This window comes from Bythopirellula goksoeyrii (assembly GCF_008065115.1).
Classification (GTDB): domain Bacteria; phylum Planctomycetota; class Planctomycetia; order Pirellulales; family Lacipirellulaceae; genus Bythopirellula; species Bythopirellula goksoeyrii.
This window is the reverse complement of the sequence record NZ_CP042913.1, coordinates 2,496,103-2,611,445: the sequence shown is the minus strand read 5'-3', so window position 1 is coordinate 2,611,445 and position 115,343 is coordinate 2,496,103. Positions and strand designations below refer to the sequence as shown.

General features: G+C 52.9%; 90 protein-coding genes and 3 tRNA genes (1 of these 93 running past the window's edge). 52 read left to right on the top strand and 41 right to left on the bottom strand.

Annotation, left to right across the window (positions count from 1 at the left end; translation table 11 throughout):
- Positions 1-520: 520 nt before the first annotated feature.
- Both Pr1d_RS10340 and Pr1d_RS26030 read right to left on the bottom strand, forming a co-directional pair.
- Positions 521-1,120, bottom strand: a complete 600-nt coding sequence (locus tag Pr1d_RS10340) for a class I SAM-dependent methyltransferase (protein ID WP_148073452.1) — start codon at positions 1,118-1,120, stop codon at positions 521-523.
- 105 nt (positions 1,121-1,225) lie between these two features.
- Positions 1,226-1,966, bottom strand: a complete 741-nt coding sequence (locus Pr1d_RS26030) for a CPCC family cysteine-rich protein (protein ID WP_210417952.1) — start codon at positions 1,964-1,966, stop codon at positions 1,226-1,228.
- 112 nt (positions 1,967-2,078) lie between these two features.
- Between Pr1d_RS26030 and Pr1d_RS26660 the strand changes: the two genes are divergently transcribed.
- On the top strand, positions 2,079-2,522 hold the full coding sequence (locus Pr1d_RS26660; RefSeq protein WP_148073451.1) for a tyrosine-type recombinase/integrase: 444 nt from the start codon (positions 2,079-2,081) through the stop codon (positions 2,520-2,522).
- A gap of 328 nt (positions 2,523-2,850) precedes the next feature.
- On the opposite strand, the gene Pr1d_RS10320 is transcribed toward Pr1d_RS26660, so the two are convergent.
- Complete coding sequence (locus Pr1d_RS10320; RefSeq protein WP_148073450.1) at positions 2,851-3,795, bottom strand: IS1 family transposase; 945 nt, start codon at positions 3,793-3,795, stop codon at positions 2,851-2,853.
- Positions 3,796-4,319: 524 nt separating this feature from the next.
- On the opposite strand from Pr1d_RS10320, the gene Pr1d_RS10315 reads away from it, so the two are divergent.
- Positions 4,320-5,021: a DUF3800 domain-containing protein gene (locus Pr1d_RS10315; RefSeq protein ID WP_148073449.1), complete on the top strand. Its 702-nt coding sequence runs from the start codon at positions 4,320-4,322 to the stop codon at positions 5,019-5,021.
- 761 nt (positions 5,022-5,782) lie between these two features.
- On the opposite strand, the gene Pr1d_RS10310 is transcribed toward Pr1d_RS10315, so the two are convergent.
- Both Pr1d_RS10310 and Pr1d_RS10305 read right to left on the bottom strand, forming a co-directional pair.
- Positions 5,783-6,169, bottom strand: coding sequence for an HTH domain-containing protein (locus tag Pr1d_RS10310; RefSeq protein WP_148073448.1), 387 nt, complete (start codon positions 6,167-6,169; stop codon positions 5,783-5,785).
- A 193-nt stretch (positions 6,170-6,362) separates the two neighbouring features.
- Entirely contained in the window at positions 6,363-7,766 is a 1,404-nt protein-coding gene (locus tag Pr1d_RS10305) for a hypothetical protein (RefSeq protein WP_148073447.1), read from the bottom strand.
- A 168-nt stretch (positions 7,767-7,934) separates the two neighbouring features.
- Between Pr1d_RS10305 and Pr1d_RS10300 the strand changes: the two genes are divergently transcribed.
- From Pr1d_RS10300 to Pr1d_RS10265, 8 genes are all read left to right on the top strand, one after another.
- A complete protein-coding gene (locus Pr1d_RS10300) occupies positions 7,935-8,954 on the top strand; it encodes a DNA polymerase III subunit (RefSeq protein WP_148073446.1) in 1,020 nt (339 codons plus the stop codon).
- Between the two features lie 257 nt (positions 8,955-9,211).
- Positions 9,212-11,428, top strand: a complete 2,217-nt coding sequence (locus Pr1d_RS10295; protein WP_238476679.1) for a V-type H(+)-translocating pyrophosphatase — start codon at positions 9,212-9,214, stop codon at positions 11,426-11,428.
- Positions 11,429-11,547: 119 nt separating this feature from the next.
- Positions 11,548-11,636 (top strand) — tRNA-Ser (locus Pr1d_RS10290).
- Between the two features lie 233 nt (positions 11,637-11,869).
- Positions 11,870-14,680 (top strand): TolC family protein, encoded by a 2,811-nt coding sequence (locus Pr1d_RS26025; RefSeq protein ID WP_210417950.1) that lies wholly within the window; start codon positions 11,870-11,872, stop codon positions 14,678-14,680.
- 115 nt (positions 14,681-14,795) lie between these two features.
- Positions 14,796-16,382: an efflux RND transporter periplasmic adaptor subunit gene (locus Pr1d_RS10280; RefSeq protein WP_148073445.1), complete on the top strand. Its 1,587-nt coding sequence runs from the start codon at positions 14,796-14,798 to the stop codon at positions 16,380-16,382.
- A 45-nt stretch (positions 16,383-16,427) separates the two neighbouring features.
- Entirely contained in the window at positions 16,428-17,123 is a 696-nt protein-coding gene (locus Pr1d_RS10275) for an ABC transporter ATP-binding protein (protein WP_210417949.1), read from the top strand.
- Positions 17,124-17,125: 2 nt separating this feature from the next.
- The gene (locus tag Pr1d_RS10270; protein ID WP_238476678.1) at positions 17,126-18,436 is read left to right on the top strand and encodes an ABC transporter permease; all 1,311 of its coding nucleotides are present in this window, start codon (positions 17,126-17,128) and stop codon (positions 18,434-18,436) included.
- 63 nt (positions 18,437-18,499) lie between these two features.
- Positions 18,500-18,967 carry a GNAT family N-acetyltransferase gene (locus Pr1d_RS10265; RefSeq protein WP_148073443.1) on the top strand — a complete coding sequence of 156 codons (468 nt, stop codon included), beginning with the start codon at positions 18,500-18,502 and terminating at the stop codon, positions 18,965-18,967.
- A gap of 95 nt (positions 18,968-19,062) precedes the next feature.
- Here the strand turns inward: Pr1d_RS10265 and Pr1d_RS10260 are convergent, their stop codons facing one another.
- The 5 genes from Pr1d_RS10260 to Pr1d_RS10240 form a co-directional block, all read right to left on the bottom strand.
- Complete coding sequence (locus Pr1d_RS10260) at positions 19,063-20,034, bottom strand: sigma-54 interaction domain-containing protein (RefSeq protein WP_148073442.1); 972 nt, start codon at positions 20,032-20,034, stop codon at positions 19,063-19,065.
- Between the two features lie 431 nt (positions 20,035-20,465).
- The gene (locus Pr1d_RS10255; protein ID WP_148073441.1) at positions 20,466-21,374 is read right to left on the bottom strand and encodes an LpxI family protein; all 909 of its coding nucleotides are present in this window, start codon (positions 21,372-21,374) and stop codon (positions 20,466-20,468) included.
- Between the two features lie 54 nt (positions 21,375-21,428).
- On the bottom strand, positions 21,429-22,496 hold the full coding sequence (gene lpxD, locus Pr1d_RS10250; RefSeq protein WP_148073440.1) for a UDP-3-O-(3-hydroxymyristoyl)glucosamine N-acyltransferase: 1,068 nt from the start codon (positions 22,494-22,496) through the stop codon (positions 21,429-21,431).
- A gap of 146 nt (positions 22,497-22,642) precedes the next feature.
- Positions 22,643-23,068 (bottom strand): J domain-containing protein, encoded by a 426-nt coding sequence (locus Pr1d_RS10245; RefSeq protein ID WP_148073439.1) that lies wholly within the window; start codon positions 23,066-23,068, stop codon positions 22,643-22,645.
- Between the two features lie 205 nt (positions 23,069-23,273).
- Positions 23,274-27,269 (bottom strand): choice-of-anchor Q domain-containing protein, encoded by a 3,996-nt coding sequence (locus Pr1d_RS10240; RefSeq protein WP_148073438.1) that lies wholly within the window; start codon positions 27,267-27,269, stop codon positions 23,274-23,276.
- Between the two features lie 331 nt (positions 27,270-27,600).
- On the opposite strand from Pr1d_RS10240, the gene Pr1d_RS26470 reads away from it, so the two are divergent.
- Together Pr1d_RS26470 and Pr1d_RS26465 are read left to right on the top strand one after the other, a co-directional pair.
- Positions 27,601-27,894: a redoxin domain-containing protein gene (locus tag Pr1d_RS26470; RefSeq protein ID WP_168205163.1), complete on the top strand. Its 294-nt coding sequence runs from the start codon at positions 27,601-27,603 to the stop codon at positions 27,892-27,894.
- Positions 27,872-28,198 carry a redoxin domain-containing protein gene (locus Pr1d_RS26465; RefSeq protein ID WP_148073436.1) on the top strand — a complete coding sequence of 109 codons (327 nt, stop codon included), beginning with the start codon at positions 27,872-27,874 and terminating at the stop codon, positions 28,196-28,198. Before Pr1d_RS26470 ends, Pr1d_RS26465 begins: the two co-directional genes overlap by 23 nt.
- A gap of 148 nt (positions 28,199-28,346) precedes the next feature.
- Here the strand turns inward: Pr1d_RS26465 and Pr1d_RS10225 are convergent, their stop codons facing one another.
- The 5 genes from Pr1d_RS10225 to Pr1d_RS10205 all read right to left on the bottom strand — a co-directional run bounded on the left by Pr1d_RS10225 (position 28,347) and on the right by Pr1d_RS10205 (position 34,880).
- Positions 28,347-29,210, bottom strand: a complete 864-nt coding sequence (locus Pr1d_RS10225) for an SDR family oxidoreductase (RefSeq protein ID WP_148073435.1) — start codon at positions 29,208-29,210, stop codon at positions 28,347-28,349.
- A 91-nt stretch (positions 29,211-29,301) separates the two neighbouring features.
- Positions 29,302-30,456, bottom strand: a complete 1,155-nt coding sequence (locus Pr1d_RS10220) for a TIGR03032 family protein (protein ID WP_148073434.1) — start codon at positions 30,454-30,456, stop codon at positions 29,302-29,304.
- Between the two features lie 134 nt (positions 30,457-30,590).
- Positions 30,591-31,424: an LPS export ABC transporter ATP-binding protein gene (gene lptB / locus Pr1d_RS10215; protein ID WP_148073433.1), complete on the bottom strand. Its 834-nt coding sequence runs from the start codon at positions 31,422-31,424 to the stop codon at positions 30,591-30,593.
- 99 nt (positions 31,425-31,523) lie between these two features.
- On the bottom strand, positions 31,524-33,512 hold the full coding sequence (lepB, locus tag Pr1d_RS10210; protein WP_148073432.1) for a signal peptidase I: 1,989 nt from the start codon (positions 33,510-33,512) through the stop codon (positions 31,524-31,526).
- 129 nt (positions 33,513-33,641) lie between these two features.
- A complete protein-coding gene (locus tag Pr1d_RS10205) occupies positions 33,642-34,880 on the bottom strand; it encodes a S26 family signal peptidase (RefSeq protein WP_148073431.1) in 1,239 nt (412 codons plus the stop codon).
- 377 nt (positions 34,881-35,257) lie between these two features.
- Here Pr1d_RS10205 and Pr1d_RS10200 point away from each other — a divergent pair, with 377 nt between their 5' ends.
- The gene (locus Pr1d_RS10200) at positions 35,258-35,662 is read left to right on the top strand and encodes a hypothetical protein (protein WP_148073430.1); all 405 of its coding nucleotides are present in this window, start codon (positions 35,258-35,260) and stop codon (positions 35,660-35,662) included.
- 318 nt (positions 35,663-35,980) lie between these two features.
- Positions 35,981-36,053, top strand: a tRNA-Lys gene (locus Pr1d_RS10195).
- Positions 36,054-36,195: 142 nt separating this feature from the next.
- Here the strand turns inward: Pr1d_RS10195 and Pr1d_RS10190 are convergent.
- The 5 genes from Pr1d_RS10190 to uvrA all read right to left on the bottom strand — a co-directional run bounded on the left by Pr1d_RS10190 (position 36,196) and on the right by uvrA (position 45,610).
- The gene (locus Pr1d_RS10190; protein ID WP_210417948.1) at positions 36,196-37,548 is read right to left on the bottom strand and encodes an IS5 family transposase; all 1,353 of its coding nucleotides are present in this window, start codon (positions 37,546-37,548) and stop codon (positions 36,196-36,198) included.
- Positions 37,549-39,668: 2,120 nt separating this feature from the next.
- Positions 39,669-40,586, bottom strand: coding sequence for a serine/threonine-protein kinase (locus Pr1d_RS10185; RefSeq protein WP_148073429.1), 918 nt, complete (start codon positions 40,584-40,586; stop codon positions 39,669-39,671).
- A gap of 249 nt (positions 40,587-40,835) precedes the next feature.
- Complete coding sequence (locus Pr1d_RS10180; protein ID WP_210417947.1) at positions 40,836-41,876, bottom strand: ThiF family adenylyltransferase; 1,041 nt, start codon at positions 41,874-41,876, stop codon at positions 40,836-40,838.
- Positions 41,877-41,885: 9 nt separating this feature from the next.
- Entirely contained in the window at positions 41,886-42,773 is an 888-nt protein-coding gene (locus Pr1d_RS10175; protein ID WP_148073428.1) for a hypothetical protein, read from the bottom strand.
- Positions 42,770-45,610 carry an excinuclease ABC subunit UvrA gene (gene uvrA, locus Pr1d_RS10170; RefSeq protein WP_148073427.1) on the bottom strand — a complete coding sequence of 947 codons (2,841 nt, stop codon included), beginning with the start codon at positions 45,608-45,610 and terminating at the stop codon, positions 42,770-42,772. Before uvrA ends, Pr1d_RS10175 begins: the two co-directional genes overlap by 4 nt.
- 263 nt (positions 45,611-45,873) lie before the next feature.
- On the opposite strand from uvrA, the gene Pr1d_RS10165 reads away from it, so the two are divergent.
- Both Pr1d_RS10165 and Pr1d_RS10160 read left to right on the top strand, forming a co-directional pair.
- Positions 45,874-46,944, top strand: a complete 1,071-nt coding sequence (locus Pr1d_RS10165) for a DUF1559 domain-containing protein (protein ID WP_148073426.1) — start codon at positions 45,874-45,876, stop codon at positions 46,942-46,944.
- Positions 46,945-47,172: 228 nt separating this feature from the next.
- Positions 47,173-47,811, top strand: a complete 639-nt coding sequence (locus tag Pr1d_RS10160; RefSeq protein ID WP_168205162.1) for a DM13 domain-containing protein — start codon at positions 47,173-47,175, stop codon at positions 47,809-47,811.
- Positions 47,812-47,847: 36 nt separating this feature from the next.
- On the opposite strand, the gene Pr1d_RS10155 is transcribed toward Pr1d_RS10160, so the two are convergent.
- A complete protein-coding gene (locus Pr1d_RS10155) occupies positions 47,848-48,060 on the bottom strand; it encodes a hypothetical protein (RefSeq protein ID WP_148073424.1) in 213 nt (70 codons plus the stop codon).
- Between the two features lie 710 nt (positions 48,061-48,770).
- Between Pr1d_RS10155 and Pr1d_RS10150 the strand changes: the two genes are divergently transcribed.
- The 9 genes from Pr1d_RS10150 (at position 48,771) to Pr1d_RS10110 (ending at position 59,224) form a co-directional block, all read left to right on the top strand.
- Positions 48,771-50,123 (top strand): glycosyltransferase family 4 protein, encoded by a 1,353-nt coding sequence (locus Pr1d_RS10150; protein ID WP_148073423.1) that lies wholly within the window; start codon positions 48,771-48,773, stop codon positions 50,121-50,123.
- A gap of 150 nt (positions 50,124-50,273) precedes the next feature.
- A complete protein-coding gene (locus Pr1d_RS10145) occupies positions 50,274-51,647 on the top strand; it encodes a lipopolysaccharide biosynthesis protein (protein ID WP_148073422.1) in 1,374 nt (457 codons plus the stop codon).
- Positions 51,648-52,010: 363 nt separating this feature from the next.
- Positions 52,011-53,063 (top strand): glycosyltransferase family 2 protein, encoded by a 1,053-nt coding sequence (locus Pr1d_RS10140; RefSeq protein WP_148073421.1) that lies wholly within the window; start codon positions 52,011-52,013, stop codon positions 53,061-53,063.
- Complete coding sequence (locus Pr1d_RS10135; RefSeq protein WP_148073420.1) at positions 53,051-54,127, top strand: NAD-dependent epimerase/dehydratase family protein; 1,077 nt, start codon at positions 53,051-53,053, stop codon at positions 54,125-54,127. The genes Pr1d_RS10140 and Pr1d_RS10135 overlap by 13 nt, the downstream gene beginning before the upstream one ends.
- Entirely contained in the window at positions 54,124-54,981 is an 858-nt protein-coding gene (locus tag Pr1d_RS10130) for a sugar phosphate nucleotidyltransferase (protein WP_148073419.1), read from the top strand. Before Pr1d_RS10135 ends, Pr1d_RS10130 begins: the two co-directional genes overlap by 4 nt.
- Positions 54,982-55,027: 46 nt before the next feature.
- Positions 55,028-55,816 carry a cephalosporin hydroxylase family protein gene (locus tag Pr1d_RS10125; RefSeq protein WP_148073418.1) on the top strand — a complete coding sequence of 263 codons (789 nt, stop codon included), beginning with the start codon at positions 55,028-55,030 and terminating at the stop codon, positions 55,814-55,816.
- Between the two features lie 49 nt (positions 55,817-55,865).
- Positions 55,866-57,056: a DegT/DnrJ/EryC1/StrS family aminotransferase gene (locus Pr1d_RS10120; protein WP_148073417.1), complete on the top strand. Its 1,191-nt coding sequence runs from the start codon at positions 55,866-55,868 to the stop codon at positions 57,054-57,056.
- Positions 57,057-57,083: 27 nt separating this feature from the next.
- Positions 57,084-57,953, top strand: a complete 870-nt coding sequence (locus tag Pr1d_RS10115; protein ID WP_148073416.1) for a phytanoyl-CoA dioxygenase family protein — start codon at positions 57,084-57,086, stop codon at positions 57,951-57,953.
- The gene (locus Pr1d_RS10110) at positions 57,950-59,224 is read left to right on the top strand and encodes a class I SAM-dependent methyltransferase (RefSeq protein WP_148073415.1); all 1,275 of its coding nucleotides are present in this window, start codon (positions 57,950-57,952) and stop codon (positions 59,222-59,224) included. Before Pr1d_RS10115 ends, Pr1d_RS10110 begins: the two co-directional genes overlap by 4 nt.
- A gap of 32 nt (positions 59,225-59,256) precedes the next feature.
- Here Pr1d_RS10110 and Pr1d_RS10105 read toward each other — a convergent pair whose 3' ends face one another.
- Genes Pr1d_RS10105 through Pr1d_RS10090 form a run of 4 tightly spaced genes read right to left on the bottom strand, consistent with a single transcriptional unit; the run spans position 59,257 to position 64,105 of the window.
- Complete coding sequence (locus Pr1d_RS10105; protein WP_148073414.1) at positions 59,257-60,459, bottom strand: glycosyltransferase; 1,203 nt, start codon at positions 60,457-60,459, stop codon at positions 59,257-59,259.
- 38 nt (positions 60,460-60,497) lie between these two features.
- Positions 60,498-61,862: a hypothetical protein gene (locus Pr1d_RS10100; RefSeq protein ID WP_148073413.1), complete on the bottom strand. Its 1,365-nt coding sequence runs from the start codon at positions 61,860-61,862 to the stop codon at positions 60,498-60,500.
- Positions 61,863-61,867: 5 nt separating this feature from the next.
- Positions 61,868-62,527: a tyrosine-protein kinase family protein gene (locus tag Pr1d_RS10095; RefSeq protein WP_148073412.1), complete on the bottom strand. Its 660-nt coding sequence runs from the start codon at positions 62,525-62,527 to the stop codon at positions 61,868-61,870.
- A gap of 24 nt (positions 62,528-62,551) precedes the next feature.
- Positions 62,552-64,105, bottom strand: a complete 1,554-nt coding sequence (locus Pr1d_RS10090) for a GumC family protein (RefSeq protein ID WP_148073411.1) — start codon at positions 64,103-64,105, stop codon at positions 62,552-62,554.
- Between the two features lie 586 nt (positions 64,106-64,691).
- On the opposite strand from Pr1d_RS10090, the gene Pr1d_RS10085 reads away from it, so the two are divergent.
- Entirely contained in the window at positions 64,692-65,606 is a 915-nt protein-coding gene (locus tag Pr1d_RS10085) for a glycosyltransferase family 8 protein (protein WP_148073410.1), read from the top strand.
- 32 nt (positions 65,607-65,638) lie between these two features.
- On the opposite strand, the gene Pr1d_RS10080 is transcribed toward Pr1d_RS10085, so the two are convergent.
- Both Pr1d_RS10080 and Pr1d_RS10075 read right to left on the bottom strand, forming a co-directional pair.
- Positions 65,639-66,592, bottom strand: coding sequence for a sugar transferase (locus Pr1d_RS10080; RefSeq protein WP_210417946.1), 954 nt, complete (start codon positions 66,590-66,592; stop codon positions 65,639-65,641).
- A 1,008-nt stretch (positions 66,593-67,600) separates the two neighbouring features.
- Positions 67,601-68,452 (bottom strand): WecB/TagA/CpsF family glycosyltransferase, encoded by an 852-nt coding sequence (locus Pr1d_RS10075; protein WP_210417945.1) that lies wholly within the window; start codon positions 68,450-68,452, stop codon positions 67,601-67,603.
- A gap of 1,403 nt (positions 68,453-69,855) precedes the next feature.
- Here Pr1d_RS10075 and Pr1d_RS10070 point away from each other — a divergent pair.
- From Pr1d_RS10070 to Pr1d_RS10050, 4 genes are all read left to right on the top strand, one after another.
- Positions 69,856-71,340: a vitamin K epoxide reductase family protein gene (locus Pr1d_RS10070; protein WP_148073407.1), complete on the top strand. Its 1,485-nt coding sequence runs from the start codon at positions 69,856-69,858 to the stop codon at positions 71,338-71,340.
- A 782-nt stretch (positions 71,341-72,122) separates the two neighbouring features.
- Positions 72,123-73,532, top strand: coding sequence for a bifunctional enoyl-CoA hydratase/phosphate acetyltransferase (locus Pr1d_RS10060; protein ID WP_148073405.1), 1,410 nt, complete (start codon positions 72,123-72,125; stop codon positions 73,530-73,532).
- A 197-nt stretch (positions 73,533-73,729) separates the two neighbouring features.
- Positions 73,730-74,038 carry a hypothetical protein gene (locus Pr1d_RS26655; protein ID WP_168205161.1) on the top strand — a complete coding sequence of 103 codons (309 nt, stop codon included), beginning with the start codon at positions 73,730-73,732 and terminating at the stop codon, positions 74,036-74,038.
- A gap of 320 nt (positions 74,039-74,358) precedes the next feature.
- Positions 74,359-74,928 (top strand): hypothetical protein, encoded by a 570-nt coding sequence (locus tag Pr1d_RS10050; RefSeq protein ID WP_148073404.1) that lies wholly within the window; start codon positions 74,359-74,361, stop codon positions 74,926-74,928.
- A 341-nt stretch (positions 74,929-75,269) separates the two neighbouring features.
- On the opposite strand, the gene Pr1d_RS10045 is transcribed toward Pr1d_RS10050, so the two are convergent.
- Together Pr1d_RS10045 and Pr1d_RS10040 are read right to left on the bottom strand one after the other, a co-directional pair.
- Positions 75,270-75,563 (bottom strand): hypothetical protein, encoded by a 294-nt coding sequence (locus tag Pr1d_RS10045; RefSeq protein WP_148073403.1) that lies wholly within the window; start codon positions 75,561-75,563, stop codon positions 75,270-75,272.
- A 216-nt stretch (positions 75,564-75,779) separates the two neighbouring features.
- A tRNA-Ser gene (locus Pr1d_RS10040) sits at positions 75,780-75,864 on the bottom strand.
- Positions 75,865-75,934: 70 nt separating this feature from the next.
- On the opposite strand from Pr1d_RS10040, the gene Pr1d_RS10035 reads away from it, so the two are divergent.
- Positions 75,935-76,192 carry a DUF6800 family protein gene (locus tag Pr1d_RS10035; protein WP_238476677.1) on the top strand — a complete coding sequence of 86 codons (258 nt, stop codon included), beginning with the start codon at positions 75,935-75,937 and terminating at the stop codon, positions 76,190-76,192.
- Here Pr1d_RS10035 and clpB read toward each other — a convergent pair.
- Together clpB and dnaK are read right to left on the bottom strand one after the other, a co-directional pair.
- Positions 76,189-78,849, bottom strand: coding sequence for an ATP-dependent chaperone ClpB (clpB, locus tag Pr1d_RS10030; RefSeq protein ID WP_148073402.1), 2,661 nt, complete (start codon positions 78,847-78,849; stop codon positions 76,189-76,191). The two genes, Pr1d_RS10035 and clpB, sit on opposite strands and share 4 nt — an antisense overlap.
- 167 nt (positions 78,850-79,016) lie before the next feature.
- Entirely contained in the window at positions 79,017-80,936 is a 1,920-nt protein-coding gene (dnaK, locus tag Pr1d_RS10025) for a molecular chaperone DnaK (RefSeq protein ID WP_148073401.1), read from the bottom strand.
- 319 nt (positions 80,937-81,255) lie between these two features.
- On the opposite strand from dnaK, the gene pheA reads away from it, so the two are divergent.
- From pheA to Pr1d_RS09985, 8 genes are all read left to right on the top strand, one after another.
- Positions 81,256-82,413, top strand: a complete 1,158-nt coding sequence (gene pheA / locus Pr1d_RS10020) for a prephenate dehydratase (protein WP_238476676.1) — start codon at positions 81,256-81,258, stop codon at positions 82,411-82,413.
- 172 nt (positions 82,414-82,585) lie between these two features.
- Positions 82,586-83,356 carry a triose-phosphate isomerase gene (gene tpiA / locus Pr1d_RS10015; RefSeq protein ID WP_148073400.1) on the top strand — a complete coding sequence of 257 codons (771 nt, stop codon included), beginning with the start codon at positions 82,586-82,588 and terminating at the stop codon, positions 83,354-83,356.
- A 76-nt stretch (positions 83,357-83,432) separates the two neighbouring features.
- Positions 83,433-83,858 carry a preprotein translocase subunit SecG gene (secG, locus tag Pr1d_RS10010; protein WP_210417944.1) on the top strand — a complete coding sequence of 142 codons (426 nt, stop codon included), beginning with the start codon at positions 83,433-83,435 and terminating at the stop codon, positions 83,856-83,858.
- Between the two features lie 63 nt (positions 83,859-83,921).
- Entirely contained in the window at positions 83,922-84,809 is an 888-nt protein-coding gene (locus Pr1d_RS10005) for a YicC/YloC family endoribonuclease (RefSeq protein ID WP_238476675.1), read from the top strand.
- Positions 84,806-85,408 carry a guanylate kinase gene (gmk, locus tag Pr1d_RS10000; RefSeq protein ID WP_148073399.1) on the top strand — a complete coding sequence of 201 codons (603 nt, stop codon included), beginning with the start codon at positions 84,806-84,808 and terminating at the stop codon, positions 85,406-85,408. The genes Pr1d_RS10005 and gmk overlap by 4 nt, the downstream gene beginning before the upstream one ends.
- Positions 85,401-85,667 carry a DNA-directed RNA polymerase subunit omega gene (locus tag Pr1d_RS09995; RefSeq protein WP_148073398.1) on the top strand — a complete coding sequence of 89 codons (267 nt, stop codon included), beginning with the start codon at positions 85,401-85,403 and terminating at the stop codon, positions 85,665-85,667. The genes gmk and Pr1d_RS09995 overlap by 8 nt, the downstream gene beginning before the upstream one ends.
- A gap of 132 nt (positions 85,668-85,799) precedes the next feature.
- Positions 85,800-86,339: a flavoprotein gene (locus Pr1d_RS09990; protein WP_148073397.1), complete on the top strand. Its 540-nt coding sequence runs from the start codon at positions 85,800-85,802 to the stop codon at positions 86,337-86,339.
- A 12-nt stretch (positions 86,340-86,351) separates the two neighbouring features.
- Positions 86,352-86,978 (top strand): phosphopantothenoylcysteine decarboxylase domain-containing protein, encoded by a 627-nt coding sequence (locus Pr1d_RS09985; protein WP_148073396.1) that lies wholly within the window; start codon positions 86,352-86,354, stop codon positions 86,976-86,978.
- Positions 86,979-86,995: 17 nt separating this feature from the next.
- On the opposite strand, the gene Pr1d_RS09980 is transcribed toward Pr1d_RS09985, so the two are convergent.
- The 5 genes from Pr1d_RS09980 to ispD all read right to left on the bottom strand — a co-directional run bounded on the left by Pr1d_RS09980 (position 86,996) and on the right by ispD (position 90,114).
- Positions 86,996-87,250: a DUF2442 domain-containing protein gene (locus tag Pr1d_RS09980; protein ID WP_148073395.1), complete on the bottom strand. Its 255-nt coding sequence runs from the start codon at positions 87,248-87,250 to the stop codon at positions 86,996-86,998.
- An 11-nt stretch (positions 87,251-87,261) separates the two neighbouring features.
- Entirely contained in the window at positions 87,262-87,519 is a 258-nt protein-coding gene (locus Pr1d_RS26650) for a DUF4160 domain-containing protein (RefSeq protein ID WP_148073394.1), read from the bottom strand.
- Positions 87,520-87,592: 73 nt separating this feature from the next.
- Entirely contained in the window at positions 87,593-87,805 is a 213-nt protein-coding gene (locus Pr1d_RS09970) for a DUF2934 domain-containing protein (protein ID WP_148073393.1), read from the bottom strand.
- 180 nt (positions 87,806-87,985) lie between these two features.
- On the bottom strand, positions 87,986-89,275 hold the full coding sequence (gene tyrS, locus Pr1d_RS09965) for a tyrosine--tRNA ligase (protein ID WP_238476674.1): 1,290 nt from the start codon (positions 89,273-89,275) through the stop codon (positions 87,986-87,988).
- Between the two features lie 101 nt (positions 89,276-89,376).
- Positions 89,377-90,114 carry a 2-C-methyl-D-erythritol 4-phosphate cytidylyltransferase gene (ispD, locus tag Pr1d_RS09960; protein WP_148073391.1) on the bottom strand — a complete coding sequence of 246 codons (738 nt, stop codon included), beginning with the start codon at positions 90,112-90,114 and terminating at the stop codon, positions 89,377-89,379.
- Positions 90,115-90,368: 254 nt separating this feature from the next.
- Here ispD and Pr1d_RS09955 point away from each other — a divergent pair, with 254 nt between their 5' ends.
- The 4 genes from Pr1d_RS09955 to Pr1d_RS09940 all read left to right on the top strand — a co-directional run bounded on the left by Pr1d_RS09955 (position 90,369) and on the right by Pr1d_RS09940 (position 95,363).
- The gene (locus Pr1d_RS09955; RefSeq protein ID WP_148073390.1) at positions 90,369-91,376 is read left to right on the top strand and encodes an AAA family ATPase; all 1,008 of its coding nucleotides are present in this window, start codon (positions 90,369-90,371) and stop codon (positions 91,374-91,376) included.
- 271 nt (positions 91,377-91,647) lie between these two features.
- Positions 91,648-92,472, top strand: coding sequence for a DUF58 domain-containing protein (locus Pr1d_RS09950; RefSeq protein ID WP_238476673.1), 825 nt, complete (start codon positions 91,648-91,650; stop codon positions 92,470-92,472).
- A 6-nt stretch (positions 92,473-92,478) separates the two neighbouring features.
- Positions 92,479-94,515 (top strand): vWA domain-containing protein, encoded by a 2,037-nt coding sequence (locus Pr1d_RS09945; RefSeq protein ID WP_148073389.1) that lies wholly within the window; start codon positions 92,479-92,481, stop codon positions 94,513-94,515.
- Between the two features lie 125 nt (positions 94,516-94,640).
- The gene (locus tag Pr1d_RS09940; protein ID WP_148073388.1) at positions 94,641-95,363 is read left to right on the top strand and encodes a class I SAM-dependent methyltransferase; all 723 of its coding nucleotides are present in this window, start codon (positions 94,641-94,643) and stop codon (positions 95,361-95,363) included.
- Between the two features lie 22 nt (positions 95,364-95,385).
- Here Pr1d_RS09940 and Pr1d_RS09935 read toward each other — a convergent pair whose 3' ends face one another.
- Positions 95,386-96,570, bottom strand: a complete 1,185-nt coding sequence (locus Pr1d_RS09935; protein WP_148073387.1) for a metallophosphoesterase — start codon at positions 96,568-96,570, stop codon at positions 95,386-95,388.
- Positions 96,571-96,653: 83 nt separating this feature from the next.
- Positions 96,654-98,420, bottom strand: coding sequence for a hybrid sensor histidine kinase/response regulator (locus Pr1d_RS09930; RefSeq protein ID WP_238476672.1), 1,767 nt, complete (start codon positions 98,418-98,420; stop codon positions 96,654-96,656).
- 449 nt (positions 98,421-98,869) lie between these two features.
- Here Pr1d_RS09930 and typA point away from each other — a divergent pair, with 449 nt between their 5' ends.
- The 9 genes from typA to Pr1d_RS09885 all read left to right on the top strand — a co-directional run bounded on the left by typA (position 98,870) and on the right by Pr1d_RS09885 (position 112,525).
- Positions 98,870-100,750, top strand: a complete 1,881-nt coding sequence (typA, locus tag Pr1d_RS09925) for a translational GTPase TypA (RefSeq protein WP_238476671.1) — start codon at positions 98,870-98,872, stop codon at positions 100,748-100,750.
- 677 nt (positions 100,751-101,427) lie between these two features.
- Positions 101,428-101,769 carry a PilZ domain-containing protein gene (locus Pr1d_RS09920; RefSeq protein ID WP_148073386.1) on the top strand — a complete coding sequence of 114 codons (342 nt, stop codon included), beginning with the start codon at positions 101,428-101,430 and terminating at the stop codon, positions 101,767-101,769.
- Positions 101,770-102,416: 647 nt separating this feature from the next.
- Positions 102,417-102,995 (top strand): ECF-type sigma factor, encoded by a 579-nt coding sequence (locus Pr1d_RS09915; RefSeq protein WP_148073385.1) that lies wholly within the window; start codon positions 102,417-102,419, stop codon positions 102,993-102,995.
- 79 nt (positions 102,996-103,074) lie between these two features.
- Positions 103,075-106,284, top strand: coding sequence for a serine/threonine-protein kinase (locus Pr1d_RS09910; protein WP_148073384.1), 3,210 nt, complete (start codon positions 103,075-103,077; stop codon positions 106,282-106,284).
- A gap of 216 nt (positions 106,285-106,500) precedes the next feature.
- Positions 106,501-107,400 carry a DUF6923 family protein gene (locus tag Pr1d_RS09905; RefSeq protein WP_148073383.1) on the top strand — a complete coding sequence of 300 codons (900 nt, stop codon included), beginning with the start codon at positions 106,501-106,503 and terminating at the stop codon, positions 107,398-107,400.
- Positions 107,401-107,457: 57 nt separating this feature from the next.
- Positions 107,458-108,168: a hypothetical protein gene (locus Pr1d_RS09900; RefSeq protein ID WP_148073382.1), complete on the top strand. Its 711-nt coding sequence runs from the start codon at positions 107,458-107,460 to the stop codon at positions 108,166-108,168.
- A gap of 1,750 nt (positions 108,169-109,918) precedes the next feature.
- A complete protein-coding gene (locus Pr1d_RS09895) occupies positions 109,919-110,755 on the top strand; it encodes a hypothetical protein (RefSeq protein WP_148073381.1) in 837 nt (278 codons plus the stop codon).
- A 234-nt stretch (positions 110,756-110,989) separates the two neighbouring features.
- Positions 110,990-111,919 carry an SHD1 domain-containing protein gene (locus tag Pr1d_RS09890; RefSeq protein WP_168205160.1) on the top strand — a complete coding sequence of 310 codons (930 nt, stop codon included), beginning with the start codon at positions 110,990-110,992 and terminating at the stop codon, positions 111,917-111,919.
- Between the two features lie 132 nt (positions 111,920-112,051).
- Entirely contained in the window at positions 112,052-112,525 is a 474-nt protein-coding gene (locus tag Pr1d_RS09885) for a hypothetical protein (protein WP_148073379.1), read from the top strand.
- Between the two features lie 2 nt (positions 112,526-112,527).
- On the opposite strand, the gene hemG is transcribed toward Pr1d_RS09885, so the two are convergent.
- From hemG to Pr1d_RS09870, 3 genes are all read right to left on the bottom strand, one after another.
- On the bottom strand, positions 112,528-113,949 hold the full coding sequence (hemG, locus tag Pr1d_RS09880) for a protoporphyrinogen oxidase (protein WP_168205159.1): 1,422 nt from the start codon (positions 113,947-113,949) through the stop codon (positions 112,528-112,530).
- 76 nt (positions 113,950-114,025) lie between these two features.
- The gene (locus Pr1d_RS09875) at positions 114,026-115,147 is read right to left on the bottom strand and encodes a hypothetical protein (RefSeq protein ID WP_148073377.1); all 1,122 of its coding nucleotides are present in this window, start codon (positions 115,145-115,147) and stop codon (positions 114,026-114,028) included.
- A 95-nt stretch (positions 115,148-115,242) separates the two neighbouring features.
- Positions 115,243-115,343, bottom strand: partial view of a hypothetical protein gene (locus tag Pr1d_RS09870; RefSeq protein ID WP_148073376.1) — the 3' end only. Its footprint extends 616 nt past the window's final position; 101 of the gene's 717 nt are visible here — the last part of the coding sequence; its start codon lies off the right edge, out of view; its stop codon occupies positions 115,243-115,245.

Here is a 115,343-nt window from a genome sequence, read left to right as displayed (position 1 = left end):
ACCATCTGCTCAAACCTACCCGATGAATAAATGTACGGTTTCGTCTCAACTTATCCGTGAAATTCGTGCAATCCGTGGTTCTCCTATTCAGTTTGAGTAAAGTGATTTCAGCGGTGGTGTCAACTACTGGACTCTTAGCCGCGCCAGCGGAGCGATGTGCGTCTTCTTCTCATACTACCAATCGCGGATTCGCCGTGGCGAACCACCAACCAGCCCAACTATTTCGCGAATATCTTTCTATACGCCTAAGATGTTGGACTGCACAGCCCAGGATCAGTCCAAGTGAGTTCCACGAACTCGGCCGCCACCCTGGGTTTGCTTTCGTCAGAAAAGGGCGAAAATACTTGGTCAGGTTCCTTCTCACACCGCCCATACTTGCAGCGGTGTGGGCGGGCATCAGCAGCGTCGAGCGCGATATTAGGAGACATGCTCCGGGCAGCTAACGATCCCGTTCACCGGGCCGCGGCAAATGACACGATTTCAGGATCCGCGCGTCCCGCGGCTCCGGTACAACGAAATGTTATGCCTGCTTTCTGCCGATGAACTGGACGACAGATGCTATGCCTGTGTGGTGCTTTCCTTCGTAGACTTCACGTTCAATTTCATGCAAGAGGATGGGCTGTAGATTCGGCAACTCGTGCTCAATCTTCGACACTGTCATCAGCATGTCGAGGTCTTTGGGGCCACCAGTGTTTCGATTGAGTTGGGCTTCTGAGTACGCTTCGAGCAGGAAAATCCCATTTGGCATAAGGCATCGTTCGATTAATGGGTAGAGTCTATTCCGTACGGCACTCGGAAGATGTGCTGAGATGGAGATCACAGACATGTAGCTGATTGGTTCCGGTTGAAATGTCGCCAGGTCCGCAACTTGAGTTTGGATTTCAACCCCCTTGGTGAGTGCAAATCTACGTGCTTTTGCGAGCCCCACCGAAGATGCGTCTACGCCAATAACTTGTATGCCGCGCGTGGCCAAATATACCGCATTCCTTCCTTCGCCTTCGGCTAGTGACAGTACCGGCCCCAAAAGTATTGACGAATTCTCGACGAGAAACGTGTTTGGCTCCGTACCGTAGATGAAGTCGTCGTCAGAATAACGATCGTCCCAATTGATTTGGTCCACACTTGTCCTCAGGCAAAACGTCAGGCATAACCGGGCCGCCGCAGTTCATGCTCCACTTGAAAACGCGATGTCGGCGGCTCCGCGTTCATGCCATTGCTATGCAGTTTATTCGAGTAACAGTTCAACGCCATCTTCGGATTCTTCGCCGTCGGCACAGTGTACACGGATGATTTCCAGCAACCAATCATACACGGTTGGGCCATTGCCAGATTCTGCGGCAACAAGCTGCTCGTGGACATGCGGGACATTGGAAGGATGGCAGCGATTCAAACGAAAGTTGAGTTGCCGTACCGTTTCCGGATAGCCAAGGCATTCTTGTGATTTGCGGGAGTTCAGCCAGCGAATGACGAACCCGCCATCAGGTGTGCCGAACCCGCCACGGAGAATGTCATTGAAGGCGTCGAGGTTCTTGCCCCATTCAACATTCGGGATCAGGACGCGGCTGACGACATCGTAGAACCCTTCGAGCGTCGTAAAATCGTCGCCATCGACCAAGTAAATCGGTTTGGAGTTATTCCAGTAGGCGGTTGCCGGATCGTAGATTGCCTTGTTCATCCAGTATTTGGTTTGCTTTTCTGTGTTTGCCTTTTCGAGTTCGCTGGCGTTGAGAGGACGCCATTGCTTGTCGCGTACAATTTCGTCTGCGACGGTGATGTTGAGCGGGTGTTCGGCCAATGCTGCGAGTTGAGCGTCGATTAACGAGTCCCCGTTGGCGCCACCACCACAGGCTGGGTTGGCAAGTTGAACGGCGTCGTCTTCCCAACCGCAGATTGGGCAGATGTTGTAAGTGCCGTAGCAGTCCTCATCGACGGTGAGGAATCCACATGATGGACATGGAAGCGGCATCTTTACTGCATAACTTGTTATTCGACACAAAAAATGTGGGATAAGACGCTGCAGGGACTGCTTATCCACACAAAGTGTAAAAAAGTCCCTTAATAGCCTGATCGTAGAGTGTATGCATATGTTCACTTTCCCAGGCGGAAACCAAGGAGACTTCTGCGATGCCCCAAGTTTACCCGCCCGTACAGCACGGTGCAACAAACGGATCGTGCCCACCACGCAAACTCTTGGATCAAGTCCGCGAGGTTCTGCGCGCCAAACACTACTCGTAACGGACCGAACAAGCCTACGTGGGCATGGCGTACATCGCGTGATGGCAGGAATTATGTACGGGTTCGGAATGCGATTGATGGAGTGTTGTCGACTACGAGCGAAAGACATCGACATTGACCGAGGTCAGTTCCTCCTACGCGAAGCGAAGGGCGACAAAGATCGTGCGGTTCCACTCCCAGAGAAGCTTCGTCCGGCGCTTCTACAATTCCGGCTCTCGTCTCTTGACTCTCAGCCCTCGACTTTTCCAAAGTGGCACAAAATTTCTTGTAGAAATTGGCCACTCTAGTAGGGAGAATGGTCGTTGCTCACCAGAGCAGACGTTCCTTGGCAATTGATTTATTTTCTAACTGGCATCAGCAGCTTCCTGGCGCGAGACAGCACAGGCCCTCGCGCGCTCGATAGCTCGCGACCCTCCCGCAAGCGGGAGGGTGGTTGGCCGGAGGCGGCGAGGGGCTCGAAGCGGTTGGAGTTTTGTCACGGGGAGTCGAGGTTTTGTTTTAAAAACTATTTGGAAATCTTTCTGAAACCCCTAGAAAACTTCATTTCGCCACCGAGTTTTGTATTTTGTTTTTCAGCTCTCATAAAAGTGGGTACTGATCCCCTAGACCCACACACTAATTCGCAACCTGTAAAACAAGGTCTTTGACGCTCCACTTTTTTTCTGCCAATCCGCTGGCCATAGCAGGGGTCTGCTTGATGGTTTCGTGCTTTCTAGCGTAGTTATACCACATAACGAAGATGGCTTGCATGGCAGCGTGGTGTTTACGACTCTTGCTATGGGCGTTGGTTAGGCGAGTGAATCGGCGGTTCTGCATACGCATGGTGAGGTTGAATCGCTCTACGATTGAAGTACCGATTCGGTCACGGTCAGGTCTTCCAAATTCAGATCGTTTCTTGATGCCTATTATAGCCGCTGGAGAGTATCGCCCTGACTTCTGAGTCGATTGGTACTGCTTGATGATGATACCAAAATCAACGCGGTCCCGGAGCATGTAAGGAACATTCAACTTGTAGCTTGCCAGACCGTCGCTCGACAACTGAAACCGGCCTACCGTGTTGTCGGCCAACTTTTGCAATAGGATGCAGATTGTCGTATTGTCACGTTCGCCGACTTGGTGAGCGATGACCAGCTTAGTGTTTCTCTCGATAGCAACTGCGGTCCAAGAGTCGCCGCTGTCCTCGTTGTAGCCCTTGTCGGCTGCGGTGCGATTCTTGCAACCGACAAACGACCAGATTTCATCGACTTCGACATCTTCGACTTTGACGCCCTGAATCTTAGTGTCCAGGTAACGCTGGCAGTTCTCGCCAACGTGGAGAATCAAGTCGCAGATTGTGCCGATCTTCATGCCGGTCATGCGGGAAGTGGCCCGAACTGACATTCCCTCTAGCAACAGGTTCAGGGCAACTACCGCCTTGTCCAGGTCGATTCGCATATCTCCCAAAGGGCGGGTTTCGTCGCTGACGAACGTGGTTCGGCAGCTCTTGCACTTGTAACGCTGATTTCCAAGGCGGTCTTTTCCGTGTTTGGTTCGTTCGCTGTGATTGCAGGCTGCGATCATTCTAGTAGCTCCCGGTTGGGCTTCCTGCTAGAATGAAGGTGTTCAGGCTACTCTAGCGAAAGCTGGTTTAGTTGCCCGGTGAGGCCCTGCAAGGCTTTACCGGGTTTTTCTTTGCCTGTATTTATTGTAATACAATTAATCTACCATGCAATAGGGTTGACGAAAGTTTTTTGTAATACGATAATCCAGAAATGAAAGCAAAACGTGGAGCGCCACAGAAACCCCCAGAAGAGCGCAGAACGGTCCTGTTGCCCATCAGGCTAACCGAAGCAGAAAGAGCCGAGATTGAGGCTGCTGCTGACGGAAAGGCTTCTACGTGGGCCAGGGATGTGCTTCTGAGGGCTGCCAAGCGGCGCAGCCGCAAGTAAGCGGAGAAAGGGGGTTACGATCCCATCCGTGATTTACGGACCCCTCCGGCAGGATATAAGTCTGCTGCGCCACCAAGGCGCGGGCCGCTCTCCAGTTATCGCAAGATGGAAATAGCGGCACAATGCAGACTCAACTAAGGGTAATAGGTTCACCTCATGAAAATCGAAGTGTATTGTGATGAGAGCAGGCCAGATCTGTTCGCATCCCAGAGTACGAAATATCAATATATGGTGCTGGGTAGCCTATGGATTCCTAGTGCTGCACGAGAGGCGTTCAAGCAAGAATTGAAAGAAATAAAGCAAACACACGATATTGGTGGTGAAGCAAAGTGGCAGAAAGTTTCTCACCCAAAGATGGCATTTTACCGGGACATTATCGATTGGTTTTTTTCAAAAGACACCGCTGTTCGTTTCAGGTCTATTGTAATAGATCGAGAAAAAGTAGATCGCGTGAAGTTCCACGACAGCGACTGCGAGCTGGCCTTCTATAAGTTCTACTACCAGCTCCTTCATCACTGGATATATGATTTTAATACTTACTCTGTGTTTTGTGATTTCAAGAGCAATAGATCGAGAACTAGGCTATCGGATCTACAAAAATGTTTAGATCACTCCAACTTGTTTTCTGACATTGCTCGCGTTCAGCCGGTAAGGTCTATCGAATCTGTGCTTATACAGCTATCAGATATTTTAACCGGTCTTGTCTCATCGAAAGTGAACCGCTCTGCAAAGCAGGCAGGTGCAAAATCGGAACTAATTGACTACTTTGAATCACGTCTCGGCAACCAAATATCCCACACGCCAGCCAGTGAGGAAAAGTTCAATGTCTTTGTAATAAACCTTCAGGGGGGATGGTGATATGGCAGTGCCATGCTTCTTGAATCTGACTGATGAAACTTGTTATCGCACTCACTTTGAAAATAACTATTGCAAGGCTCCGATCATGACCTATGACGGAATTGCAGTCCGGTTCAGGAAAAAGGATTTTGACCACTGCTGTTTTCAAAGCTCCCTTAGAAATTCGGATAAAGACACATTTTCCATCCCCCGAGCAATTCGCTTGGACTGGATACGTTTTGTACTTCAAAATCGAGATGCCCCCAAGTACCAGGGATGGAACAAGAAGAAAAGGTGCCACGACCCAGATCGGAGAGTGGCCTTAGAGGGAAACTACATAGTCGTAATTGCAATGATTTCTGACACCAAAGCCAATTTCATCACGGCATATCCAGCAGAGCAATATGCCATAAATCTTGTCAAAAAAGGCCCGAAATGGGCATAAAAAAACCGCTGATTTGCCAGGCTGGCTCAGCGGTAAAAGCCTTTGTAGATTCTACTGCACTAGGCAGAGAACGCAATTAAGTATCGGTTAGGCCGGAGCCAAAGTCAAGGGAATTCTGACAAGATTTGTAGTCATCATGACAACCAGAAAAGTCGAAAAATACTTTTTTAGTATTCTCTACGGAGTAGAGAATACTAAAAAAGTGCCAAACCCGTCAATAGTGATAATTCCGTAAATACAGGGGAAATCGCAAGTGGTGTGTCGTAATCGCTACACTATTGCGGCCTAACTGGCTATCCTCCCCCTATCGCCCTTCTCCCCGCGAACCGCCAGCGGTCTATTGGATCGACCACCGCCCCTCCCCATCCCTAGAAAACCGCCCCCGCTCCTCGTGATACCGAAGAGCGCAGAATATAGCATTTGCTACGACCCGTGGATTCTCGCCAGACCGGCACCCCCGTCGCATCACTTCGACGGTAATCTCCACCAGAGTTAGCGGCCCTAGTTCCCGCAGCACCGACTCAGCAGCTTCGCGGGTATTCAGCTTTGAGAAGTCGCCGCCCTGGTCTGGGTTTGGCCGATAGTGTCGCTTGCGTCGTGTTGAAGTCTTGCGAGCTGCTTTCTGGAGAGCGCGAACCGTTTGGGCGTAGTGTTCGCGGGCTTGCTGAATGGTGGCGTTGCGGCGTGATCTAGCCGCTTTGATGAGTTGCTTGAGGTCTCCCATGCCACGATAATAAATGGATGGAATGGGTGGTCAACGGGTTCGATTGCTGTGTGGTTTTAGGGGATCAGTACCTAAAAGTGGCCATGACAAAACTCACGCCACGGTGCGCAAGATCGAGCTTCGATGGCTGGCTTGCTCGCAACCGCGCGCTTGTCCGGCAGACGCTTTTGCCGGCAGATCCCAAACACAACGCTCAATCTTCCTCCGGCAGCGACTCCGCCAGCCACCAGGCAAAACGGCCCAATACTCGGAAGTAGACTAAAGCACCGGCCAGGGCGATGGGTACTGTAGCCAACGGCCAATTGGGGGCCTGACGCAGCATCAGCACGACCGTGACCCCCACCAAGGCCCAAAGAAACGTCGATTCACCCCAGAAGAGCAACCAGTGGAGTGGGCGTTTGAATACGCTGCCCCAAATCCTTGGTGATATCACTCCCATGGGCGTTCCTTCCTGGAATGTGGAGAGCAGGAGCACGGGGTACACCACTAGCAAGGAGCCGGCTGCTGCCACGGCTCCGATTTGCCAGGGGAGTAACGCCAACATTGCCATGGCGGGGGTGAGGCTGACCGCCAAGGGGACAATGATGTGGAACAACTCCGGGAAGCAGTTGATGAAGAAAAAGCTGGGCTGAGCATGTAGCTTTTTATGGCCATCGGAACTCTCTGCGACAATCGCACAGCAGATTGCCGAGAGGGGACCGGAAACGAGCAATAGTCCTATGCAGGCAAAGATTCGGCACATCAATGCAAATATCTGTGTGACTCCAACACCTGATGTAAACGAAGCAAGCAAGAGGCCTAGTGTTGCCATGGAACCTGCGGAGAGACCTACCCACCAGGTTGGCACCGGGTCTCTTACGAGCATCGGCGAGACCCCCTGAAAGGTTGGCCATTGGGGCATCTTGGGACGTTCTTCTTCCCGTTTGCGAGCGGCAGTCTCGGCGTCGAGGCGCGCTTTCTCCTGTATCCTTACAAGATCGTCGCGGATCGGCCGTTCTCTAACCACTTCTTCTGGGATGAGTTGGTACTCTTCGCCATCGGGGACCAACACCGATTTCTTCACTTCCGGTGGGGGTGGCGCTTTCACAACAGTCAGTCCGCCGCAATCAGGGCATTTGAGTGAAGCGCCCGCGTGCTTCGGCTGGGCGTACATCAGAGTGTCGCAAACCCGGCAATAGACGGGAAATAGCTGTGGCTGTTTGGCTCGCAAATCTTCCGAAAGGGGCGCTTTGTTAACTTCCCAGACGCCGTACTGCTGGCCGTGCATCGCCGGAGGTTCCTCTCGAGCCTTCGGCACGACTGGCTGGGGGACTTGGTTCTTGGCTCCACAGTCGGGGCACTTGGCCCGTTTCCCTGCATCGATGGATCGGGCCACCAGTCGGGTGTCGCAAACTCGGCACCAGAATTCAATATGCCGAGGGACATTGGGAGTGGCCTTCTCCGGAGGAGATTCGAAATCGGCCAGATTGGGGATAAGCAAAATCCTGCCGCAGCCACCACAGCGCACCTTTTTGCCTGCCTTAGCTGGATCGTAAGGCAATGTGGCCCGGCAGCCATCACATTGGAATAATCGTGTCGGTGAAAGTGGCGTGGACATCGTAATCCCAGAGTAGGTCGGACTGCGATAGGCAGTCGATTGAGACTATTCTAGTCGGAGGCAGTTCCCAAGGTGAGTACCTGAAGCGAAGAAATTCGCAGCTTGCCACGGGGCTCAGCCTATTGGTAGGATCGGAGGAGGCTAAATTCTAACCGAGCAGGTTGATCCATGTGGCAAGGAATCTACGGACACGACGACGTTGTTGATCGTTTTCGCCGCAGCCTTGCCTGCGGGCGCTTGGCTTCGAGTTTTCTCTTTCTGGGTCCCGAGGGGATTGGCAAACGCACTTTTGGCCTCCAGCTGGCAAAAGCCCTCCTTTGCACGGGAACAGCTGAAAACGAACTCGCAGCTTGTGGTCAGTGCGAGAGTTGTCGGCTGGCGGATGCCGGCAACCACCCTGATATTGACTTGGTTCAAGCTCCTGAGGGTAAGCGCATACTTCCGATAGAACTTTTTGTGGGTCGAAAGGAAAATCGGCACAAGGAAGGGTTGTGCCACGACCTTTCCTTGAGGCCGATGATTGGGCGGCGGCGGGCTGCGATTATTGACGACGCCGACTTTTTCAATCAATACAGTGCCAATTGCCTACTTAAGACACTCGAAGAGCCTCCTGCCGGGACCCTCTTGATCCTGGTAGGTACAAACCGCAGTCGGCAGCTACCAACGATTCTCTCACGTGCTCAAATTGTTCGCTTTCAGCCCTTAGGGGTCGATAACTTGAGTCGCCTGCTCCTGGAACAAGGGCATGTCGAGAATTCTCAAGATGCCCAAAGGCTGGCCGTCGAGAGTGGAGGTAGCTTGACGTTGGCGACTGCTCAGGCCGAAATGGGGCTAGAGGAGTTTCAAGAGCGTTTTCATCGACAATTTTCGATTGAGTCGTTGGATGGGTCACGTTTGGCCTCGATGATCACTGAGTTTGTCACCGACGCAGGTTCGGAGGCTGAGTCTCGCCGCCAGAGGTTAAGGGCAGTCTTTGGCACGGCAATTCAAGCGCTGGGTGATCATATGCGAGCCAACGTGGCAGATGCGGCGAACGATCCCGACCAGGTAGCTAGGGTGCTTGCGGCGCTGGACCGCTGTCAGCAGGCCGAAGTGCAACTCGACCGTAACGCCAATCAATCAACCCTCATCGAATGCTGGATCGATGATCTGGATCAGATTCTGACACCGGCAGGCACTAAAATCTAAAATTGGTCATTTCCGCTGTTTTCAAAATGGCATTGGTGACTTAAACTTGGCCCGTCTGGTTCGAGAAAATCAGAGATTGATTTAGCAAAAACCAGTATCTTTCGGACTTCGGATATTAACTCAGTACACAATATAGAACCTTGAGGAATGAAAAAACCACTGGTTTTTCAGGCCAAATCGGCTGTTCAAGCGTGTGCTAAGGTTTCTTTGAGTCCCAGCAATGGCGGTCTGGTCGAGAACACCTAAGGATTGATGTCGTGTCTACAAATGCAATTGTCTATATGGTTCCCGGCGTGGCCATTTGTGCGTTGATCTATGGATTGATCCGCATCCGTTGGGTCCTATCGCAGGATCCAGGCACCGAACGTATGCAGGTGATCGGGAAATGGATTTCTGATGGAGCGATGGCGTTCCTGTCTCGTGAATATAAGAGTCTTGCTATCTTTGTAATCCTGGTGGCGATTCTATTGGGTTTTTCCAATGCTCAGGTGGGGGAGTCCCAGAATACCAACGGGCTCATTTCCTTGTCATTTGTCCTAGGAGCATTCTGTTCGGCTCTGGCTGGCTACATTGGGATGAAGTCGGCCACAGCCGCCAATATGCGCACGGCTGCTGCTGCCCGAACTGGCTTGAACGAAGCGTTGCAAGTAGCGTTCGCCGGTGGTTCGGTGATGGGACTGTCCGTAGTAGGGCTGGCACTGTTGGGGCTCGGCTCTCTGTTGATCCTCTTTCTCCGCATGTACCCCGAGGCGGTTCATGGCGGTGATCCTACGATGCTGGTGTTGAATTTGCTCTCCGGTTTTTCGCTGGGTGCTTCTTCAATTGCCTTATTTGCTCGAGTAGGTGGTGGCATCTTTACCAAGGCTGCAGATGTCGGTGCAGACCTTGTAGGCAAAGTTGAAGAGGGCATCCCTGAGGATCATCCCCTCAATCCAGCAACCATTGCCGACAATGTGGGCGACAACGTCGGAGACGTGGCCGGGATGGGGGCCGACCTTTTTGAATCTTATATTGGTGCCATTGTCTCCTCGATGATCTTGGGTTCGGCTTGGTTTGTGGGTTTAGAAGCTGCAAAGGAAGGGGCAGGACTCAACGCAATTTTGCTACCTCTCTTGGTGGCTGTCATTGGAGTTATTGCTTCGATCTTGGGTTTCTTCTTTGTCACGACGAAAGAAGGTGGGGATCCCCAAAAAGGGCTCAATCGGGGAACTTTTGCAGCAGGGATTCTCATGGTGATCGGCATGATTGGGGCCATCAAAATGATGGTGCCGGCCGCCGGCGTCACCGTGATCGACATCATCTCTGGCGAGAGAACTTACCAATGGTGGGGTATCGCCGCGGCGGTTATTTCTGGCTTGATTTCGGGTATTGTGATTGGGATGATAACCGAATGGTACACCGCCACAGAGCGCTCGCCCGTCGAGACGATCGTCAATTCCTCGCGAACTGGCCATGCAACGACCATTATTCAAGGGATCGCCGTTGGCATGAACTCGACGACGCTTCCCGTGCTGGTTATCAGCGGTGCAATTCTGATCGCTTTCCATTTTGCAGGTCTCTATGGAATCGCGATGGCCGCCCTGGGGATGCTTTCCACGATCGCGATTCAATTGGCGACCGACGCTTATGGCCCGATTGCTGATAACGCTGGCGGCGTCGCCGAGATGTCTCGACTGGGACGTGACGTGCGTGCCCGCACCGACAAGCTCGATGCGGTAGGCAATACTACCGCTGCCATCGGCAAGGGTTTTGCCATCGGCTCGGCTGCGTTGACGGCATTGAGTCTCACCGCCGCGTTTCTCACGAAGATGCAAGGCGAGGTCAACATCGATGCCGCGAACCCCTACGTGTTGGTGGGGTTGTTGATCGGTTGCATGCTGCCGTTTCGGTTTTCCGCGATGGCAATGCTCGCCGTTGGAAACGCTGCTCAGGACATGATTCAGGAAGTTCGCCGCCAATTCAACGAGATTCCCGAACTTCGCCCGGCACTCGCTGCAGCTAATCGTGCAGAAAGCGAAGAGCGCGATCCAACTCCCGAAGAGGCCAAGATTATTCGCGCTGCCGATGGCAAAGCAGACTATTCCCATTGTGTCGAGATTGCCACCGGGGCCGCCATCAAGAAAATGATGGCCCCCGGCATTATGGCTGTGCTGGCTCCGATCGTTATCGGTTTTATCTCGCCGGACATGCTCGGTGGACTGCTCGTGGGAGTCACGATTTCAGGCGTATGTCTCGCCATTTTCTTGTCGAATTCAGGCGGAGCCTGGGACAATGCCAAGAAACAGGTCAAAGATGAGGGCCACGAAAAATGGGGTCATGAACATGATGAGATGCACAAGGCAACGGTCACTGGCGATACTGTGGGCGATCCGTTCAAAGACACCGCTGGTCCCTCGCTGAACATTCTCATCAAACTGATCAGCGTGGTGGCAATGATTATTGCCCCTGTGCTCTATGCATTTCATTTTGGTTGATCTGTTTTTGCAGCTAATCCTCTCAAATTCGACTCGGCAAACCCAGCCTGCCGGCCTTGCAGTATTGGGCCAAACTCATAGAATAAATAGAGACTTTCCGCTTTGCGGATAGGCCATCGGGAGAGGTGGCAGAGTGGTCGAATGCGCCGGTTTGCTAAATCGGTGACCGGTTTACGCTGGTCCGCAGGTTCAAATCCTGTCCTCTCCGCTTTCTGCCAAAGGGTGGGCACTGCCCACCCTACGCTAGCATTTGTCTACCTGCTAGCAAGGCTGTAATTCTGCCTTTCTTTGAAGTCGCTCCGCCACGCGTTCCGAACTCTCTTATAGCGATACGCCATCGTCTGACTGCCGCTCTGCGCAGTTTGCGAAGTCTCTCGCTCACGCTTTTCCCAAGTCGATTGGGTGCAGTTCCAATCGCCCACTTTTCGCTCTTTACTAGCCATGCATTTCAGATCCGCTGAGATAATCCAGCGAGAACGTCGCCGATCGCAGATCGGCCCCGTTTCGTGGTGCGCGCTCACGGTCGGACTTCTGATATCAGTAATCGTGTTTCCAGGATGCAAGCCTTCGAAGTATCGGCAGATGGCAGATCGGGATGCCTACTGTTTAGAAGATGAAAAATCGGCCATGGCTGGTCTCTTGCCCCCCCACTACGGCGTTTATGCCGATCCTCGTTCTCGGATGTTCGATCCGAATAATCCTGATAATGAACCCATGCCCCCGGATGACCCTACGGCCAATCTGCTCATGCAGTGTATTGATGGCAAAAAAGGATCACCGAAATGGAAGCGGCTGCCGAAAACGCTATTCGTGGAAAATCCCGGCTGGCTCGAATCGGTACCAACCAATGAAGAAGGACAAGTTGTCTTGGATCTGAAGGGAGCGGTGGAAATGGCGCTCATCGATTCACCCCGCTACCAATCGGAAATAGAGGAACTCTATCTCTCGGCTCTGGACGTGAGTTTCGAACGGTTTCGGTTTGATTGCCAATTCTTTCAAGGGTCGAGCGTGTTTATCACAGCTGACGGTGAAAGGCGATCTGGGACAGGCAGTCCATCAACAATCTTTGAGGTGTCTCCACTTAGGCCAGGAAACAGCTTGCATGTCGAACGACTTACAGCCACCGGAGGCCAGTTGGTGGCGGGGCTTGCCAATTCTCTCGTCTGGCAGTTTGCAGGCAACGATGACTATTCCGGGAATACCCTGCTAGACTTCACTTTTGTGCAGCCACTGCTCCGCGCCGGGGGACGAACCAGGGTGTTGGAGCGTCTCACGATTTCCGAGCGGAACTTGCTGGGAAATGTCCGGGAGATGGCTCGATTTCGCAAAGCTTTCTATGTAAGCGTCGTCACGGGCGGTGATCCAGGGCAAGGTCCGTCACGTCGTGGTGGGTTTTTTGGTGGGAGTGGACTTCAAGGATTTACGGGTGTTGGTGGTGGCGGATTCGGTCGCGTCGGCGGTGGATTTGGCGGCGGAGGCGGAGGAGGTGGATTTACTGGGGGTGCGGGTGCACAAGGATCTGGTGGCTACTTGGGGTTGTTGCAGAACGAACAGGTCCTGAGCAATCAATACGCCAATGCCGTATCACTCAACGACAGTGTGCGCCAGTTGGAAGCCACCTACGAAGCGGGTCGGATTGATCGATTTCAAGTGGACCTTGCTCGCCAGGCTCTCTTCAATGCCCAAAGCCAATTGCTAACTGGACAAACACAATACCAGTCATTCTTGGAGAGTTTCCTTACGGGACTCGGATTACCCCCAGAGCTCAGGGTAAAGATTGATGATCCCATGATCGATCACCTTAGGTTGTTAGATCCCGAATTAGAAACGCTACGAGGTCGTGTGAGCGAAGTGCTCGACGAATTGCGACTCTTGCGGGACGCCCCTGAATTGATCGCCGCTGATCCCGACGAAGAACTCGTGGTTCCCAATCTTTTCGATGATCCGGCCAACGATACCGCAGCCAAACTTGAGGCACGATTGGTGCCTATCATGGAAGAGATTCGCCACATCGAAAAAACTACCACCGAGCGTCTGGCAGTTGTTCGAGAGGACTTTGCCAAGCTCTCCGAGATCCTTCCCGAACGTCGTCAGGCTCTAGAACGGCTAGCGACTCGACCGGAATTGGTGGAAGCCAGTGTCGAGATCGATATGTTCAGTGTCAAGAAACTCGACGAACGCGTAACGAAGCAGGTCGAAGATTTGGACGATCTGGAAGCACGACTCCTAAAGGTCAGCGATGATTTGGCCAAGTTTGTCGAAGAAGATCGCCCCGTGGATCGAGAAATGCTGGTGCAGTTTTCGAATGTTCTTACGGAGTTGTCGAGCCAACTCTTAGAACTCTCTCTAGCCCAAGCGGGTGCCCGACTGGAAACGATCAGCTTCGAACCAGTTGAACTCACGATGGAGCAGGCACTTGCGATCGCAGCTGAATATCGACTTGACTGGAAGAATGCGCGGGCCAATCTGGTGGATTCTTGGCGACTCATCTATTTCAATGCCAACGATTTGAGAAGCGATCTGAATGTGTTTTTTAGCGGTGACCTTTCCAATGTCGGAGACAACCCATTTCGTTTGCGCGGTACGAATGGGAGGCTACGTGCTGGATTTCAATTCGACAGCCCGCTCACGAGACTCGCAGAACGCAATATCTATCGTCAGTCGCTGATCGAGTACCAGCAGGCACGGCGAAGTTATTACCAGTATCGCGATGGTGTCTATCTGAATCTGAGAAATATCCTACGTCAGATCCATTTGAACGAACTCAATTTTGAGCTTCGCCGGGCGGCGGTCCATGTTGCCATCTCGCAGGTAGAGTTGACCCAATTGCGACTCTCTGAACCTCCCAAGCCGGGCGAAACCGCTGAGTTTGCGAATACAACTGCGCGAGACTTGGTTCAGGCCTTGGGAGACCTCTTGAACGTGCAGAACGATTTCTTAAGTGTCTGGATCAATTACGAAGTTCAGCGACTCAACCTCGAACTCGATCTGGGGGTGATGGAAGTCGATTCTTCCGGCTTGCGGATAGAGAATCCAGTGCCGCTGGAGACCTATTTAATCGGCTTGCCGTGCAATACCACGGATATGGGATTAGCTGCTGAGGGGAATGAGTGGTTTGGGACTTTTGAGTCGATGGATGGGGAAAGTCTGCCACCCGTCGAGCCACTTTCCGAAGAAATCAGCGAGGAAAGTGGATATCCCCACGTGGAGCCGTTACCCATTCCCAACGTCCAAGAATCAATTCCACGATAGTGCCCTGTTTTCAGGCCCGGCCACCTCTATAATGAAAGCTCCAGTGCGCAGGCCCTTCGCCTTTCCCCCGCCAGAGATTCCCTTCCGATAACTTCTGCAATAGGTTTGGTGACACATGAGATACATGTTCTCGCATGTCAAATTACCGACTACTCGACAAACGACGGGACGACTATCAGCGGAACCACTTTCCAATCCCATTCGTCAAGGTGGCATTCCTTTCCTGTTCTTATTTGTTTTGTTGCTGGGAGCGGCTGGAGCTGGAGGAACTTGGTGGTGGAAGGTACACGGTGTTCAAGAGGCAACGACGGATGCGATTCTCCACAATGTCGATCGACGCAACTTTACTCTGGATATCACCGAACGGGGTGAGATCAAAGCAGGGGGAGTCACAGAGGTCAAATCAGAAGTCAAAGCCAAGAATGCAGCCGGTATTGCAATTTTGAAAATTGTTCCCGAGGGTACCCAAGTCAAGGAAGGCGATTTTCTGGTGGAACTCGATTCTTCGATTCTCCAGGAAGAGCTAACCGTCCAGAAAATCAACTACAACACAGCCAAAGCAGCATTGGTCGAGGCCAAGAACCTCTACGAGACTTCCGTGATTGCCTTGCGTGAATACCTGGAAGGGACTTATGTCCAGGAACGTCAGGTCATCGAAAGCGAAGTATTCGTCGCGGAAGAGAATCTTAATCGTGCGCGAGAGTACTTTGCTTACAGCAAGAAACTGGCTACCAAGGGGTATGTCAACGATCTGCAACTTGAGGCGGATCGGTTTGCAGTCGAAAAATCGCAAAAGGAACTAGACGCTGCCAAAACCAAGCTAAACGTAATCGACGAGTTCACCAAGGCCAAGATGGTCAAACAACTCGAGAGTGACATCGCCACGAATGAAGCCAAATGGGACTCTGCCCAAAATAGCTTCGATCTGGAGGTGACCAAGTTAGCAGATGTCCAGGACCAGATTGCTAAGTGCACGATCATTTCGCCACGCGAAGGGACAGTGGTTTATGCTCACGAGCGGGATCGCGGTGGCGATAGCTCGTTTATTGTCCAAGAAGGTGCCATCATTCGTGAACGACAAACGATTATCAATCTGCCGATTCCCGACTCGATGGAGGTTGAGCTGACAATTAACGAATCGCTCATTCAATTCATGGAAGTTGGAATGCCTGCCCGGATCACTCCTGTCGGATTTGGAGACCGTGTCCTGAAGGGGGAAGTGAAAAAGATCAACCAGTTTGCGGAACCCACAGGCTGGCGTAAGGCAAACGTCAAAGACTACAAAGCCACGGTCGAAATATTGTCGCCACAAACTGGATTGAGGTCTGGAATGACGGCATCTGTCACGATTAAATGTAAGGAAATCGACGATGCCTTACAGGTCCCAGTGCAATCGGTTTATGCCCACGGCGACAAGAATTACTGCTTTACTTTTGATGGGGGCAAATGGCAAGTGCGTCCTGTGGTCTGTGGTCCCACCAACGATAAGTTTTACGTGATCGAACAGGGATTAGATGAAGGGGAGCAAGTCGCCATGAATCCTCGCAGATATCTGGAGCAGGTGGCATTGCCGAAGATCGCGCCTGAGCGCGAACAACGGGCTGTTGCCCAAGGTCCGCCGGTTGAATCCGACGAAACCTTGGCGACGGACTCCAGCGAATCCCAGCCTGAGACCAAAACCACACCCTCCGCGGGAAGTTGATTCAACCCTCGCCTTCGTAATTCACCCCTCCCAGGTTTGCCCACCGTGTTCGCGGGAAATTCACTCGCTGCCAGTATCTCCTCGCTCCGCAAAGACTATGTGCTCAGCGGCGAAACGGTCCACGCCTTGCGGGGCGTATCGTTCGACGTTCCCGAGGGGGACTTCGTCTCGATCATGGGGCCATCAGGATCAGGGAAGAGTACGCTCCTGAATTTACTAGGTTGTCTCGACCGTCCTACTTCAGGCAACTTCTTGCTCGGCGGTGACGATGTTGCGAAAATGAATGACGATCAACTGGCCGAGACTCGCGCCCGCCGGATCGGTTTTGTGTTTCAATCCTATAATTTGCTCCCGGCCCTCTCCGTAGTCGAGAATATCGAGGTGCCACTCTATTACGGTGGGCAACTCAATGCCGAGACACGGGCCAGGTCATTGGAACTAGCCCACATGGTGGGGCTGGAGTCTCGCTTGGGACACAGGCCTGCGCAGCTCTCCGGTGGACAACAGCAACGCGTCGCGATTGCCCGCAGTTTGGTGAATGATCCCAAATTCATTCTGGCTGACGAGCCGACGGGGAATCTTGATTCCAAAACGACCGAGGAGATTCTCGATCTGCTGCAGCGTCTCAACGACGAAGGCCGCACTATTATCATGGTGACCCACGAGCCCGACGTCGCCGAGTTGACCCGGCGGACGATCGTGCTGCACGATGGTGAGCTGCAATCGGATGAGAGGCGCTAGTCATGTCGATGTGGTGGCGGACAATTCAGCTCAGCATCAAAAGCGTACTTTTGCATCCGCTGCGATCGGCATTGACCGTGCTGGGTATCTTCATCGGCGTGGCGAGCGTTATTTGGTTGCTCGCAATGGGGGAGGGAATCGGCAAGGCGGCACAAGAGCAAATCGCCAGTTTGGGAGCCCTAAACATCATCGTGCGTACCGTCAAACCCTCGACCGACGATGTTGAGGACGGCAGCTACGGCCTCACCCGCAGTGACTATGTTCGACTTGTGGCAACGATTCCCACGATCACCAAAGCCTTGCCAATCCGGGTGTTAGCGCAGGAGTTCCGCAACCATACCCGCAGTTTTGAGGGGAGGCTGGTGGGCTGCACCCCCGACTATGCTGAAGTCACACGATTGAGACTCGATCATGGGCGATTTCTTTCTGATGCGGATCTCGATCGGGAACGCAACTATTGTGCCTTGTCACACGAGTCCGCCGACCGTTTGTTCCCTTCCGGCAATGCAGTTGGCAACGATATCATGGTCGACGATCAGTTCTACACCGTGGTGGGAGTCATGAAACCACGGGCGCCATCAGCGGGAATCGGCGGTTCATTGGCGGCGGAAGATTATTCGCGCGATGTGTATGTGCCGATCACAACCCTTTGGCGGCGAATCGGCGACATGATCGTTGTCACCAAACCGGGCCAGTTCCAACGCGATTGGGTGGAGGTCTCCCAAATTACCTTACAGGTCGAGAATCGAGACGACGTGCTAAGAACAGCCGATCTGGTCCGCACAACCATCGAGAATGAACATACGTTTGCTGACTATGGCGTGACAGTACCACTGGAACTGTTACAACAGGCAGAAACAACCCGCTTAATGTTTATACTTTTTCTCGGTTTGATCGCAGCAATTTCACTGATCGTGGGTGGCATCGGCATCATGAATATCATGCTTGCCACGGTGACCGAGCGAACCCATGAAATCGGCATCCGCCGTGCGCTGGGGGCCAAGCGACAGGATATCACGCGCCAGTTCCTGATCGAGAGCACCGTACTCTCGTTGGCAGGAGGTCTTTCAGGCGTGATCGGCGGACTTTTCTGCCGACCGCTGACGCTCTTTATGCGTGACCAATTGGAGCGTTGGTTTCCTGAGCAAATGTCAACTTTGCCAGATTTGATCCGCACGATGGAGCCCCAATTGGTGAGCTGGTCGATACCACTGGCGTTTGTGATCTCGCTAGGAGTCGGAATCGTGTTCGGCGTCTATCCGGCGTTGCGGGCAGCGCAACTGGATCCAATTGAAGCGCTGCGGCATGAGTGAGCGGAGGAACGCGCTCTGCTATGCTGGCGCTCCGTAGACGCCGCTAACAAGAAGTTTTATGTGATGCTGGTACTACGTCACTACAATCCGAATGACGCGGTTGCGTTGTTCGATCTATTTCTGCATACCGTCCGTGAGATTAATTCTGCGGATTACGATCCAGTCCAAATTAGTGCTTGGGCGTCAGAGGAGATCGAGTTTCAGCAGTGGCAGCAGCGGTTCGTCGGGCGATTTGCCTATGTTGCGTACTTGGATGACCAAATTGTCGGATTCGCGGATATGACTACCGAGGGATATTTGGATCGCCTTTTCGTTTCATCTCAACACCAGCGGCAAGGGATTGCGAAGGCGTTGCTGGCAAAACTGAAGGCTGATGCGAGCGAGTCCAGTCTCTCCGAAATCATTACCGAGGCGAGTATCACGGCGAAGCCGTTCTTTGAGGCAAGTGGGTTTGTGAATGTGCGAGCGCAAACGGTCGAACTTCGCGGTGTGGAGTTCCTCAATTATCGGATGGCGATCAGAGTCCAATAGCGACGCGGGAACTGAGAGCGGCAACGCAGACGCATTAGAGAGGACGCGCTCTGCTGCGCTGAGGATCCGCATCGCGGCTAACAAAGTGATGCGGGTTATTCGCCTTCGTCGAGTTGGGCCAGAATTCGGGTCAACGTGTTGGGGTGGACACCCAGAAGTTCAGCGGCACGGCCTTTGTGACCGCTGGTCGTTCGAAGTGCTTGTTCTACGGCAACCTCGCGAAGTCTTCCCAAGTTGGTGAAGGGGAGGTTCAGGTTGCGACCTGGGATTTCAGGCGTGCCTGGCAGTATTGGTTCGCACTGCAAGACGTAGCTCTGTTCGATCACGTAGCCGAGTTGCCGCACGTTGCCGGGCCAGCGATATTCGCAAAATTTGCGGAGCGTTTCTGGACTCGGCTCCCAGACGGGCTGGTCGTAGCGCGCGGCGTACTTCTTGGAGAAGTAGTCAATAAAGCTAGGGATGTCTTCGACGCGGTCTCGCAAAGGTGGCATCCGTAATTCGACCAAGTTGAGTCGATAATAGAGATCTTCACGGAAGCGGCCTTCTTCGACGTCGCGTTCCAGGTTTCGGTTGGTGGCTGTGACGACTTGCACGTCGACATTTTGGGGACGCGAAGAACCCACCGGCGTGACCTCTCCCTCTTGCAACACGCGGAGCAATTTGGGTTGAAGCTCCAGCGGCATGTCGCCGACTTCGTCTAGAAATACGACGCCGCCGTGAGCGGAACGAAAGACACCTAAGCTTTCGCCAGCAGCGCCAGTAAACGCACCCTTTTCATGACCGAACAGTTGGCTCTCTGCCAACGTGGGCGTCAGTGCAGCGCAGTTGACAGGGAGGAAGGGTTTTTGGCTTCTAGGGCCCAGGCGGTGTAGCATCCGCGCCCAGACTTCTTTACCAGTACCTGTTTCACCGGTAATTAAGACAGTGCATTCCACCTGCGCAGCGCGCTCGGTGTGATGTGCAATGCGATTGATAGAAGGATCTTGCCCCAAGAGGAGGCTGTCTGGATTCTCAGGCGAAAGTGCAGCCAAAGACTCCAAAGAAGTAGAAGAATACGTAATTGCCATTTCTCGCTCCAGGACAGACGTTTTGCGACGTCCGCCTCAGAATTTGCCCCACGGATTTTCCCCGCTGTTCTTGCAAAGAAATTCCGTTTGTAAAGTCAAGTCACTGGCGACCCAGCCCATGAAACGTTAGAGGAAGTAGATACTCGAACACTATTTAGGAGAAGTCAGGAGATATCGCTCTCCCAGATCTCATCCCGTCATTATAAGCTCATTAGGACGATTGCACAAAGATTTTTCTTCCGAGAATTGAAATTAGTTAGGAAAGAAGCAGGGCTGGCAAGTCAGTGCTCCAAGAGACGTAACCCCTTTTTGTCTAAGCACTTAGAATTCTTGCCGAGAAAGGTCTCCAGACCTTTTGACAGGAACAACCGTATCAATCAAGAATTGCCGCAGAATCGGTCACTCTTGTCTGTTTGCCCTAGTGACAACATTCAAGCTGCCGCGCTGGCCAAAGTTGCGTCCGCCTGAGCGATTACGGAGATGCCCATGCGGCGGGCTGATCGTAAGAATTCGGGGCGTTCGAGCAAGATTGTTTTCTCGGACTCGATGGCCAAGACACCTCCCCCCGCCGCAGCGATCGACTCGAGTGTCTTGATTCCCACGGTGGGAACGTCAAATCGCATATCTTGGTGGGGCTTAGCGACTTTCACGACCGTAATCCCACCCCCACCGCACAATTCACCGGCGCGGCGAATACAAAGATCGGTTCCTTCGATCGCCTCCACGGCAATGACGGTTTGGTTCTTGATGCAAATGGTCTGACCAACGTCGAGACCTCCCATCGTCTTGGCGATTTGCCAACCGAATGAGACATCTTTGAGTTGTTTGCTCGTAAGCGGTTTTCCTGCGACATGTCCGGACTTCACAAGTAGCTCCGGTGCAAATTTCGTGGTGGGTTGGAAGTCGATTCCGTATCTGGCAAAGGCTTCGACGATTGTAGAAAGTAGCGTGTCATCTTTGCGATCCGACTTGCCCCAAATCAGTTGCGGAGAAAATGCCTTGATGCATGTCCAGTCGGGACGATGCTTGAGCCACCAACCTGGTTGGTAGAGAAGTACCTTATGTACCTTGCCGGCCATGATCGCCTCGCGGACTCCCCAACGTTTGAAGAGGCGGATCGCGCGGCCAATGCCACCCAATCCGATCCAGTCGAAGTGTTGACAAAGGTCGGCCAGGCGAGGATCGGCGTGATCGTGAATTCCAACGCCAGCAACGTGGTGACCTTGGGATTGCAATGCCTCAGCAACGGCACGCGGATAACTACCCCAACCAGCCAGCAGGCCGATGGGTCGATCCGAATCGTTCAGTGAGTCGGCTTTCTTGTTGAGGGATAATCGCATGTTGAGTGATAAGCAATCTGGCCATTGTCGCACGACTCGCCGAGTCGTGCTACTCTATGCGGCTTGTTCGCCTAGTTGCTCCTCGTTGTCCGCTACGAGTTGCTCTTGTAGCTTGGCCAGTTGGTGTTGCAGTTGGCGGAAATCGCGTCGCATTTCGGGTAGCTTAGCGATGGCAGCCATTTGGAGTTTCTGTCGACGCAACGGAGTTGCGGGTTGACCAAGCATCACTTCGCCGGCGGAGACGCTATTGGGAACGCCAGCTTTGGAGCAGAGTACTGCCCCATCGCCAATGTGGACATGATCGCGCACCCCGACTTGGCCCGCCATCACCACACGATCTCCCGTGGTGGTGCTGCCTGCGATGCCTACCTGACTGCAAATAAGATTGTGCTGGCCAAGGCGACAGTTATGGGCAATCTGGACAAGATTGTCAATTTTTGTGCCCGCGCCAATGGTGGTGGCTCCGTAGGTCCCGCGGTCGATGGTGGCACAGGCGCCGATTTCGACGTCATCTTCGATTACCACATTGCCGAGTTGCGAGGCGAGGGTGTGCTGGCCATCAATTTCGCGATAGCCGAACCCGTAGGCACCAAGAACCGCACCCGCGTGAAGGATGACTCGATCTCCCACGTGAGTGTCTTCGTAGAGGACGACATTGGGAAATAGGGTGGTGCCTTTGCCGATGACGCAACCGGCCATGATCCGTGCGCCCGAGTGAACTATCGATCCGCTACCGATTATCACCTCGTCGCCAATGGTAGCTCCCGGATGGATTTGCACATCGCCTGCCAAACGTGCGGTGGGACTGATCCAGGCTGAGGGGCTCATCCCACAATTGCTACGCTTACGCAGAGGCCGAAAGTAAGTAACAATCTGGGCAAAAGCCGCATGGACGTCGGAGACGACGATCGTTGGTTTGGTACTCTCCGGGAAAACGGCGGGGACGATAGCTGCAACAGCAGGTGAATCCTCAAGTGCTGCAGCCCGATCTGAATTGTCGACCAAAGTGATCTCGCCAGCTTGGGCAACGTCGAGCGTTGCAAAGCCGTGTATCGGCGTGGTGCCAACGCCACGGAGCTGACCGGACACCAGCTGCGCCAATTCGGCCAAGGGGGTCGGCATATTGGAATCCTTTCCTGGAGTTTATCTCGCGTGCTACTCTGTCGGCAAATCAACAACAAGGGGCTGGAATAGTAGTCAGTTTTCGCCGTTACTAGCAAGAGCAGATCGTACGCTAGCACGACAAGCCGGCTTTGAACTTTCGCTCACTAGCTTCCGCTCGAATCACCTTCATTGCCTCGCACTAGTTTGAGCGCCTTATCGACGTTTTTTTGCAGTCGCAAGAACGACTTCAGATCCCCTCCACGGTCGGGATGCATCGTTTTCGCTTTCTCGCGATAGGCGGCCAGCACCTCCGCCTCAGTGCACGGCATTTTCAGATCGAAGGCTCGCAAACAGGCAGGTCTCTCAAGCAGAGCCCAGTAGGGGACTGTTGTCACAGCTCTCGAGACAATGACCAGAGAACGCCGCAGTGAGCGGAGCCAGCGGCGGAAATCTAGAACCATCACCACATAACCCAAGATCGGTATTCCCAGAATCACTGCCAGATAACTGGCCGTGATCGTGGCATCAATGCTGTCAGGCCACCGCGTGGTGCTCGTGGCAGACAGCATTAGTGCAGCGAAGTGGGACATAGGCCAATGAGCTGTTGGGAAGAAGTTAGTCCTTCTAATTTGCCCAACGAGGGGAGATTTGTCTATGGCCCATCACAAGTAGCGTCAGGATGCGACTAAATCGAGCCACGGATAACCAAGGTAAAACATGGAATAGGTCGGAATGCTGGCCTTCAAGTCGTGTCCAAAGGAACTGTGAATCTGCTATGCAATTGGTAGCACTGTGTCATACCAAGGCTGCATAGACTTCGTCGAACGCTGCTAGATCGACTGATTCCGTTGTCTGAGTTTCGTCGCTGGGGGAACAGTTCCACGAGGAATATCTAGGCTGAGTATTTCGAACCAACCGTTGCAGATTCGATTCGCTCTTCAGTGAGCTTGGGATAGGAGCTACTGTAAATTCATCTTTGAGAACCACATCAGGCCCGGAAATTGGGCGATCAGCAAACAATGCAGGCAGGCCAGCGGAGAGATTGGCAATGGATTCGATCGCCGCGTCGTTGGCTAACTGCTGAGAGCTAACAGCCAATTGATTCTCTCCGTACGTTGCCTGCCAGACTGCGAGATCATTGCCGTCGACAGCATGATTACTCGTGGCATCGCCGTCACTTTGCTGTACATCCCCCGTCTTGCCGTAGCCACGCAGCCAACTGAGAAAATCACGACCATCGACGTCGCCATCGGCATCGAAATCACCGTTGAGGGATCCTGCGGCGGGTTGTGATTCGTAGGCACCGATGTCGATGCGGCTCCCGACAACCCGGGCGAAGGGGGCTCCGCGTTGATCGAACTCGGGGAGACCATTCTGGCCGGGAACCAAAATATACAGCCCTGCATTAATCGCAGGACTGTCCGGCAGGAGCTCGTGGGTCAATATCATTCTTCCGTCGGGCAAAGTTGGCCCACCATTGTATGCAAGAGGGCCTAGGAATTCTGCGCCTAAGCCGATGATACTGAACTGCGCTGAGACGATCCCATACACATCTCTTGCCGTGTTACTCTTGTCGAAATTTCCGGCAATAATCGAATGATTAAGTTCATAGAGATTCTTGCTAAATAATCCACCGCCACTTCCAATTTCATCGCCATCGGCATCGGAGATGTTGTTCGTGACGGTGCTGTGTGCTAGCTCTTGATGGTATCCAAAGTGTATGAATAATCCCCCTCCTGAGCCGAAGGCCTTATTTCCACTTATCGTTGAATTGGCTACAGAGACATTTATTCCTGATATGCCGCCCCCATCACCATGAGTAAGATTGTTGCTGATGGTCGAGTTTCGGATGGAAGAAGTACCTTGTAACGAGGTTTCAGCATAGATGCCTCCTCCTCCCAGTAGTCCCGAAGTGTTTTCTACTATGACAGTGGTTTGAAGTTCCAATAGCCCGTTTCTAATGTTGATCCCACCTCCTTTACCTATTGCGGCATTGTTGAATATCGATGTGTTTGTCAAAAAACTGTGCCCTCCAGCTCCTATGCCGCCACCATCCCCTTTAGATGAGTTGCCACTGATCGTAGAATTATCGACCGTTAATCTTCCGTATAATTGCAATAAGCCACCTCCACCATGTTTATCGAAAGACAGAATATTCTCCTTGAGTGTACGATTGCCGGTAATCTTGCTATCGCCAATCGTCAAGTCCTTGCCGGAATAGATGCCTCCTCCCGATAATGTAGCGATATTGCCGAGAAAGCTAGAGTTTTTGATCGTGGCCGAATGCAAGCTATTGCCTCCGAGACTAATTCCCCCACCATAGTCGGCCTGATTATTTTCGAAGCTGGACTGCTCAATAGAAACGCTTGTGAACGTGCCAGAATAGATTGCCCCACCATGGAGAACAGCCGAGTTTTCGTGAAAGCTACTCGTATTGATTGATAGTTCTCCATCCCACGGAACGAAGTAAATCGCGCCACCTTGGCTTTTAGAGTTTACGTCCGCGTGATTGTCGACGAATAGAGAATCATGCACAGTCAAGTTGATTCCAGGGATTCGACGAGAAGAGTTGTCGACCCGGATTGCCCCACCTTGCGTAGCGCGATTATTATGAAAAACAGTTTCACTGACAGTCAAGTTCTCGCTCAAATGAATCGCCGAATCGGTAGCGCCAGTAAGGGTGACGCCGGCAATCTTCGTATCTATCAGATTTGCTGAGATCGTATCGTTAATTTCGAAGATGCTCCCTGGCAAACCACTCGTATCAATGGTCAGCAACTCCGCCCCCGGTCCGTTGATCGTGAGCGAATCGGTGATCTCTAATTGGCCCATAGTGAGAAGAATCGTTGCGGGTAATGGTCCAGCGGTGGCGGTGAGGAGGGGATCAAACTCGATCGTGTTCGCGCCTGCAATTTGATTAGCCAATTCAATGGCTTCGCGAAGTGAGAAATCGCCTGGGGAATAGTCGCCATCGCTTTCGTCGACGAGTGTGTCGACGACAAACGACTGGGCCTCAAAGGCACCGATGTCTATCCGCCCGCCAAAGACGCGAGTAAATGGTTCGCCGCGTTGGTCGAAGGCGGGGACATCCCAGCCCACTAAAGCAGGCTCGCCGGCATTGATGGCCGGGCTGCCGGGGAGGAGGGCGTGGGTCAGGGTTGGGCCGCCATTATCGGCCAACGGGCCGAGGAGGGGATCGATCACACCGTGGATGGGGCCGCCGATGAGGTTGCCGTTGGCATCGGGTGAACCAATGGGGGTTTCGGTGAGATTGTTTCCTGCGTTGGTGCCGATGAGACTGAATGAGATGTTGCGTGATTGCGTTGGCCAATGCAGATCAGAATCAGCATAAGTTGCTTCGTTGTTGGCGATAATGGAATGTTGAATCGAAGTGTGAATACCCACGACACCTCCTCCACGAGAATCATCACCAACTACTCGATTGCCAGTGATTGTACTGTGCGAAAGCGTGAGAGACGAAGCGAAAACACCGCCTCCCCGACTGCTGTATCCTTGCGCTTTATTCTCAGAGATAGTCGTATTGCTAATCTGAAGAGAACCCCTGGCATCTATCCCACCCCCAGCAGCAGATTGGCCTGTGGCTTTGTTGCCGCTTATCGTACTATTAACAATAGTTGAAAATGAATGAAGTGCCAGACCTCCACCATAAACAAACATTCCATAAACTGAGTTATTGGAAACAGCACTATAAAAAAGATCTAGATTTCCTAGGGAATAGATGCCGCCTCCAGATGCAATAGTGCTGTTCCCACTGATTGTGCTCGACTCGATTGTATTTAGACTTCCATGAGAGAAGAGACCGCCGCCTCTGGAGTGGGTACCAGTTGTACTGTTGTCAATTATCGAGCTTGAACTGATAGACAGACTTCCATGGTCAAAGTAAACGCCACCACCTGAAGCACGGTCCCCCGATGTCTTATTCCCAGAGATCAAAGAATCATGAATGGTGAGATTGCCTATCCAGTGGGCAATTCCACCACCTAGTGAGAAATTTCCAACAGTCTCATTATTAATTATGTGACTTCTCTCAAAGAATGTTTCTTTTTGACTACTGCTCAAAGAAGCTATACCCCCGCCGCGAGCATCATTTCCGTGGGTGCGATTTCCTTCTACAAGTGAGTCAACCAGAGTTATTGAAGTGGCATAGATTCCTCCACCACTGGCATTTAAGCCAGTAGTAAAGTTTCCGCTAATGATACTTTCGCGAATCTGCAGCTCATTATTAGAAATAATTGCCCCACCTCGGGAACGAAAGCCTGAAGTTGAGTTGTCTTGAAGTATGCTGTTATCGATAAAGACTCTCATTCCCCGAAGGGCACTAATCGCTCCGCCTCCTTCTTGGGCAAGAGTAGTTTTTCCATTCGTCATTGTCATGCCAACGAAAGCCACATCACCGGCCAAACCGTTCACACTGAAAATCCGCGACTGCTGCTGGGCATCAATCGTCAACAACTCCGCCCCTGACCCCGTGATAGTCAGCGAATCGGTGATCTCCAGTTCTCCCTGAGTCAGCAGGATCGTCGCGGGTCCGTCGTGGCCGAAGTCGAATTGGATTTCGTCTGCGCCGGGGACCGTGTTGACTGCGAAGATTGCTTCGCGCAGTGATGTGACGCCGTCGTTGAAGTCAACTACGTCCTGGTCGGTCGTGACGGTGAGCAAAGCGAGCAGGCGACGGTCTTCTAGTTGTTCGCAGTGCAGTGAGCGCGCATAGGGGGAGCGAATGAAGCTGCTGGTCTGCCGCGCGCGGCAGGTCTTCTGAAAGAGTGCCATGAGAAGTTCCTCCGAGGGAAAAAGAAGATAACAGAAATGAAAAATAAAATGATGGTCGCAGGGGAATGAAATACTGCGTACCGAGGTATCGGAAGAATGAGTGGGGGCTGTGTGTTGCTCAGAATGCAACAATCAACAAGGCAGGTTCTCGCCGGAATGACGGGAACGACTCTACTTGCCTGGAGGAAGAGAGCAAAAAAGACCATCGTCGCCTCAAGTTCCATGCCGCTCGCCCCTTGCGTCAAAACGCGTTTGAGCAGACGCTTAAGGTTGTAATCTAATTGTCGTAAGAATGCAAACTTATTTTCACAATTATGCGGAGAGAGTTGCCATGAAATGCTACGTATTCGTCCTATTTGCTTATTTCACATTGGTTTGCGGTTTGGGAACTACCTGGGCTGCTGACCAACCCGTGGATTTGAATGTCGGTGATTCAGCACCCGATTTCTCCGGCGCCGCGGATGACGATTCTGAGTTTAAGTCGACCGATGTTGTGGGCCAGAAAATACTGGTAGTCTATTTCTACCCTGCCGACATGACTAGTGGTTGTACGAAGCAGGCGTGCAGCTACCGCGACTCAATGCAGAGTTTTCGAGACCACGATGTGCGGGGTGCTCGGCGTTAGCGGCGACTCGGCCGAAAACCATCGGCATTTCAAAGAAGCACACAATCTTAACTTCACACTGCTTGCCGACCCCGATGGCAGTATCGCTAAGTCGTTTGGCGTGAAAACGGGCGATGGGGGTTCGTTCACCACCAATATTGGCGGCAAGGAAATCACGCTCGATCGTGGTGTGACAGCAAACCGTTGGACCTTTGTGATCGATAGAGATGGAAAGATCGTCTACAAGAACACTTCGGTCAATCCAACAGCGGATAGCGAAGAAGTGATGGCAGTGGTGGAGAAACTGGAGGGGGGAGAGGAGTAGGTAACTCGTTCCAAGGCTGCGCTTCTTTTTTCTTGAATTCATAATTGAGAGTTGCGAGGCAGCGCACGAGCAGGCGGTGCCTGGAATTCATTGCGTCACTAGGCAGAGCCTAGTGACGAGTTGGCTACTTTATCGAAATCTCTACGTTTCAATCCACAGGGTGAAACAGTCCCATCACTCGCGCCAGGACGCGGTCTACGAGTTTGGGGTGTACGTAGCGCAAGAGATTCATGCCGTGGGCATCGAGTCCGACGTGGTAGTGGACTCTTGGCCAACGTGCCTTGAGCACGCGGTGTATCACACGGGCGACGTCCTCTGGGGAGGTCCGCGATTTAGCGCCGCGTTCGTTGAATTCTGCAGCGCGCGTGTAGAATTCGCTATAAGTGGGGCACAATTCCGGGGGGATCTTGTCGCGGCGTTCTTCGATTTGCTGATGCGACTTGTGGAAAATCGGCGTTCGAACCTGGCCAGGGCGAATGAGGCTCAGCTTGATCCGCCAGGGGCGCAGTTCCACGCGCAGCGTGTCGTTAATTGCTTCAAGAGCGTGCTTGCTTGCTGAGTAGGCGCCCACCATGGGCAAGGCTTGCGTACCGTTCATCGAGGAGACATTGATGATGCGGCCGTGGGTTTGCCGAAGCATCGGTAGACAGTGCTGGATCATTCGCAGTGGTGCGACTACGTTGACCTCGAGAACCTTTCGCAGTTCGTCGGCAGTGGTTAGCTCGGTGGCTGCAGCTAAGGCGACGCCTGCATTGTTGACCAGGGCATAGAGTCCCTCTGGACAGGCTGCTTGAATCGTGGCAACAGCACTGGCGATTTGGTCTTCCTGGGTGACATCCAAAAGTATTGTGGTGAGACTCCCCTTCGATGCGTTCTCTAGCTCGGCGGCCTGCTGCTCACCACGGAGTCCCGCGAAAACGCGGAAACCTTTCTCGGCAAGCAAAAGGGCAGTCGCTCTGCCAATGCCTGTAGAGCAACCTGTAACGAAAACGGTGCGAGCAGGGGTGTTCATGTACACCGTGAGGAGATGCCAATACGAAGGGTAAGAAAGACGCTGTTCCAGGAGAGTAGTGTAGCAAAGGCTGGGCAAAAAACCAGATGCGCTATTCTCTGCGTTTAGGTGTTCCCGCTCGCAGATCGGCGGGGACTTGGGCGAGGGCTTCGTCGCCTAGTACGTAGGATCTGCCGATGAGTTCCACGTCGTGATTCACAAGATCGGGAAAGCGACTTCCGAGCAGCACTTCGACAGCAAAGATTTCCTGCACGGCGTCTTCGAATCGACAGAAAGCGACCGTTTGGCCCGTTTCGATGTTGATCACCCAGACGCCGCAGGTGCGTTCTTCCAATCGCTCTACCAAGGGGATGCCACTGAAAACGGCCGACTCGCGAACCTGTGAGAGTCCGATAAATGCCAGTGGTCCGAGAAAGGAGATGCCGCGTGTAAAGCCGGGGAGTTCAGCAACCTGTTCGTACTTGCCCGTGTCCAAGTCGACGGTGCCAAAAGTGCCATTGCCCGATTCTAGCAGCCAGAGTTTGTCGCGATACCAGCGAGGGGAATGGGGCATCGAAAGGCCACGTACGATGATCTCGTTCGAGTCGACATCGATCAAGAGCCCGCCGTCGCGTTTGTTATCGCGCCAACCGCCGGGGGTATTGGTTTCACCCAGAGCGGTGACATAGCGAATCCGTCCATCGCGGGTGGCCAGCCCATTGAGGTGGCAATAATCGCCGGGGACAAGTTCCGTGATAAACTTGGGCCGCCAGCGAGGCTCGAAACTGTTGAGCTCGCTGCGTGTGGCGAGACAACTAAAAGCCGTATTCACAAACCAGAGTTCATCATCCACCCAGGCCATTTCATGAATCTGCATGTCACCGGTGGTATGACTGCGGCGGGGCAGGAAGCAGGCGTCGTGCTGAAAGCCGGTTTCTTTGTTCTCTTCGTGATCATCAAGTCGCTGGCAAACAGCAGGCACATTGTGAAATTCCCAAATGTCGATGCTGCAACCAATGGCCAGCTTCCCGCCGTGAACCGCCAAGCCCATCGGTTTGAGGAAATTGCGGAAGTGAGTGTTGAGCACTCCCTTGTCGTTGCGCAATAGCACGAGTTTGCCCGCCTGGTAGGTGGTAACCAATAGCGAGAAGGCCCCTTCCGAAAAGATCTGAGGAAGGTTCGATGTGTGAACGCTACGCAACGGTGGCGGGGCATCCGGTGCGGTCTCAGGTTCGATGGCGCCGTTCGTATTAGAAGTGTCACTCATGGCGACATTGTAGCAAGCAATTCAACTCGCGGCGAACTTACTTTCTAGCCGTTGGCGGAAGCCAATGGTTGAATTTCCGACGAACCATCGGCTTCCGCCAACGGCTAGGAAGGAATCCTCATTTGCCTCGAACTCTAGGCGGCACCTTCGTGGGGATCGTTGAAGCGATGCGAAATTCGCTCACGAAGGGCAGCGAGTCTGGTTTCAGCGGATGTCTCAGGCACGGAATGAGGACCAGCGAGGCTCATTTCCATACCTTCGCCAAAGTAATGTTTGCGTGCCTCGGGATTTTGCAAAACTTCATTGGGTGTGCCATGGCAGAGGACCTGGCCAGCGCGGATGACATAGCTCCGGTCGGTGATTTGCAGTGTCTCGCGCACCTGATGGTCGGTGATAAGGATCGATATGCCCCGCGACCGCAAGTCGCGGATGATTTCTTGAATACTGGCAATCGTAACCGGGTCGATACCAGTGAAAGGTTCATCAAGGAGGATAATCTGAGGATCGGAAACCAGCGAGCGCGCGATCTCCAGGCGGCGACGTTCACCACCGGAGAGTTGGTGGGCCTTGCTGCGGCGTAGTTTAGTGATGCCGAACTGTTCGAGCAGCTCCTCACACCTCTTGCGGCGTGTCTTGCGGTCGATGCCGAGCATTTCCATCACGCCCAGGAGGTTGTTCTGAACCGAGAGTTTGCGGAAGACACTCGATTCTTGCGCCAAGTAGCCCATTCCTCCGTCGCGGGCGCGGCGATACATGGGCCATTCGGTCACTTCGTGCCCGCCCAGCATGACTTGGCCTGAATCGGGCTCAACCATACCGCAAGTCATGCGGAAAGAAGTCGTTTTACCTGCACCATTGGGACCCAGAAGTCCCACGATCTCGCCCCGCTCGACAGCAAAGTCGACACCATCAACCACGCGGCGCCGGCCGTAGCTTTTTACCAATCCACTTGCTCGCAGTAGTGACACGTTCGTCCTCCATGACGGGGGGAGTTAGTAGGTGAGTAAGTGAGTAAGTGAGTAAGTGAGTAAGTGTTGGGATGTCCGACTTACTCACCCGTCACCTACTCACCTCACAATTCTCATATCCCAAAAGTTGGGGAATCCAGGTAGCTTTTTCAACCCAGGAATGTTTCCCCACGAATGGGGCCAAAATACGCAGACGGCATCGCCGGTCATCAATCGTGCATCTAGATAAGCTCCCCCCGGAACGGCGTTTGGATCATTCCCGTGTTTCCAAAGGCGGCAGTCGAGGCTTTCGGGGCTGTTGTCTCCCATGACAAAATATTGCCCCTTCTCCACGGGGAATGTGCGTTTGTGACGCGTGAGGAAGCGGGGCCACGTGTCGGGGTCAGAGAACATCTGACGCTCATAACTCAGCGGCGGAAGGACCGTTCCGTCCGCTAGTTGGGCCTCATCGTCGGGATGATCGTAGTCGAGGTGATAGCCCATTCCGCTCCACTTGGCTCGAACCGGTTTATCGCTGGCTCGCGCAGAAATGTAATAAATGTCTCGCAGCACTTCGATATGGTTGATGGTGAGCGAAGCACCTCGGGCACCGATACCGATCGGAGAAAGATCGCCGGGGTCATCCTCTGAGGTCTGTGGAATGGCATTCTCGCGGCCGCCAAAAAGCTTGTCGGCATCGTACGTCGCTGCGCCCTCGCCATCCCCGAACAAAATAAGCTTGTCATCGACCCACAGCATGAGTTGATCATCGACATTGGCAAACTGCACTCGAAAATTGCCTGCTCTGGAGAGTGGCGTTTGGGCAGTCGCCGTAAATTCTGAAAGCCCGTCGATGCTTAGAGTCGCTATGCCCGTCTTGAGATCGATCTGGCAAGTAAAATGCTTTCCTGCCTCGACGAGGTCCAACAGCAATTCACCCTGGGCCTCATGAATGTCTACGTCGAACAAGACCCCGAGGTCCATGACCCACTCCATTCCCAACAAATGGGGTTCCATCTGCAGGGGTCCACGATTCATGAGCTGAGCTCGCAGGATGCGGGCATTATAGGGGTTAAAATCGCTGATGAGTTGTGGTCGAACGCCCTCGATCCACTGCTCCTTCGTGGTTCCCACAAACTTACCCTGGTCGGCATAGCGGCGGGCGACGGTCCAATCATTGTCGTCCGGCAGCAGGTGTTGATACCGGAGCCATGCCACGGGCGCGTCTGCTGGGGAATCGGTAGAAACAAACTTGTGTCGTTGCACGATGTTGGAATCGTCCTTTTCTACTTCGGTTTGCCAGCCTCCGTTCGCATCGCTCCACCGCAAGGGCCAGCCGGCATCATAGAGGATCGAAGGATCGTAGTCCGTATCATGCACTGGCTGGAGCATTGCCTTCACCTTGTGCGGTGGTTTACGCTCGATGTGAAATTCTGAACCCTCCTCTTCGGGGCGGATAAAGATATCTCCTTGATAGACTTGCAGAACTTCTCCCGGTAAGCCAACGAGTCGCTTGATGTAGTTCATTTCACCGTTACCGGGGAACTTGAATACGACGACTTCCCAACGCTTCGGATCGCGGAAGCCAAAGCTGTATTTGTTGACCAGAATACGGTCACCGGGATAGCTCGGTTCGTCGACAATATGTGCGGAGTCCACCGATGGTGGAAGGCCAAGCGGGAGATCGTCGCTGCGGTAGAGCATCGTCTGCCGACACATGGGGCACATGCCCGCGATCACTTCGGCTCCGGCGATCTCTCGTTCCAAATGCATCCGCTCCTGAGGAGTCACGTTGGGCTGGCGAAGGCGGGCCATTCGCGCATCTCGGTCTTCTCCCTCGGTGCTGGCCGTCGTACGAAAACGGTAGCCACACTCGCTGCACTCCACATCCTTATGTTGACCCAGCAGGGAAGGGGACATCGAACCGGTGGGGATCACAAACGCTTCGGCTTCGAAGGTGCGAAATAGGAATGCCAGCACGAAGGCAATCACGATCGACTCGATCGTCTCGCGAAAAGCCACGGTGCTACTGCTCGACGAGCTAATCTCTTCGCGCGCTGGCGCACTAGGCGGAGAACTACGGTATTTGGGTGTTTTTTTCTTGGCCATGAATTCAGGGGGAGAGGGTTCAGTTCAGCATCAATATAGGTAGGAGCTAGATTCTATTCGCTTGCGAACGGGCAATATAGTCAAAATTCCCAAACACGGGAAACTTGAATGTCCGCAGGGCGAGAGGTGCTAGCGGACACCCAGCGGCCGACCAACCAAGAATCGCAGCGGAAGGGGCCCCCAATGGCGGCTGTCGAGCGAGATCGGCACATTGTCTCCCAGAACAAAGATATCTCTCTCGCCGAGTGTGACGGGTACCATAGGCTCCTTGAAGCCCTGCGATTCCTCTCGCGATGCATAATATATGTCCCGATAAACCTGCAAGTCGCACAAGGTCACAGAGAGATTCCGCGCTCCCACTGAAAAGAGGGGACGGGGGTCATGAAATTCGACCTCCGCCACCTTTTCTTGTATAAATTCCACGCGTCCCTCGATAGCCACAAGCAATTGCTGGTCGCAGAAGGACAGCTCTAATTGCACTTCGCGATTTTGCAAATTTCGCAAGGCTTCTGTGGAGAGTTCCTTGCGGGAGAGTATCTTTTCACCCGCCAGATATTCCAGGGTGCCCGCACTTGGGTTGAGTTTAATTTCTAGAACTTTTTCGTCAGCGTTCATGCGGATTGCGAAGTCGCCGTTGCCAGTAGTTTGCAATCTCATCGAGAGGCAGAGATCTCGCACCTCGAATAAACGACGTGTCAGGCCGGCATTGTGAGCCGAGTCGTCGGTAATCGGCTTCTTACCTGGATGCTCGTAGCTGAGCCACTGCCAATCAGTTTCTGATTCACAATTCCATGAATTGTTGCGCCACGTCCAACCAGAGCCACGCCACCGATTGGCAGCTGCCGTTTCTTTGTGAACCAAGCTGCGCAAGGTCCGTTGAGTAGCAAGTGGTTTCTTTGCCAATCGACCATTGGTCCAAAGCTCTCCGTCACGAAGTTGGATCGTTTCACCTGGGAGGCCGACGACGCGTTTGACGACCAGGCCTCCTTCTTCCATGGGCGAGGCAAACACGACGGGCTCCCAACGTTCGGGTATGCGATAGGTGAAAGCTGTGCGATCGATGAGGAGGCGGTCACCTCGGTTCACTGGCAACTCAGCCAGCGAGTTTTTTTGAAAGCCGCACTGAGGGCACTCGGCTTCGTCCGCAACCGCAGCGAACTCTGCGCCTACGTCGAACCCATTTTGGCAGCGCTCGCACTGCACCGACGCATGAGGCCCTAGTAGAGTTGGTGCCATGGAACTGCCCGCCACCGTGACCGGCTCAACAAGTCCCATTTCCAACCAAGTACGTAGCAGTATAGCCAAGACGAACGTGCCTATGGCAAGCTTGGCAACTGCAGCAATGGATGTGGTGAATGAAGTTTTCAAAGTGGGAGGAGTTTAGCCACGGATCTGCACAGAGTATTCACGGATAAGTCGGAAGCTTTAAGTCGATGTATGTCCGTGTTTCATCCGTGGCTCAATAAAGTAGCAGGTGCTTTCGGTAGTGATTTTAAACGCAGCATCAAACCAGTTCCATTGTATTTGGGACAGTTCGCAAAGGTACTTTCATCGTAAACAGTCGTGATCGATGGAACAATCATTCTTGATGGAATAACCGGTTGCCGGTCAAGCGCGCATTCGCCACAAACGGTATGCAGTGTATCTTTGTCGGGGAAAATGATGCAAAAAGTCACCGTGATGTTTGCTTATCACCACTCCGTGGGGAATGTTTGCGTGGAGAAATCATTGCTTGCCGACTACGAATGAGCGTTCGTGGCTGGCTGGCCAACATTGCCTTTGGCAAACCACGTGAACGGAGCGTCCCCACCCGCGGGACAAAGCAGGAGATGAAAAAGACTTTATTATTGATAGCGGCAGCCGCGTTGATCCTGAACTCCACCGGCTGCGGTGTTTGTCACAATTTGTTTGGTTCTCGACAGCGTGCCTGTGCAACTCCGATGATGGGGAGCGTCCAGCGCTGTGCACCCGCACCCACCTGTTGCCCTCAGCCGACATGCTGCATGCCGGCATGCGATCCTTGCTGTTCCGATAGTTCTGCAGTGAGCTACGGCTTCGATGGCAGCTCACCAATGATGGGCTCCCCTATGATGGGAACATCGATGATGGGCGTTCCAATGGAAACCGGCGACTGCAACTGTGGGCAGTAGAATCCACACTGCCAGCCCGAGCACCGAGCACTAGGGAAACCCAGCGAAGCAACGAGGGGAATCGTGCGTGATTCCTCTCGTTGTTTAATTCATGGTGGGCAAGGCACAGATTCTGCGTAACTCTGAGTAGACAGTCCCTTCATGGAATTCTTCTTAGCGTCTACCGCTATGCTTTGGGCTGCCATGTCAGGCGACCGCTCATCTGGACCCTTGGTCCTGCCAATTTACCACCAAACTGGCCAAAGGAGCGGCTAGCCGAAGTGGCCGGGAGCGATTATACTCTGCTGCTCTGGTTTGCAGGTTTTGCCTGAGCCGTATGAGCCCGTAGCTCAGTTGGTAGAGCAACGGACTTTTAATCCGTGGGTCGTGGGTTCGAGCCCCGCCGGGCTCATATTTGTTTATGGGGGGTTTTTGAGTTTCGGGGGGCCCATCAGCCTTTCGTTTACCTGAATGTTTACCTCACTACATAGCCGTCCCTGATAAATTCTCTTTCGGCCGAGTCGTGGTAAATTCCGTCGACTTGCTCCTGTTAATTATGGGCTCAGCAGACGGCGTTGGAGGGCCGATTTGAAGTTCAGCAGCGATTCCAGCCGGTTCAAGAGCCGCAAAACGGGCGAAAAAACGATCCAGCGCAGCAGCTTACGCAGATTGTATCCTGCGGCGGCCAACAGCACGTTGATTTGGTCGCCTGCTGTGCCAGTCAGATGGTTGCGACTCAGCCGGTTATCAATCTTCAAGTGACCGATCGTCGGTTCGACCGCCGCGCGACGCTTGAGCATCCGCCGCACCGCGTGTGTTGCCTCCTTGGGAATTGTGTGCACGACATGCACCGTCGCTTCTCCTTTGTAACCGTGACCTCGATAACCCTGGTCGACCATCACATCCTGGGGTGTTTTAGCCGTGAGCCGTTCGATCTGCTCGATCGCCCCGGCCAACGTATGTCCATCATACGGATTGCCGTGCAGGGCCTGCGCGCCGACAATCCAATTGTTCTTGCTGGTAGTCGCAACACTCGCTTTGCAGCCGAACTCGTAACGCTTGTGCGCCTTACCCTTGGCGATGCACTCCACTTCCGGAGCGTGCACACTGTAGATTTTGTTCTTGCTGTTACGCTCTTGGGCAAGCAGACGCTGCGCCAGTGCCAACAACTCGCGCAACGGTTCGTCGGCAATCTTTCCCCGAAACTTACGGGCCTTCCGCTCGATATCTCGCACCACCCGACCCAGGAGCGTTTTCAGCTTGCGGTTCATCTTCGCCGCCCGCCTCATCTGCCTGGCATGAGCGTACCGATGCTGCCAAAACAGCGTCTTCTTCCCCACGAATTGGTAGCTTTGACGCAAAGGGATTCCGAGCGCTTTGGCGTGCCGCACCAAAGCAATCCGCATCTTGTGGTACAGCCGGGCATCGGTCGGAAAGGCAATTGCCTTCTCCTGGACAGTCGTGTCGACGTTCACTCGCTGGAGTTCTTGGGGCTTGAGCGCTTTCATCGCCAACGCAGTGTGGATCGTTGCTTCCAGAAGTGTTTCGAGACGCTCGGCTCCCACTCGCTTTCGCCACTTGCTCATCATGGACGAATCGATGGGCAGCTCGTGCTGCATGTACTGCAACCCACAGAAGTACTGCCAATATGGGTTTTCCACCCACCGGGCCACTACCGATTCGTCACTTTCGCTGAATGTGTACTTGAGGTACATCAGGCCGACCATCAGGCGGGTGTTCACCCCTGGCCGACCCAGTTCGTCGGCGTAGCAGGCATCGATGGCCAGGTCGAACTGCCGCCAGTCAATCCGGTCGGCAAGGAGGTAAAGGGGATGCTCCGGATTGAGAAGTTCGCTCAGGTGCGCGCCAAAGAGTTCACGCTGCGGAGTCGGCGTCTTGGGCTTCATTTTTTGCCAGCTTTCGGGGACCAACGGATCAAAACCTGGCAAATTTTAGCGCCAGCAAAACGCCGTTGCATCCCCACAATTCAAGGACTTCCAAGGTTTTTCAGGGACGACTACATAGACTTTGAGTTCGTCAGCCGATCTGCAATATCTCCAAGAATCCAGAAAAAGCCTCATTTCGGTTGATTGTGGCCGAGGTTTGTTCTAGGAGCGCATTCTGACGCTTTCTCGGGGTTCGATTGTTCTTTCCTTTCGCCTATCCGGCTCCAAAGTCGGTATTGTGAATTCCCATTTCGCGTTCGATGTCGGCAACGTAGCCCGCATTTACCAATGCTCGTTTGGAGCGGCGGTTTGGCACGGGTATGATGGTTTGATCTCAGAAAATTACTCTTCTGGAGAACTTCGGCAATCTGGAATGCTATTGGGATGGAGTTACACCTTCCACCCCCCTATTGAGGAGAATCCCGATGCCTTACTCAGTTAGTACCAGGAAGCGTACCAGTCGCAAGTTGAACCCGCGTAAGAATCCGTCCTTGCAAAAACCCAATGGCGTGATCAGCCCTCGCGTTCACCGCCGCTAGATAGGGTCTCAGCTGCCTAAATACCTCATCAGTATCCCCAGTGGCCCGAGGATGAATGCTGCGATCGTCGAGAGAACGAACAATTCCCTTAGACCAAATTGCCATCGAGGTATTGGCCGGATAGCAGCAGCAATCAATCCTGTTGATAGTACTAGGAACCAGATCGGAAGCCTTATTCCCCTAAAACGTGTACCGTTGGGTTTCATTTCGTTGACGTACTGAAAGCCAAGAAAAGCAGGCATGATCTTTATTTGTGGATTCCCTTGCCTAAGCGGCGTAGTTGTCCAATGCCATCGCGATTCATCAGCAACCTTGTCTACAAAGGACCAACCCTTCCGATCATTTGTACCGTATCCGATTACTCGGTTTGCAGATATTATTGATTCTTCAATGCGTTGCAATTGTATAGAAGACAAGATGAGCCTGGACTCAAAGACTGTATCCAAGTAATACCAACTTCGCACCCACAATGCCGTGAACAAGACGCACAGCACTATGCAAAAGCAAGACAGAAACAATCGTAGCCAAGTGAGCATATTACAGCATATCACTGCGAGGGCTCTCAATAGATGGAGACATCATCCAAGTGAAACATCTTCACACTTTCTCGAGAAAAAGGCAACGAACGTTCGTTTCGATAAGTTCCTCGGCTTTATCGACCGCCGCTACTTATAGGGTATCCCCTGTGCCCATCGGAGCAAAGCAGAAACCCATCTCGATCAGAGTGGAATTTCTGTAAAGAAAAGGGATTTGCAGGGATCGCTTCGAAACTTCGAAGATGGCTGTCCCTATGCGAGCCTGAAGTCGTTCAAACTTTCTCTAGGTGGCTTTTCTATCCCGGAGGGATCGTAGCAATTAGCCGGGGGTTGAGCGTAGCGACACCCCCGGATACGGTAGCAACAAATGCGTACACCCCGGAGGCGTGTCAGATTCTACTCTTCAAATCATTTTCCTTCTTGCAATGTAATAATCGGCGCGAAAACTCTTACGGCGAAGCCGTACCATCATCGTAGCCCAAGGTTCGCAAATGCGAGTTCCGCGAGTGTTTGTGTACTCTGGGATTATGCCCCAACAGATTCCTCGGCCGAGCACAACGCGCTTTTCCCGGCGGCACATTGCTGAGGCCGAAGCAAACCGCGGCATGGTTCGGCCTCGGCGACACTCCGGCGGTAGGCCATGTTCTTCGCTCGGCCGTGACGGGTGTTTCCTCGCAAACCCAGGGTACGCCATTGCTCGCCGAGGCTCGCTCTGGCGAACCCTGGGCTACGATGTGTAACCGCGTTGCGGTAATACGTTCTACTTGCCCCGTGTCGCCGCTTGGCAGAACTAATCTAAAATCCGCGTTCGGCGTGAAACTCCAATAAGCTTGGCTGTCATCCCTCCGGGACGTATATCTTATGTGTGTTCTTTAACCCCGGTTGTCGTCGCCTAGGCTCCTCAAACCGGGGCTAATTGCTTTGATCCCTCTGGGATAAGTTCAACCCATAAATGGTATCCCTTTTTAGAAGTCGTTCACCCACCATGATTCCCGGAAGAACCACTTCAATCAACCGAAAAACACTCAATCTCCAATCGCAATAATTCTTCAGCAACTGTAGTCGCCGAGGCTGGTCTGCGGAGTGGGTCTTTGGAAAGGAGCCGATGCACGAGCGAGGCGACTGGCTTGGGCAAACTTGGAAGACGCTCACGAATACAGGTCGGTTTCGACTCGCGATGCATGCGAACCAATTCGTCGGGCGACTTGGCGCAGAATGGAACCTGGCCGGCAAGCAGTTCGTAGAGCGTCACACCCAGACTATAGAGATCGCTCGTCTCGTCAATCGACAGGCAGGACGTCACCGCTTCGGGGGCGATGTAATTGAGAGTTCCCGTCACTGGGCGGGCTGACCAGTGACGTGCCTCGTTCGCTGCGAAGGCGAATCCTAAGTCGATCAGCGTCGCATGCCCTTCGCGGGACACGATGATATTGCTGGGTTTCACATCCGAGTGGATCATCTTTGCTGATTCATGCAGAACAGCAAGCGCCTCAGCCACTTGCCGCATGATCCATAGACTCATGGGGACGGGAAGTCGAGTGCCTTGTTGCAGAATCTGTGCCAACGTGCAGCCAGGGATTCTCGGCGTGACGTAGTAAAAGGGAGCTTGCTGAACATTGGCCGACAGCACCGGCAAGAGGTGCGGATGGGAGAGTTGCTGCCCAACGAACACCGCGCGACGCTGCATTTCGATTGTTTGTGGGTCGCGCCACCACTCCTTGCGCAATGCTTTGACCACATAGCGAGGCGTCTGGCTCGGCGGGGCGTCGGCAGGCCGCGCGGAATAGACTCGCGCCAATTCGCTTTCACTCAGCAAGTGGACCAACTGCCAGGGGCCCATCCGTCCGATGGCGGATTGCTGGGGGGTGCTGCTATGCGCTGCGAAGTTGGTGGAAACAGTTGACGTACGTTCGGCGGTAGCCATTCTGCAATGTCGTCTTTTCAAGAAAAAGGGTCGAAATCTAGGACACAAGAATTGCGGGACGTCCTGAAATCGTTTGGTTGCTGCCGACCACCAAGGTAACTGCGAGGTGACTCATGGTTGGCGACGGGAGCAAGTGGGTCTACCTCCTCCATCGACCGAAAAGCCTCTGCCACTCGAACTGCATCCCCTGGAGATACCAATGTTTACCGCCTCACGAGTGAATCTGGCAAAGCAAGGCGAGGTTTAACGTCAATTGCCGACGTATTTTGCATGCACTGTGCGGGCAACTGCCGGATCGTCCGTGCCCCCAACAATCGTGCGGCCATCGGCAAATACCGTCAGCAGGTACTGCCCAATGGTGACTCGCAACAGATAGGGATTGGAAGTTACCTGCCCCAGACTGCTAAGCCGTTCTGCTAGCACTGCCATATTGACGGACTCGCCAGCAGCCGGAGAAATCTGCACGGAATTCCTGCCGCACAAGCTGGTAACCGCAGTCCCTTTTTGACCCGTCAGCCAGGGGAACTTCCGCTCTCCACAGGTAGGGCAATCCTCCCGACGGCTCTTCGCCATATTGATCGAACGAATCTGGTTGTTCCACAAGTCCAGCACGTTGAGGTAGGGATTCACTGCTGAGGCGTTGCCGCTACCAAGTTTCAAAGCTTCCATCGCCTGCAGCGAAGCGATCACCCCCACCAAGGGGCCCAGCACACCTGCCGTTTCACAAGTTGGCTGACTACTGGCTGGCGGGGGCTCCGGGAGAAAGCAACTCAAGCACGGAGTCTGACCAGGGATAATTGCCATGGTCTGCCCTTCGGCTCCCACACAGCCTGCGAATACCCACGGCAAGCCAAGTTCAACGGCGATATCATTGAGCAAATAGCGGGTCTCAAAATTGTCCGTGCCATCCACGAGCACATCGATACCCTGAGCCAAGTGACGAATATTCGCCGCGTTGACATCGGCTACCACGGATTCGATCTCGACATCGGAATTCACTTGCGTGAGTCGTCGATGCGCAGCAATCGCTTTGGGCAATTGCTCAGCAGCATCTTGCTCCGTGAACAAAACTTGCCTGTGCAGGTTGTCGAGTTCAACAAAATCACGGTCGACAATCCGCAGAAAACCGACTCCCGCGCGGACCAGCAGGTCGGCTACCACTGACCCAAGTGCGCCGCAACCACAAACTAGCATGCGAGCTTCACCAAGCCGCCGTTGACCCTCGACGCCAAGCGGCGCAAACCGCGTCTGGCGAATGTAGCGATCCGAGATTTTGTCAGCGTCGTCCATGTTCACACTTTACACGATGTAGCCAGCCAAATCGAACTCAGGAGCCAACTCTGTCTGCCAACGATCGCAAAGAGCACGGGCATCTTCGATACTTGAAGCGGTGCCGCTAGAAAGCGCAAACACAGGATTGTCTGTTGTGGCCAGCCACCCAGGAGGCCGCTCTCCTGAAGCCAATTCCACAGCCAACGCTTGGTATTTTACGCTAGAGAACTCTGTGGCAGTGCTGCTAGCCGAGGCCATCGCTGCAACGAGGCTGTGTTGGGGCCATTTCCACCCCCCACCGATTCCGGTCAATTGATCGACTTTCAAGAGAACGAGACACACGGCGGGATACCAATCCAGCTTGCGACAGATGTCTTGCCAAGGCTCTACGACATCACGCAAGTCTGCGATCAAAGGGACGCCCAAACGGCTCGCCGATTCGCACACCGATTCAGAGGGACTACCGACGACAAGTGCCGTTTCCTGTTCGCAGGCCAAACGCATCATCTGGTCGTCAGGCGAATTACATCGCAGCCCGCGCAAGACAATTCGCTTCCCCTGCAAACGCAAGCTACAGCCTTCGACATGCAATCTCTTGATGCCGGTTCGCAAACGTGCAACCTCTTCACTTCCGTCTGCAAGCTTAAGTTTCAGATGCAATTCGTACAAGAATGGCAATTTTGGAGTCCAGTAGCAGGGTTCCATCACCAGGACTTCGGCGGATGCTGCTTTAGCTCCGGCTTGCCTAACAGGCCGCAGTTTAAAATCTGCAGTAAGCGTCTTGGCAAATTCGCTGAACGGCCCTCTGACAAAGCCAGTGACTTCTAGAATCTCCGAATCGCTATACGGTTCGAGCACCAACCGAGCGTCGTTGTGAGTGCAATTGCCAATTCTGATCGTTAGACTGTCTCTCATGGCGCGTCTACTACATCCAATTGTCCTGCGAGAAATCTGCCCGTTGCGGAGTCGGGATTCTCGCTTACTTGTTCAGGGGTGCCACGGGCCACTACGCGCCCCCCCTCGTCAGCTGCTCCGGGGCCTAAGTCCACGATCCAATCAGCGGCCTGCATGATTAGCAGATTGTGATCTACCACCACGAGCGAGTGCCCCAGATCGATGAGCGAATCAAAACAGTCTAAGAGCTGCAAAACGTCTGAAGAATGCAACCCTGTGGTGGGTTCATCAAGCACAAACAGGGTTCGTCCCCGACGTTTGGCCGACATGTAGGATGCCATTTTAAGTCGTTGTGCCTCGCCACCTGACAGCGTATTCGCCGGCTGACCGAGTCGCAGGTAATCCAGTCCCACATCGATTAAGGACTTCATGTGGGAAAGAATCTTGCGGTGGCCACGAAAGAATGCAAAAGCTTCCCGAACAGACAAATTGAGTACTTCAGAAATATTGAGCCCTCGGTATTTCACGTCGAGCACTTCTTGGCGAAACCGTTTTCCCTGGCATTCGGGACATTTCATGTACACGTCGGCCATTAGCCGCATGTCGATCTGCAAGAATCCATCGCCGCGACAGGCTTCGCAGCGCCCCCCATCCACATTGAAACTAAAATGACTCGTCTTGAATCCCCGAGCCTGGGCTTCCGTCGTCTCGGCAAAGAGGGCACGGATCGGGTCGAATGCCTTGATGTAGGTAATAGGATTCGAGCGTGGAGTTCGACCAATGGGACTTTGATCAACCAGCACGGCATCTTCAATCTGATGCACACCGAGAATCTCGTCGAACGGTGCAGGACTATCTACGTCGATGTGAAGTCTTTGGGCAACTGCCGGGTACAAAGTCTGCTGCACAAGGGTACTCTTGCCCGAACCACTCACCCCAGTCACCACGCACATCACTCCGAGTGGAAACTCTACCGAGATGTTCTGCAAGTTGTTGCCACGGGCTCCGTCGAGACGAATGACACCATGCTCCGTCGGACGACGCGCTCCGCGATGGCCCAAGGTTCTACGACCGGAAAGCCAATCCCCCGTGCGGCTGTCGGTACACTGCAACATTTCAGAGGGAGTGCCTTGGAATACTACTTGACCGCCAAACTCACCAGCACCTGGACCCATTTCCACAATGTGATCAGCTCCTCGTAGCACAGCGGCGTCATGTTCGATCACCGCGACTGTGTTGCCCCGATCGCGAAGCCCCTCGATGGCGTCTACAAGCTGGGGAACATCGGCCGGGTGCAAGCCAATACATGGTTCGTCTAACACATACAACATTCCAACCAAGTTCGAGCCCAAAGCCGAGGTGAGCGATACACGCTGGGCTTCACCAGCACTCAGAGTGCGCAAAGATCGCTCCAATGAAAGATGCCCCACTCCCACGCGATCGAGGTACTGGAGCCGGTTGGCAACTTGCTCGATCAGCAGTCGGCCAACCTGTTCCTGCCAGCTTGAGAGTTCCCAGGTAACCAGCCACTGGAGAGCGTCGCGAATCTTCATGCGAGAAATCTCAGCAATGTTCAAACCACCGATCCGCACGGCCAGCGCAGACGGATTGAGTCGCGCCCCTTTGCATGCTTCACAAGGATAGTAACTCCGCCAACGGCTGAGATACACGCGCAGATGCATCTTATATTTTCGACGTTCGAGCCATTTGAAGAATCCAGAGAGTCCGCCAAATTCACGCTCCGGTACACCGTCCTGGAGCAGCGCCAAATGTTCGGGAGAGAGTTCGCTAAACGGGATGTCGACTGGCAGGTGGTAATCCTTGGCGAGCGCCAGTAGTTCCTGCAACTCGTGTTCGTACGCCGGCGTGTTCCAAGGAGCAATCGCACCTTCGCGAAGCGATTTGCTCGGATCGGGAACAACGCGATCCATGTCGATGCCAATCACATTGCCAAAACCTTCACATTCAGAACAGGCCCCCAACGGGTTGTTGTAATTGAGAAGCTGAGGTTCCAGCGGAGGATAGTCGAGATCACAGGTTTCACAACGGAAGAACTGGCTGAAGCGACAACGAAGCCATGGTTGGTCGTCGATTTCGACTCGAACTCCCTTAAGTGATGACTCATCGTCCAAATTTCGCGCATCAATCCATACCAGCGAGGTGCCCCGCCCTGCTTCCTGGGCCGCCTCAAGTGAATCGCGGAGTCGAGTCGTTGCTTCGCCGCTGACCACCACCCGATCAAGAACAACGTCTATCACCTCTTCACTGGCTAACTCTTCCACTGCTGCGGGGCTGAGTTCCACGGAGCGACTGTCCACAATGATGCGTCGATATCCGAGGGCAACGAGATCGGCGATCCACACTTCGACGGGGCGATCCTCGCCTCGCTTCGAGGAGAATCCTACCATCAATCGTGTGCCATCAGGCAGATGCCCAAGTCTCTCGGCGGCGGAGTCGGCCGAGTCTTGACTTACCTTTTGTCCACAATCGTGACATACCACCTCACCGATCCGCGAAAACAGCAGTTGCAGATGTTCGTTGATCTGCGTGGCGCTTCCCACGTTGGCGCGACTGGACCGACCAACGTTTTTGCGGGTGACGGCAATGGAAGGGGGAATTCCTTCGATACTTTCCGCAGCCGGTTTGTCGAGCTGCTCAAGAAACTGCCGCGTGTAAGTGGAAAAGCTTTCAATGTAGCGGCGTTGTCCTTCGGCATAGAGGGTATCCAGCGCCAGACTCGTCTTGCCACTGCCACTGACTCCGCAGAAGGCAATCAGTCGGCGGTGCGGCAGGTCGAGGTCAACCTTCTGCAGATTATTGACGGCAACGCCGCGCAAGGAAATCGTGGAATACGTCACAGGAGCATGCCCAGCGTGCGGTCACGGGTTGTGGGTAAACCCTTGATTATATGCAACTCTAACGATTGACGCACTGACACAAATTCCCTCGGTTTACTTCTCACATACTGTTAGAAATGCTGAAATTGAAGTTTTTTTCTTGTCCCTTGACATAAGACTTTTCAAACCGATAATTGCGACTAATGCCTTAGTGATATTGAGTCTCGATAACGAATAAATCCTGGCCAGAAGCTACACTCCCCCCCAACAAACGGACGAGAAGCATGAAATTTGCCAAGCCCGCCGAACTGGACTTCTACACCCAGACGCTAGGCCGAACACCTAGGAAAGCCTTTACACTTGTAGAACTCCTAGTCGTTATCGCCATTATCGGGGTCTTGGTGGCATTGCTACTGCCTGCGATTCAGGCTGCACGTGAGGCCGCACGTCGAATGAGCTGTTCTAACAACATGCGCCAGACAGCCCTGGCCATGCACAATTTTGAATCAGCCAACAAGAAATTTCCCCCGAGCATGTTCATTGGCCCCAACCAGTATCGCTGGTCGGCCCAGGCTCGAATATTGCCTTTCATCGAACAAAGTGGCATCGCGGGTAACATCGACTTCAACGAAGACTATCACAATGTCTTTCTCAATGGAGAGCTTCTGAAGTCGCTTCGGGTGCAGAATTACATTTGCCCAGATGAAGTACGCGATGAACAGCGGGTCGACTCCGGCACGGGCAACCCTACGGACTACCTTCTCAACTATGCGGTGAATTGCGGGATCTGGAAAGTCTACGATCCTCGCGACCGTAGTGGCGGAGAGGGCGCCTTTTACCCGAATGCCGGTCTTGGAACCAACAGTTTTAGCGATGGACTTTCAAACACTCTCATGCTCTCTGAAGTTCGCGGCTGGCAACCTTACTACCGTGACGGCGGCAGTGGCACACCGACTATCGCCTCGACAACTAATGAAATCTGTTCGCTTGCGGGAAATTTCAAGACCGACTCTGGCCACACCGAATGGATCGACGGTCGCGTTCATCAAGCAGGCTTTACTGCAACATTTGCCCCTAATACTCAAGTCATGTGTTCTAACGGCGACATCAATTACGACGTCGATTGGAACAATCATCGTACAAACGGTTGGGATCCAGCAAATCCAACTGCCTATCTTTCTGAAACGCAGGTGACCTATGCTGCTGTCACGTCGCGAAGCTATCACAGTGGTAATTTGGTGAACACCGCTCGCATGGATGGCTCGGTTGAAGCCGTCAATGGGGATATCGACCTCCTCGTATGGCGTTCAATGGCCACCCGGGACGAGGGGGAGACACTATTCACTGGAGATTGATCTGCCTACCGAGGGCCCTTTTCTAGGCTGACTGCAAGCAGAGGGGCAACTCTGTTGATCGAAGTGCCCATTGCTCCGTAACACGTCGGTGAAGCACTGCTCCAAAGCTCAATCTGCGAAAAAGCATTGCCGTGAGTGAAAATCTCATATTCTCGTGTAAGAAATCGAGTTTTCGCTCGACGAACCTTTCATGTTGCTCTTTAATGGAAGATGAAAGGCATTTAAATCGTGCGCATTATTCTTACTTCTTGTTTTCTTCTCGAGTCGATCGCTTTTTACGCTCTGCAGGTATCGGATTGCCAAGCACAATTGACGTCGCCCCAGATCGGCTGGCAAGCGCAGTTGAGTGAATTGGCGCATGATGTGTCAGGAACAGTCACAATACTGGACGAAGACTCGATTCAGGTCGACAACTTTACCTACGATGGAGGAGGAATCGTCGTAAAGTTTTACCTCGGAACAGAAGATTCCCAATCCGCGTTCACTATGGGAACGCCAATCGGTTTTGATTTGTTTGGTACTTCGTATGATGGCACCCAGGCCCCACTCATCTATGATCTACCTACAGGAAACACTCTCGAAGGCTTGAACGCGATCTCTGTATGGTGCGTGGCGGCTAATGCAAATTTTGGCTCTGGAACTTTCGCACCAGTACTCACGGCTGATTTTGACGAAGACGGCGACGTCGACGGCCAAGACTTCCTGATCTGGCAACGCGGCGAGGGGAGTGGCGTAGGCCTAGAGGATTGGCAGAACCAATATGGCGATGCCACGGCCGGTGTACTCACGGTGCCAGAACCATCGAACATGATTCTTACTGCAATGATAGTCTGTGTTATCACTCTCAGCCGCGCAATGTTCTCCTAGCACCGATCTGCCAAACAACGCCGTTAAGCATTTTGTTTATGCCGCAATTTCCAGGTAATGCTTAAGCCGTTTCTTGTGTTTTTTGGTTGCGACAATGATTGTTGGCTTAGCAATTCCTTTTTGTTCAAATTGTCTGGGATAGTTGCGACTTGCTTTCGTGCTCTTGCGTTTGTAGTCGTCGGTCACTGCTTGGGCTAGTTGTTTGGCAAAGCATTCAAGCCGTTCCGGCACAGTCTTATCACGTTGCATTGTTCGCTTGCTGATAGGTATCCCAAACTTCGCAGTAATTTGCCAAGAGCAGCCCGTCAACTCGGCAGAGCAAATCCGGCAAGTCGCCCTGCATCTTAAGAGTAACGCCCCACACTTCGGCTGCTTTTCAAGAAAGCCAAGCCGGTTTGTCATGGACAATGCCTTGTCAACGGCGAGCGATTCAAGCCGTTTCAAGTCGGCTCGCTTTTAGTCTCGTAAGTCGCTTCGTGAACGTTTTCCGGCACTTATATGCAACTAGCACTGCAACCATAATCTTGCGTCGTCGCAAGTCTATTAACCGCTATCCGCAAGTCAGCTAGAGAATACTAATCCTGGATTGTGATTCCGAAGGCGTGTGTTCGAAACACGGTGCAAAGGCTGTTCATATCCTTCGCCCCGGCGTTGCACCGATTCGAGGAGGAGGCTTCGTCTCTTTTCAGGATGATCGAGGGCTAATAATATCACGAACTGTCTCGGGACATCTACGGGTAGATCCTATAAAACACATGACATTTCTTCCGGGTCTGATTAGACTGGAAAGAGACAAATCGTGTTTCTCACACGCTATCGCGATTCTTTGCCGACCAATGATTCCGAAGGCGAAGGCTCCGTGTTCCCAGACAAGGGAAGGATCTACCAGAATTAGAAGTTGAAGGTTTAAGATCTCTGAACTACGATTGCCAGCCAGCCCCTCCGTTGACGAACTACCTATGACATCTTCCACTGCGACTCCACGACGCCCTCGCGTGTTGCAAGTTGCCTACGCCTGCGAACCGTACTATGGATCGGAGCAGGGAGTCGGCTGGAATTGGGCCAAACAGGCTAGTAGAGCTTGCGACATTTGGGTCATCTGCTGTGCCGACGATTGCCGGGGGGTGATAGAGCAGTACTTGGCAGAGAACGGCGAGATTCCATACTTGAATTTCGTTTTCCTGCCTCAATCCAAAATACAACGCGGGATTCACAAGTTCAGCAGATGGTTGCCCTTTCTGAATTACTATGCGTTTAAGCGGTGGCATTACCAGGCTTATCAGCTTGCGAGAAAGCTTCACGCTGACATCGATTTTGATTTGGTGCATCACGTAAACTTTATTGGCTATCGAGAACCTGGGTATCTCTGGAAGATGGGAGTACCGTTTGTTTGGGGGCCGATCGGGGGTGTACAGAATTGCCCCTGGCGGTTCTCGTTGCCGTGGGGTGGCTCGCGGATCAAAGAGACCATACGCACCATTTGCAATTCCATCCAACTACGGACCAGTTTACGAGTCCGTCGAGCCGCTTCGCGGGCAAGCGTGCGATTAACTGCAAATTCCACGGCCAAGCGGTATGTGGAACAAGTTCTAGGTTACCCTGCTTTTCTGATGCACGAAAACGGGATTGAGAAAATCGTGGGGCAAAAACAGCACAATCGCAATTTTGACGAGCCTTTGCGACTGCTATGGAGTGGTGGCCTCAATTTCCGAAAGGCATTGCATTTGGTGCTTCATGCCTTGTCGCGGTTGCCGAGCGAATCGTCGTACGAGTTGCGAGTTGTGGGGGATGGTCCGCTTCGCCAAAACCTTCAGAAGTTGGCCGATGAATTAGGGATTGCCCGAAACATCGAGTGGTTGGGTCGTATCCCACACGAAAAAGCCCTCGAACAATACCATTGGGCTGATGTGTTTGTGTTCAGTAGTTTGCGAGACACGACGGGGACGGTCATGTTGGAGGCGTTTGCCAGTGGGGTTCCAGTGATATGTCTTGATCACCAGGGGGCCCATGATTTTGTTACCGAAGAATGCGGCATCAGGATTCCTGTGACCTCTCCTCAGACGGTTATTGAAACACTAACGGAGGCCGTGGTCGAATGTGCGCGGGATCGAGATCTAGTCCGACGCAAGAGTGAGGGCGCATTGGAACGAGCAAAGGTATTTTTATGGGACCGACAGGGAGAGCGAATGGCGAGGATTTATCGCCAAGTGCTTGAAAAGCATTGTAAATCAACGGATGAAATTCGGATCGAAATTCCCGACCAACTGCCCGAGGATTCGAAAGAAATGGTTTCTCTTTATGCCAAAAGCTAATCTTCCTGCTAGGATGGAGGAAATCGGATTATGGCCCGCAATTAGCGAGACTCTTCAGCGACAGCCAGGACTAGCCTCTAACTTTTGTTGCTGCTGACGAACTTCTTGCACCGCGCCGGTGGGCCGCCCTTCATCATAAATGAGACATGCATGCGAAGACTAACCTCGATGATTCATGGTCGCAACATTCGCATGAGTGGTTTGGCGATGCTGGATCAGGCGGTAGTGGGGGGAACGAATTTCTTGACTGCTGTGTTTGTCGGACGGCAGTGTGGTCCCACAGAAATGGGGTATTTCGCATTGGCTTTGTCTGCTTGGTACTTGATTCTAGCGGTACTCGAAGCCCTCGTCACGTCGCCCTTCACGGTGTTTGTACACCGAATGACTGAGAATGAACGGTCGACCTATGCAGGCAGTGCCATAGCTCAGGTACTGGGGCTCGCCACACTTGCGATCTCAGTGCTCTTGGTAGCCAACGTAGGCATCTATCTCGCGGGCTTTACCGAATTGGCACTCGTGTTCGCTGCTATGGTAATCTCGGTCCCCTTTCGCATGGTGCGTCAATTCGCAAGAAGGTTTGACTACGCGTTCATGCAGTTGGGCAGAGCACTCATCGTGGATACTGCGATTGCAGTCCTCCAGCTTTCTGCGATCATGGCGCTCTACTATTTCGATGCTCTAACTGCTGCTCTGAGTTTTCTGGTGGTAACCTGCGTCTATGCACTGACGAGTTTCGCCTGGTGGCTGCAGCAACAAGTTGCGTTTTGCATCAACCGTGAGCAGTTCATTCCACACTTCATTAAGAACTGGTCTTTGGGACGCTGGTTGGCGGCCAGTCAATGCACGACCATTGCCGCGGTTCAATCTTTGCCGTGGATCATCGCGGCCTTCTTGGGTGAAGCGCAAACGGGCATATACTCCGCTTGTGCGACGTTGGTGGGCCTTTCAGCACCGCTAATGGTTGCCGTACAGAACGTGCTTAGCCCCAAGGCAGCGACAGCTTATGCAGAAAGTAAGATTGCCGGTCTGCAGCGAGTGGTTGGCAAGACAACCTTGATACTTGCCCTGGGTATGGGCCTACTTCCTCTCGTGCTGTACGTGGCAGGAGATCAAATCATAGGTATGTCTTACGGAAGCAAGTATACGGGGCATCAGAGCCTCTTGGTCTTGTTGGCACTTGGCGAACTGGTCTTTGCCTTGGGAATTGGAGCCTCTTCAGGTTTGACCGTTCTCGAGCGAACGGATCTGCTTTTCAGAGCCAATCTAGCCAGTATCGTGACGACCCTCTTGTTGGCTATACCCCTGGTAGGAAGTTTCGATTTGATCGGAGCAGCCTTGGCTCGCTTATTGGGAATAACCGTTGGTACTGCCTTTGCAATCGCTAGTTACCGCCAATTGTTCATTGAAAGAAATGCACTAGTACCTGCTGAAACCAATATTCCGAATAATCCGGCTACCGCAGCCGACGACGAACCTTCCGACCAGATGCTAATGTCAGCGGCGATGGACGGCAAAGTGGAATAAACATCCGACGGCCTAACGATTTTGCCCCTGAGAAAAGTTGACATCCGCGGAGCTTGTATTTATCGTAAGATAATAGCCTCATTGGAGTTAGTGTAGCTGATTTTTAGACTTGCTTGCTTTGAGGTTGCTGGTTCTCTTGTCGGTAGTCGCCGGCAATCAGACGCCACACACGGCGTCTATAGCCCGCACAGTGTTTTTCGCCTTCCCACGCGAAGCAGTTTCAACGCGCAATAGACTCTCTGTTGAGAGAAGACAAGTATTGACGGCTTAAACTCTACTTATTCGATAAACGCAAAGAACGCTTACCGTCGTTCAACCAAACGTAGCCCGTTCATATACTTTGTGAAGAACTAAACTTCAGTCATGGTAAGTACAGAACCTCGTGTCAGTATCGGTCTACCAGTTTACAACGGCGAGACTTTCTTAGGCGAGTCGATCGAGTCGCTCCTAGGGCAGACATACGGTGATTTTGAACTGATCATCTCCGACAACGGTTCTTCTGACAGAACTCAGGAAATCTGTACTCATTACGCCAAACTGGACAATCGAATCGTCTACCACCGCGTAAATGAGAATCTTGGTTGTGCCTGGAACTACAATCGAGTCTTCGAACTATCGCGGGCTGAGTATTTCAAATGGGCGGCGGATGACGATATTCACCTGCCAACCTTTCTGGAAAAGGCAGTCGATATTCTCGACCATCATCCCGAAGTCTTATGGTGTTTCTGCCTACACAGCCACATCGGTCCGAATGGTCAGTTGCTGAACGTTGCTGAGGGTCGTGACGCAAGTTTGCTCAGCGAAAATGGCTGGGACCGATCCTCTTCGAAGCCTCACCAGAGATTTCAATCGGTATTGTTGGCGCACACGGGATTAGACATTTACGCATTGCACCGCCGTGAAGTCGTTGCCAAGACAGGCGTTTATCAGCCGCACTATGGATCCGAAAAAGTGTTTCTCGGCGAACTGGCTCTATTGGGGAAATACTACGAAATCCCCGAAACTTTATTCTACTTGCGTGTTCATCCCAAGGCTTCCGGGTCACTGACGACCGAACAGGAACTGCAGCACTACATTGATCCCCGGGTGAAGTCTCGCTTCACGTTCATGCGTTGGCGATTGTTGCGGGCTCATTGGCATGCAGTGCATCGCTTCGATCTTGGTATGGCCGAGCGGCTGCGTTGCTATATGGTCTTGTCGCGATATTTACTGCAAGTTTCGAAATGGAAAAAAGTGCTGAATGCAACATTTCGGAAACAAGGTACTGGTGGTGGCTATCATTCTTATTTATCTGAAATCGAAAAAGAATCTCTACAGAAAAAAAACGCCGACTGCGAAATGTCGGCTAGCAACTCTTGTTCTAAAACTTTGACAATGGCTGACGAAAAAGCGGAAAAAGTAAAATGCGAGTCCTAGTAACGGGTTCCCAAGGTTATATCGGAAGTATCCTCACCACGCGGCTCAGAGAAGCCGAGTGCGACGTGGTCGGACTCGATACAGGGTGGTTTAACGATTGCCTGTTTCAACCGTCTCAGGACGGGTTCGTTCTGCGGAAACAGGACATGCGCGATGTGACGTTGGAGGATCTGGCCGGTTTTGACGCGATCCTGCATCTGGCTGCATTGTCGAATGATCCCTTGGGCAACCTCGACCCAGAGCTCACCTTGCGACTCAATCACGAGGGAACACTGCGACTCGCTAAATTCGCCAAACAGGCCGGGGTGCGCCGGTTTATCGTGTCTTCGTCTTGTAGTATCTATGGCAAGGCAGGAGACGCTCTGATTGATGAGACCGCGCAGCTCAATCCAGTGACACCCTATGGAATGAGCAAGGCTCTGATCGATCGCGATGTGAGCCAGTTGGCAGACGATTCATTTACGCCGGTTTTCCTGCGCCACGCGACCGCCTATGGTGCGTCGCCGCGGCTGCGCTTGGATCTGGTGCTCAACGATCTGGTGGCCTCTGCATTCTTGACGGGCAAAATCCTGATGCTCAGCGACGGCACCCCCTGGCGTCCGCTAGTACATATCGAAGATATTTCTCAAGCGTTTATTGCCGCCTTGAAGGCTCCCCTAGAAGCTGTCCACAACGAAGCATTCAACATTGGTTCGACAAGTGAAAACTACCGAATCTCAGAATTGGCAGATATCATCCGCCAAACGATTCCCAATGCTACAATTGAGTATGCTCCCGGCGCAGGTCCCGATCTGCGTTGCTATCGAGTAGATTTCAGCAAAGCAGAACTTAAATTGCCCGGATTCGAGCCGCAATGGACCGTTACTCGGGGCGTAGAACAATTACTCGCAGCGTACCAAGCCCGACCTTTGACTGCCGACGACATGAACGGGCATAGTTATCGCCGACTGGCACGTCTGCAACAACTTAGAGTTCAAGGATTAATCGACGAAGATCTGCGCTGGACGGAACCTGTTACCGCGGAGGCCCATCAAGATTCACCTTCTGGCGAGCTAATGATATGAAAGTCGTACTCTTTTGTGGAGGCTTCGGCACACGACTGCGTGATTACTCTGAGTCGATCCCCAAACCTATGGTCAGGCTGGGATATCGGCCGATCTTATGGCATGTGATGCGTTACTACGCCCATTTTGGGCACAAGGATTTTATCTTATGTTTGGGGTGGAAAGCGGATGCGATCAAAGAGTATTTCCTGAATTACGATGAGTGCCTGTCAAATGACTTTGTACTGTCGGACGGCGGTCGCGACATCAAATTGCTCGACAATGACATCCAAGACTGGAACATCACCTTCGTCGACACTGGAACGAAGGCGAATGTCGGGCAACGGCTGTTGCGGGTCAAGAAGCATCTCGAAGGCGAAGAGATGTTCTTCGCCAACTACTCTGACGGGCTCACAGATTTTCACCTGCCTGAGCTAGTCGACTTTGCTACTGAGCGCGATGCCGTTGGTTCGTTCCTGGCAGTTCAACCTAATCAGACCTTCCACACAGTGTTGATTGGCGATCAGGGAGAAGTTCGCGCTATCGAACCCATTAGCACCTCCGATACGTGGATCGACGGCGGCTACTTCCTCTTCCGTAACAAGATTTTCGACTATTTGGAAGATGGCGACGATTTGGTGCATGAGTGCTTCTCAAAATTGATTGCTGCCGAGCGCCTACATGCCTATAAGTATGACGGTTTCTGGGGCTGCATGGATACTCACAAAGACAAGCAACGATTCGACGAAATGTACTCTCGCGGGGAGACACCTTGGGAGGTATGGGACCGAGGACAGGACGATCCCCAGAAGTTCTTGCACTGGAAGAACCCCTATGGGAAGCATGATTCGCTTTCGAATTCACACCCTCGATAGCGACAGCGTGTAGTGGTGTCCGTTCGCAACAGAGTAAAAGGCTGCTATGGTGGACAAACTGGAGATTGACTGGGAGTCGGGACAGGCACGTATTGGCTCTTCAAAGGGTGTTATCCAGTGTCCGATCGACTCACCAGAGACTTTTCGGGCACTATCAGACGCTTGGCTCAAATGCGGCTGGCAGAATAAGCAGGTCTACACGTTTACTTGGATGGGCCGCCCAGTAATTCAGTTGCCTGAGGATATGGTACGCACTCAGGAAGTGCTATATCGCCTCCGGCCCGATGTGATCGTCGAGACGGGCATCGCCCATGGCGGATCACTCATTTTCTATGCCAGTCTGTGCAAGATGTTTGGCAAGGGACGAGTAATCGGAGTCGATATCGAGATTCGGCCACAAAATCGCGCCGCTCTTGAAAGTCACGAGATGTTCGACTGCATCGAGTTGCTCGAAGGAGACTCGAATGCCCTTGAAACTGTGGAACAAGTGAAGTCAATGATTCGCCCCAATGAAACCGTATTTGTCATGCTTGACGGCAACCATACCCGAGATCACGTTGCACAGGAACTGAAGAATTATTCTCCGCTGGTGACGGTTGGCTCGTACATCGTGGCAGCGGATGGATTGATGCAGGAACTGGCCGGTTTGAAGCGATTTGATGACGATCGCCCGAACGATGATTGGCGCACCAATAATCCGCAAGTGGCCGCTCAAGCGTTCGCCAAAGAGAACCCCAACTTCATCCTCGAAACCCCCGAATTCGAGTTTAACGAGTCTCCATTGACCGATCCGGTGACCTACGCGCCGGGGGGCTGGCTCAAACGAATTCGCTAAGCACTCTTTCGGATAATATTCTGAGGCATCTCTCGCTGGAAATTAATTGATGGCAGACACCAACCGACCACGCATTCACTGTGCAGGGCCTTCCATTACGGAGCGAGAAATCTCTTACGTCACTGATGCCGTGACCAATTGCTGGTATTCTGATGCGGGGAAGTATCATCAGCGACTGGAGTCGGCAACTGCTGAGTATCTGGGTGCGAGGTACGTGGTACCGACACCTACCGGAACATCGGCCATTCATCTGGCGATGATGGTGCTGGGCATTGGACCGGGAGACGAAGTCATTGTGCCTGAGCTGACCTGGATTGGTAGCGCGGCTCCCGTGAGTTATGTCGGAGCTTCGCCTGTGTTTGCCGACGTCGATCCCAACCATTGGTGCCTTTCAGCCGATTCGTTGGAATCCAAAATCACCTCCCGCACCCGAGCCGTGGTCGTTGTCGATCTATACGGCGATATGCCGGACTACCAACGGATTCGTGAGATCGCAGATCGACGTGGCATTGCAGTCATCGAAGACGCCGCCCAAGCCTTTGGTTCGAGTTGGCAAGGTCGCATGGCGGGTACCTTTGGCGACATCGGCATCTTCAGTCTGCATGGCTCGAAAACTGTCACGTCTGGTGAAGGAGGCCTATTTGTCACCGACCGCCAAGACCTCTTCGAGCGAGCCTTGACTCTGCGAGACCATGGCCGCCGCTTGGATGGAACCCGGTTTTACGAAGATTTTGACCGTTACTACTATCATTTCGAACTCGGCAACAAATTCAAAATGAGCAGCATGCAGGCGGCGTTGGCCTTGGCTCAGATCGAGCGAGCAGAAGAGCTGGTGGCCCGCAAACGCCAGTTACACCAGTGGTATTGCGAACAAATGGGAGAGCTTGAGTGTTTTCGAATACACACTGAGCGTAAGGGCCTGAACAGTTCGTATTGGTTACCTGCCGTCTCGATCGAACCGGATCAGCAATTTGATAAGTTGGATGTGATGCGGAAGCTGGAGGACTGTAATATCGATATTCGCCCGCTCTACTATCCACTCAGTTCCCTGCCTCCTTATTGTGACACGCCCAGTGGGCGCGAGGCTCAAGAATCGAATCGAGTGTCTTACGACGAGAGCCTTTATGGTTTTAATTTACCAAGCAACTTGAAGATGACTCACGAGGATGTGGTTCGGGTCTCTGATGTTTTCCGCCAGTTGAACCTAGACTTTGCTGCTTCTCCTTCACCGACCATTTGAATGAATATCAGGCCTTGAGGTTGACCTATGACGACACTCTATTTTGATTCGCAACACCCCGATCCGCAGCGTCGTGCCAATATTATGAAGGGTGATATTTATGTATTTTCGCCTCGTCCTTCGATCTGCAATCTCATAGCTTTTGCCCGCCAGATGGCCGATGAGGCATTTGCACCGCATGATCCGTGCGAAGCTCAACATCACTTGCCGCCCGAGCAATTTGCAGAAATACTAGGCAAATTGAAACCGCAGTTCATGCACCATCCACAGGTCAAAGATTTCCTACGTGCCATGTTGGAGGACTTTGGTGCTGATCCTCAAGAGACGTATTTCGATGTGCCCCGCATGCGTACCATGACCCACGGTGATTACCTGCGCACTGGCATCGCCTTGGCCGTGCCGCCGCACCGCGACACCTGGTTCGCGGGGCACCAATCGCAATTAAACTGGTGGTTTCCGATGAAAGGCGTTCAACCGAACAATACGATGGTGCTGCATCCAGGGTACTTCAGTCGTGGTGTGGAGAACATCTCCGGCCGCTACAATCACAACGATTGGTTGGCCAATGCCCGCTCAGCAGCAGTTCAACACGTAAAGAAAGACACCCGCAATCTTCCTGAGATTACTCAGGACATCGATCACGGTTCCGATATCGTCATCCAGTGTGAGGAGGGCGGATTAATATTGTTCTCGGCCTCTCACCTCCACTCGACTAGTCCCAATACTTCTGGCCATACACGTTTCAGCGTCGATTTTCGTACCGTCAATATAGAGGATGTGATTTCTGGCAACGCAGCACCAAACGTGGACAACCAAGCCGTGGGAACGACGCTAGGCGAGTACATGCAAGCTGGCGACCTTACGCCCATTCCCGAGGAAGTAGTTGCCGCCCAATGAGCTCTTCGCCCGACTCGCCTCTGACTGACAGCAGTCTCTCCGAATGTTGCCGTTTCTGCGAAAAGAATCTGGAACATACGGTCGTTGACTTGGGACTTTCTCCCTTGTGTCAAAACATAGTTACGCTCGAACAGGCCGGACAACCCGAAGTGTTCTACCCACTGCAAGTGCGAGTCTGCGAAGCCTGCTGGCTGGTGCAGGTGCATGCCCATGTGATGGGCGAGGACATCTTCCAGAGCGACTATGCCTATTTTTCTTCGTATTCCGACTCGTGGCTGAAGCATTGCCGAGAGTACGTGGAGCTGATGACCGACCGATTGCAACTCGGCCCCCAAAGCCAGGTCGTCGAGGTGGCCAGCAACGATGGCTACTTACTGCAGTATTTCGTTCAGAAAGGCATTCCTGCTCTGGGCGTGGAACCAGCCGTAACTGTAGCCGAGGCAGCTCGGGCGAAGGGTGTCCATTCGATCAACGAATTCTTTGGTGCCGCAACTGCCCAAAAGTTGGTCGAGCAAAACATTCGCCCCGACTTGCTGCTGGGAAATAATGTGCTGGCCCATGTCCCAGATCTGAATGACTTTGTGACGGGACTCAAGATCCTGCTCAAGAATGATGGTGTGATTACCTTTGAATTTCCGCACCTGATGTGTCTGATCGAAGGAAATCAATTCGACACGATTTACCAAGAGCATTATTGCTACTTTTCATTGCTGGCCATCCAGAAGATTTTTCTGCACCATGGATTGACGATTTTCGATGTTAATCAACTTATGACCCACGGTGGGTCGCTAAGAATCTACGCCCGCCACAGCGAAGATTCCGGCAAACCGGTTTTGAAATCAGTGCAAACGTTGATCGACCAGGAGATCGAAAAAGGCTACAACACGTTGGCCACCTACTCGGCCTTCGCACAGCGGGTAGTCGAGACCAAGTGGAAACTGCTGGAATTCTTGATGCAGGCCAAACGGGCTGGCAAGACAGTGGTCGGATACGGCGCGCCCGGCAAAGGAAATACCCTCTTAAACTACTGCGGGATTCGCTCGGATTCTATTCTCTATACCGTCGACCGAAATCCGGTCAAGCAGAATACGCTACTCCCAGGTTCACGCATTCCGGTGTACACCCCCGAGCGCATCGCTGAGACGCGTCCCGACTATGTATTGATTCTCCCCTGGAACCTGCGAGAAGAGATCATGGAGCAGCTTTCTTACATACGTCAGTGGGGCGGCAAGTTCGTAGTGCCTATCCCTGAGACTCAAATTTTCGATTAGAATCGAACCCCGTTCAGATCAAATTGAACGGACTACAGAAGGTCACCCTCGTCAATTGCCTGACAATAGATATCGCGCAACAAATCGTAGTTGCGTTCAGCAGTGTAGAGCTGCTCAAACTGTTGGCGGACATTGTCTCGCATTGATTGACACCGCTCAGGTGAGTCGCTCATCTGATGAAGTGCTTCCAGTAGTTTGTTCGCGTCTCCTGCCGGAAAGAGCATCCCTGTTTTGCCGGGGGTGATTACTTCGGACATGGCTCCCAGGTCCGAACCAATAATGGGAGTGCCGACCGAAAAAGCTTCGATGATTGTTTTCGGCAGTCCCTCGTACCAGATTGACGGGACAATCAGGGAGATCGCATCGGCAACCACCTGGTGGACAGTCTCGGGGGGTTGGTGGCCTAGCCACTGCACGCCCTCGTGCTGCGAGGCGAATTGGGCCACTTTGTCTGCCAACGGGCCATCGCCAAGGATCTTGAGGCTTCTACCGAAACGCGGCCATGCTTCGAGCAGAGTGTTGATGCCTTTTTCAGGAGATAGCCGACCGACAAACACAAAATGCCCGCCGTCGCCCTTTCCACAGGGAGGAACGGAGGCGACGAAATTGGGTTTCACAGTGATTTGCTCGGCACGGAAACCAGCTTCGATGAATTTCTGGCGTCCGAATTCGGTTGCCACCACGTAGCGCGATACCAGGTTCCGCCAGGTACCCAGCGCCGAGTGTGTGGCCAACATCGTGGTGACGCAGGCCGATGCCAGCCGATTGCCCCGATAGCAGCCATGGAGCACAGCAGGCCATTTGATTCGCTTGGCAAGGCAATCTTCGCAGATCTGGCCGTCGCGCATCAACAGCGCACCAGGGCAGACCAGACGGTAGTTCTGCAGCGTTTGGACAACCGGCACACGTTCCTTGCGAGCCGCATAGTAGGCGGCCGGGGAGATTAGTGGAAACGTGTTGGTAAAGTGTACCACCGTGGGGCGTTCCTCGCGAATCAGACTTCGGAGTTCGGCGTATGTTTTCCGATTCCATATCGTGCGCACCGCGGCCGACCAGGAGCTCATCGTGTCAATCTCGTCGTTCGAGACCGTATAGCGAATCACCTGATGACCATGGTTCTCCAGCAGCTTTGCTTCGTCCTCAAACACCCGATCCTCTCCACCGGCCAACTTGTAGAAGTTGTGGCAGAGCAGCACCTTGAATGGATCAGGCGAGGTGGCAGGCGAGGAGTTCATAAAGTGAACGGTTTCCAGGGCAAGTTGGCAGGTGTTACTCACGCTGGTGAGCGAGTTGAAAGCTGCGTCGCACGCGCTTGTACGACAAGATACAACAGAAACGGCAGGAAGATCGCCTGGGGAAACTCAAGGTAGTTCTCGATGACGCAGCACAGCAGAAAGAAAAGCAGGCCTATGCAACTCACCAATCCGGCGCGAGCTAACTTGGGGTTGGAAGAAAGCATCCAATGCAAATTTCTAAGCAGGTGAACGCCCAGCACTCCTAGGCAGACAAACGTCAAAGGAGGCCCCAATTCCATCGCCGCCGAAAGTGCAGAGAAGTAGGGTTTGGATATCGCGCTACCCTCACCAACTTCGTCGAACCGGTGCATGGCGGGGAGCATCGAGTCGACAAAATAGTCAGACCGTCCAGAGAGTGGCCCGGGCAATTCGCGATTGAGGTAAGTATTCGAAGAGATCAATGCAGCCCGACTGGTATATTGCCCCAAACCTACACCCAGCAGTGCATTCTTGGGATCGGAAAGATACTCGGCGCTGTCGGTGAGTACCATACGTTTGGCAGATCGCGGATCCTGTACGACTTTTCTGTACCATTCTTGCGTGTGCATTATGGTGTCGGGGTAGAGTTGTACGACGATGAAGGTCAAACAGCCGACCAGTGCAATACCTCCCAACGCGGTCCCGAAACGTCGAAACTGGATCGTACAGCAAAGCGCCAAACTGGCAGCGAAGAACACAGTTTGATGACCCGACTGTGCTATTGCGCAAGTCAATAAACCGGCCACGATGGCAACCTGCGGGAGCAGCCTACGGGCATCAAGCATCAAAAACAGTATCATTCCGAACAGCGTGAATGTGAAGTAAACCTGGGTGATCGAGATCGTGTTGAGATGAAAGTCCAACAGCCCAAATGTGCCAGTAACTGCGTCGCCGTTGCGGCTGATCACAAACTGTATTACGCCCACCAGAGACTGCACGATAACAAACCAAGCCGTTAGGTTGATGAACTTGGTGAAAAGCGAAGAGTCGATTTCGCGGTCAGGACGTGACGCCAGGAACAGAAACATTGGCAGGTAGGTGAGCAGCGCAAAGAGTAGTCCCGGCACGTTGATAGCTTGGCCACGGAACCCGTCGTACATCATCGAGACACCTGACAGAGTCGCGAACAATGCCATCAAAAGCAACGTGCGCCAGGCCGATTTTTCCCCCACGATCAGCTCGAGGAAGAGAAACACTGGCGGGACGATGTAGGCCAGGTTTTTCACCGGAATGGAGGTCAGGGCCAGGCACAGCAGAAACACCAGGTAGAATCTTTGTCCTGGCACAACTTCGGCAGTAGTTCCGAGATCCCAGCCTGGGGAAAAGGGCGGTGCGGTCGCTTCCGTATGATTGATGTTGGCCATATCGGCTAAGAGTTCCATTGGTTAGGGACAACTGCCAACAAATGAACGTCCAGTTGCGTCAACCGGTGTCTTACTTGAGCGGCGAGCTCCAACCGAGCCAGCCGTGGTGTCAGCACCAGAATCACACCGTCCAATTGTTGCACTAGCGCCCGGAAATGGCTCATATCACTTATGACCGGAAGATCGACCAGAAGCCAGTCCGCACGCTCGCCAAGGCCTTGAAATGTGTCTACCAACGATCGATTGCCGTAGTCAGCTTCAGCCCACACTGGATTTCCCAATGGTACCACTGAAAGGTTGGAAGTCGTAGTATTGTGAATGCAGTCGGCGATCTCTACATCTCCGGACAGTGCGTTGAGTAGCCCGGGACTGTTGTTATCAGGAAACTGTCTGTCAAACCAGGAATGTTCGCGGTTGGCGTCCACCAGGATCACAGATTGCTCGCCTAACCGACTCATAGCTGCCGCCAACTGAATTGCGATGGAACTGGTCCCCGTCTGGCGGGCAATGCTGGTAAATCCCACCTGCCGAATCGGAATTCCTTGGCGAGAGGTCAGGTTCAATATGCGCGCTGCAAGTCGCTCGAAATCGTGAGCCAATTTCGACCAGCGGTTGAGTTCGGGGGTCAGGTCAAACGACGTTTGTGGGACAGTGGGCTGCGACATGAAGTGCTTGTGTGACTCGCAATTCTATTTCGCGGATGCCCCGGCGTTTTGCAGGTGGACAGAGGGGATCGACTCCATCACGGGAGCACCGAAAGCTGTTTCCATTTTTTCCGGCGAGTGAATAACGCCGGCCTGCAGATTCTCACACAGTAGCCCCAAACCAATCGCACCAGAAACGGCAATCAAGAATCCAAGCACAATTATCAGAGCCTTGGGCGGAACGACCGGTTTTTCCACAAACGTGGGCGGTTGTACTACATTGACGTTCGAAATACTTTCAGCCTCCAAAGCTAAATTAATCCGAGCCAGTTCCGTATTGTGCATATAGGTCAGGTATTCACTTCGCAATAGCGATACCTCGCGATCGAGTTCAGCAACTTCGATTTCTTGCTGATTCAGCCGCTTGAGATCGGCGAGCAATTCTTCGCGTTGCCCTTTGACAGAGGAGTAGCGGGCTTCGAGACCCGAAAGGGACGCCAGTTCGGCGAATAAGGCTAGTTTCTGTTGCTGGTTAGCCGGATTGAGGCTGCTGGTTGGCTGAACCCGACGTTTATCTTCTTCACTGAGTAACTTCTGCGCTTGAGCAACTTGCTGGCGAATAGCCATCACCAGTGGATTTTGGTCAGTATGTTTGGCGGAAAGCTCTTGTTCCCTGATTTGCAGGTCATACAGCGTGTTTCGCATAGTGTCGGCAGCCTGACTTGCCTCAGTTATTTCCTCGGTGACTAATCGCTCGGGGATTTCCTCCAAGGACTGACGCAGGGCTTGAATCTTAGCGTTCGCGCCAGCAATGGCAGAAGCTGTCGAAAGCATATCAGTCTCTACCTGCTCCAGTTGCTTGCTGAGAGTTAGTTGACGCGCACTGATGGTGACTATTCCATACTTGTTTTTTAGGTCGCGCAATTTCTGTTCGGCGGCAGCCAGAGCGGAGGCCCGTTCCTGGGATTGTTCGACAAAAAATTCCTGCGATCCATGGGTCCGATGAGCCCGGCTGTGCTGCTCTTGGTAGGAGGCGAGAAAAACCTCGCCAAGGCGTTGGGCAAATTCCGGCGTCCCGGACCGAAAGACTACTTGAATGACATTGGATTCTGGTTCGGAGCTCACTTTCACATCGTTGGCGAGTTGGAGAGCTGCTCGTTCGCCTTCGCTCACAGGGTCCGCCAAATTCACCGCAAGCATCAGGTTGTAGATCTTACCTAGGAACGAGAATTCGTCGGTATCTCTCGACTGGTCAGGGTTTGAGTATTGCTCGGGATCCAAGATATTCTGGGCACCTAGCTCTGCGACTACTTTGTCGAGAACGGTTCTACTTTGCAGCATATCTTTGACTGTGTTAATTTCGTGTTCTCGGGTTTCCATCATCGTAATGGTAGGTCCCGTCGCGGCAGTTGGGTCAATTGAAACATTCTCACGCCCGATAAGTACGTGCAGCATAGCCTGCGATTCATAAGTCCGCGGGCAGAGAATTATGCCTAGTGTGACCACTGCCATCGTGCTCAAGAAGAACAGAACCATCTTGCGACGATGCCGATTCAAAACAGACAGTTGCTCGCGAAGAGATCCTGATACGTCTGGCATTATTGCTGTTCCGTGGTACTGAAAACACAGGAGAGAACTTAGGCGCGGTAACTTGATTTGAAGGTAAACGGACGGACGGTGTTGGACCCTATTGCCTCGCCAACCTTCATCTTAACTGGAACAGGTTATTTTTCAACAAAAGAAGCCTTCGATAGTTTGACACCTGGGGGGCACCGAATTACTTTAGGGGTAGTAGTGAATATGCGGAATACGAAGTCTTGGGGAAGTCTGGCCGGGTCTTTCGCACGAGGATATTCCGCTACTTCTGCTTCTCTCAGCGGTATCCTATTGACTGCCGATCTGTGAAATAGTGTCAATAATAAGAAAGTGTTATGCGAACAAGAGGTTGTCAATTGGTTTCCTTAGCCGCGCAGAGAACCGGAAACGAGCAAGCGATTAGTCATCCGAATTTGGGCGCATTTACCGACCGATATTCTCACCAGAGATCTTGGCTGTCGGAAATTACTTTGTTTGAAAGCCGCTGAAACACGTGCCTCGATCCATCCGAGGACTTCGTAGAATACAGTTGCGTGTCAAAGATCTCTGTCGAAAAAAGTCGATTGACAGGCTGACCGGGGAAACGGTTTTGGAAAAGAATCATCAACCGTCGCCACCGGATACCACGCTAGTTTATGCTGTCGATCAACGCAACGCTTATGCGATGATGATCTCGCTGAGCTCCGCCCTGGAACAATCAAACGGGCTGGCCGGTGTTTGCGTCCTCTATTCCGGCAATGACCAGGAGCGCGTCAGCCGTCACTTGCAGCGAACCTGTGGAGAGATATCTTTCCGGTTGATCAATGCGATTGATGAACTGCAGCGACTCAAGGGCAGAGCATTGCCTCTTGGAACCATCGGCGATGTAGCCTACTTGAAGTTCTTGGTTCCCGAGTTTGTCGAGACTCCTCGGGCCGTGTTTCTGGATGCCGACACGATCGTACTTTCCGACTTGCGTGGACTCTACGAGCAAGCCTTACATGGAAGACCTGTTGGTGCTGTCCAGGACTGGCTTGTGCCGACAGTATTGTGCCAGAACTCTCCGATTCGGGATTATCTTGACCAAGTGGACGACCAACCTTACCTCAACTCCGGTGTGATGGTCATGGACATCGAGCGACTAAGACGTTTGGATCTATTGAGTGAAGCCGCCAAGTATCGTGGTATCAAAGTGCGCTATTCCGATCAGGACCTGTACAATTTACTCCTGATGGGAAATTGGACAGCGGTAGACCCCGTTTGGAACTATCCGATTGACAGCACGCTGGTAGAAGTGTCGCGACGAGAGCAGCACGATCAACTTTGGTCGGAGAGAAAGATATGCCACTACATGGGAACGAAAAAACCCTGGATTTTTCCATTCAATATCCGCTCGGCAAACCGAGATTTTGTAGCCTGTCGACAGCGGTCCAGTCTGCGATATTGGATACCGACGCCGCTGAGTCCGTCGAGCCTTCGGTATTACGCAGGTTACGCTCGACGCAAGTTCGGCAACGAATTTTGAATCGAAACTTGTAACTGCCGACGCGTTGAACGCTAGCGAATACCTTTATGGAGCAATAAAGAGGGTAGCGTAAGCATTGCCAACTTGATGTCGCCCCACAGAGAAACTTGACGGCTGTACTGCAAATCCATGCGCATCCACTCGTCGAAGGATACATTTCCCCGGGCAAACACTTGCCAGGTACAGGTCATGCCTGGTGGCACCGATAGCCGCCGTCGCTGCCAATTAGCGCAGGCTTGAGATTCGGAGGTTGGCAGAGGTCGTGGTCCAACAAGCGACATGTCTCCTTTGAGCACGTTCCAAAACTGCGGGAGTTCGTCGATGCTGGTCCAACGCAGTATTCGCCCCACTGGAGTCGTGCGAGGATCTGTTTTCATCTTGAAGGCAGGTCCGTCTTGATGGCTAGGAAGACTGAGCGTGTGTTTCAATTCGTCAGCTCCGTCGATCATAGTGCGCATTTTCCAAATCCGAAACCGTTTGCCTCCTAGACCTTCCCGTTCTTGACTAAACAAGATAGGTCCTGGTGAAGTGAGCTTGATGGCGATCGCGGCAAGGGCCATGGTTGGTGCCATGGCTATCAGGCAAGTAATGCTGCCAATGATATCCAAAAAGCGTTTCCACCTGGGAAGTGGCTGGCAAAAGAGGAGAGCAGCGTCTGTGCCACTTGGAGCAACTCCCAAACTATGTGATGAATCGCTTACTTCCTTGATGCGTTTGGTTCGAACATCGGGGTAAACGATTACGTCGCATTGAGGACGATGTGGTCCGGGCGGATAAACTTCACTGATGTCGGCAGCAACCTTCCAAGCGCCCTCTTCCGGAGTGTCGGGAAGCAGCAAAACGATGCGCCCATCGTTAAGCATGCCCGGCGTGTCAGTCAGGCGCAGCCGGCCTTCTAATACACGTTCCATCAGGGCGAGATCACCCTCTTCGGACAGAGTGATAAACAGAATTGAAAGAATGGATCCGTTGCGATCAACGCGCATGCGTTCGCATTCTGCAGCAAATCGAAGTTCTTCTTCGGGAAGCAGTAGCCTATTGGAATTGTGTGAGTAATTACTGAACTTCGATCGATAACGCCTTTGGAAAGAAAACTTAAATTGCATTCTGTTGGTATCCAAGTTGCAGGCTCATACTAGAGATTCCATTTCCAACCCTAATCTGCTATTGCACATCATTCCACGAATCAAAGTATGTGGAAAAATGCGTCCACAGTTACATGTCTCGTACGCATGAACTAAGATGACGGATGGCTGAAAATGATAAATTAACTCTGGCGAGGTAAGAATATGGGATTCTGAACGTATTCTTCAAAGTAGTGGTAACAACGAACCCCTGCCAAATGCAGGTGGGAATCGGACAACAAATCATGTCCGATTAGTGCGGTTATATTATGCGACTTCGATTATAATACGACGTAACCCTGAGTGCGACCTTATTTTTTGAAAACAGAACTCTAGGGCTTTGGGCTTGGTAATAATCAGTGGGCAAAACAGATCATGGCATTGTTTTGGGGGCTTGGAAGGTGAGGCCCTTGGCACTTAAGAATCGCTTCGACAAAGAACGGCATCCTGCCACTCTTGACGACTGAACTGCCGCAGCGACACCAAGTGGAAATAGGCCCCTAAACCGGACTCTAGCTAGGTTTCCGGCCTAAAATGGGGCTCGCGAGCATTGGTTGATACCTAAGTCGCAATCCTTTTACCTTAATTACTGATTCTGTGTTAGCCAATACTTCCATCAATCAACTACTTGAGAGGAATCTTCAAGCAGACTAAGTTGCGACTATCCGCAATAAAATCTACTTTCAAACTGACCACCCTCCTTCTAAGCATGACTGGGTCGAGTGCCCCACGCTGTGCTGTGCCAATAGGAACGCGTTCTGATGAAAATCAGGCCATCGAACAGGCTCCGCTTCAACTCACGTGAAACGGCATACTTTTTGCTCTTCCTTGATCTGGATCGGTATATCTTAACCGGGTCATCCAAGACAACTACTCAAGGGGGAGATCCGCTGGTAACTCGTACTTCCTAAGCCCCAGAAGCTGCATCGCTATGCGTGCGACGAATAGTGGGTTGTTCGTCAAATAGCGTCGCCACAGTCGGCGTGGCTCCGTAGCCAGTCGGTAGCCCCACTCCATCCCGGCACGCTGTATCCAGCGGGGTGCTTGTGGCATTAAGCCGGCGTGAAAATCAAACGCCGCCCCCACACCGAACATGACTAATGGTGCAGGTAACTTAAGCGTCCCCGTTGACGCTGCACCATAACGCGACAAGAGATCGGCCATAAAGCGTTCTTGCTTCGGTGTACTCAGCCCTACCCACAGGCAGTCTGGTCTGAGCAGTCTCAGTTCTTCCACAAGGTCATGTTCTTCGACCTGAGTGAGCGGCCGAAAAGGTGGGGTACGAATCCCAACAATTTCGGCATTGGGTATGCGTGCAAGTAACTTGTCTCGCAAGATTTCTGCAACACCTTCAGCTCCACCTAAGAGGAAATGCCGCAATCCCTTGTCGCGCTGCTTTGATTGCTGTCCATCTTCGATAATGCGCAGCATCAGATCGGGGCCATAGACACGGTCCATTTCTGTAGGTCCGATGCCGTGAAAGCGTCCTAACCAGGTGAGTGGCATCCCATCAGGGGTTGATAGCAGCGACTCATTGTGTATTCGCAACAGTTCCGGATCTCGCTGGCATTCGCTGATGCCATGTACCCCAGTTACGGTGATATAGCTTTGGATTCCAGATGCAAGTGCTTTATTCACAGCTTCTACAGCCGTGTCGAGTGTCAAAACACTAATGCCCACGCCGAGAACGTTGATTCGTCGATACTTCATTGAGCTTGGCATGCAGGGGACTTAGGGCGAATGAGTTTATGTCCTATCCATGATAATCACTGACAACGTGAAACAACTGGGAATTTCCGAATGTATCCGCCGAGAACTCGTTCCCGGCCTGCTGCTGGTCTTCCGTTCGGGCCACGCCCTCACTCCAGAACAGCAGCGGAGTTACCCAACCACTACTCTCATGAAGAGTGTTACCACTTTTGGGGGCAGGCCACCACCAATACGAAACTGGTTCGGTTCCGTCCTCTTTCCTTGCGGAAGGATCGGGGTGGTCCACTAGAAGATTGTCCTGGGACGTTTGACCTCCTTGGCATCACCCATTACTGGTGACGCTCCCAGAATGGGTACTGGGTAGTCAAACCCAAGACCGCCAAGGATTGCTTTACACGATCGGTTCGCAGCATCGACCACTCGTGCCGAGACAATCGATACCTGCCAATTCGCGAACAACATCCGAAACTGAACGAGTAGTTGCGCGGACACTATGCCTACTACGGAGTGACAGGAAACTCGGCAGCATTGACGCGGGTTCTCCATGAGGTCGGACCGCGGTAGTGACTATGGCTTAATCGCCGCAATAATCTCCGCTCAATGACCTTGGAGAAATTCGATGTCATCCTGCGTCGTTACCCACTTGCTCCTGCACGCTAAGTCTGTTCAACTCTCAAACGCGCAGCGAAGCCATAAAGAGAGGAACCGTATGCGCTAATGAGCGCACGTACGGATCTGTGGTAGCCCCAGGGCGGCAACGCCTGGGGCCACCCGGTCATTGCCCAGGAAGTGTGTAGACGAAGCGGGTTTCGCTAGTCAGGGACTATTGTTGTCGATTAGGTGGCACAACTACAGACATCGTCGGTCGCCGCCACCTCCGTCAATTTGAGGAGAGGCTAAGCCGCGTCGGTAGGCCCAACTTCAGCAAATAGGACGGCTCGCGAACTAAATGAGGTCGGCGTGACCGCTGGCAAAGATTTCTCATATTCTGGATTAGAAACTTGAGGAGCCGAAATCCCGTAGACGCACGGCTTACAGCGGTCATGGATGTGCGGAAATGCACGGAGAAGTGATAGAAGTATGCACCCTACCTAACCGAAGCCAGACAGGAGTCACCGCGTCACGTTCTGGAGAGTGCACAGGCTATGAGACAACTAGTGGATGTGAAAGCAACATCCAATTGCGCTGTATCAACCTTCTACATAGATAGTGCGTTGGCCTTCTCAGGCGTGCCATAAGGCAAATTCACGAAACTTTACGACTTCACAAAATGGGCAGATAGCAGCCAGCGCTTCGATAACGCCCTTCCATTCGCCTCATTGGTACGGCATTTGCGTTTTTAGCAGCGTGCTTTATCGCTTCAATAGTTCTACTTATTCCACCGCCGAACAATCATGTTCCACCGCTGAACAATCATGATTTCAACACATTCAGTAAGCTCAACGCAACACTCCACTAACAACGCAACGCTTCGACTTGGAGCAATTCGCTGGTTCATTCAAGACATCAAGGCCTTGCCGGGATGGCCAGTGACACTTGTCTTGGCGCTTTGTATCATTGTGGCTATCAGTGCGAGCGTCTATTTACTCTGGACCAACTTAACTTCGTCACCGATAGCAGGCTGCGGTAGTGGTGGCGGGTGGGTCGATTGCGAGAATGTCGCCAGCAGCCCTTGGGCTCTGTGGCTTGGCGTCCCCGTAAGCTTCCTGGCGCTGGGGATCTATCTGGCGATGGCGACGGCTCTGGTCACTGGATCCGTTAGCTGGTTTAGTCGATCGGTGCGAAAGGTCAGCTGGGTCGTCGTTACCACCGCCGTGTTTGCGGCTGGGCTCAGTGCAATGTGGTTTGTAGCACTACAGTTGATTGTCCTCAAACACATTTGTCTCTATTGCATGATTGCTCATACATGTAGTCTGGTCGCAACGGTGACCATGCTGCTGGCCAGTCCGTTGAGAGCAAAGGCGATGTTAGCCGCAGCGGCCTTAAGTTTTGTAGGGCTTGCGGTTTTAGTTGTCGGTCAGGTGTTTGCCCGCCCGCAAGACATGCATCGAATCGAGAAGTTTGACAATCCAGCAGGTTCAGAGTCAGAGCAGATCGAGTTCGCTCCACCAACAGAAGGAAGCCCGGCCGAGGAGGCATTGGATGAGAAGTCAAATGACGAGCTATTCCAACCTCCGACGACGGACAATCTTAGTGCGACTGCGTTGTGGCCGGACTTGGTCTCGGTTTACTTTCCAAGTCAAGCGAGGGTCGCTTTCCCAACCTTTCTAGCCACAGAAATGATTGTAGATGATGCAAGCGTACCCGAATCTGCAAACCGTCGGATCGTTGCAATTCAAGGTGGCGCTATCAAGCTAGATGTAGCACAGTGGCCGCTGGTCGGTTCCAATGATGCGAAGTATGTTTTTGTTGCAATGTTCGATTATTGCTGCCCACCTTGTCGCAAAACTTACATGACCGTCTCTCGCGCCCGAGAGAATTTAGATGATCAATTGGCTGTCATTTGTTTGCCTGTCCCGCTCAATTCAACCTGCAACCCCAGCGTACGAGTGACAAACCCGAATTTCGAGGAATCGTGCGAATTGGCGAAGCTAGCTGTGGCAGTATGGCGAGTGGATCCAACCCGTTTCGCATCGCTTCACAATTGGATGTTCCAAGGTACAGTGGTGCCGAGCTATGCAGATGCAAAGATGAAGGCAGCGACACTCGTTGATGATAAAAAACTTGATGCCGAAATAGCATCCGGAATTCCTGATCGATACATAGCAAAACATGTTGAGATTTACCAAAAAGTGGGAGCAGGAGCGATCCCAAAACTGATGTTTCCGCGTACTAGCATCATTGGTGAGTATTCTTCTGTCGAAGGAATGGTAGATGTGATCCGCCACGAAGCGAAGTAGCTTAGATTGTCGTGCGGTAATCAGAGTAAGTCTCGTCATCCCCACCGAGGGATCCGTCATGGCGAGCTGTGGTCAGATGACATCCCAGAGGATTGCTTGCTCCGTTTCCTTTCCACCGGGCAAGTCTCTGCCAGTGTAAAATAGTTCAGTTGTGGCTTCCGCAGAAACTACCTCAGGCGCTGGTTCTTCGCAGAACAGAGAGCGCTGACCCGGAAGGTACTTGGGCGTTGGCTTACCCATTCTCCTGTTGTCTTTTTGAACTGGCCGAGAGTGGGAATCAGTCATCTTCGTCCCTCCTGATTGCGAAGACTGCGGCGGATGTTGATTGACGGGAGTAGGTTTATATCTCTGTGATCGTGGGGCCGGCAAGCTGAACATCGGTACTCTTAAGATTAAAGGAAAAGCTAGCAAGTGGGCAAAGACGGGAAATGAGGTGTTGTGTCATATGCACATGTCACCACTAATCGACTCAAAGAATGGCTTCCTCTTTGACGAGGGTGAGGCTCAGCAGTTTTGGCTCGGGCGGAAATCCTCGTTGGCAATCTTTTCATTGAATATGGTTAGTTTGCCAAGCGGGATGAAAGTGTGCGGAATCGCACGCCTTAGCGAGAGTTAGAACGCATCATGGAAGGTTCAGATTTATGCAAGGAGTCGATTGCTTACAGGAAGTTCGGCCAAAGCGCATCGGCACAGAATATGCGATTAAGTATGCAATTACACGAATTCGTAGAGACTTTGTGTTAAGAATTAATAACTAGGGTCATTCATCATGGAGACGTGGCATGAGCGACCAACACGAGTTAGTAAACGTTACATTCGATGAACTCAAGGTCGGGCAGACAGCAAGTCTGACTCGCACGCTTTCTCAACAGGACATCCAGTTGTTTGCTGTTTTGTCGGGTGATGTAAACCCTGCTCATTTGGACGACTCGTATGCTGAGGACAGTATCTTTCGCGGTGTCGTCGGACATGGAATGTGGACAGGTGCCTTGATTTCTGCCTTGCTTGGCACAGCCTTGCCTGGACCGGGGACGATCTATCTCAATCAGGATTTGGCATTCAAGAAGCCTGTCCGTCCAGGCGAGACGATCCATGTTGATGTCTCAGTAAAAGAGAAAAAGCAGAAGAACCATATAGTCGTGTTCGACTGTCATTGTGTAAATATGCTGGGAGAAACTGTAGCGATAGGTACTTCAACGGTGATTGCACCGACTCAAAAGATTCGGCGTACGAGACCTGAGCTACCCGATGTGCAATTCCACTTTCACGACCACTTTCGCGACCTGATTGACAGTTGTAAAAAACTGCCGCCAGTAAGAACAGCGGTCGTTCACCCCGTATCCGAAACTGCGATCAAAGCTGTTGTGGAGGCAGTCGAGGAGAAACTGATAGATCCTGTTTTGGTGGGGCCTGAAAGACGAATCCGCAAGGCTGCAGTTGACGCTGGTATTGATATTGGTTTCTATGACGTCGTTCCTACTGAGCACAGTCATGGTGCTGCAATAAAGGCCGTGGAAATGGCCGTCGCTGGAGATGTGGCAGCACTCATGAAAGGTAGTTTGCCGACAGACGAACTTATGTCTGCCGTGGTTCCGTCGGCTGCCGGTCTACGATCTGAGCGGCGGATCAGTCATGCCTACGTGATCGACGTCGCCAGTTACCATAAAATGCTGATGATCACCGACGCGGCGATTAATGTTGCCCCCTCGATGGCCGAGAAGGCGGACATCTGTCGTAACGCTATTGATCTGTGGCGCGTGATGATGCGTGGGGCAACCGAGCCCAAGGTGGCCATTCTTGCCGCCACAGAGAAAGTAAATTCGAAGATGCAAGCCACCGTGGATGCGGCCTGCCTTTGTAAAATGGCAGATCGCCTTCAGATTGACCATGCCCTGTTGGACGGCCCTTTGGCACTGGATCTGGCGATCAGCCAACAAGCTGTTCAAGACAAGGGCTTGAAATCGTGCGTTGCGGGTGACTCCGATATTCTGGTGGCGCCTGACATACATTCGGGCAATATGGTGGCAAAGCAACTGACCTTTCTGGGGAACGCCGCCGCTGCGGGTATCGTTTTGGGCGCTCGCGTACCCATTATGCTAACGAGTCGGGCCGATTCTCAACGAACCCGCCTGATGTCATGTGCGCTGTCAGTTCTGATGGCCGAGGCACGACAGCGAGGTGATATTAAGTGACCATGAACGTGATCTTAGTATTGAATGCAGGTTCCTCGAGTTGAAGAGCCAGCGCCTTTGAACCAGTAGCCGACTTACCATTTTTAACCTCCCGACGAATTGCGAGAATTGGTACCCAAGCAGAGTTTTCGTGGAATGGCAACGTCATTGAGGAATTCCCTACCACGCTTAATGACGCAGATGTATTACGGGAACTCTTGGCCTTAATTCAACGATGCGCAGGTAACTCGTGTCTTCAAGCTTTCGGTCAACGCATTGTCCATGGAGGAGAACTTTTTTCAGTTCCGGTCATTTTGACGTACGAGGACTTCCAGCAATGTGAGGCGTTGATTCCTCTGGCGCCACTGCAACAGCCAACTTGTCTCGCAGCAGTTTGCGCGAGAGCGGAATCACATCCGGACATCTTACAAATTGGCTGTTTTGACACTGCATTTCACAAGCATCACGCACCCGTGTTTCGACACTACGCACTTCCCAAGTATTTACGCGATCAAGGTATCTGCTGATATGATTTCTACGGCCTTTCCTACGAATAGGTTACCCACGAACTTGCGAAAGAGCATCCGCATATCGCACTAGGCATTACTCTGGTAGTGCATCTAGGCAGCGGCGACAGACTGAATGCCATGCGCATTCTCGACATCACATCGGAGGAAGACGCCTCCTACCTCGCTTAAAAGGTGGCTTCAATGACAAAAAAACCGATGAATAGCACCAATTAGGGTGGCTAATTATTTCAGAGGGATTCTTGTTGATGGAGTAAACCGCGGCCATAATTAAAAGAAGGCCCTAGTAGTTTTCCTTTTGCGAAACACATTCATCCATCATGGCCGCCGAGATACCGAGATATCGATACCGAGTTGATCGGGACGACCTTCTGATTTGGGTGGACTCGCACTGGTTAGGCTTTGCTAAAGAAAATGGTGCCACGGAATTGACTCAGGAATATGTCATCGGGCGGTCCCTGTGGAATTTCGTCGGGGGCGAGTCTGTTTGCGCTCTCTATCAGCAAGTGCATTCTCGTGTTCGATCAAACAACAAACCAGTCGTGCTGCCGTTCCGTTGTGATACTCCCACGCTGATACGCCACATGCGGATGATCATCCACCCCGAGGAAGGCGGCCAAATACTCTACGAGAGCCTGCTTACGAAGACGGAGTCGCAGCCCTATCTTGGAATCCTCGACATGTCACGACCGCGCTCCAATAGAATTCTGACATTGTGCAGTTGTTGCAAGCGAGCCTTGCTCGAGCCAGTAGGATGGTTGGCTGCGGAAGATGTCTCTGCCAGACTGAAATTATTTGATGCCGAAAGATTCCCAATAATGCGTGAAACGATCTGCCCCAAATGTGCCGAGTCGATGGCCAATGGCTTAGATAACGGCAACGCTGCATGATATATACAGTTTAATTCTGGCGATCACCTTTGTGCCAATTTATTTGTGCAGGGCGGCCAATATGCTGAGCACCAACATCTGATCGACCGAATGGTTGCATCATAGGAGTGGCGTGTAACAATACCGGCATTCTTCGCGTCCTATCCGCAATTGTTCATTGTGGTTTGTTAGTTGCCGCACGGGCTGACATTTCAACCTCCGCCATGGGAGTTGTAAGCATCCGATGCCTGTTGCGTTTGGGGAGAATCACAACCATCTGTTTCAGCGCCACTTCAAGTTTGCTAGTCGGTTTTTGCTCGAAAGGAGTGCCAGCCAACATTCTGCGACGAGAAGAGCCGCGACTAAGATTTGCTGCTTTTGGCCTGTTGGGTATGACAGCGATGAAGTGGGTTGAGGGTGCTCTCTGGGTGGACGAACCAGTACCCCACGGTACCTTCATTCAAGTATTGACCATCGGGCTCGTTAATAACCTTGGTATGCCAGCCGGACATCTGTCGCCAATACTTTTGAGGAATCGAACGATCAGACTGCCAAGGAATGCGCTCAGCCTTCTCCTTCTCGAATCGATCGACGGCCGCTTGCTCCCGGCTGGTAAGTTGCAGGCCCCTGAAGTCTTTTCCGTAGGCCTCGTTCATCCCTACTCCGATCTGAGGGAGATAATTGTAGCCTCTAATTCACTAGATCGCCCTTCATTCCATAGTTTCCTGAGTTGCGGCCCTCCTTTACAAGCTTACGGCGACGCATGAGAAGTTGCAGTCTAGTCGAGGTCCGAAATGAGAAGAAATGATGTGCAAGACGAGAGTGAAAAAGGGGGAAACTCTGCGGATTCCGATACAGCGGATGGCACAAAGCGGTCGGGGTGGGATTCGAACCCACGGTACCCGGAGGTACGCCGGTTTTCAAGACCGGTCCATTCGACCACTCTGGCACCCGACCGAAAGGAGACTTCCGCCACATTGACGGTTCGACTGGTCTCCAGTACAAAAGATAGGCTAGAGCTGGCAAGTTGCCAATCTCTACTTACCAGTCGAGCCCATTTTCTAACAAGGTGACCTTTCGCAAGGAGATTTTCGTGGGAGCCAGTGAACGCCAGAGAGAACTACGCCGCCGCCGCAAACGCCGTCATAAATTGGCCCAGTTGAAAGGCAAACTCGCCAAGGCGACGCAGTCTGAAAAGCTCGAAATCGTCCGTAAGCTCCGTGAAATGTCTCCCGGCGCCGAGAAACTCATCGTCGAATGGGAACTTGTCGAAGCAGGCCGCTAAGCCACCTGCTTTTCAAACGAGAATTCGTCGCCTTGGTAGTCGACCTCAATCGTGGAATCCTCGGGATATTCTCCTTTGAGAAGTTCCGTGGCCAAGGGGTTTTGAATCGATTGCTGAATCACTCGCTTCACGGGTCGTGCTCCAAACAACGGATCGTATCCTTCGGCGGCGATTTGAAGGCGAGCTGCTTCGGTCACAACAAGATTCAAATCCCGCTTCTTCAATAGATCGGCAAGTTTCTCCAATTGCAGATCAACGATCTGTGCGACCTGCTCTCGGTTGAGCGGTTGAAACACGATAGTTTCATCGATGCGATTGAGGAATTCAGGCAGGAAGCGTGACTTGAGGGTTTCATTCAGCGCTTGACGCAACTCTTCCTGCGAACCTCCTTCGGAGGTGATCTGCTGAATGAGTTGGCTCCCCACATTGGAAGTCATTACGACAATTGTGTTCGTGAAATCGACCGTATGACCGTGATTGTCGGTAAGGCGTCCGTCATCCAGTACTTGCAGAAGGATATTGAAGACGTCGTTGTGGGCCTTTTCGATTTCATCTAAGAGGACCACCGAGTAGGGGCGGCGACGAACTGCCTCGGTGAGCTTGCCACCCTCCTCGTAACCAACGTATCCAGGAGGCGCTCCGATGAGTCGACTGACGGTGTGCTTCTCCATGAACTCGCTCATGTCGATGCGTACCATCGCATTTTCATCGTCAAAGAGCGTCTCTGCCAGTGCTTTGCAAAGCTCCGTTTTACCCACGCCAGTAGGGCCGCAGAACAGGAAAGATCCGATAGGACGATTTGGATCCTGCAAGCCACTCCGACTACGGCGTACCGCGTTGGCTACCGCCGTAACAGCTTCGTCTTGACCAACGACTCGTTGGTGCAGACGTTCTTCCAGCACAAGTAGTTTGGCTCGCTCGGTTTCCATCATGCGCGAAACGGGGACACCCGTCCAAGCACTTACCACTTCAGCGATTTCGTCGGGGCCAACTTCTTGCCGTAATAGTCGCCTAGTACCTTCAGTCTTTACAGAACTCTCACCTGAATTGGCGGATTGGCGCTGCTCAATCTCCTCTAAATGCTGAGTAAGTTGTTTACGCTGGACATCATATTCGTAAAGGGATTGGTACAAATCCTCCCCTACAGGCTCGCCCGCAGATTGCTTGTCGTTAATGGTGGCCGAAAGTTGTTCAGCACGATGCGTGACGTCGAGCAACTTTTCACGGACTTGTTGCACGTCGCCGACACCAAGCTTCTCGCTTTCCCACTGCTCACGCAAATTGGCCAACTGCTCTTTTATTTGAGCCATGTCTTCGTTGACTTCAGCCAGACGTTGCTTAGCATGCTCTTCGGTTTCGTCAGCCAGTTGGCGGGCGGCAAGTTCAAGCTGCATCAGCTTGCGCTGCAGTTGATCGATTTCTGTGGGAACGCTTTCGAGCTCCATCGCCAGTCGACTCGTGGCCTCATCCATCAGATCGATGGCCTTGTCTGGCAAGAAGCGGTCGGCGATGTATCGATGCGACAACTCTGCCGCAGCCACGAGCGCAGAATCTTTGATGCGCACTCCCTTGTGGTGGGCTTCGTAGCGGGGTTTCAAACCACGCAGGATAGCGATTGTATCCTCGACGTTTGGCTCACCCACGAACACGGGTTGGAATCGGCGTTCCAATGCCGCATCCTTCTCGATGTATTTACGATACTCATCGAGCGTCGTCGCTCCGATGCAGCGGAGTTCACCGCGAGCAAGTGCAGGTTTGAGCAAGTTAGCCGCATCGTTGCCCCCCTCGGCAGCGCCAGCACCCACGACTGTGTGAAGTTCGTCAATGAACAGTATCACAGATCCGCCGGCATCCTGCACTTCGCGGAGAACGGCTTTAAGCCTCTCTTCAAACTCGCCGCGAAACTTCGTGCCCGCGATTAAAGCACCCATGTCGAGCGCAACGACTCGCTTATTCTTCAAACTCTGCGGGACGTCGCTCTGCACAATTCTCAGAGCAAGCCCCTCCGCAATCGCCGTCTTGCCGACACCTGGCTCACCAATCAACACGGGATTGTTCTTGGTGCGGCGTGAAAGCACCTGGATTACACGGCGGATTTCCTGGTCGCGGCCGATTACGGGATCCAGTTTCCCTTGCTCAGCCCGCTGCACTAGATCAATGCCGTATTTCTCTAAGGCCTGGAATTTCGCTTCGGGATTGGGATCGGTCACACGCGCCGAACCACGCACATCCTGTAATGCTTTGAGGATATCCTGCTCATCGACCCCATTGAGCTTCAACACATCTTGGGCTGGCGATTTTTCATGGGCTAATGCCAAGAGCAGATGTTCAGTCGAGACAAACTCGTCCTGCATCGTCTTCGCTTGAGACTGTGCAGCATCGAGGATCTTGCTTGCAACGGTACTCAGTTGTGGCGGTGACCCCCCGGATGCTTTCGGTAGATGTCCCAATTCAGCGTCGACAATCTTCTTGAGTTGACCTTGATTGGCACCGATGCGATCCAACAACGGTCTCACCACTCCATCTTGCTCTTCCAGAAGCGCAGCCAGCAGGTGAATTGGCTCAAGCTGGGGATTCCCCGCGTCAGCCGCAAGTTCCTGCGCCCTCTGCACGGCCTCTTGAGCCTTGATCGTAAGTTTGTCAAATCGAAATGCCATAGTATTAAATGCTGAATTAAGAATTCGAAATGCGGATTAAAAGAAAGAAGTTAGCCGCGATGCGGAGCGCCAGCGCAGCAGAGTACGCAAATATCGACACCCACAAAGCAGAACTCCCTCCGGGTCCTAAGTCCATGAACCTAGGATCCCGAAGGGAAATACCTTGCTTAGCTCTTTACTTCAAATTCCGCGTCAATCGCGTCGTCATCGGAAGAATCCGCCGAATCACCTTCGGAGCTTGCTTCACCTCCGCCGTCCGCTGGAGCCGACTCGCCTTCGGCGGTGGTCGACTTATAGAGCGCTTCGCTCATCGCGTGGGATGCGGCTTCTAACTCGCCTACGGCAGTTTTGATTGCCGCAGCATCCTCGCCCTTGGCCGCTTCTCGGACCTTGGAAATGGCTGCTTCGAGCGACTGCTTGTCGGCATCCTTGAGCTTGTCGCCTTGCTCCTTGATCAGCTTCTCAAGTTGATAGCAACGTGATTCTGCTTCATTACGAGCTTCTACCAGTTCGCGTTTCTTTTTGTCTTCCTCCGCATGTGCCGAGGCATCGCTCTTCATCTTTTCGATTTCTTCCTCGCTCAGGCCGCTGGATTGTTCGATCCGAACGGTCTGCTCTTTACCGGTACCAAGGTCCTTGGCAGCGACGTTGAGAATGCCATTGGCATCAAGGTCAAACTTCACTTCGACTTGAGGCACACCGCGCGGAGCAGGTGGAATACCTTCGAGGTTGAATTGTCCCAATAGCCGGTTATCGGCACACATCTCGCGTTCGCCTTGGAAGACGCGCACTGTGACGGCAGTTTGATTGTCGTCGGCCGTGCTAAATACCTGCTTACGCTCGGCGGGAATCGTGGTATTGCGCTCGACCAGTTTGGTCATCACGCCACCCAGAGTCTCGATACCGAGCGAGAGTGGAGTGACGTCGAGCAAGAGAATATCCTGCACCTCACCACTGAGAACACCACCTTGGATTGCGGCGCCAATGGCCACCACCTCATCGGGATTGACCCCCTTATGAGGGTCTTTGCCAAAGATTTCCTTGACGACTTCCTGCACTTTGGGAATACGGGTCGAACCACCGACCAGCACCACCTCGTCGATGTCGCCGGGCTGCATCTTGGCATCCTTCATAGCCTGCAAGACGGGACCACGCACGCGCTCGATCAAGTCATCAACTAGTTTCTCAAAATCGGCCCGGGTGATGTTCATCTGTAAATGCTTCGGACCACTAGCGTCGGCCGTAATAAACGGCAGATTGATGTCCGTCGAATGGGCGGAGCTAAGCTCCTTCTTTGCTTTCTCGCAGGCTTCCTGCAATCGCTGGAGGGCCATCTGATCTTTACGTAGATCAATTCCCTGCTCTTTCTTAAACTCATCAGCCACGAAGTTGATTAGGGCTTCGTCGAAATCGTCACCACCAAGATGGGTATCCCCATTGGTGGCGATCACTCGGAACACACCGTCAGCCACTTCAAGAATCGAGACGTCGAAAGTACCGCCACCAAGGTCAAATACGCAGATTTTCTCGTGGGCTTTGCTGTCCAATCCATAAGCCAACGAGGCCGCGGTGGGCTCGTTGATAATGCGAGCAACTTCAAGACCAGCAATCTGCCCGGCGTCCTTAGTCGCCTGGCGTTGGGCGTCATTGAAATACGCCGGTACCGTGATCACGGCTTTGTTTACGGTATGACCCAGATACGCCTCGGCCGACTCCTTCAACTTGCGTAGCGTCTTAGCAGAGATCTCCGGCGGAGTGAACTCTTGATCGCCTGCTTTGATCTTCACATAGTCTTGCGGACCGCCGACGATGTCATACGGAACCATCTTTTCTTCTGAGGCGACTTCGTCATGACGCCGGCCCATGAACCGCTTGATCGAATAAACCGTCTTTGAAGGGTTGGTGACTGCTTGACGACGCGCAGGTTCACCAACAAGTACCTCTCCTTTGTCGGTGAATGCCACCACGCTGGGCGTAAGGCGATTCCCCTCGGGATTGGGGATCACCTTTGCTTCTTTGCCTTCCATCACGGCCACGACCGAGTTGGTCGTGCCAAGATCGATACCAATGATTTTTTCGCTAGCCATTTCTTACTCCTGGTTATGAACCTAATTTGTCAGGTTGAGGAATTGCCAGGCTCACACCAGCAATCCAGTTTTATGTTTGAATCCGGGCTGCTGCACAAATGCGCAGACTAACCCTGATGCCATTTACGCAAAGTTCATGCCGATCAACAGAAAGCAGAGTCAATCACGTAAGATTTTACTATTAAATGACTTAGAGATCGAAATGTCGTCTGGCAAATTGACAGAATTGAGGCCAAAGCTGTCAGAATGGCAGAGTTTGGCGCGGTAAGCTTGCGTTGGGAAATCCACGGCCAATGCCAGATTGGCAGATCTCCCAGCAATGAGCAACTCACTTGGCGTGTTGAATCTCGAAACTCATACTGGTTCGATGGCTAAAAAGAAGAAAAGCAAAGATTCGGCCGAAGGATCCTCCCATGGAGCTAGAATTCCTGCGCAGAGACAAATTGACAAGCTCGATCGCGAAATATTGGCTCTGATGAACCGTCGTGCTGAGTTGGCAAGAAAGCGCAGCCAGAATTCTCAAGCCGACAGTCCTGATTTACGGCTTGCATTGGAACACGTGGTTGAGCTAGGAGCTTCCGACAAGAACCCTCTCAGTGCTGACACAGTCCGATCCGTATTCCGCGAGATCATCAGTGGCACCCAGGCTGCATCCAACAGAACACGGGTCGCCTACCTAGGTCCGGAGTTCACTTACAGCCATTTGGCAGCCATCGAGCGTTTCGGTCAGAGTGCTGAACTGGTCCCCGTTGCGACAATTGCCGCAGTATTCGAAGAAGTAGAACGAGGGCATGCTGATTATGGTTTGGTACCGATTGAAAACTCAACCGACGGCCGCGTGGCCGATGCGCTAGAATGCCTGGCTCGATCCCCTGTTCAAATTTGTGGCGAAGTCCCGCTGAGGATTCGCCATTGCTTGCTAGCCAATTGTGGCCGCAACGAGATCGAACGCGTTTACAGTAAGCGCCAACCCCTCTCGCAATGTCGCAACTGGCTCAGTAAGCATCTGCCCGACGTTCAACTTATCGAGGTCTCCAGTTCCGCTGAAGCCGCTCGCAAAGCAGCCGCTGAACCTGGCTCGGCAGCCATCGCCAGTCAGCAGGCAGGAGTCAACCATGGAGTGGCTGCGCTAACTCTAGGGATCGAGGATAACAGCGACAATGTGACCCGATTTGCCGTCATCGGTATGGAGATCGGCAAGAAGACCGGTAAAGACAAGACTGCGATAGTGTTTGAAATCGACCACCAACCCGGTGCACTGGCCGATGCCATGGGGATTTTCAAGCGTCAGAAGCTCAATATGACCTGGATCGAGTCGTTCCCACTGCCAGGTCAACGGGGGAGCTACCTCTTCTTTGTCGAATTTCAGGGCCATGCTTCTCAATTGCGAGCCCGCCGGGCACTTGCTGCTCTGGAGAAAAGGGCCTTGCGTCTGACTGTACTAGGCTCCTATGCGCAGACCGAGCCAATAGGCTAAACTGAGGGGCTATAGAAACGGCCCCCATTTCTTCCTAGCCGTGGCCGGAAGGCCATGGTTCGTTTCAAATTACACCATGGCCTTCCGGCCACGGCTACAAGAGGATGGGAAGTAGTTCGACAAGTTTCCCCGACAAAGTTTGTTTGGCCTAGATTCGATTGGAGTAGATAGTATGCGTACCCCCCTCATTGCCGGCAATTGGAAGATGAACACAGACACCGCCGGTGCACGCCAGTTGGCCAGCGCGATTGCTAGCCGTGCTGATGAAGCAGCTGGTACAGAACTCCTGGTCTGTCCACCCAATGTCTATTTGTCGTTGGTGCGGGACGCAATTGGAGATGCTGCCGTTGGCCTCGGAGCGCAAAACGTCTATCCCGAAGCCAATGGTGCCTTCACTGGCGAGACAAGTACAGACATGCTTTGCGACTTGGGCGTGCAGTACGTAATCTTGGGCCACAGCGAACGAAGGCACATCCTCGGTGAGTCGGACCAAGATGTGAACAAGAAAACCCTGGCTGCTCTCAAAGCAGGGCTTCGACCGATCGTGTGTGTCGGGGAGCTTCTCGAAGAGCGTGAAGCCGGCAAGACCTCCGAGGTGATTCGTCGCCAGTTTGAGGGGTCGCTAGCCAATGTCTCCGAGGAGCAGATTCTCTCCACCGTCATTGCATACGAGCCGGTCTGGGCCATCGGCACGGGGAAAGTCGCCACCACCGAGCAAGCAGAAGAGGTCCATGCCGATCTTCGCAATCAACTCACCAGCCGCTACAATGCCGAGACTGCCGAGAAGATCCGCATTCTCTACGGCGGCAGCGTTAAGCCTGATAATGCTGAGCAACTTCTATCACAGCCTAACGTAGATGGAGCACTCATCGGTGGGGCGAGCCTCAAAGCCGACGATTTCCTCGCTATTGCAGCTGCCGGGGCCGCGGTTGCCAAGTCCTAGTTAGTTGAATTCAAAAAGCTGAAATACAGTACCAACCTAATTACCAGTCTTCTACGATAAAGACGGAGCTTTCGAAGTGATCATTCCGATTTTTGCCGCATTCCAAGTGGTATTCCAAATCCTGTTGACCTTAGTTGCCATTTTCCTGATCTTGCTGGTTCTTGTGCAACGTGGCCGTGGTGGCGGCTTGGCCGGTGCCTTGGGTGGCATGGGCGGTTCGAGTGCATTTGGCGCCAAGGCTGGCGACATTTTCACTCGTATCACAATTGTCGCTGCCGCAGTGTGGATTTTGCTCTGCATTGCTGCCACGAAGTTTGCTTCTTCCAGCAGTAGTGGAAGCCGGTTAGATATTGGCACTCCCGTGGAAAGCTCTGGTCCTCTAATTCCCGGTGCTGATGCCAGCGAGGAGAGTACCTCAGTAAGCGAGGACCCCGCCGCCAGCAGTGAAAGCTCAACCAGCGAAGCGAGTTCCGACTCAGCGGATGAATCGAAGGCAGAATAGTCCAGTCGAAAACTTTCATAGCCGAACTCTATCCGGTCAAAATCCGATAATTGAGGTACAAACTTGGCCCTCTTGAGCATGACCGGCTTCGGCGAAGTGATCGAACAGCGGGGCGGATATGCCATCGCGGTCGAACTTCGTACGGTTAACAACCGTTACTTCAAGCTCAATATCCGCACAACTGAGGGCTATAGTTCCCTCGAAACTCTCATCGAGTCAGCGATTCGTGAAACCGTAAAACGCGGCACGGTGAGTTGCAATCTTCGTATTCGTCATCTGGCAAGTGCTGAGGACTTCCGGCTTAACACTCGCGTTCTCAATCAGTATGTGGATCAACTGCAGGAAGTTGCGGCCAAACGCAACTTGGACGAAATGATTCGTCTTGAGCCCTTGGCGAGCCTACCAGGTGTTGTCGAACAGCTTTCGGCTGAATCACTCGATGCCGCGAGTTTGTGGCCACTCGTTGAACCGACGCTTCGTAGCGCAATCAACCAACTCACAAAAATGCGTACCGCCGAGGGAGAAGCCCTGGCCGACGATTTGAACGAGCAATGTTCCACGGTGGCCGCTTGCCTCGATGTGATCGAAGGGCAAGCACCCATGATAAGTGAGAACTACCGCAAGCGGATCCAAGATCGCGTGAACGAGGCACTTTCCTCGCTCAATGTTACACTCGAGCCTACGGATCTAGTGCGCGAAGTGGCCCTCTACACCGATCGGGCGGACATTTCAGAAGAAATCGTGCGACTGCGAAGCCATCTTCAGCAGTTCGTTGAAGCTCAGAAATTGCCCGAGAGTGCTGGTCGTAAGATGGAGTTTATCTGCCAGGAAATGGGGCGCGAGACAAACACGATTGGCTCAAAAGCCAATGATGCTCTCATCTCGCAGCAAATCGTCGAAATCAAGACCGCGCTGGAGCGTATTCGGGAGCAGATTCAGAACGTCCAATGACTATCGCTCCCGGAAAATCCGACGTTCCCGGCAGACTCGTCGTCGTCTCCGGCCCTTCTGGCGTTGGCAAGAGTACTGTCGTCAAACAGGTTCTGGAGCGACTAGCAGGGCGACTTGTGCCTAGCATCTCGGCAACGACTCGTGATCCTCGCTCTGGAGAGACGGACGGTGTGGATTACTTTTTCCTCTCCCCCGCGGAGTTTACCCGGCGACGCGAGGCAGGAGACTTTTTGGAAACTGCCGAGGTTTTTGGCCGCGGACACTGGTATGGCACGCTCTGGAGTGCCGTGAGGCCTAGTCTCTCTGCGGGAAAATGGGTACTCTTAGAGATTGACGTGGCGGGAGCCGAGGAGGTTCTTCGCCAGTTCCCGGATGCTCTGACCATATTTATCCAACCCTCGACGATCGAAGAATTGGAACGTCGTCTACGGTCTCGCGCCACCGAGACCCCCGCAGCCATCGAGCGTCGACTGGAAGTGGCCCGCCGTGAGATCGCGCTCGCCCGTCGCTATAAATATCAAGTAGTCAATGACACCGTCTCGAAGGCGGTCGAAGAAATAGTCAACCAATTGCAAAACGAAGGAATTCCCAATGATTGATGCCTTAAAGGAAGAACAGATTGTCAACAAAGTTGGTGGGCGTTTTAAGTTGTCCACGCTGATCCAAAAACGTCTTGCTGCGATTAATGCCGGCGCTCGACCTTTGGTCGATTTTGAGTCCAAAGATAAAATGGAAATCGTGGTACAGGAAATCCTCCAGGATAAAATCTATCTTGATTCTACCAATCAAGTGAAAGTCGCCAGCGAAGAAGTCGTTGCCGATGGTGGACCTCCCGAGTTGGATCTTACCAGTTTGTAGTGTTTAAAAGTGAGTAGGTTAATAAGTGAGTAAGTAGGAAGATTTCCACGAACTCTCACCTACTCACCTACTCACCTACTCACCTACTCACCTACTCACCTACTCACCTACTCACCTACTCACCTACTCACTATGGCACATGAAATCGTAGTCGGCGTGTCCGGCGGCATAGCCGCATACAAGACGGCTGCGCTGGTTAGCGATCTTGTGCAAAGCGGCGTCGGCGTGACTGTCGTCATGACTCGTGCCGCTCAGAAGTTTGTCGGCCCAGCCACATTTCAGGCACTCACTGGCCGGCGCGTGTTGACACGAACGTTCGACCGCCACGACTTTCCGTTGGGTCCCCATATTGAGCTCGCCCGACAAGCGAACCTTCTCTGCGTGGCTCCAGCAACGGCACATTTAATGGCTCAAGCGGCCCACGGCCTTGCCGACGATCTGCTGAGCACTTTGATATTGAGTTTCACTGGCCCAATTGTGCTGGCCCCAGCAATGAATTGCGAAATGTGGGAGAAAGCCGCCGTCCAACGCAACGTCGAGCAACTTCGATCCGATGGATTTCATCTCGTTGGCCCCAATGAGGGTTGGCTTAGCTGCCGACAAAAGGGAATGGGCCGCATGGCCGAGCCTGCCGAGATCGCCGCAGCCGTGAGAAAGTTGCTACAAACCTAGGGCACAAATGGCGTGGCACACATCCTCATCACCTCAGGCCCTACACGTCAGTATCTTGATCCCGTACGTTATCTTACGAACGCTTCCAGTGGCCGCATGGGTGCCGCGCTGGTCGAAGCTTCGTTGGCATTGGGACACAAGGTGACCGTAGTGAGCGGACCCGTCGAAGTGGAATATCCGGCCGGAGCCCGTGTCGTACCTGTTGTCTCGACCGAGGACATGCTCACCATCTGTCGCGAAGAGTTCGACTCGTGCGATGGTTTGATCGGTGCCGCCGCTCCTTGCGATTATCGCCCAGTACATGTCGAGCCCAACAAAATCGCTAAGACGGGCCAACCTCTGGAACTCCACCTGATCGAGACGGACGATATCGTCGCCACACTCGGCGCCGAGAAAGGATTTCGCTGGGTTGTCGGTTTCGCCCTGGAGACTGAGGATCATCGCTTGCGCGCCCTGGCAAAACTCGAACGCAAGCACTGCGACCTGATCGTCTCCAATAGCGTCTCTGCCATGGACTCGCTTGATAACGAGGTAGAAATCCTCAATCCTGCTGGCACCGTTCTAAAACAGATCGCAGGATCGAAGCGATTGGTCGCCGACGAAATCCTCGCCGTAATCACCGAGCGTTTGATCAGATAGCCAGCGCGATCAATTCTTTATATCGGCTGACGAATGTCTCTTCCAATCTCGTGAAGAAACTCGGGAGCAAAATCAGCTCCATTGGGCCACTCGATTGTATTGGTTTCCTCGTTAACAGTGGCTTGTTTAAAAGTCTCGATGTTCTTTAAAGGCTTAAAGACCTCTCCATGAAGTTCATTGACCAAATCGAGTTCCTTGATGCTCCCATCATTAAAGCTTACTTCAAGGCGATAACCTTCCAGATAGCGAACTTCGGTTACGTGGAGAAACATGGTTGTCTTTCTTAAGAAAGTGGCGGTACCTGTTGCAGAGGACGTCTTTGCCTAGCCAATTCCCAGTTCTGCAATAACTCCGCTTGGTGCTGCTCCCTCCACTCAAGTACCATATTCAATGCCCGACGAGGCATGGTTCCTTGCACTTTACCACTGCCTAGATTGACGGTAATTTCTTGATCTTGATAGCGAGCGTGAAAGTGCGGAGGCAGGTGATCATTATAATTCATGAAAATCACAATCCCGTAGAATCTAGAGATTGTTGGCATACTTTGATTATACCACTCGATTTCAGGCTGGAACATCTACGTTCAGCGCGAGTCTCCGACCTATTGGAAGACGCTACATCGCCGCGCGGTTTCGCAACCGTGCAATAAGCCAACGAATCGGCCCACCACCGGGACGTTGCTCGGCAACTAGTTGCCGCTTGGCAGTCTCCCAGTCCGCGGAGCCGTCACCAGAGGGACAGCCGCGGGACTCCCAAATCTCATAAGCACGTTGAGCAATGGCTTCGTCAGAAATCTGTTGAGTAAAAGGGAGGTGATTGGAACTCATAGGTATATCCTCGCAAATGTCCGTTTGGCGATTGATTCAGTGGCTTTCAAGCCAGCGACTGTTATAGCCCCAACAATTCAAAACCTGCAAGGGGAGCATTGCTAGCACAACTGAAGGGGCAAGATTCGTTGGCTGGAGATCGCCATTTACAGCGATTTTAGGTACTAATAATCTGTCAACCTATTCAAACCGCAATAGCGCGTACTTCTTCTTCCCACTCCGCAAGACCAGCACCGTTTCGCTCGCCAGGTGCTCGGTGGAAAGGTGCGTGTCGATACCCGCGATGCGGCGATTGTTGACGTAAGCCCCCCCCTGCTCGACGGTGCGGCGGGCTTCGCCTTTGCTCTTGGACAGGCCGGCCTCGACTAGGGCGTCAACAATGTTGAGGCCTTCGCTAAGCTGTGAGAGGCTTAAAGATTTGCTTGGGACGTCGGCAAAGATTTCGGTGAGTTGGGCATCGGAGAGGTCCGCGATCTCTGCGCCAAAGAAGATTTCAGTGGCTTTCTGCGCGGTTGCTAAAGCGGTTTCGCCATGGACAAGACGCGTAAGTTCTTCGGCAAGGCGGCGCTGGCTGTCTCGTTGACCGGGATTATTCACTCGAGCAATATCCAAGAGCTCGATCTCTTCATGATTGAGATCCGTCAATAGTCGCAGGCAGTTGCCGGCGTCGGCGTCGTCAACGTTGATCCAATATTGATAGAACTGATAGGGGCTAGTGCGCTCGGCATCGAGCCAGACGGCTCCACTCTCGGTCTTGCCCATCTTGGTGCCATCGGACTTTGTGAGCAGTGGCCAGGTGAGGCCATAGACCTGCGTGCCTCGCATGCGGCGGGCCAGATCGATACCCGCTGTAATGTTGCCCCACTGGTCGCTACCGCCCGCTTGCAGTTCGCAACCGTACTTGTCGCTCAGGTACACAAAGTCATAGGCTTGCAGCAGCATGTAGCTGAATTCCGTGTAGCTCATTCCAGCGCTACCGGCATCCTCCCCCCGTCCGAGTCGACTCTTGACCGAGTCCTTGGCGAGCATGACGTTCACTGGAAAATTCTTGCCTATGTCGCGCAGAAAATCGAGATAACTCCAACCGCCGGTCCAGTCGAAATTGTTGACCAATAGTGCTGGATTCTTCGCCTCATCAAAATCCAGAAACCGGGCCATCTGTTTTCCGAGGCCGTCGACATTTTCCTGGAGTTGCTCCTTGGAGAGCAGGTTTCGCTCGTCGCTTTTCCCACTTGGATCGCCGATCATCCCTGTGGCACCTCCAACGACGGCAATCGGGCGATGTCCGGCCAGTTGGAAACGTCGCAACATTAAGAGCCCCATCAAACTGCCCACGTGCAGACTCGAAGCCGTAGGATCAAAGCCGGCATAGAGAGTGCGAGGTTTCTCGGTGAGCCAGGCATCAATGCCTTCATCATTCGTTGTTTGATGAATCAGGTCACGCCAACGGAGATCGGAAATCAGAGACATATTGGAATGCGGATTTGGGATTGCGGAATGCGGAATTCAAAAAACGAAACAGCGAGGACTATCTTAATTCCGAATTCCGAATTCCGAAATCCGAATTCAACCTATCTCCACATATCATCTCCGGCAAAGGGATTGGCGAAACCATCGAGCTTCGGCTTGGGGAGAATTTTGAGTATCTGTTCGGCGAGCTTGAGGTCGTCGCGAGTGGTGATCTTTAAGTTGAGTGGTGAGCCTTCGACAATAGTCACCGGATGTCCGGCCAACTCCACAAGTGCAGCATCGTCGGTTGCAGCTTTCCCAGCACGAGCCGTGTACGCCTCCATAAGCCACTCGCGGCGGAACACCTGCGGAGTCTGAGCTTGCCAGAGTGATTCACGGCTGACGGTCTCCGTGATCTTACCCTGAGCGACTCGCTTCAAGGTTGCCGTCTCGGGCACGGCGAGGATCGCGGCGCCATCTTTCGCTGCCGCCTCGAACACCGCATCGATCCATTTGTCGGCCAGGCAGGGCCGAGCAGCGTCATGCACGGCAACGAGATCGCAATCGGGTTTCACCTTCGCGAGGGCTTTTTCCACCGAATCTGCCCGCTCATCACCACCGCGGCAGACTTCGACACCCAAGATGGCAAGATTCGCCCCGAACTTGCGTTGGAATTCCTCCATGTCCTCGTCGGCAATCACCACAATAACTTGTTTCACGTCAGCCCGATTGAGAAACTTTTCCGCCGTGTGGAGCCACACGGCTCTACCGGCGAGCGGGGCAAAGGGTTTCTTATAATTCTTGTCATGAAACCGCCGACTGGCGCCGGCGGCGGGCATGATCACGGCAACATTGGACATGATAGGCGAGCCAGAAGCGTTAGCGCCTGGAGATACAGGCAAGCCGGATGCGTAAGCTTCCGGCAAGGGTGATTCGTGGTCAGTAGTAGATGGCGAAACCGCCAAGCTAACACATTTCCATTCATTGCGGTATCGTCCTTCGGGCGCTAGCGGAGAAAAGTCTGGGCAGGTAGGCTAAAAGGGACTAAAACTACTCTTTCACTTCGCCAGGCTACCGTCTGCAAACTTTCCTCACCCTGCGAGAACCCGCGAATATGAGTGATGGCAAATCAATAGAAAAAGATGCTGAGGAATTCGCCCAGCGCTACAAGGCTGTCCGTGAGCAACTGGGCCGCGTGATTGTGGGGCACAGTGATATCGTCCATGGGGTTCTCACTTGTTTATTCGTCGGTGGACATTGCCTGCTGGAAGGGGTCCCCGGATTGGGCAAGACGCTTCTGGTGAAGACTCTTGCTGAGACGCTGGACCTCGACTTTTCGCGAATTCAATTTACCCCTGATCTAATGCCCGCCGACATCCTGGGGACCAACATGGTGGTAGAGACTCCCGAAGGAAGGCGTAGCTTCGAATTTCAAAAAGGGCCTCTCTTCACTCAGATATGTCTCGCAGACGAAATCAATCGAGCTACCCCCAAAACACAATCAGCAATGCTCGAAACCATGCAGGAGCAAAAGGTGAGCATTGCGGGGAAAGTGTTCCCGATGAAGTTGCCTTTCTTTGTGATGGCGACGCAAAACCCAATCGAGCAGGAAGGGACCTATCCACTCCCCGAAGCACAGCTTGACCGGTTTTTCTTTAAGCTCGTTGTGGGTTACTCCAGCCGCGAGGAACTGGCCACAATCATCGACCGCACTACGCGTGGTGAAACGGTGAAACCTGACAAAGTGATGGACGGCGAAGAAATCCTCCGTTGGCAGCAGCTCATACGAAAAGTCATCATCGCCCCGCATGTGCAGGATTACATCGTGCGACTCACTTTAGCCACCCATCCCAATGGCCCGTTCGCGCAACCCGCCACGAATCAATACCTGCGGTGGGGTTCCAGCCCTCGCGGTGCTCAGACGATCTCTCTTGCCGCGAAAGTGAGGGCCCTCTTGAACGGCCGCTACAATGTTAGCTTCGACGATATCCGCCGGGTTTATTTGCCAGCAATGCGACACCGGGTGATACTTAATTTCGAAGCCGCCGCCGAAGGGATCGAGCCGGATCAGGTCCTAACCGATATCGTGAAGAAAGTTCCTGAAAAGGCGGACGAAAAATAAGCAATGCGGAATTCGGATTGCGGATTGCGGATTGCGGAATAGCGAGAGGTGCCATGGAGCGACAATCCAAAAAGCCTAGCATTTGGCCGGGCATGCAGACAAGAAGGAGCCAACTTTTCGAATCGATTGTCATGTTGTTTCCCGCTATGATTGGAATTGTGGTTGCTTTCTTACTCATCCTACGTGGTTGCATGGTGAAACCTTGAGCAAAGCAACTCAATCCCCGCTACTCTCGCCTGAACTTTGCGCTCAATTGGAGCGGCTCGAGCTCGTGACTCGCAAGATATTCCGCGGCCGTATGAAGGGTGAACGCCGCAGCAAGCGCAAAGGGCAAAGCGTCGAGTTCGCGGACTTCCGCAACTATGTGGCGGGGGACGACCTCCGGCAGTTGGATTGGAATCTGTATGCCCGGCTCGACAAATTGATCCTCAAGCTGTTTCTCGAAGAGGAAGACCTGCATTTCTATGCTTTGATCGATGCGAGTCTCTCGATGGATTTTGGCGATCCAACGAAGTTGGAATACGCCAAACAGCTTGCCGCAGCGCTGGCTTTTGTCGGCTTGATTCGGGCAGACCGCGTGAGAATCGAGACGATCGATCAACCCGTGTCGCAACGAAATCCTGTCTACCGCGGGAGGGCCAGTGCTTGGCGGATGCTGCAGCAAGTCGGGGCAATCGAGCCGCAGGGCGGTACGCAACTCGCCACGGGAGTAAAAAACTTCTGCATGCGAAACCCGGGGCGTGGAATCGTAGTACTGATCAGCGATCTCATGGATAAGGAGGGATACGAGTCAGCCCTCAAGTATTTCTTGTCGCACGAAATGGATTGCTTTGTGATTCAGGTCCTCTCCCAAGCGGAAATAGAGCCAGACGTTAAAGGAGACCTGAGACTGGTCGATTGCGAAGATGAAGACGAAGCAGAAATCACGGTCAGCGCGCCCCTCTTGCGAAAATACCACGAAACACTCAACACATTTTGTAGCGGAGCACAACAGTTTTGCGCAAAGCGCGGCATGCACTACCTGCTGGCAAACAATCAGGTACCCGTCGAAGAGTTGGTCGCTAAACACCTGCGCCGCAGAGGACTCGTTCGCTAACGCATCATGGAAAGTCTCTTTCGCAACTCACTGGGGCCGACTGCCTGGATCATCCTGGGATTGATTCCGCCAGCAATCTTTGCGCTCTATTTCCTTAAACTCAAACGCCAACCACTTGAAGTACCGAGCACCTACTTGTGGCATCGCGTGATTGAAGACCTGCATGTGAACAGCCTCTGGCAGAGATTGCGCAAGAGCCTGCTGATGTTTTTGCAGCTCTTGGTCGTCGGCCTTGCCATCCTGGCCGTGCTCCGCCCGGGGTGGCAGGGCGAGTCTCTGCAGGGCGAACAGTTTATCTTCCTCGTTGACAATTCGGCGAGTATGTCAGCCACCGATGGCGAGAATGGCCGCTCACGGCTCGACGAGGCCAAAGCACGAGTCTCGGCATTGGTGGACCAAATGGAGTCGGACATGTCGGCAATGATTATTTCTTTTGCCGAACAACCGAACGTAGTGCAGGAGTTTACTAACAATCGCCGACAACTGCATGAGGCATTGGCTCGAATCGAGCCCTCAGCAGCCCAGACGGATCTCACCGGTGCTCTGCGACTTGCCGACGGATTCGCTAATCCTGGTCGAGTGACGATTGAGGACGAAAACGCTGAGTACGAGGTGACTGAACAGCGAAATATTCAGCTCTATATTCTTAGCGACGGCCGCTTTGCCGGAGTGGAGGATTTCTCGCTGGGAAATCTGCAACCACTGTTTCTGCCAATAGGATCGTTATCTGCAGAGAATGTCGCAATCACCGCCTTCAATACTCGTCAGAATGAAGAACGTCCTGAATTGCGCCAGGCTTTCGTCCAGCTAGCAAATTTCAGCACGGAAGATCACTCGGTCGTGGTCGAACTTTATCTCAACGATCAATTACTTGATGCGGCCGAGGTACAAGTGCCTGCTGAGGCAGTCGCTTCGACGACCTTCAACCTCCTCAGGGAAGCGGAAGGGGAGTTGCGCGCCACGATTGACCCGGGGAATGACTTCAAAGACGAATTGGGAATTGATAACACGGCCTATGCCGTTCTGGAGAATCAGCGTGATTCACGGGTTCTGCTTGTTACTCCCGGCAATAATTCTTTGGAAGCCGCTTTGACGACCGATCGTGCCAAGCGATTGGCGAAAGTAGAAAAGATTACACCTGCAGAACTTGAGGGAAATGCCTATCAACGAGAAAGTCAAACTGAGTATTACGATCTAATAATTTTTGACCAGTGCGTACCTAAATCCATGCCGCAAGCCAATACGCTCTTCATTGGCACAATGCCTCCTAGTGATGATTGGACGAAGGCCAATGATTCCGAAAGCGTTGTAGGTCCCCAGATTATCGACTGGCAGCGCAGTCATGCTTTGCTGAGTCTGCTGGAATTGGGAGGAATCCAGATAGCTGATGCGAACATCGTGAGGCCTCCCCTGGGTGGCCGAGTTCTCGTCGATTCCACGGACGGACCTCTTGTCGCGATCGCACCTCGAGATCATTACGAAGATGTCGCCATCGGGTTTGAAATCATCGGAAAGAATGCCGCGGGGGAGAGTACGTTTAATACAGACTGGCCGCGAAAGCATAGTTTCCCAGGCTTTTGGCTCAACGTACTCGATCATTTTGCAGGGGGTTCAGACGATTCTCAATTGGCAAATCGTCCTGAAAAAATGGTGGAACTGAAACTGAGCCCCACAGAAGAAAATGTCGAGGTAATCCTACCAGATGGCTCGCGTCAAAATGTCGCTGTAGACGATACCGGCCGACTTGGTTTTCAGGACACCGAACAGCTGGGGGTTTACGACGTGCTTGTGGGAGGCCGTCGAGCCAAGCAATTCGCCGTGAATTTGTTTGACCGCCCTGAGAGCGATGTTGCCCTACGCGTTAGGCAAGAGGGAGAAGATAGTCTGAATACAGTGGAAAGCTTGGAGATCGGATATGTCGACGTGGCAGCCCAACCGGCTCAAACGGAAATACGACGGGAAATGTGGAAACCCTTGTTGCTGCTGGCCCTGTTCGTCTTGCTCTTGGAATGGTATATCTATAATCGCCGAGTGTATATCTGATTGGACCCCAAACGAGTAGCTCAGAGCATCCAATGGGATTGCTCTCGGACTAGAATGATTCCGGGCTGGATTGAATCTGAGTTGGAAAACTCACCATTGAAGGCGGAACTTTTCTCCGAGAAGTAATGCATAACACAATTGATGAGAGGCATTCTAAGCGGAAAAGCAGTGCGGCTCTGAAACGTTTAATCGAAAACGATCTGATCCGTCGCGTCAGCGGCGAGGAGTATCGCCGCAAAGTGCAGCGAGTCTATGGCGGACCCAAAGGTGCTCTGCTTTCTACTGCCAGTCTGCTTTCATTGCACGTTCCTCTCGGCGAACGTCTGTTTCGAACCCGCAAGTATGATTTGCGCGGAATGAAATCGATTCTCGACGTCGGGAGTGGAGCGGGACAGATTGCCCAACACTTGCTCAAGTATTCCGACCCAGGCACAGAGATTGTTTGTACCGATCTGTCGCGTCAGATGCTGCACCGGGCTCGTTTGCGGCTTAAGAGTTCCCGGCCAGAATTTGTTACTGCCGATTTGGAGCGATTACCTTTCGCCGATGGCTCGTTTGATGGGGTGACGTGTGGCTATGTCCTTGAGCATTTGCCCGATCCTCGACCAGGTCTCAGTGAAATTGTCAGGGTCATGCGCAAAGGTGGACGTATGCTGCTACTTACCACCGAAGATAATCTGGCAGGGGCGTGGACCAGCCGCCTTTGGATTTGCCAAACTTACAATCGACAGACTCTCATGGGAATGTTGGAAGAGCTAGGACTCGTTTGCCGACAAGAGTTGTGGTTCACAAAAATGCACAAGGCGATGAAGGCCGGTGGTATTTGTGTTGAGCTCGAAAAACTATAGCTGACGAATATACAGTGAAATTTCAACCTGCTGACTCTGGTGGGTTTTTCACTAACTCCAGCACTGCGATTTCTGGAGGACAGTTCCAGCGGAGGGGCGTCTCGCCGCTAATGCCCCGTGTGACATGCATGACCGTGTTCCCCCTTCGGAAGGTGCCACAAGCGAAGCGAGTGCCATAGAGACTTGGCGCTGCAACGGCGCCCAACAGTGGAAACCGTACCTGTCCTCCATGCGTATGCCCGGCCAAGGCTAAGTTCACTCCTGCCCGATACGCCCAGTCAATCTGGTCAGGAGTGTGCAATAAACCCAACCGAAAAGCATTGACATCAGAGTGCTGAGGATAAGACGGCGCATGACCTACCCACGGTAGTTCGTTGCCTGCGATTTGCACCGAAGTTCCATTCCAAGAAACTTCACGACAACAATCGCCGACGTACAAGAGCCCAGCTTCTACAAGCTCTGCCACGGTCCTCTTGGCATCGATATACAGGTCGTGGTTGCCGAGAATGAAGTAGACTCCCAATCGTGCTTGTAACTGCCCCAGACTCTCGATCAAACAACTGCGGCACGATTCGTTTTCGATCAGATCCCCAGTGAGGACGATGACATCTGCTTTGGCAAGATTCACCTGATCTGCAACAAAGTGGTACCATTCACTGCCAATGCGACCTGTCAAATGGAGATCACTCAAGTGAGCAATTCGAATCCCCGCTAGCTGATCCGGTAGCTGAGGAATAAACAATTGCTTTGAATCAACAGAAAGACTTAGTGCCTCATTCAGCGGAATAGCTCCAAGCATTCGAGGATACCATCCAACCCATTGCCCGCTTCGAAATGGCTTTTCGGGACTTACCAGCTCACTCTGCTTGCTAACGAGAATAGTAGGATCGTCCTCGGGAAAAAAGCCGACCATTCGAGCAAGTATGTTGCCGTAACCTATGAAACAGCAGAAAAGGAAATAGACCTTCACTAAGATACTCAGATTGCTGTCCGCTGCAGTCGAGAGAAAGCCTCCTCCAATCGTCCACCACTGGTACACGATGACCAGAGGAAACACTGCAAAGCCAACACAGCACAGCAGGGTAAGATAATCAATGATCCGGTGCGGGCCATTCCACCCGTGCAATCGGTTTACGATTGCCACCCAGAAATATCCATGACCGATAATCGAACCCAGTGCGATTGCAATCAAAAGCAGTGGGGGCATGTTGTGTCGGTCTCTTTAGGAACTGATCTGAGTTTGCCGGTGTGGCTGGAGAAAGTCTCTAATGAAGCTAGTGAGTGCAGAAACTAGGTTGATGAATTCGAGGCATCGATAGTGCTCTCAACAATGCTCACCAACTGATCGAGACGGAACGGCTTATAGAGCACATGCTGCAACCCGGCCTGGCGCGCCTTCACGATGGAATGGCCCGGATCGTAACCAAACCCGGTCATCAAGACCATCGGCACGCGTTCCATAAGTTCTGCCAGCTTCATCATCAACCCATAGCCACTCATATCGGGCAGGCGAATATCGGCAATAATCACGTCATATGCCGACCCAGCCGCCAGATTGCGAACCATGAGACAAGCTTCATAGCCATCATGGGCGGTCTCGACGACACATTGATAACGTTCCAAAAGGGCATGAGCCGCAGAACGTACCGATTCGTCATCATCCACCACTAAAATTCGCCGACCGACAAGCTTCGGGCGTGACTCGGTCAACCCACTCACCGGCTGGGCCTGAGTCGGGCTCAAGCTTTGGCCAACCTTCTGGATCACCTGCTTGATGTCACGGGCATTTCGAAGGATACGATGCAGGCGTTCCACCACATCGGGCTCGTGGCCAATGTAGCGTTCCATGATGTTCACGGCATCATTGAGAATCACATCGACCGGCAGAGCGACGGCACTGTGAATCGCCTCGACACTCGCCGCGGCGGTACTCGCCTTCTCAGCAGCGAGTAGCTCCAAAGTATTGAGTGCGACCGCCACGCTCCGGGCGAAGATTTCGAGAAACTGCAAGTCGCTTTCGGTGAAGGCGCCACCCTCGGGACTTTCTACGTTGAGCGTTCCGATAACCTGGTCGTGCAGGATGAGCGGAACTGTCAGTGAACTTCGTGCTCCTAGGACCCCCTCAAGATACAAAGGGTCCTCTAGAGTGTGTTCGCAGATATAACTCTTGCCGGTGGCTGCCACGAATCCAGTCACGCCATTGCCAGTGGTGCTGGCGTACAACTTCCTATCCGCGGCTTCGGGCAGCATGCCGACTTCCAGCAGGGGAATCAGTTCGCCCGTGTCTTGATCCAGCATGCGTATTTCGACGACATCCAGCTGCAGAATCTCTTGAAGACACTGCAAGATGTTCGACTTCAACAGTTCAATACGCTCTTCTTCCAGAAGCTGCGCGACGTCACTGGTGGTCAAGTCCGCAAGTTCCACACCTGCGTGATGGATTGCAGCCAGTTTTTGCTGCTGCAATACCTCTTCGCTCATGTCATGCACGCTAACAACAAGAGTTTGAGGAGGCTCCTCGCTTCCGGGAATAAACACCGGAGCTGCATGCAGGCGGAAATATTTGTTGTCTTCGCGACGCATGATCGAAGCACAAGCTCGCCGCGTTCCTAAGGCACTGTGCAAAGGGCAAAAATCAGGACCCAAGAGTTCGGGGCTACCCATCACTCGGTAAAAGTTTTCCCCAAGTACTTTTTCCGCACCACTCCACTCTTTGAGCCGACCATTGCCCCAGAGGATGTTATATTCCTTATCGAGAAGCACGACGCCGTCAGGCATCCCTTCAAGAATTCGATCGCCACAGAAAAGTTTGCTGATATCGAGAGAGTTGGTGAAATTCTCAGCATCGCAGTAAACGGCCGCAAACTCTCCACTCACCAAATTAGACAAAACCTCAGGCGTAGAATGGACCTGGACAATGTCCACTTCCTCACCCAGGTGGGCTGGGAGATTGACCGTAGAGTCGTGGGAACCGCCAAAAAAAAGAACCTTTGGCCGCTCGCCCGATTCCTCGTTATTCGTTGACGCGTCTTCTGGCGACACTATAGATCCTGACACCACACACTTCCGACTGTCGGTTGGTAGAAGCTCACGGACCGCACTGCAGAAGTGGGGATGATACCGTCATCTCTACTAGGGTAATAATAGTCCATTATAGAGTAGGTCCTCAAACCCAACAAGTTTACTCTCTGTTGGGCAAGCTCCTTTGGAGCAGCTCTCATGAGGTCGCACGGTTCAAAGTTAGACCTGTTACGAAGCAGAGTCGCCTTCGAACAGGGAACCCGAGGGACGGTTTAGGTGCTTCCAGGCAATAAATCGTGGCAAAACCGAGAAAAATGAACTGCCCAGCGACGGCTTAGTTTCGTACAATCACTAGTCCCTCCTGCCGACTTTGCGGCTGCCGAGAGGAGCTGTTGCTCCATTTCCCCGTTCCCCGATATTTACCCCTCCCCTTCAGATGCCGATCTGGATTGTGGAGTATCCCCACGTTTGGATCTCAAGCTGCCATGAATATGACACTCACACCTACCACAGCCCACCAGATTCGCAACGTTGCGATAATTGCCCACGTGGATCATGGCAAGACAACCTTGGTCGACAAGATGATGCTCCAGTCAGGGCAGTACCGGAACGAGGACTTGGCGAAATTGGCAGGGGGACAACATGGGCTGATACTCGATTCGAACGATTTGGAACGTGAGCGAGGCATCACCATTCTCAGCAAGAACTGTGCCGTACGTTACACATCGACCAGTGGTGATTCCTACCGTGTAAATCTCATCGACACCCCGGGTCACGCGGACTTTGGTGGCGAGGTCGAGCGCGTCCTGGGAATGGCCAGCGGAACGTTGCTTTTGGTGGATGCCTACGAAGGACCCATGCCGCAGACCCGCTTCGTACTAGAAAAGTCTTTGCTGCACGGTTTGCGGCCCATCGTGGTCGTCAATAAAGTCGATCGCCCCGATTCTCGCCCCCAGGAAGTGGTCAATGAGGTCTTCGATCTCCTGGTGGAAATGGATGCCCCTGAAGAATTCTTGGATTTTCCCGTGGTCTTCGCCTCAGCTAGAGAAGGTTGGGCTACCCTGGATCTCAATGAACCAAGCGATTCACTCCGACCCTTGTTCGAAACAATCATCGAACATGTCCCGCCACCAGAAGTAGGCCTAGAAGATGGCCCCTTGCGAATGCAAGTGACGTCGCTTGATTACTCCGACTATGTGGGGCGAATTGCCATCGGCCGAGTTCGCGAGGGAACGATCAAGCGTCGCCAGCGAGTCCTAGTTTTCGACCGGCAAGGCAATTCGGCAGAGAGACAAGTTGGTCAATTGCTGGGTTTTGACGGTCTTGACCGCAAGGAGGTAGAAAGCGTTGCGGCCGGTGATCTTTGTGCGATTACCGGACTGGAACCCATCGAAATTGGCGACACCATCTCAGATCTCACATGCACCGACCCACTGCCCGCGGTTCCCATCGACGAACCGACCTTGCACATGACGTTCCGAGTCAATGACGGCCCATTCTCCGGTCGCGAGGGAAAATTCCTTACCAGCCGCCAACTAGGGGAGCGTCTCGACAAGGAATTACGCTCCAATGTTGCCCTCCGAGTGGGCCCGGGGCCCAGCCAGGAGCAATTCTGCGTTTCTGGCCGGGGGCTCATGCATCTGGGAATTCTCATCGAAAACATGCGTCGCGAGGGATTCGAGCTCTGCGTCGGAAAGCCGGAAGTCATTCTTCGCGATATCGATGGGGTCCGTAGTGAACCGATCGAGCAACTCGTCGTCGATTGTCCGGAAAGATGCCAAAATGCCGTGATGGCCTTGTTGGGGGACCGCCGTGCCAATCTCACCAAAATGACCCACCGAGAGTCGAGTGGCTTCGTGCATCTTGAGTTCACCATCCCTGCTCGGTCGCTCATGGGACTTAAGAACCGCATGCTCAACGCGACCCAGGGAGAGGCCATCATGCACCATACTTTCCTTGGATATGAGCCAATCCGAGGTGCAACACCGAGCAGACCAGTGGGAGTGCTCATTGCCAACGAATCAGGCATGGCAACCGCGTATTCACTCGATGCCCTTTACGATCGTGGTGAATTCTTCATTCGCCCTGGCGATCAGGTCTACGAGGGCCAGGTGATTGGCGAGCATTGCCGCGTAGGCGACTTGGTAGTGAACGTCGTCCGAGGCAAGAAACTCACCAACGTCCGCGCAGCCGGCAAAGACGACAACAGCCAGGTTCGCCCCGTGCGAGCGATGTCTCTTGAAACATGTCTGGAGTATATCGAAGAAGACGAGTTAGTCGAAGTAACCCCCAGCATGGTCCGCCTCCGCAAAATGATGCTAATCGAAGCCGACCGCCGCCGAGCAGCACGGCAAGCGAATGGTTAGAGGGTAAGTGACTGGTGGCGAAAGTAAACAACTGACCACTGACAACTATCACCTTCTCCGACCCTTCCTTCAACTATCCCGCAGGGTTATCAGCAATTAGTCGGGGTCGAGCGCAGTGATACCCCGGTTAGAGTCGAGCAAGCCAACAACACCGCAGAGGGGTGACAGCACCACTCCCCAATACCTCTATTCTGTGTTCCTCAGAGGCCTCTGTGCTACTAACGATTCAAGTTTTCGCAGCATACGCAAATTCTTCTCAGCAAAAATCAAAGGAGAAATCGGACGCGGACAAACGCGGATTTAGCGGAATACCACGGATTATTCGAGTGTTGAATTCTCTTAACATCCGCGTAAATCCGTCCGATCAGCGATCATCCGTGTCTAATTTCTTTCTGTTTATTCGGTTGCGGCAAGTGGCCGCGCTGGGGTTTATTGAGAGGCCTGCGGTTGATACTTGGTTGCCAGCTCCCCTTCGCGACACCAGGTTTTCACCCCAGGTATCGTTCTATTCACTTAAGTGTGTTCATTAGAGCAGTTATAAGGATTATTTGGCACAACAAATTCTCTTTGCTAATCCCCCTCTCCCCCGTTGGTGGGGTTTTTACCCACTTGCGGTTCTAGGCTTGTGGTGAGCGCTACCCCGTTGGTTGGCGCACGACCACAAGGAGAACTATCCGATGTCTGCAAACACGAATACGAGCCCGACAACTGATGAGATCCTGACTGAACTAGTAAAAGTCGCGTTGAAAGATGCTGACAACAACCGTCGATCAGAGACGCGGTTTCCCTTCTTCCGTCCGATCTCCGTGCAGATGGACAATCACAGCTTCTCGGCATTCACGCGGGAAGTCAGCCTTTCGGGAATCGGTCTGTTGCACAGCATGGAGCTGCCGTTGAAAGAAGTCTCGGTAACGATAGCCGGACAGCCTGATCCGCTGTTGGTCCAAATCGAGCGTTGTGATCCAATTGGCGAAGGTTGGTACATCAGCGGGGGAAGGCTAGTCGACCCTAATTGCTGACACGATACTTCTCGAAGTAGGACATTCAAGGGGTTGAAAGTCTTGTTCAAACAAGACTTCCAACCCCATGTCCACTCCAGGTACGGCCGCATATCTCTGGCCTCTCTCTTCTGCCGCCATTCTACCCACTTGCTTCTCGCCAAGACCTCATATTTGTCCTCCTTACTCCTACTCAGTCACATCCCCAAATAGCAAAGCGCCACCCATGTCCTGAACCCAAAGCGGTACCTATCTTCTGATCGTAACCTCTCTTTTTTCACTAGCGCCTAATTGCCAGCGCCTAGCGCCTGTCCCAATCTCGCGCCTCGAAACTCGCAGCCCGAAACTCTCCCCACTTTCTCATAGAAATTGTGCCACCTCATTTCCTAAGGTGGGATTCAACGCAACCGACCCAAATGCTAAGCAATTGATTTCACACAGGCACAGTGACACAGAGTGAGTTCTTCTTACTTTCTGTCGTCCTTGTGGCTCTTTGAGAGATTACAATCATTTGCAAGGGGGGGGGTGATAGATATATGCCGAATTCGAAGCAACTTCAGCAGGTTTAGGAATCCTCAAAATGCCGTCAGTGCCGCAATCTCAGCATGATTTGACGGCGCGTTTCGCTGGCCTAATCTCTAGGTGATGCAGATGCTATACTCGTGACTATGGACGACGTCACCCAAATCTTGTCCCAGATCGAGCAGGGAGACCCAAGCGCCGCCGAGGAGCTACTGCCACTTGTCTACGAAGAATTGCGGAAACTGGCAGCTGCTAAGCTCGCACAGGAAAAGCCTGGACAAACTTTGCAGGCTACGGCCTTGGTGCATGACGCGTACATCCGGCTGGTGGATGTGGAGAAGGCTGAGCACTGGGATTCGCGCGGTCATTTCTTTGCTGCAGCAGCAGAATCCATGCGTCGCATTCTAGTTGACATCGCCAGAAGAAAGAAACGCCCAAAACACGGCGGGAATCTGCAGCGTGTTAACCTGGACGCCGCATGCACCTTCGCCGAAGAGCCCAGCGAAGACATTCTCGCGTTGGATGAAGCCCTTAGGAGCTTCGCGACGGCCGATCCCAAGAAGGCGGACCTGGTGAAGCTCCGTTTCTTTGCCGGAATGACGATTCCCGAGGCTGCTGAGGCATTGGGCATCTCGCACGCAACAGCTGAGAGATACTGGACTTATGCACGATGCTGGCTGTTCTCTGAATTGGACAAAAATAGCTCCGATAGTAACACAACGTAAAAAAATAGACGGCTGGTGAGGGGATCGAAGGCAAATACTCGCATTGGCCTATGAGCGACCAATGTGAGGAACTCTCCGAATGGCTACCGATGAATCCAAAGTGGAAGAGGTTTTCTTCTGTGCCCTCGATATGGGATCAGAAGAGGAACTCACTGCCTACCTAGATGAGGCTTGCAAAGGTGATGGACCTCTGCGTAGCCGCGTTCAGAGGTTGCTAGATGCTAAGGCAAAGCTGGGTAGCTTTCTTCAAGGCGATGCAGGTGACCTTGTAGCAACCGTAGACCGCCCCATCACCGAGCAGCCCGGCGACTCGATAGGCTCCTATAAGCTCCTGCAGCAGATCGGGGAAGGGGGCATGGGCGTCGTCTACATGGCCGAGCAGAGCGAGCCGATCGAGCGGCGGATTGCCCTCAAAATAATCAAGCCAGGGATGGACACCCGGCAAGTGATTGCCCGGTTTGAGGCAGAACAACAGGCCCTGGCGATGATGGATCACCCGAACATAGCCAAGGTTTTCGACGCCGGCACGACCGACACCGGTCGGCCCTACTTCGTGATGGAATTGGTCAAGGGGGTTCCGATCACGGAGTACTGTGACCAGCACCAGCTTGCTCCGCGCGAGCGGTTGGAATTGTTCTTGCCTGTCTGTCAGGCCGTGCAACATGCCCATCAGAAAGGAATCATTCACCGCGACATTAAGCCCACAAACGTGATGGTGGCTTATTATGATGATAGGCCGGTGCCCAAGATCATCGACTTCGGTATCGCCAAGGCCATCGAGCAGCGACTGACTGAGAAGACGATCTTCACAGAATATGGTCAGGTCGTGGGGACCATCGAATACATGAGTCCCGAGCAGGCCGAGCTCAATCAAATCGACGTCGATACGCGCACGGACGTTTACTCCCTGGGAGTACTGCTCTATGAACTGTTGACCGGAGAGACGCCCTTTGACCGCGAGCGGCTCCGCTCTGCGGCGTTCGACGAGTTGCTCAGGATTATCCGTGAAGAAGAACCACCTCGGCCGAGTCTGAAACTCAGCACGAGCGCATCTTTGCCTTCGATTGCCGCCAATCGGCACATCGAGCCGAAGAAGCTTAGCGCCTTGGTCCACGGCGAGTTGGACTGGATCGTGCTGAAGGCGATGGAGAAGGATAGGTCCCGACGCTACGACACAGCCAGCAAGTTCGCCGAGGATGTGGAGCATTATCTCCATGACGAAGCCGTGGAGGCTTGTCCGCCATCGAGACGATACCAGCTAAAGAAGTTCGCAAGACGCAACAAGTCGCTGATCGCAACATCCGCGGCCATTGCCGCCGCGCTGCTGGTCGGTACCAGTCTGGCGACTTGGCAGGCAATTCGTGCGACGCAAGAGCGCGATCGTGCGGTAGCTGCGGAGTCGAAAGCAGAAGAGGAAGCAGAACGTGCGGATCGAGAAGCGATTAAAGCAAACGCAGAGGCTGTGAGAGCTGCCGAACAAGCGCGGCGCGCAGACACCGAAGCGGCGATTGCCAAGGCCGTTAATGAGTTCCTTCAGAAAGACCTGCTGGGCATGGCCGACGCTGCTTTGCAGGCCGAGGCTCAGCTTTTGCCCGACCCGAACATCAAGCTCCGTACGGTACTTGATCGAGCAGCTGAGAATATTGAGGGGCGTTTTTCCGACCAGCCCCTGGTCGAAGCGGCTATTCGACATGCCATTGGTGCGTCTTACGCGTCGATCGGCGAATACAAGAAGGCTGAGACACATTATCAGAGGGCTATAGAAATACGAACTAAGAGTGCTGGAGCCGAGGCGGTCGAAACACTTTCATCGATGAACGGCTTGGCAATCGTTTACGAACATCAGGGACGTTACGGCGAGGCCGAAACGCTGTCTCGTCAGACGCTCGAAACCGCCCGCCTCACGCTGGGCGAAGAACACTCTGGGACGCTCGCCAGCATTAACAATCTGGCGAACATCTACAAAAGCCAAGGCCGCTACGAGGTGGCCGAAGCACTGTATCGCCAGGATCTCAAAATCACTCGCCGCACGTTTGGCGATGAGCACCCAGACACGCTCATGAGCATGATGAATTTGGCGAATCTCTTCACTGATCAAGGCCGCTACAACGAGGCGGAAACGATGCATCGCCAGGCGCTCGAAACTAAGCGCCGGACGCTGGGCGAAGAGCACCCTGACACGCTCCGCAGCATGGGCAGTCTGGGAATCGTTAAATGCCGCCAGGGGAGTACAGACGAAGCCGAGGCCCTTTTTCGTCAGACACTAGAACTCTTCCGCCGCACGCTGGGTGACGAGCATCCGGACACGCTCCGCAGCATGAACCATCTGGCGATCGTCTACGCCGACCAAGATCGTTACGAAGAGGCGGGATCGATCCTTCGCCAGGCGCTCGAAACTAAGCGCCGGACGCTGGGCGAAGAGCACCCAAACACACTTTTAAGCATGATCACCGCAGCGAACGCATACCTGCACCAAGGTCGCCATGATGACGCGAACGAACTCTACCGGAAGACCATCGAAATTCAACAGCGAGTGCTCGGTAAGGAACATCCCGATACGTTATTGGCCGAAAACAATTTGGCGGCCAATTACACGAAACAAGACCGCTTCGCCGAAGCTGAGACGCTATTCCGAAAAGTTCTGCAAATCCGCCGCGGCACGCTGGGCGACGGGCATCCACACACGCTCAGCAGCATGAACAATCTGGCGTTCGCCATTCACAGGCAGGGTCGCTACGACGAGGCAGAACCACTTTACCAGCAGGCCATGGAAGCACAAGTGCGTACGCTGGGTCAGGAGCATCCAGACACGAAACTTACGAGGGAGAATCTTGGGACGATGTATAACGACCAGGCATGGAACGCAGCCACATCAGCAGATCCCGCCGATCGTAACGCTGAAATCGCCCTGCGAGCGGCGACAAAAGCGATGGAACTCAAACCGGAAGACCCCAACACCTGGGACAACCTGGGCATTGCGTTGTATCGCAACGAGCGCTGGAAGAAAGCAATCGAGGCCCTCGAAAAAGCAAGCGAGATGAGAGATGGGTATGATCCTTATCATCAGTTCTTCTTGGCGATGGCCTATTGGCAGAACGGCGAGCAGGAAGAAGCAAAAGCTAACTACCAAGAGGCTGTGCAGTGGATGTCGCAGGCCGACCGCGGCGACGAGCAGCGGCGGTTTCAAGCCGAGGCGCAGCATCTCATAAACCTTAGTGCAAGTGAGCACACCCACCCGTCGAATGCAGAATCAGGTGGTGACGCCGGACTTAGTAGTCCAAGAGAATGATCTCAAGAACTAGACCACGCACAACACACTGATATGAGGTAATACATTCCTTCGGCCCTGCTTGTTGCAGTGCCAATAGACAACCCAGTCGGCGAGCCAGTAGCGCCAACCACCACTCACCGACCGGGGCCGCATGCCCGAGAGCACAGTCCGCGCGCTCGGGGCGATGGCTTTTTTATTGTACCGCGGACGACCCAAATAGAAGGGAACAAAGTTATGTTAAATTCCAAACTAGTCTTCGCGGCGGCTCTGACAGCTATCGCCTTAATGTCATTAGCCATTTCTCCGGCCCAGGGCAAGAAACCGGACAACCCAGGAGGCGGAAACAACGGAGGAGGCGAAAGCCATGGCCAAGTCTACGTCAGCACCAGCGAAAAAGAAGTCTGGAAGGTCGACCTTCCCTCAGCCAATAAGACTTTCGTAGCGTTGACTCCCGAATTATTCTTCGACTTGGCTGTGTCACGCGACGGTCTTCTCTACGGACTCAGTTATTCGTCCGCAGAGCTTTATCGAATTGACGTGAATACCGGGGAAACCCTTCAGATCGGCACCATTGGCTATCAAGATCCTGGCAATTTCAACTCGATGGACTTTGATGCCGACGATGATCTCTTCGTGGCAAGGAATCGGTTGCTGCATGTCGATTCGTTGACGGGTCAAGGCACGCTAATTGGTGAGACGGGTTTCGAGGCAACTGGCGATCTGGCAATTTCGCCAAGTGGCGGCTTTTACATGTCCGCCTTCGGTCCGAATGATGTCGACGACTTGGTGCAACTAGACCCAGTAACTGGTGCTGGCACTTTGATCGGCTCGATCGGCTACTCCAACCTTTACGGATTGGATTTTGTCGATGACGTTCTGTACGGAATTACAATAGATCGCCGAATCATCCAGATCGATCCAACCACAGGCAGCGGCACTCAAGTACGCAAGCTTGGGATTCGAGGAGATGTTTACGGGATGGCCGGTATTCCAACCATTCCAATTCTTCAGGCGACTGCCGTTTCCGTCCCAGAACCTTCCGTTGCAGAGATGTTAGGGACCGGCCTCGTCGGTCTAGTACTAATTCGCCGGAAACGACAATCAGATAGAGGAACGGAAGAAACGCATCAGTGACCAAACGCCTGAGGCTATGGCAAATAACTCACCTCAATTCTAGCAAGGAAACCAACCATGACTTCTAACAATATCCTACTCATCGTTTTGTTGAGAACGCTCGCCAAATCATACGTGATCCTGCTTGTTTTGGTCGTCTGCATTTTGTTTCAAGGGCGAATAGTTCGCGCGGACTTTGTAGTCGCTGAAAGCACTTTCGATACTGACCTCGATGGATGGACTTCCAACAATTTGGGTGAAACCTCATGGCAATCCGCCGGTGGCAACCCTGATGGGTATCTACGTTTTACAGATTTGACCGCTGACTTGGCCAACGGTTTCGCGACCGCACCAAGTAAGTTTCTTGGCGACTGGTCCTCCCTGGACGGTCTAGGCAGGGTTGAGTGGGACGAAAGCCTGATCGATACCGGCGAAAATGTGGACAGCTTTGGGGCACCCACTCTCATAATCTCGGGTCCTGGAGGCCGGGCAGTCTGGATAGGTACAGCCCCGACTGGCAGCACAACGTGGGAGGCGTTTTCTGTCCCGATCAGCGAATCTAGCTGGGAAGTCGACAGTGGTGGCAACTGGAATGCCCTGCTGAGTTCTGTAACTGAATTCAGAATTCAGCTAGAACACGTCCTGCAGAGCCCTGGGGCAACGGGTATGAAGGACATTCTCGGCCTTGATAATGTGCGACTTATCCAAGTCCCAGAGCCGCACTCGGGACTTCTAATACTTGCGTGCGTAGCTGGTATTTTGGCGTGCCGATCGATACTAGATGGTTGACTGTAGGCAAAAAAGCTCAGATTTGGCCTGCTGACTCGAACGCGTTCCAAGCAGGAAGACGACCGTAAAATTCTGGCGTAGATAGGCTGAAATCGGAGACTTCCGAATCTGCAGGCGGTGAACCGACCGACTGCAATTCGTACCGCCGCGAATTGAAAGAAGCTGGACCACCCGCTGTGACTTCACCGCTTATCAATCTGAGGGAGGTGGTGGCGACCTATGTAGTTGCGCCACCAGATTGGCAACAACCAGGCCTTGTTTAGCGAAACCCGCATCGACTACACACTTCGTGCCCAATGTGGGCGTGTCCTGCGTCTATTGTTGGGGAGATGTTCAATCCGACGATACATGCGATGCATGGCAACTCGAATCTGCGTTCGACCGTAAACGCCGAAACTCATCTATCAACCTACAAACTCCTGCAAAATTCTCATCCAAAGCCACCTCCGGTGGTGGTCGTTGCTTGTAATGCTCTCCCGCTGTATCGCTTCACTTGTCCGCTGCTACGCCGGCGAAACGAAAAAACTCGAAAACCCCATCCCATAGTAGCACGACTTTCCGAGTCGTAACTACGTAAGGGTGTCCAGGAATTGCGCCCGCTACTTTCAAGGGCAAAGCGAGTTGTCATCCCGAGGTACTCCGAGGGATCTGGCCAGATTTCTCGGAGTACCTCGAAATGACAGAGAACCAATTCCCCGACACTCTCAACTACGTACCAGATGCGACTCGGAGAGTCGCGCTACATTAGATCCCAAGCCTATTCCGGTCACTCACATTCTCGGCTTGCAAATGGTCGCTGCGCGGCTGTTTTTGAGATGGCCCAAAAATAGTTGTGGAAATCCCTCGCGACATCTAGATAATGGGGCTTGCGATAAGTGATGGAAACTTACCAGTGCCCGCAAAGCATTGCGGGATTGCTCGCGCTAGGTCCGCGCGCTGGAGGAGTTTGGCGGTTTCGATACGCAAGCAGCGGCCAGTTTAGTGGAGTTTTTTCTCAAAAACTCTATAAAAGTGAGAAGGAGGCGTTTTCGCATGTCTTTACTCTGCAAAGAGTTGCGACAATTCGGGACGAGCGAAACGCGTTATTTTTTTTGGATTTTTGATCTCCAAGAAACGCAGCGCGATAACACCACCCCGACGGTGCGCAGGATCAAAAAAGATTCGTGAGCTTTCCACCAACCAATGACCACTACCCACTAACCGCTAACCACAGTTCTTTGAAAACCTAAATCGTTCCTGCCACGCACAGAGCTGCGTCATGGCTAGAGATCCGTCGGTAGGTTTGGGCCGTCCAAGTTGCTCGAGCTGGGCAAAGTTTTGGCGAGTTTTGATTTCAAAACCACTAGCAAAATCCTAAAAAACATCGAGAAATATAGAGTGCGTGAGTTTAGTTTTGTATTTTGTTTTTGGTTTTCGGAAATAGGGCCACCATAAATCTCCCGTCGCGGTGCGCAGAATGGTGCAAGAATTATTGCAGTTGCGCCACACACGGTAGTCCAGCAGATGCACTTTCCGGATTGTCCTGATGAAACAACTTGCGCGCCGATTCTCTGCACAATCCGCATATCCCTCCCGATCAGGCGATGCCGATTGACATGCGCCTCGTTTGGGGGGCCTTGCCCAAAAGTCCCTGACTTCCAAGAGCTATGCTTTTCTAGTGGCGTAACCACTCGGCAGCAATCCGGTTCCCTCCGCTTGGCGCTTTTTCTAGTGCAAGTGGAAGAACGGTCATTTAGCTAAGGACTATTCGATGAGAGCAATTTTTAGAACTTATTCGAGTCGACCAGTGAGGCGGGGGCTTTCCTTTTTCGAATTCATTGGATGCCTGGCTGCGATGATTGGAGGAGTTTTTCTCGGTTCAGCCTACCTCGGCATCGACATGAAAGACATGGCCATCGGTGTACTGGCAAAGGCAGACGTCATCAAGCCGGAGTTCTTCCTGGCCGACGAAGTACAAACTGCCAACCCAACCGACTCGGATTCTAAGCAAGGTGCGTCACAATCCGCTGCAACGAATGAACCAGGAAAGCTTGTCGATGAGCAGCTACTTACTGAGGTAGATTCTACTCAAGAGTCGACCGACCCCTCAGAAGCGAACAGCAAATCACACTTTAAGAGTACCCCCCAGCCAACCAAAGCCGAACGACGCAATGCTACTCGAGCCTATTGGGATGTTCTAACCGAATGCCTTTTGCAAGAGGGAAACAATCGATCGCAAGGTCTTCGCGCGGAGGACGAACTTCAACTCTATGATTATCTTGTCAGTCGCAAGACTGGACATGAGCAAGCGATTAAAAGCCTGCAACAACTCAATGAGTTTGGCGTTGACGAGAGATTACTAGCCCACGGACGCCAGGTGACAACTTGGAATAAGTCGGCAGTTAAACTGTTCGAACGTGCTCTTTCGCTTTTGACAGACGGACCGAGTGCGGGCATTACCGGCCCTTTTGCCCAGACCTGGCAGAGTTCTGCAACTCAACTGCGAATGGAAGAGTCGCTCATCGTAGACAAGCATAAAGCGGTTGCCGGCTATCTGGATCACGAATACCCCGAGATCGCTCCCTTTGAGCCTGCTTTCAAGAAATAGTGAATTATCAAAGCAGGTTAAAGCGATTTTCCTTGATCACCGTACTGGTTCAATCTTAGAATAGAGGCTTAGAGCATTGGTCAAGCAGTTCAGACGTATTGAGTAGGGTTTTGAGTTATGGGTTCGTTGGTCTCCCGTCTTGTCGTCTGTTTGTTGGTTTTATCGCAGCCTGTCCAGCCTCTCTTAGCTTGCGGGTGTGAGCCTGAGGTTTACTTCGAATGCGAATGCCAATCGATGTGGACAGCAAGTGAAGTATGGTTCCCTTATCAATCGGAAGAATCTACTTGCTGTGGTGACTGCGAATTCAGTGAGCCTATCGTTGAAACGACTCACGGAAGTGGCGAAAAAGAACTTCCTAGCTCAGCAGAGGTGCCACAGACAACTGCTCCTGTAGAACCGCTTGCTGAACCAAAAGTAGACTCGCCCGCCCCCGCTGCAGAGAAGCCCGCGCCTATCCTGCCAGCCGCACCGATCGCTGTACCTCAGCCTGAAGAACCAATTGATCCACCGACTGAAGAGTTATTCCCAGGTCCTGTTCCACCAGCAGACGACGCGCCTCTTCAAGTCGAACCGGAAAAGAAGTCTCAAATCGATGAACTCTTCGAGGAGCCGTCGGCCACCAATGAGCCAACGCCATCCAACGAACCGGCGACTCCCCCGCAAGATTCTACCGATGCGTTGTTTGTTGAACCTGAGCAGGCGTCTGCAGAAGAAGCTCTCCCCGAAGAGGAGTCTACGGAGTCTGAGCCTTCAGGAGAATCGGAAGACAAATCGGATTCATTTGAGGATCTTTTCGGGCCAACTGAAGAAGAGCCGACGCCAGAGCCAAAGACTGAATCAGAGGAGAAGCCAGCCGTGGATCCATTTGATCCCTCCGGTCAAAAAGCACTCCCATCTGTGTTAGAAGGTACTAAAAGCATCGCCGTCAAGGATCCACGCTATTGGTCTGATTGCACCTCGCAGTTCTCATGTCTGGCGCACTTGGTGAGTATGAATGCTGAATTCGTGGTTCTGGAGAAGGAAGCCGGAGATCGAATCGCAGTCCCCCTCACACAATTGAGCGATGCTGATTTGGCCTTTGTCAAAGAGCAGGTCCGCAATCTCCGGATGGTGCTACAAAAAGAGTCCCTAGCCGAAAAGCTCGCTATGAGCTGGTCTGATTGAAGAAATCTTCTTTCATTCAAGCACTGCTAGCGTCGTTAAACTCTGCCTGGTTTTCCTCAACAGGTGCTCTGCCATGGTCGATCCTTCCTCTATTGAAGCTAGCCACGAGGCAGTTAACCACGAGATTCGTCGATGGAACAAGTACTGTTAGGTATCGCAGGAGCTTCGGCTGTAGGGGCTGGGAACCTGTTACAGAGGTCCTCACGTGCGGTCCTCGAACCCTTCTCCGATGTTCTTCATTCACTTGCCAACTCCTTCTCCCCGCAGGACAACGAAACAACTCTAGAGAACGTCCAACATGAGAAACCCCTGGGAGAACGCATCGAGGCAAGCCTTTCGACCGCGGGGATTGAAATAACCGAGCCACTTGAGTTGACTGTGATCGATGGCAAACTGGCCGTCGTGAACGACCATCCCCAACGGGCACTGATCGAAGCTGCACTTGCCCAAGATCCAACCTTGGTCGAAGGATTGAGCCGACTACTAGAACGGAGCGAGGGATCATCAACTCTCAGCAGTGTCTTTCCTTCGCCGCTCACCGATCAGCAACAACGAATCGCTGTGTTTTCACGCTTGGCTGGGGAACCTCGGCTGGAACTTCTTTAGTTTCATACTTCCTTGAGCATCGTCGCTAAGCGATGCGCTGCCTCATTTCCGCTGCGAATGCAGTAAGGAATCCCCACTCCACGGTAGGCATTCCCGGCGAGTGCGAAGCCGGTGAGCTGGGCAGCACGAGCCTCGATCTCATCGACAAGCTGTACGTGGCCGACGTGATACTGGGGCATCTTCTCTCGCCACTTCACGACTTCTACAAGCAACGGGGCACCCGATATCCTCAGAAGCGGTGACAGTTCTTCTATCGCTATCGATTGCAGTTCTGATTCAGGCAAGTCAACCAATTCGGGATGCAACGCACCTCCCAGGAATACGCGCACGACGACTTGATCGCCGGGGGCACGTCCCGGGAACTTGACGCTGGAAAAACTCGCCGCTACGATCCTGGATTTTTCAACAGCGGGGACAACCAGTCCAAACGCATCCAAGGGCCGTGAAACTTGTTCTCGATTGTATGCGAGGCTTACAACCGCACTGCTTGCGTAGGGTATTCGCCGCAATAGATCGCAAAGTTGCGAATCGACCTGTTCTACGAGCTTTGCCGTCTGCGGAGCAGGGAGCGCTGTCACTACCCCAGTGAACGGGCCACACATTGAACCATCGGCGAGTTGCAAACTCCAGTTTCCGTCTTCGTCACGCGAAAGCTGTCTCGCGAGTTTGTTCAATTGAATACTACTAGTGGGTAGTCGCCCAGCAAGTTCGTTTACGAGGCGACTCATTCCATCCCGTAGTGTTAAAAAGCTTCCGTACCTTGCTCCGCTGGTGGAGCGATCCGGCTCCGAGCCTGGCGAAACTTCACGGTGCCACAAGGTTCCATGCTCGCGAACCAATGCGATCGCTTCAGGCATGGTCGCCGCGACGCTCAGTTTGGTGGCGTCAGCCGTAAAAATCCCGGCAAGCAGGGGTTCCACAAGTCGAGCGTATGCTCCGTGGCCAAGCCGCTCCGTGGCAAAGTGTGCGAGATTGTCGTCAAAATCTTCTCGATCGATTCCTGAGGGGCGAGCGATCCACCGTTCGGCAAGGAGCCGCAACTTCCCCTGCCAGCTCAGCAGTCGGCTTCGCAATATCGGAAGCGCCCGCTGCGGCCGCATCATGTGAAACCCTTCAGGCACCGGATGAAGTTCTCCATCACACAGCACAAGTGCCCGCCGATGTTCTGAATTAGTGGGGATCAACTCCTCGGCCAACCCGAGCTCCCGGCAGAGTTCCACGGCCCAGGGTTGTTTGGTGAGAAAGCTATCCGCACCGCGTTCGATTAGCAGGTCTTGTTGCTGGAAAGTCGAAAGTACCCCGCCAAGTCGGTCGCTGGCTTCGAATAATTGCACTCGCGCTTGCGGCACCTCTTGCGTCAAGCGATAGGCTGCCGTCAGTCCACTGATGCCACCACCGATGACTGCAAAACGTGATTGCGGCAAAGAATCTGTCGAACGGCCTGACAAGGGATTTCAGATCGGCAAGTAGGGCGGGATTATCAGTGAAACGCCCCTCATGTTACCAAATGCGGCGACTGGTTCGCCAGGGCCAGTAAGATTGAGGCTTTGCTCCAAAACGATATTCCATGCCGGCGGTGAGAGAGAAGTTGTTGACCGTTTGCACGCCGTCGGCACCGAAGGAGATGTTGTCGAGCACTTCAAGCCGCCAGACGAGCCAAGGCCATTGGTGAAATGTGACTCCCGTGCCAATGGGCATCGTGGCAAGCGTCACATCACGAGTCACACCCTCATGGTCGCGAAAACCGATATTCGTCATGCCCAGCCCTAGCAACCAATAAGGCCTCACCACCGTATCGCCCCAAGGATAGTATTTCAAATCGACATCGGTGATGAAGTAGCTGCTGGACGCCGCTGGCTCGAGTTGGTCGGCAAGTCCAATGTTGGGATGAGACCAGCCAAACCGCCATTCGGCTCCCCAGTAGTAGTCAAAGTCCGTTCCGATGCGTACACCGCCAATGGTGCCATTGTGTTGATCGACACGCCCTGGGATCAATTCATCACCCAGCAGAGATCCGACAAACCAGTCGGCATGGTACGGCCGATTGAGCCAACTGGTCCCTTCGAGCGGAACTCCCTTGTGCGCAAACCGACCCGAGGACGAGGAATGACGGAAACCAAAGTGGCGTAGCCAGTCGATCGTTTTTATGTTTGGATCGCCCCAACTGGCTGTGCTGTCTTCGTAGATCTCATTCTCGCTGACTTTATCATCATCGAAGAGCGATTCCCACTCGTCAAACTTGGCTGCGTCAGAAGACAGTACTTCACTCTCCTGAGTCCCTTCGAGAACAACATCATCGAACGGCTCAGCAGCATGACTGCTTCGAGGCATCAACATGGCCAGAACGAGCAATGCAGTAATTGCATAGCACGTGCAGAGTCTGGACCAGATGTGAGCAGTGTTCGCTGCCATTCGAATCAGATTGCTGTCAGAAGGTGAAGAGATGAATCGACTATTGCCCCCTTCAAACGGGGAAAATAGGCGGGGAGTATGGCAATTGGGCCAACTTGTGTCAACGGAGTTGCCCGTGCCCAGCGGGGCAAACAAATGCTGCCTGACAACTGCTAGCAGCAAACGCAAAGCCGACGCTCTTTGCTCGATTCTGCGTATAAGAGTAGGCATCCTCAACTAACTTTCCTCGAAAAACAAAGAAAACAAATAAAAATTAATTCATTCTTGCCGACATGAATCGACGCAACTCATTAGTGACAAATGACTTACGGAATCTTCTCCTTCAGGCTTTTTTGGAGTTTTTGAAAAAGAATTCCCTGTGCCTGCTCAGCTTCCTCGGCTTCGCTACTACGATCGTAGGCTTCAA

Coding starts and splice junctions, on each gene's coding strand:
- Pr1d_RS10050 (WP_148073404.1), top strand. CDS start 74,359: ATGGCCGCCGAGATACCGAGATATCGATACCGAGTTGATCGGGACGAC.
- Pr1d_RS10260 (WP_148073442.1), bottom strand. CDS start 20,034: ATGGCAATTACGTATTCTTCTACTTCTTTGGAGTCTTTGGCTGCACTT.
- Pr1d_RS10175 (WP_148073428.1), bottom strand. CDS start 42,773: ATGAGAGACAGTCTAACGATCAGAATTGGCAATTGCACTCACAACGAC.
- Pr1d_RS10125 (WP_148073418.1), top strand. CDS start 55,028: ATGGTGGACAAACTGGAGATTGACTGGGAGTCGGGACAGGCACGTATT.
- Pr1d_RS10320 (WP_148073450.1), bottom strand. CDS start 3,795: ATGATCGCAGCCTGCAATCACAGCGAACGAACCAAACACGGAAAAGAC.
- Pr1d_RS10105 (WP_148073414.1), bottom strand. CDS start 60,459: ATGAACTCCTCGCCTGCCACCTCGCCTGATCCATTCAAGGTGCTGCTC.
- Pr1d_RS10190 (WP_210417948.1), bottom strand. CDS start 37,548: ATGAAGCCCAAGACGCCGACTCCGCAGCGTGAACTCTTTGGCGCGCAC.
- Pr1d_RS10165 (WP_148073426.1), top strand. CDS start 45,874: ATGAAATTTGCCAAGCCCGCCGAACTGGACTTCTACACCCAGACGCTA.
- Pr1d_RS09945 (WP_148073389.1), top strand. CDS start 92,479: ATGGAAAGTCTCTTTCGCAACTCACTGGGGCCGACTGCCTGGATCATC.
- Pr1d_RS10090 (WP_148073411.1), bottom strand. CDS start 64,105: ATGCCAGACGTATCAGGATCTCTTCGCGAGCAACTGTCTGTTTTGAAT.
- Pr1d_RS09920 (WP_148073386.1), top strand. CDS start 101,428: ATGTCTGCAAACACGAATACGAGCCCGACAACTGATGAGATCCTGACT.
- Pr1d_RS09875 (WP_148073377.1), bottom strand. CDS start 115,147: ATGCCTACTCTTATACGCAGAATCGAGCAAAGAGCGTCGGCTTTGCGT.
- Pr1d_RS09890 (WP_168205160.1), top strand. CDS start 110,990: ATGTGGACAGCAAGTGAAGTATGGTTCCCTTATCAATCGGAAGAATCT.
- Pr1d_RS10135 (WP_148073420.1), top strand. CDS start 53,051: ATGCGAGTCCTAGTAACGGGTTCCCAAGGTTATATCGGAAGTATCCTC.
- Pr1d_RS09885 (WP_148073379.1), top strand. CDS start 112,052: ATGGAACAAGTACTGTTAGGTATCGCAGGAGCTTCGGCTGTAGGGGCT.
- Pr1d_RS10155 (WP_148073424.1), bottom strand. CDS start 48,060: ATGCAACGTGATAAGACTGTGCCGGAACGGCTTGAATGCTTTGCCAAA.
- Pr1d_RS26465 (WP_148073436.1), top strand. CDS start 27,872: ATGTGCGGGGTGCTCGGCGTTAGCGGCGACTCGGCCGAAAACCATCGG.
- Pr1d_RS10045 (WP_148073403.1), bottom strand. CDS start 75,563: ATGAACGAGGCCTACGGAAAAGACTTCAGGGGCCTGCAACTTACCAGC.
- Pr1d_RS10080 (WP_210417946.1), bottom strand. CDS start 66,592: ATGCGCGTTGATCGCAACGGATCCATTCTTTCAATTCTGTTTATCACT.
- pheA (WP_238476676.1), top strand. CDS start 81,256: ATGAGCAACTCACTTGGCGTGTTGAATCTCGAAACTCATACTGGTTCG.
- Pr1d_RS10280 (WP_148073445.1), top strand. CDS start 14,796: ATGAGATACATGTTCTCGCATGTCAAATTACCGACTACTCGACAAACG.
- tpiA (WP_148073400.1), top strand. CDS start 82,586: ATGCGTACCCCCCTCATTGCCGGCAATTGGAAGATGAACACAGACACC.
- Pr1d_RS10145 (WP_148073422.1), top strand. CDS start 50,274: ATGCGAAGACTAACCTCGATGATTCATGGTCGCAACATTCGCATGAGT.
- Pr1d_RS10110 (WP_148073415.1), top strand. CDS start 57,950: ATGAGCTCTTCGCCCGACTCGCCTCTGACTGACAGCAGTCTCTCCGAA.
- Pr1d_RS09895 (WP_148073381.1), top strand. CDS start 109,919: ATGAGAGCAATTTTTAGAACTTATTCGAGTCGACCAGTGAGGCGGGGG.
- Pr1d_RS09970 (WP_148073393.1), bottom strand. CDS start 87,805: ATGAGTTCCAATCACCTCCCTTTTACTCAACAGATTTCTGACGAAGCC.
- Pr1d_RS09980 (WP_148073395.1), bottom strand. CDS start 87,250: ATGTTTCTCCACGTAACCGAAGTTCGCTATCTGGAAGGTTATCGCCTT.
- Pr1d_RS09955 (WP_148073390.1), top strand. CDS start 90,369: ATGAGTGATGGCAAATCAATAGAAAAAGATGCTGAGGAATTCGCCCAG.
- Pr1d_RS10060 (WP_148073405.1), top strand. CDS start 72,123: ATGAGCGACCAACACGAGTTAGTAAACGTTACATTCGATGAACTCAAG.
- Pr1d_RS10240 (WP_148073438.1), bottom strand. CDS start 27,269: ATGGCACTCTTTCAGAAGACCTGCCGCGCGCGGCAGACCAGCAGCTTC.
- Pr1d_RS09915 (WP_148073385.1), top strand. CDS start 102,417: ATGGACGACGTCACCCAAATCTTGTCCCAGATCGAGCAGGGAGACCCA.
- Pr1d_RS10305 (WP_148073447.1), bottom strand. CDS start 7,766: ATGTCCACGCCACTTTCACCGACACGATTATTCCAATGTGATGGCTGC.
- Pr1d_RS09905 (WP_148073383.1), top strand. CDS start 106,501: ATGTTAAATTCCAAACTAGTCTTCGCGGCGGCTCTGACAGCTATCGCC.
- Pr1d_RS10200 (WP_148073430.1), top strand. CDS start 35,258: ATGAGCGTTCGTGGCTGGCTGGCCAACATTGCCTTTGGCAAACCACGT.
- Pr1d_RS10185 (WP_148073429.1), bottom strand. CDS start 40,586: ATGGCTACCGCCGAACGTACGTCAACTGTTTCCACCAACTTCGCAGCG.
- Pr1d_RS10310 (WP_148073448.1), bottom strand. CDS start 6,169: ATGGGAGACCTCAAGCAACTCATCAAAGCGGCTAGATCACGCCGCAAC.
- tyrS (WP_238476674.1), bottom strand. CDS start 89,275: ATGTCTCTGATTTCCGATCTCCGTTGGCGTGACCTGATTCATCAAACA.
- Pr1d_RS26660 (WP_148073451.1), top strand. CDS start 2,079: ATGCATATGTTCACTTTCCCAGGCGGAAACCAAGGAGACTTCTGCGAT.
- Pr1d_RS10070 (WP_148073407.1), top strand. CDS start 69,856: ATGATTTCAACACATTCAGTAAGCTCAACGCAACACTCCACTAACAAC.
- Pr1d_RS09995 (WP_148073398.1), top strand. CDS start 85,401: ATGATTGATGCCTTAAAGGAAGAACAGATTGTCAACAAAGTTGGTGGG.
- Pr1d_RS10075 (WP_210417945.1), bottom strand. CDS start 68,452: ATGCCAAGCTCAATGAAGTATCGACGAATCAACGTTCTCGGCGTGGGC.
- Pr1d_RS10120 (WP_148073417.1), top strand. CDS start 55,866: ATGGCAGACACCAACCGACCACGCATTCACTGTGCAGGGCCTTCCATT.
- Pr1d_RS26025 (WP_210417950.1), top strand. CDS start 11,870: ATGCATTTCAGATCCGCTGAGATAATCCAGCGAGAACGTCGCCGATCG.
- Pr1d_RS10300 (WP_148073446.1), top strand. CDS start 7,935: ATGTGGCAAGGAATCTACGGACACGACGACGTTGTTGATCGTTTTCGC.
- Pr1d_RS10315 (WP_148073449.1), top strand. CDS start 4,320: ATGAAAATCGAAGTGTATTGTGATGAGAGCAGGCCAGATCTGTTCGCA.
- ispD (WP_148073391.1), bottom strand. CDS start 90,114: ATGTCCAATGTTGCCGTGATCATGCCCGCCGCCGGCGCCAGTCGGCGG.
- Pr1d_RS09910 (WP_148073384.1), top strand. CDS start 103,075: ATGGCTACCGATGAATCCAAAGTGGAAGAGGTTTTCTTCTGTGCCCTC.
- Pr1d_RS10140 (WP_148073421.1), top strand. CDS start 52,011: ATGGTAAGTACAGAACCTCGTGTCAGTATCGGTCTACCAGTTTACAAC.
- lepB (WP_148073432.1), bottom strand. CDS start 33,512: ATGGCCAAGAAAAAAACACCCAAATACCGTAGTTCTCCGCCTAGTGCG.
- gmk (WP_148073399.1), top strand. CDS start 84,806: ATGACTATCGCTCCCGGAAAATCCGACGTTCCCGGCAGACTCGTCGTC.
- Pr1d_RS26470 (WP_168205163.1), top strand. CDS start 27,601: ATGAAATGCTACGTATTCGTCCTATTTGCTTATTTCACATTGGTTTGC.
- Pr1d_RS10270 (WP_238476678.1), top strand. CDS start 17,126: ATGTCGATGTGGTGGCGGACAATTCAGCTCAGCATCAAAAGCGTACTT.
- Pr1d_RS26650 (WP_148073394.1), bottom strand. CDS start 87,519: ATGCCAACAATCTCTAGATTCTACGGGATTGTGATTTTCATGAATTAT.
- Pr1d_RS10245 (WP_148073439.1), bottom strand. CDS start 23,068: ATGTCCCACTTCGCTGCACTAATGCTGTCTGCCACGAGCACCACGCGG.
- Pr1d_RS10130 (WP_148073419.1), top strand. CDS start 54,124: ATGAAAGTCGTACTCTTTTGTGGAGGCTTCGGCACACGACTGCGTGAT.
- Pr1d_RS10265 (WP_148073443.1), top strand. CDS start 18,500: ATGCTGGTACTACGTCACTACAATCCGAATGACGCGGTTGCGTTGTTC.
- Pr1d_RS10180 (WP_210417947.1), bottom strand. CDS start 41,876: ATGGACGACGCTGACAAAATCTCGGATCGCTACATTCGCCAGACGCGG.
- Pr1d_RS09935 (WP_148073387.1), bottom strand. CDS start 96,570: ATGCCCCCACTGCTTTTGATTGCAATCGCACTGGGTTCGATTATCGGT.
- Pr1d_RS10220 (WP_148073434.1), bottom strand. CDS start 30,456: ATGAGTGACACTTCTAATACGAACGGCGCCATCGAACCTGAGACCGCA.
- clpB (WP_148073402.1), bottom strand. CDS start 78,849: ATGGCATTTCGATTTGACAAACTTACGATCAAGGCTCAAGAGGCCGTG.
- typA (WP_238476671.1), top strand. CDS start 98,870: ATGAATATGACACTCACACCTACCACAGCCCACCAGATTCGCAACGTT.
- lpxD (WP_148073440.1), bottom strand. CDS start 22,496: ATGCCGACCCCCTTGGCCGAATTGGCGCAGCTGGTGTCCGGTCAGCTC.
- Pr1d_RS10150 (WP_148073423.1), top strand. CDS start 48,771: ATGACATCTTCCACTGCGACTCCACGACGCCCTCGCGTGTTGCAAGTT.
- Pr1d_RS09990 (WP_148073397.1), top strand. CDS start 85,800: ATGGCACATGAAATCGTAGTCGGCGTGTCCGGCGGCATAGCCGCATAC.
- Pr1d_RS09900 (WP_148073382.1), top strand. CDS start 107,458: ATGACTTCTAACAATATCCTACTCATCGTTTTGTTGAGAACGCTCGCC.
- dnaK (WP_148073401.1), bottom strand. CDS start 80,936: ATGGCTAGCGAAAAAATCATTGGTATCGATCTTGGCACGACCAACTCG.
- Pr1d_RS10100 (WP_148073413.1), bottom strand. CDS start 61,862: ATGGCCAACATCAATCATACGGAAGCGACCGCACCGCCCTTTTCCCCA.
- Pr1d_RS10225 (WP_148073435.1), bottom strand. CDS start 29,210: ATGAACACCCCTGCTCGCACCGTTTTCGTTACAGGTTGCTCTACAGGC.
- Pr1d_RS26030 (WP_210417952.1), bottom strand. CDS start 1,966: ATGCCGCTTCCATGTCCATCATGTGGATTCCTCACCGTCGATGAGGAC.
- Pr1d_RS09940 (WP_148073388.1), top strand. CDS start 94,641: ATGCATAACACAATTGATGAGAGGCATTCTAAGCGGAAAAGCAGTGCG.
- Pr1d_RS10255 (WP_148073441.1), bottom strand. CDS start 21,374: ATGCGATTATCCCTCAACAAGAAAGCCGACTCACTGAACGATTCGGAT.
- Pr1d_RS10115 (WP_148073416.1), top strand. CDS start 57,084: ATGACGACACTCTATTTTGATTCGCAACACCCCGATCCGCAGCGTCGT.
- Pr1d_RS10095 (WP_148073412.1), bottom strand. CDS start 62,527: ATGTCGCAGCCCACTGTCCCACAAACGTCGTTTGACCTGACCCCCGAA.